The organism is Nostoc sp. EspVER01, from assembly GCF_034530635.1.
Lineage (GTDB): Bacteria > Cyanobacteriota > Cyanobacteriia > Cyanobacteriales > Nostocaceae > Nostoc.
The window spans coordinates 1-106147 of the sequence record NZ_JAVRCS010000025.1; the positions used below are offsets into that span (position 1 = coordinate 1).

89 protein-coding genes, 4 tRNA genes and 2 pseudogenes are annotated in these 106147 nt (G+C 42.1%); 56 read left to right on the forward strand and 39 right to left on the reverse strand.

The genetic code is table 11. From position 1 onward, the window contains the following. A partial coding sequence (locus RMX69_RS19995; RefSeq protein WP_322638489.1) for a FecR family protein occupies positions 1–854 on the reverse strand: 854 nt, incomplete at its 3' end. A 647-nt stretch (positions 855–1501) separates the two neighbouring features. Here RMX69_RS19995 and RMX69_RS20000 point away from each other — a divergent pair. Next, on the forward strand, positions 1502–2818 hold the full coding sequence (locus tag RMX69_RS20000) for a hypothetical protein (protein WP_409879259.1): 1317 nt from the start codon (positions 1502–1504) through the stop codon (positions 2816–2818). Between the two features lie 54 nt (positions 2819–2872). Here RMX69_RS20000 and RMX69_RS20005 read toward each other — a convergent pair whose 3' ends face one another. Beyond that, a complete protein-coding gene (locus RMX69_RS20005; RefSeq protein ID WP_322638490.1) occupies positions 2873–3694 on the reverse strand; it encodes a sulfurtransferase in 822 nt (273 codons plus the stop codon). Between the two features lie 26 nt (positions 3695–3720). Here RMX69_RS20005 and RMX69_RS20010 point away from each other — a divergent pair, with 26 nt between their 5' ends. From RMX69_RS20010 to RMX69_RS20025, 4 genes are all read left to right on the forward strand, one after another. Then, positions 3721–4644: a tRNA (5-methylaminomethyl-2-thiouridine)(34)-methyltransferase MnmD gene (locus RMX69_RS20010; RefSeq protein ID WP_289799001.1), complete on the forward strand. Its 924-nt coding sequence runs from the start codon at positions 3721–3723 to the stop codon at positions 4642–4644. A gap of 501 nt (positions 4645–5145) precedes the next feature. Beyond that, a complete protein-coding gene (locus tag RMX69_RS20015; RefSeq protein WP_289799002.1) occupies positions 5146–6390 on the forward strand; it encodes a response regulator in 1245 nt (414 codons plus the stop codon). Positions 6391–6592: 202 nt separating this feature from the next. Beyond that, positions 6593–7972 carry a bifunctional UDP-N-acetylglucosamine diphosphorylase/glucosamine-1-phosphate N-acetyltransferase GlmU gene (glmU, locus tag RMX69_RS20020; RefSeq protein WP_322638491.1) on the forward strand — a complete coding sequence of 460 codons (1380 nt, stop codon included), beginning with the start codon at positions 6593–6595 and terminating at the stop codon, positions 7970–7972. Positions 7973–8087: 115 nt separating this feature from the next. Next, positions 8088–8510: a DUF29 family protein gene (locus RMX69_RS20025; RefSeq protein WP_322638492.1), complete on the forward strand. Its 423-nt coding sequence runs from the start codon at positions 8088–8090 to the stop codon at positions 8508–8510. Here RMX69_RS20025 and RMX69_RS20030 read toward each other — a convergent pair. Continuing rightward, positions 8501–9454, reverse strand: a complete 954-nt coding sequence (locus RMX69_RS20030; RefSeq protein ID WP_292738450.1) for an isoaspartyl peptidase/L-asparaginase — start codon at positions 9452–9454, stop codon at positions 8501–8503. The two genes, RMX69_RS20025 and RMX69_RS20030, sit on opposite strands and share 10 nt — an antisense overlap. After that, positions 9454–9648 (reverse strand): DUF2256 domain-containing protein, encoded by a 195-nt coding sequence (locus RMX69_RS20035; protein ID WP_289799005.1) that lies wholly within the window; start codon positions 9646–9648, stop codon positions 9454–9456. The genes RMX69_RS20030 and RMX69_RS20035 overlap by 1 nt, the downstream gene beginning before the upstream one ends. A gap of 815 nt (positions 9649–10463) precedes the next feature. Here RMX69_RS20035 and RMX69_RS20040 point away from each other — a divergent pair. The 3 genes from RMX69_RS20040 to RMX69_RS20050 all read left to right on the forward strand — a co-directional run bounded on the left by RMX69_RS20040 (position 10464) and on the right by RMX69_RS20050 (position 11329). Continuing rightward, positions 10464–10670 (forward strand): hypothetical protein, encoded by a 207-nt coding sequence (locus tag RMX69_RS20040; protein ID WP_289799006.1) that lies wholly within the window; start codon positions 10464–10466, stop codon positions 10668–10670. Positions 10671–10776: 106 nt separating this feature from the next. Continuing rightward, on the forward strand, positions 10777–11022 hold the full coding sequence (locus RMX69_RS20045) for a hypothetical protein (protein WP_289799007.1): 246 nt from the start codon (positions 10777–10779) through the stop codon (positions 11020–11022). A 142-nt stretch (positions 11023–11164) separates the two neighbouring features. Next, a complete protein-coding gene (locus RMX69_RS20050; RefSeq protein WP_322638493.1) occupies positions 11165–11329 on the forward strand; it encodes a hypothetical protein in 165 nt (54 codons plus the stop codon). A 591-nt stretch (positions 11330–11920) separates the two neighbouring features. On the opposite strand, the gene RMX69_RS20055 is transcribed toward RMX69_RS20050, so the two are convergent. The 3 genes from RMX69_RS20055 to RMX69_RS20065 form a co-directional block, all read right to left on the reverse strand. Continuing rightward, entirely contained in the window at positions 11921–12778 is an 858-nt protein-coding gene (locus tag RMX69_RS20055; protein ID WP_322638494.1) for a PEP-CTERM sorting domain-containing protein, read from the reverse strand. A gap of 623 nt (positions 12779–13401) precedes the next feature. Beyond that, a complete protein-coding gene (locus RMX69_RS20060) occupies positions 13402–16326 on the reverse strand; it encodes a GAF domain-containing protein (RefSeq protein ID WP_322638495.1) in 2925 nt (974 codons plus the stop codon). A gap of 200 nt (positions 16327–16526) precedes the next feature. After that, on the reverse strand, positions 16527–16952 hold the full coding sequence (locus RMX69_RS20065) for a GNAT family N-acetyltransferase (protein WP_322638496.1): 426 nt from the start codon (positions 16950–16952) through the stop codon (positions 16527–16529). 97 nt (positions 16953–17049) lie between these two features. Between RMX69_RS20065 and RMX69_RS20070 the strand changes: the two genes are divergently transcribed. After that, positions 17050–18183 carry a quinone-dependent dihydroorotate dehydrogenase gene (locus RMX69_RS20070; protein WP_322638497.1) on the forward strand — a complete coding sequence of 378 codons (1134 nt, stop codon included), beginning with the start codon at positions 17050–17052 and terminating at the stop codon, positions 18181–18183. 133 nt (positions 18184–18316) lie between these two features. Here RMX69_RS20070 and RMX69_RS20075 read toward each other — a convergent pair whose 3' ends face one another. Next, on the reverse strand, positions 18317–19042 hold the full coding sequence (locus RMX69_RS20075; RefSeq protein ID WP_322638498.1) for a hypothetical protein: 726 nt from the start codon (positions 19040–19042) through the stop codon (positions 18317–18319). 623 nt (positions 19043–19665) lie between these two features. Here RMX69_RS20075 and RMX69_RS20080 point away from each other — a divergent pair. The 8 genes and pseudogenes from RMX69_RS20080 (at position 19666) to RMX69_RS20115 (ending at position 23143) form a co-directional block, all read left to right on the forward strand. Further along, positions 19666–19795 (forward strand) — tRNA-OTHER (locus RMX69_RS20080). A gap of 72 nt (positions 19796–19867) precedes the next feature. Continuing rightward, a tRNA-OTHER gene (locus RMX69_RS20085) sits at positions 19868–19994 on the forward strand. A gap of 23 nt (positions 19995–20017) precedes the next feature. Continuing rightward, positions 20018–20138, forward strand: a tRNA-OTHER gene (locus tag RMX69_RS20090). 28 nt (positions 20139–20166) lie between these two features. Continuing rightward, positions 20167–20292: transfer RNA gene (locus tag RMX69_RS20095), tRNA-OTHER, on the forward strand. A gap of 37 nt (positions 20293–20329) precedes the next feature. Further along, positions 20330–21931, forward strand: coding sequence for a TROVE domain-containing protein (locus RMX69_RS20100; protein WP_322638499.1), 1602 nt, complete (start codon positions 20330–20332; stop codon positions 21929–21931). A 372-nt stretch (positions 21932–22303) separates the two neighbouring features. Next, positions 22304–22570, forward strand: a complete 267-nt coding sequence (locus RMX69_RS20105) for a hypothetical protein (RefSeq protein ID WP_322638501.1) — start codon at positions 22304–22306, stop codon at positions 22568–22570. Beyond that, a pseudogene (locus tag RMX69_RS20110) lies at positions 22567–22972 on the forward strand (type II toxin-antitoxin system VapC family toxin). The gene RMX69_RS20105 and the pseudogene RMX69_RS20110 overlap by 4 nt, the downstream one beginning before the upstream one ends. Positions 22973–22975: 3 nt before the next feature. After that, positions 22976–23143: a hypothetical protein gene (locus RMX69_RS20115; RefSeq protein ID WP_322638502.1), complete on the forward strand. Its 168-nt coding sequence runs from the start codon at positions 22976–22978 to the stop codon at positions 23141–23143. Here the strand turns inward: RMX69_RS20115 and RMX69_RS20120 are convergent. Beyond that, complete coding sequence (locus RMX69_RS20120) at positions 23140–23994, reverse strand: peptidoglycan-binding protein (RefSeq protein ID WP_322638503.1); 855 nt, start codon at positions 23992–23994, stop codon at positions 23140–23142. The two genes, RMX69_RS20115 and RMX69_RS20120, sit on opposite strands and share 4 nt — an antisense overlap. 243 nt (positions 23995–24237) lie before the next feature. On the opposite strand from RMX69_RS20120, the gene RMX69_RS20125 reads away from it, so the two are divergent. After that, a complete protein-coding gene (locus RMX69_RS20125; protein ID WP_322638504.1) occupies positions 24238–26562 on the forward strand; it encodes an NB-ARC domain-containing protein in 2325 nt (774 codons plus the stop codon). A gap of 394 nt (positions 26563–26956) precedes the next feature. Here RMX69_RS20125 and RMX69_RS20130 read toward each other — a convergent pair whose 3' ends face one another. After that, positions 26957–29320 carry a CHASE2 domain-containing serine/threonine-protein kinase gene (locus RMX69_RS20130; RefSeq protein WP_322638505.1) on the reverse strand — a complete coding sequence of 788 codons (2364 nt, stop codon included), beginning with the start codon at positions 29318–29320 and terminating at the stop codon, positions 26957–26959. Between the two features lie 486 nt (positions 29321–29806). Between RMX69_RS20130 and RMX69_RS20135 the strand changes: the two genes are divergently transcribed. The 5 genes from RMX69_RS20135 to RMX69_RS20155 all read left to right on the forward strand — a co-directional run bounded on the left by RMX69_RS20135 (position 29807) and on the right by RMX69_RS20155 (position 33723). Continuing rightward, positions 29807–29935, forward strand: coding sequence for a hypothetical protein (locus RMX69_RS20135; RefSeq protein WP_289799018.1), 129 nt, complete (start codon positions 29807–29809; stop codon positions 29933–29935). 124 nt (positions 29936–30059) lie between these two features. Continuing rightward, complete coding sequence (locus RMX69_RS20140) at positions 30060–30581, forward strand: NYN domain-containing protein (RefSeq protein WP_041565194.1); 522 nt, start codon at positions 30060–30062, stop codon at positions 30579–30581. A 95-nt stretch (positions 30582–30676) separates the two neighbouring features. Then, the gene (locus tag RMX69_RS20145) at positions 30677–32281 is read left to right on the forward strand and encodes a 2-isopropylmalate synthase (protein ID WP_289799019.1); all 1605 of its coding nucleotides are present in this window, start codon (positions 30677–30679) and stop codon (positions 32279–32281) included. 100 nt (positions 32282–32381) lie between these two features. Further along, positions 32382–32861 carry a GNAT family N-acetyltransferase gene (locus RMX69_RS20150; RefSeq protein ID WP_289799020.1) on the forward strand — a complete coding sequence of 160 codons (480 nt, stop codon included), beginning with the start codon at positions 32382–32384 and terminating at the stop codon, positions 32859–32861. A 181-nt stretch (positions 32862–33042) separates the two neighbouring features. Next, on the forward strand, positions 33043–33723 hold the full coding sequence (locus tag RMX69_RS20155) for an ester cyclase (protein WP_289799021.1): 681 nt from the start codon (positions 33043–33045) through the stop codon (positions 33721–33723). A gap of 166 nt (positions 33724–33889) precedes the next feature. On the opposite strand, the gene RMX69_RS20160 is transcribed toward RMX69_RS20155, so the two are convergent. Continuing rightward, positions 33890–36346, reverse strand: a complete 2457-nt coding sequence (locus RMX69_RS20160; protein WP_289799022.1) for a HEAT repeat domain-containing protein — start codon at positions 36344–36346, stop codon at positions 33890–33892. Between the two features lie 265 nt (positions 36347–36611). Here RMX69_RS20160 and RMX69_RS20165 point away from each other — a divergent pair, with 265 nt between their 5' ends. Next, the gene (locus RMX69_RS20165; protein ID WP_289799023.1) at positions 36612–36869 is read left to right on the forward strand and encodes a type II toxin-antitoxin system ParD family antitoxin; all 258 of its coding nucleotides are present in this window, start codon (positions 36612–36614) and stop codon (positions 36867–36869) included. Continuing rightward, positions 36866–37093: a type II toxin-antitoxin system RelE/ParE family toxin gene (locus RMX69_RS20170; protein ID WP_289799024.1), complete on the forward strand. Its 228-nt coding sequence runs from the start codon at positions 36866–36868 to the stop codon at positions 37091–37093. The genes RMX69_RS20165 and RMX69_RS20170 overlap by 4 nt, the downstream gene beginning before the upstream one ends. A 218-nt stretch (positions 37094–37311) precedes the next feature. On the opposite strand, the gene RMX69_RS20175 is transcribed toward RMX69_RS20170, so the two are convergent. Beyond that, the gene (locus tag RMX69_RS20175; protein WP_322638506.1) at positions 37312–37749 is read right to left on the reverse strand and encodes a GNAT family N-acetyltransferase; all 438 of its coding nucleotides are present in this window, start codon (positions 37747–37749) and stop codon (positions 37312–37314) included. A 154-nt stretch (positions 37750–37903) separates the two neighbouring features. Between RMX69_RS20175 and RMX69_RS20180 the strand changes: the two genes are divergently transcribed. The 3 genes from RMX69_RS20180 to RMX69_RS20190 all read left to right on the forward strand — a co-directional run bounded on the left by RMX69_RS20180 (position 37904) and on the right by RMX69_RS20190 (position 42374). Then, on the forward strand, positions 37904–39349 hold the full coding sequence (locus RMX69_RS20180; RefSeq protein WP_322638507.1) for an ATP-dependent DNA helicase RecQ: 1446 nt from the start codon (positions 37904–37906) through the stop codon (positions 39347–39349). 515 nt (positions 39350–39864) lie between these two features. Beyond that, positions 39865–41754: a S9 family peptidase gene (locus RMX69_RS20185; RefSeq protein WP_322638509.1), complete on the forward strand. Its 1890-nt coding sequence runs from the start codon at positions 39865–39867 to the stop codon at positions 41752–41754. A gap of 317 nt (positions 41755–42071) precedes the next feature. Then, a complete protein-coding gene (locus tag RMX69_RS20190; RefSeq protein WP_069074159.1) occupies positions 42072–42374 on the forward strand; it encodes a PadR family transcriptional regulator in 303 nt (100 codons plus the stop codon). 151 nt (positions 42375–42525) lie between these two features. Here RMX69_RS20190 and RMX69_RS20195 read toward each other — a convergent pair whose 3' ends face one another. Then, on the reverse strand, positions 42526–42948 hold the full coding sequence (locus RMX69_RS20195; protein WP_322638510.1) for a fused DSP-PTPase phosphatase/NAD kinase-like protein: 423 nt from the start codon (positions 42946–42948) through the stop codon (positions 42526–42528). Positions 42949–43087: 139 nt separating this feature from the next. Between RMX69_RS20195 and RMX69_RS20200 the strand changes: the two genes are divergently transcribed. Then, entirely contained in the window at positions 43088–44302 is a 1215-nt protein-coding gene (locus tag RMX69_RS20200) for a chromate transporter (RefSeq protein WP_322638511.1), read from the forward strand. 47 nt (positions 44303–44349) lie between these two features. Here RMX69_RS20200 and RMX69_RS20205 read toward each other — a convergent pair whose 3' ends face one another. The 4 genes from RMX69_RS20205 to pheS all read right to left on the reverse strand — a co-directional run bounded on the left by RMX69_RS20205 (position 44350) and on the right by pheS (position 46552). Then, on the reverse strand, positions 44350–44955 hold the full coding sequence (locus RMX69_RS20205; RefSeq protein WP_322638512.1) for a Uma2 family endonuclease: 606 nt from the start codon (positions 44953–44955) through the stop codon (positions 44350–44352). A 63-nt stretch (positions 44956–45018) separates the two neighbouring features. Further along, positions 45019–45303, reverse strand: a complete 285-nt coding sequence (locus tag RMX69_RS20210; RefSeq protein WP_322638513.1) for a type II toxin-antitoxin system mRNA interferase toxin, RelE/StbE family — start codon at positions 45301–45303, stop codon at positions 45019–45021. Beyond that, on the reverse strand, positions 45300–45515 hold the full coding sequence (locus tag RMX69_RS20215; protein ID WP_289799032.1) for a hypothetical protein: 216 nt from the start codon (positions 45513–45515) through the stop codon (positions 45300–45302). Before RMX69_RS20215 ends, RMX69_RS20210 begins: the two co-directional genes overlap by 4 nt. A gap of 44 nt (positions 45516–45559) precedes the next feature. Continuing rightward, positions 45560–46552: a phenylalanine--tRNA ligase subunit alpha gene (pheS, locus tag RMX69_RS20220; protein ID WP_289799033.1), complete on the reverse strand. Its 993-nt coding sequence runs from the start codon at positions 46550–46552 to the stop codon at positions 45560–45562. A 464-nt stretch (positions 46553–47016) separates the two neighbouring features. Here pheS and surE point away from each other — a divergent pair, with 464 nt between their 5' ends. From surE to RMX69_RS20240, 4 genes are all read left to right on the forward strand, one after another. Further along, the gene (surE, locus tag RMX69_RS20225) at positions 47017–47823 is read left to right on the forward strand and encodes a 5'/3'-nucleotidase SurE (RefSeq protein ID WP_289800107.1); all 807 of its coding nucleotides are present in this window, start codon (positions 47017–47019) and stop codon (positions 47821–47823) included. A 276-nt stretch (positions 47824–48099) separates the two neighbouring features. Beyond that, a complete protein-coding gene (locus RMX69_RS20230) occupies positions 48100–48996 on the forward strand; it encodes an MBL fold metallo-hydrolase (protein ID WP_289799034.1) in 897 nt (298 codons plus the stop codon). A gap of 132 nt (positions 48997–49128) precedes the next feature. Further along, on the forward strand, positions 49129–50202 hold the full coding sequence (locus RMX69_RS20235) for a bifunctional riboflavin kinase/FAD synthetase (RefSeq protein WP_322638514.1): 1074 nt from the start codon (positions 49129–49131) through the stop codon (positions 50200–50202). Between the two features lie 276 nt (positions 50203–50478). Continuing rightward, positions 50479–51387, forward strand: a complete 909-nt coding sequence (locus RMX69_RS20240; RefSeq protein ID WP_289799036.1) for an AAA family ATPase — start codon at positions 50479–50481, stop codon at positions 51385–51387. A gap of 130 nt (positions 51388–51517) precedes the next feature. Here RMX69_RS20240 and RMX69_RS20245 read toward each other — a convergent pair whose 3' ends face one another. Continuing rightward, positions 51518–52846, reverse strand: a complete 1329-nt coding sequence (locus tag RMX69_RS20245; RefSeq protein WP_322638515.1) for a hypothetical protein — start codon at positions 52844–52846, stop codon at positions 51518–51520. Between the two features lie 35 nt (positions 52847–52881). Next, positions 52882–53976 carry a cysteine synthase family protein gene (locus RMX69_RS20250; protein ID WP_322638516.1) on the reverse strand — a complete coding sequence of 365 codons (1095 nt, stop codon included), beginning with the start codon at positions 53974–53976 and terminating at the stop codon, positions 52882–52884. A gap of 646 nt (positions 53977–54622) precedes the next feature. Here RMX69_RS20250 and rppA point away from each other — a divergent pair. The 9 genes and pseudogenes from rppA to RMX69_RS20295 all read left to right on the forward strand — a co-directional run bounded on the left by rppA (position 54623) and on the right by RMX69_RS20295 (position 63944). Beyond that, complete coding sequence (rppA, locus tag RMX69_RS20255; protein WP_322638517.1) at positions 54623–55375, forward strand: two-component system response regulator RppA; 753 nt, start codon at positions 54623–54625, stop codon at positions 55373–55375. After that, positions 55362–56801, forward strand: coding sequence for a two-component system sensor histidine kinase RppB (gene rppB, locus RMX69_RS20260; RefSeq protein WP_322638518.1), 1440 nt, complete (start codon positions 55362–55364; stop codon positions 56799–56801). Before rppA ends, rppB begins: the two co-directional genes overlap by 14 nt. A 595-nt stretch (positions 56802–57396) precedes the next feature. Continuing rightward, positions 57397–57990, forward strand: coding sequence for a cytochrome C (locus tag RMX69_RS20265; protein WP_289799041.1), 594 nt, complete (start codon positions 57397–57399; stop codon positions 57988–57990). Positions 57991–58295: 305 nt separating this feature from the next. Beyond that, complete coding sequence (gene secA / locus RMX69_RS20270; protein ID WP_069073189.1) at positions 58296–61088, forward strand: preprotein translocase subunit SecA; 2793 nt, start codon at positions 58296–58298, stop codon at positions 61086–61088. 148 nt (positions 61089–61236) lie between these two features. Next, positions 61237–61491, forward strand: coding sequence for a UPF0175 family protein (locus RMX69_RS20275; RefSeq protein ID WP_322638519.1), 255 nt, complete (start codon positions 61237–61239; stop codon positions 61489–61491). A 2-nt stretch (positions 61492–61493) separates the two neighbouring features. Next, complete coding sequence (locus RMX69_RS20280) at positions 61494–61985, forward strand: DUF3368 domain-containing protein (RefSeq protein WP_322638520.1); 492 nt, start codon at positions 61494–61496, stop codon at positions 61983–61985. Positions 61986–62146: 161 nt separating this feature from the next. Then, positions 62147–62998: a hypothetical protein gene (locus tag RMX69_RS20285; protein ID WP_322638521.1), complete on the forward strand. Its 852-nt coding sequence runs from the start codon at positions 62147–62149 to the stop codon at positions 62996–62998. A 95-nt stretch (positions 62999–63093) separates the two neighbouring features. Further along, a pseudogene (locus RMX69_RS20290) lies at positions 63094–63243 on the forward strand (phosphotyrosine protein phosphatase); the annotation flags it as partial. Continuing rightward, positions 63240–63944 (forward strand): class I SAM-dependent methyltransferase, encoded by a 705-nt coding sequence (locus RMX69_RS20295; protein ID WP_322638522.1) that lies wholly within the window; start codon positions 63240–63242, stop codon positions 63942–63944. The pseudogene RMX69_RS20290 and the gene RMX69_RS20295, both read left to right, overlap by 4 nt. Positions 63945–63986: 42 nt before the next feature. On the opposite strand, the gene RMX69_RS20300 is transcribed toward RMX69_RS20295, so the two are convergent. From RMX69_RS20300 to RMX69_RS20320, 5 genes are all read right to left on the reverse strand, one after another. Next, the gene (locus RMX69_RS20300) at positions 63987–64430 is read right to left on the reverse strand and encodes a hypothetical protein (RefSeq protein ID WP_322638523.1); all 444 of its coding nucleotides are present in this window, start codon (positions 64428–64430) and stop codon (positions 63987–63989) included. A gap of 202 nt (positions 64431–64632) precedes the next feature. Further along, positions 64633–67194: a penicillin acylase family protein gene (locus tag RMX69_RS20305; protein WP_322638524.1), complete on the reverse strand. Its 2562-nt coding sequence runs from the start codon at positions 67192–67194 to the stop codon at positions 64633–64635. Between the two features lie 126 nt (positions 67195–67320). Next, entirely contained in the window at positions 67321–68067 is a 747-nt protein-coding gene (locus RMX69_RS20310) for an ABC transporter permease (RefSeq protein WP_322638525.1), read from the reverse strand. 358 nt (positions 68068–68425) lie between these two features. Continuing rightward, positions 68426–69244, reverse strand: coding sequence for an ABC transporter permease (locus RMX69_RS20315; protein ID WP_289799050.1), 819 nt, complete (start codon positions 69242–69244; stop codon positions 68426–68428). Further along, on the reverse strand, positions 69241–70191 hold the full coding sequence (locus tag RMX69_RS20320) for an ABC transporter ATP-binding protein (RefSeq protein ID WP_322638526.1): 951 nt from the start codon (positions 70189–70191) through the stop codon (positions 69241–69243). Before RMX69_RS20320 ends, RMX69_RS20315 begins: the two co-directional genes overlap by 4 nt. Before the next feature lie 100 nt (positions 70192–70291). On the opposite strand from RMX69_RS20320, the gene RMX69_RS20325 reads away from it, so the two are divergent. The 4 genes from RMX69_RS20325 to RMX69_RS20340 all read left to right on the forward strand — a co-directional run bounded on the left by RMX69_RS20325 (position 70292) and on the right by RMX69_RS20340 (position 73445). Continuing rightward, on the forward strand, positions 70292–70483 hold the full coding sequence (locus RMX69_RS20325; RefSeq protein WP_322638527.1) for a hypothetical protein: 192 nt from the start codon (positions 70292–70294) through the stop codon (positions 70481–70483). A 65-nt stretch (positions 70484–70548) separates the two neighbouring features. Further along, complete coding sequence (locus RMX69_RS20330) at positions 70549–70791, forward strand: hypothetical protein (RefSeq protein WP_289799053.1); 243 nt, start codon at positions 70549–70551, stop codon at positions 70789–70791. A gap of 164 nt (positions 70792–70955) precedes the next feature. Continuing rightward, on the forward strand, positions 70956–71696 hold the full coding sequence (locus RMX69_RS20335) for an RNA methyltransferase (RefSeq protein WP_322638528.1): 741 nt from the start codon (positions 70956–70958) through the stop codon (positions 71694–71696). Positions 71697–71870: 174 nt separating this feature from the next. Beyond that, positions 71871–73445 carry a serine hydrolase gene (locus tag RMX69_RS20340; RefSeq protein ID WP_322638529.1) on the forward strand — a complete coding sequence of 525 codons (1575 nt, stop codon included), beginning with the start codon at positions 71871–71873 and terminating at the stop codon, positions 73443–73445. A gap of 299 nt (positions 73446–73744) precedes the next feature. Here the strand turns inward: RMX69_RS20340 and RMX69_RS20345 are convergent, their stop codons facing one another. Both RMX69_RS20345 and RMX69_RS20350 read right to left on the reverse strand, forming a co-directional pair. Next, positions 73745–74281: a peroxiredoxin family protein gene (locus RMX69_RS20345; protein ID WP_289799056.1), complete on the reverse strand. Its 537-nt coding sequence runs from the start codon at positions 74279–74281 to the stop codon at positions 73745–73747. Positions 74282–74438: 157 nt separating this feature from the next. Next, positions 74439–75050 carry a peroxiredoxin gene (locus RMX69_RS20350; protein WP_289799057.1) on the reverse strand — a complete coding sequence of 204 codons (612 nt, stop codon included), beginning with the start codon at positions 75048–75050 and terminating at the stop codon, positions 74439–74441. 131 nt (positions 75051–75181) lie between these two features. Between RMX69_RS20350 and RMX69_RS20355 the strand changes: the two genes are divergently transcribed. The 3 genes from RMX69_RS20355 to RMX69_RS20365 all read left to right on the forward strand — a co-directional run bounded on the left by RMX69_RS20355 (position 75182) and on the right by RMX69_RS20365 (position 80558). After that, positions 75182–77464 carry an amylo-alpha-1,6-glucosidase gene (locus RMX69_RS20355; protein ID WP_322638530.1) on the forward strand — a complete coding sequence of 761 codons (2283 nt, stop codon included), beginning with the start codon at positions 75182–75184 and terminating at the stop codon, positions 77462–77464. A gap of 466 nt (positions 77465–77930) precedes the next feature. Beyond that, positions 77931–79415, forward strand: a complete 1485-nt coding sequence (locus tag RMX69_RS20360) for a galactose oxidase-like domain-containing protein (protein WP_289799058.1) — start codon at positions 77931–77933, stop codon at positions 79413–79415. 207 nt (positions 79416–79622) lie between these two features. Then, entirely contained in the window at positions 79623–80558 is a 936-nt protein-coding gene (locus RMX69_RS20365; RefSeq protein ID WP_322638531.1) for a hypothetical protein, read from the forward strand. A 334-nt stretch (positions 80559–80892) separates the two neighbouring features. Here RMX69_RS20365 and rpsU read toward each other — a convergent pair whose 3' ends face one another. Then, the gene (gene rpsU / locus RMX69_RS20370) at positions 80893–81084 is read right to left on the reverse strand and encodes a 30S ribosomal protein S21 (RefSeq protein ID WP_289799060.1); all 192 of its coding nucleotides are present in this window, start codon (positions 81082–81084) and stop codon (positions 80893–80895) included. A 120-nt stretch (positions 81085–81204) separates the two neighbouring features. Then, complete coding sequence (locus RMX69_RS20375; protein ID WP_194042424.1) at positions 81205–81522, reverse strand: RNA recognition motif domain-containing protein; 318 nt, start codon at positions 81520–81522, stop codon at positions 81205–81207. Between the two features lie 358 nt (positions 81523–81880). Between RMX69_RS20375 and RMX69_RS20380 the strand changes: the two genes are divergently transcribed. Beyond that, positions 81881–83275: a TldD/PmbA family protein gene (locus tag RMX69_RS20380; RefSeq protein WP_322638532.1), complete on the forward strand. Its 1395-nt coding sequence runs from the start codon at positions 81881–81883 to the stop codon at positions 83273–83275. A gap of 157 nt (positions 83276–83432) precedes the next feature. Here RMX69_RS20380 and RMX69_RS20385 read toward each other — a convergent pair whose 3' ends face one another. Then, on the reverse strand, positions 83433–83642 hold the full coding sequence (locus tag RMX69_RS20385; protein WP_289800155.1) for a hypothetical protein: 210 nt from the start codon (positions 83640–83642) through the stop codon (positions 83433–83435). Positions 83643–84080: 438 nt separating this feature from the next. Here RMX69_RS20385 and RMX69_RS20390 point away from each other — a divergent pair, with 438 nt between their 5' ends. The 3 genes from RMX69_RS20390 to RMX69_RS20400 all read left to right on the forward strand — a co-directional run bounded on the left by RMX69_RS20390 (position 84081) and on the right by RMX69_RS20400 (position 87653). Further along, positions 84081–84611 carry a pentapeptide repeat-containing protein gene (locus RMX69_RS20390; RefSeq protein ID WP_322638533.1) on the forward strand — a complete coding sequence of 177 codons (531 nt, stop codon included), beginning with the start codon at positions 84081–84083 and terminating at the stop codon, positions 84609–84611. A gap of 559 nt (positions 84612–85170) precedes the next feature. Then, positions 85171–86733 (forward strand): DUF1565 domain-containing protein, encoded by a 1563-nt coding sequence (locus RMX69_RS20395; RefSeq protein ID WP_322638534.1) that lies wholly within the window; start codon positions 85171–85173, stop codon positions 86731–86733. A 131-nt stretch (positions 86734–86864) separates the two neighbouring features. Next, positions 86865–87653: a hypothetical protein gene (locus RMX69_RS20400; RefSeq protein WP_289799064.1), complete on the forward strand. Its 789-nt coding sequence runs from the start codon at positions 86865–86867 to the stop codon at positions 87651–87653. A gap of 11 nt (positions 87654–87664) precedes the next feature. Here the strand turns inward: RMX69_RS20400 and RMX69_RS20405 are convergent, their stop codons facing one another. Next, complete coding sequence (locus RMX69_RS20405; protein WP_322638535.1) at positions 87665–89734, reverse strand: tetratricopeptide repeat protein; 2070 nt, start codon at positions 89732–89734, stop codon at positions 87665–87667. A 269-nt stretch (positions 89735–90003) separates the two neighbouring features. Here RMX69_RS20405 and RMX69_RS20410 point away from each other — a divergent pair, with 269 nt between their 5' ends. After that, positions 90004–90264: a hypothetical protein gene (locus tag RMX69_RS20410; RefSeq protein WP_289799066.1), complete on the forward strand. Its 261-nt coding sequence runs from the start codon at positions 90004–90006 to the stop codon at positions 90262–90264. A 319-nt stretch (positions 90265–90583) separates the two neighbouring features. Beyond that, positions 90584–91129, forward strand: a complete 546-nt coding sequence (locus RMX69_RS20415) for a PEP-CTERM sorting domain-containing protein (RefSeq protein ID WP_322638536.1) — start codon at positions 90584–90586, stop codon at positions 91127–91129. Positions 91130–91256: 127 nt separating this feature from the next. On the opposite strand, the gene RMX69_RS20420 is transcribed toward RMX69_RS20415, so the two are convergent. Then, positions 91257–93419 (reverse strand): PhoX family phosphatase, encoded by a 2163-nt coding sequence (locus tag RMX69_RS20420; protein ID WP_322638537.1) that lies wholly within the window; start codon positions 93417–93419, stop codon positions 91257–91259. A 790-nt stretch (positions 93420–94209) separates the two neighbouring features. Continuing rightward, positions 94210–96549, reverse strand: coding sequence for a PhoX family phosphatase (locus RMX69_RS20425; RefSeq protein WP_322638538.1), 2340 nt, complete (start codon positions 96547–96549; stop codon positions 94210–94212). A 262-nt stretch (positions 96550–96811) separates the two neighbouring features. Between RMX69_RS20425 and RMX69_RS20430 the strand changes: the two genes are divergently transcribed. Continuing rightward, positions 96812–97765 carry a glycosyltransferase family 2 protein gene (locus tag RMX69_RS20430; RefSeq protein ID WP_322638539.1) on the forward strand — a complete coding sequence of 318 codons (954 nt, stop codon included), beginning with the start codon at positions 96812–96814 and terminating at the stop codon, positions 97763–97765. Between the two features lie 143 nt (positions 97766–97908). Here the strand turns inward: RMX69_RS20430 and RMX69_RS20435 are convergent, their stop codons facing one another. The 7 genes from RMX69_RS20435 to RMX69_RS20465 form a co-directional block, all read right to left on the reverse strand. Continuing rightward, positions 97909–98610 carry an SMI1/KNR4 family protein gene (locus RMX69_RS20435; RefSeq protein ID WP_322638540.1) on the reverse strand — a complete coding sequence of 234 codons (702 nt, stop codon included), beginning with the start codon at positions 98608–98610 and terminating at the stop codon, positions 97909–97911. A gap of 100 nt (positions 98611–98710) precedes the next feature. Next, positions 98711–101254, reverse strand: a complete 2544-nt coding sequence (gene recG / locus RMX69_RS20440) for an ATP-dependent DNA helicase RecG (RefSeq protein WP_322638541.1) — start codon at positions 101252–101254, stop codon at positions 98711–98713. A 136-nt stretch (positions 101255–101390) separates the two neighbouring features. Next, a complete protein-coding gene (locus tag RMX69_RS20445) occupies positions 101391–102233 on the reverse strand; it encodes a hypothetical protein (protein ID WP_289799072.1) in 843 nt (280 codons plus the stop codon). A gap of 250 nt (positions 102234–102483) precedes the next feature. Then, on the reverse strand, positions 102484–103428 hold the full coding sequence (tsf, locus tag RMX69_RS20450) for a translation elongation factor Ts (protein ID WP_289799073.1): 945 nt from the start codon (positions 103426–103428) through the stop codon (positions 102484–102486). Positions 103429–103680: 252 nt separating this feature from the next. Continuing rightward, entirely contained in the window at positions 103681–104475 is a 795-nt protein-coding gene (gene rpsB, locus RMX69_RS20455) for a 30S ribosomal protein S2 (RefSeq protein WP_322638544.1), read from the reverse strand. Positions 104476–104692: 217 nt separating this feature from the next. Further along, positions 104693–104860: a hypothetical protein gene (locus RMX69_RS20460; RefSeq protein ID WP_322638542.1), complete on the reverse strand. Its 168-nt coding sequence runs from the start codon at positions 104858–104860 to the stop codon at positions 104693–104695. Between the two features lie 464 nt (positions 104861–105324). Next, positions 105325–106147, reverse strand: an 823-nt coding sequence (locus RMX69_RS20465) for an AraC family transcriptional regulator (protein ID WP_322638543.1), incomplete at its 5' end; no start/stop codon positions are given.

Here is a 106147-nt window from a genome sequence, read left to right on the forward strand (position 1 = left end):
GTGTCGGGTGTTGTCTTAGCTGGGGTGTCGGGTGTTGTCTTAGCTGGGGTGTCGGATGTTGTCTGAGTTGAGGTGTCGGATGTTGTCTCAGTTGGGGTGTTGCGTGTAGGAGGTAGATTCATTTCAAATACTCCCTCACCTTTTATCGGTGGCTGTGCTTCCAAAGCCGCAGCAGTTTCGGCTTGAACACTGGTGATTGCAGGATCGGGTGTAGGCACAGGACTCTGCCTGTTCAAATCAAGTTCCCGAACCATCTGGCTCGTTTCATAAAAATTTCTGAGATCAAAATCATATAACCTCTGAAATTCGCCTTTAACTATAATCACCATTTGTCCTGCTTCCAACACCTGAGTTTGAGAAGCTTTCTTGTTAGAAACTTCAATACCGCTATTTGTCAGCGCACCTACAATCGTGGTGTCTGTTTGTGGGTCGTAGCGTACAAATAATGCTGAACCACGAATTGCTGCTGCTGCATTTGGTGTTTGTATACGTGTTTGTCCCTTTCCTGGTGGGATGAGCAACAACACAGTCCCATTTGTCAGTTTAAAGTCACGAGTCTTCGGCAAAAATTGAAATAACGCCTGTTCTCCAACTCGTGCCAAAGAGCCATCATTAAAACGCAAATCTGCTAGAGAAGCTCGACCAGTTGACAACCCGTCCCCAGGGGTCATTGCATCTAATTTGCGTGCAGGACGTTTCTTCAATTTATCTTTGGGTATCAGTTGTACGATGTTGCGGAGGTTCTGAATCTCTGCTCGCGTTAGAGGAGTTATAGCACTTACCCGATTTGGCAGAGGAAGTACTATAAGTCCCCATAAACCAATCACTAATAATGGAAACGATTTATAAAACATAGGTTGAAAAATTTTGACCTTCAATTAATATCACAAAAATTAAAGTTTAAGCTAATGCTAATTGTTGTAAGAGTTTTTTTAGATAAATTAGTTTAAATTTTAATTTAGATTTAATGCATTAAATCAAACAAGAGACTCATATTTTATTTTTGAAATAACTCAGTACACATCTATTATTTTTTTCGTATTTACATGTTCCTTATCTATACAAGCCAGTTCATGAATCCAATTGGATTACTATATGTATCTAGTTGATTTAAGTTTTCCTTCAGAAAATGAAATTGTATGCAATAAAGTCTGTGGGAGATTGAAAAGTTAGTATTTGATATAAAAAATTAAACGAGAAGCACCTTACATATAATCCTTTATAATCAGTTCAGTCAGGGGGTCATTAATTATAGGGGGCAATAACTTGCTAAGATTTGTTGTGAAATTACCCACTTGCTGTATTTCACTAAAATTTAAGCAGTAATTTTATCGGAGCATCTCAGCTGTTCAAAAAAATCTGGGAAAAATCCGAAAAGCAGTAATTTTAGTTTGTAGTTTCAGTATATACCTACAAAGCTTAAAATAGATGCAATCAACTGTATCTTTGTAGTCGGAACTTCCGATACAGCTTGTGGGTCTACATTTGCCAAACGCAATCAATGCGATCTAACCAGATGCGACTCAATAACTGGAAAAATTTGTTTTTTTGTATTTTGTTAACGTCCAGTGGTGGAAGCTGGTGTTGCATTAGAGTGGATGCGGCAGAATTTGCAATTACAGATGTTTTGCATACTAGTAATTTAGCAACTACACAGGTAACTCATGAGCAGTTATGTCATAAGTTGGAGCAAAAAGCAATTAACTCTTTTTGCAAGCTGTCAAGTGAGTTACATACTTTAGACTCTCGGATGCCGTTAAATCTGGCACAGCAAATACCAGAAACGACTCAAATCCCAGATCAAACCGAAGAACCTATAGATACTCAAAAGCAAAATGACCCGCCACAGCTAGAATCGCAGCCAAATAATTTGCCCATATCTCCTTCAGACTCAAAGGAGCAACTATTAAATTTACCTGAGAGAGAGTATTCTCAAAGGCGAGAGAGGTTGATAGAACTACTACGATCGCCAAAACTACCATTTGAATCTAATAGCGATCGCGAATTGGGGTTACGGGTGCGGTTACGGCCCCTAGAACAACAGCTACCACCACCGACAGAACAACCTGTACCTCAGTTTAAACCTATCGGCTATCTACAAGGACGTGTCGGCTACTTCCAAACGAATAACATATTTTCCTCAAATGATAGTCCTATAGAAGATGGTTTAATTATTTCTGGACTGACACTAGCCTCTACATATTTCCCTTTGGGATCTAAAACTTTTTTAAATGGCTCAATTGATGGCAATCTGATTCGTTATATAAATCAGTCAGAATATAATTACAACCAGGTGAGATTCAATCTCAGTATTTACCAGCAGCTATCCCAACGAATGTTTGGAGAAATCAGTTGGAGCAATCAACAGTTATTTTATGCCAACAGCAGCAATCGTTTGGATAGCTTCAAAGCAGGCGATCGCTTTTTAAATGAAAATTCCTTACAACTGTCTTTGGGACGGCGAGATCCCTTAACTTCAAGATTAACCCTAGATAGCTTCTACGAATTGAGTGTAAATTTTGCTGACCCCCAAAGTCGTAATCGGATAATCAATTCCTTTTGGGTGTCTCTGAACTACTACTTACAAAAGCCTCTTCAGGTTGGTATTGGCTACCAGATGTACTTATCAGACTTTACACAGCGCGATCGAGAAGACGAATTTTATCGGCTATTCGGACACTTAAATTACCGAATATCCGACACTATTAATATGAATGTCCAAGCTGGAGTGACTTTAGGTAGTTCAACCGCCGAAAACATTGATTTTGATGGCTGGTTCTTCACTATTAATTACGGTTTGCAATTAGGTCGGTTTTGAGAAGAGTTAGGAGTTTGGAGTTTTAATTTTTAACTTCTCACTCCTAACTCCTAACTATAAATAGGAAATCCAATCACTCCAGCTACCAGCATAAAGTTTACCCTTGCTAATACCGGCTAATTCTAAAGAAAGTAAATTCACACAAGCAGTAACGCCAGAACCGCAATATACCAATATTTCTTCCGCTGTTTCTAGCTTTTCCCACCGACGGCGTTGTTCTTCTTGAGGAATTAGGTAGCCGGAAGAGTCTGTAACTTCTTGCCAGGGATAGTTGACTGCACCGGGAATATGTCCAGCAATTCGATCGATTGGCTCTCGTTCGCCTCGGTAGCGATTGCTCTCTCTTGAATCTACCAGTACTACCTCGTGGCTATCTTTCCGGCTTTTCACCGCTGTAATATTTACCACCTTTTCTGTTTGTACTTGAGGGACAAACGTACCCATTCGGGGGGAAGGAATAATATGTGTAACAGAATATCCAGCTTTTTGCCATCCAGTCAAGCCGCCATCCAGCACTGCTACTTGCTCGTGTCCTAGATAGCGCAACAGCCACCAGAGACGAGCTGCAAAAGCAAAGCCCGAATCATCATAAGCTACAACTAAACTTTTTTGATAATTTACCCCAATCGCTGCCAATTTGTTACCTATATGATTAGGGTTAGGTAGAGGATGTCTTCCGCCATGCTTACCCACTGGACTGGAAAGATCCTGATTCAAATCTAAGTAATATGACCCCTCTATATGACTCGTTTGATACTGTTGTTGTCCTAGTTGTGGATCGGTTAAAGAAAAGCGACAATCCACAATAACAACTTGTGGATCTTCTAGATGTTCAAACAACCAAGCTGGCGAAACAACAAATTGGGGATTGGGCATTAGTCATTATTTAGTTTTTTTGTAAGATGTCAGACTTAGAGAATTTTACACCTAAGTTAACAGCAGATGGTTCTTTCACCTTTGTCTCTCAAGAGTTTGGTGAATCCTTTCACAGCCATTATGGAGCTATGCAGGAAAGTTTTTGTAAGTTTGTGGAACCTACTCAACTGGCTACAGCAGCGCAAAAACCGATCTTGCGGCTATTGGATGTTTGTTATGGTCTAGGATATAACACAGCTGCTGCTTTGCAAACAATTTGGGCAGTCAATCCTAGTTGTTGTGTTGAAGTAATTGGTTTAGAACTGAATCCAGCAGTGCCACAAGCGGCGATCGCTCATCAGTTGTTCGACAATTGGAACTCTAACTATATTAAAATTTTGAAACAGCTAGCTTTTGAGCATCAAGTGCAAACACCTTGCTTGAAAGCGAAGCTACTAATTGGCGATGCTAGAACTACAATCGCGTTAGTACGTCAGTCAGGTTTCTGGGCAGATGCAATTTTCCTCGATCCTTTTTCACCACCACAGTGTCCTCAATTATGGACTGTTGAATTTATTAAACAGTTGTCATTGTGTTTACACCCAGATGGTTTGTTAGCCACTTATTCTTGTGCTGCTGCTGTACGCACAGCACTTTTGTCTGCTGGCTTGGTGATAGGTTCTACCCCACCCGTAGGAAGGCGATCGCCTGGTACCGTGGCAACACATTCTCAAAATTCTGAGTCTAAAAACCACTTCCCACTCACTACCCTCTCAGAAGTCGAAAAAGAACACTTGCTAACTCGTGCTGCTATTCCCTATCGCGATTCTCAAATGAGCGATCCAACCGAAGTAATAATCATGCGGCGACAACAAGAGCAACAAACTTCTTGCCTAGAACCTGCCTCTCATTGGCGAAAAAGGTGGCTATTGCGAACACAAGGCAGGGATTTTATGGGAAGTAGTTTGTAGTTTGATTGCAATATCATACAATATGCTATGCCTATGAACTGCAAGCCTAATTCAACGAGTTTTTACGAGCCACATAGCTTATCTATATGTTAGTATTCAATATCACATGCTCCTTAACAGTACTTGAGTATTGCTATAACTGAAGTAAAAACATTTATATCTAATGATTACTATAAAGACTTGAAACTCAAAATTCGATATCTCGATATAAAGCAGTCAATTTTAACGCTTTCTGATGCCACAATGCTAAAAAATCTCCGTAAAAAACCTGATTTAACATTTGTGAGAATTTATCATACTGGAATTAGAAGCAAAAAATTTGACAACAAGATACACCTTGTTCGTACCATAAAGGATACATGCTGCGAAAAATTGAGATCAGATCGGCAGCTTGACATCATGCATAATTCCTATGGAAACTCTGGCTCAGATACAGTCGAGTCTTAAATTGGTTTTTAAAATCTGACACTGTTAACTTGTGCAAAAACTTGGAGTGCCTTTGTGATTCAATGGAAATCCAACCATACAGGCTTTACAGAAACAATTGTTAATGGGTCAAACCCCATTAGCACAGTTAAGAGTATCGTTTCAAATCATGCCGTGGAATCGCAAAATGCGGAGGGTTATTCTTTAGGCTTATCTCAAGGAGACCTTATGCTTGAAGATCGGCAAGCAATGTCTTCTTGGATAAAATCTGATGTTAATTGTGATGATGATTCATTGGTCTCTAGAACACTACAAGCCAAAGGTTCTAAAGTGAATGGGTTTGATTTAGATCCGCCGAAGGTTTTAGTTGTTGACGATCATGCCGCCAGTCGGATGACTGCTGTTGCCCTCTTGGGGATGGAAGGATACGAAGTGATTGAGGCGGACAGTGGTTCTATTGTTGTGGGATTGGTAACTCAAAAACAACCAGATTTGATTTTGCTGGATGTAATGATGCCAGGAATGGATGGATTTCAAGTGTGCCAATTGCTTAAACAGGATGAGCAGACTAGGCTAATCCCAGTAATTTTTATTACAGCATTAAATGACAGGCGATCGCGCATTCGGGGAATTGAAGTTGGGGCAGATGATTTTCTCACCAAACCATTCGATCGGGTAGAACTAGCAGCGCGTGTAAAGTCCTTAGTGCGGCAGAAGCGTCTGAACGAAGATTTAGACCATGCCGAACAAGTACTGTTTTCCATTGCCATGTCTATTGAAAGTCGCGATCCTAATACGGGCAATCATTGCGAACGTCTAGTAAAACTGGGACAAGTTTTTGGTGAATACCTCAACCTCTCACGCTATCAAATTCGAGATTTGATGTGGGGTGGTTATCTCCACGATATCGGAAAGGTAGGTATTCCCGATGCTGTGCTGCTAAAAAAAGGCAAACTCACCCCCGAAGATTGGCAAATTATGCAGCAGCACGTTTTGATTGGAGAAAAAATCTGCCAACCACTACGGAGTATGCGGGGTGTAATTCCGATTATTCGTCATCACCACGAACGTTGGGATGGCTCAGGCTACCCCGATCGACTCAAAGGGGATGATATTCCCTACCTGGCGCAAGTATTTCAGTTAATTGATATTTACGATGCCTTAACCAGCGAACGACCTTACAAAAGAGCTTTTACTTCAGCAGAAGCACTTTTAGTGATGCAAGAAGAAACTGATTCTGGTTGGCGTAACCCCAAACTAATGCGGCAGTTTGCAGAGTTTATTTGCTTTTGTCAGAAAAAAGGGAAGAGTGGGGAATAGGGAGTAATGATTTGTAGCTGCTGTAATAAACGCTAATTGGTATTACGATCATCTCTGCTTTTGAGGAGTAAAGTTATACCGACTCCTTAATTCCGACTCCTTTAATATTTTCAGTCTTCTATAATTAGCTGGTATGATTTGAGCCGAGATTTTAAAGTACCAACAGCATTAATCACATTTCACTGATAGCTGATAGCTAATTATGGTAGTTGTAGCAATTCTAGCGGCGGGACGCGGCACACGGATGAAATCACGCTTACCCAAGGTTTTACATTCTTTAGGTGGGCGATCGCTAGTAGAGAGAGTTCTCGAAAGTGTAGAACCACTTTCGCCCTCACGGCGAATCGTGATTGTGGGATATCAATCCGAGGAAGTGCAAGCCGCCATGCATTCAATCCCCAGTTTGGAGTTTGTCGAACAGACTGTGCAATTGGGTACAGGTCATGCTATCCAGCAATTACTTCCTCACTTGGAAAATTACACTGGAGATTTGCTGGTACTTAACGGCGATTTACCGTTAATACGCAGCGAAACTCTTAAGCAGATGTTACAAACTCACGTCCAAAATCAAAACTCTGCCACTATTCTCACCTCGCACCTACCTGACCCCACAGGCTATGGGCGCGTTTTTTGTAACGATGAAAATATTGTGCAAGAAATGGTCGAACACAAGGATTGTACTGCTGTTCAAAGAAAAAATCAGCGGATTAACGCTGGAGTTTACTGCTTTCGCTGGCCAGATTTGGCAAAGGTGCTTCCCCACCTCCAGGCAAACAATGCCCAAAAAGAATACTATCTTACCGATGCTGTGACTCAGGTGGGACAAGTGATGGCAGTGGATGTGGAAGATTACCAAGAAATTCTCGGCATCAACGATCGCTTGCAACTGGCAACAGCATACGAAATTTTGCAAAAACGAGTCAAGGAAAAATGGATGCTGGCGGGTGTCACCCTCATCGACCCCACAAGCATCACCATTGATGAAACAGTGGAATTGCAGCCAGATGTAATTATTGAACCCCAAACTCACCTGCGGGGAAATACGGTAATCCAAGCAGGAAGTCACATTGGGCCGGGGAGTTTAATTGAAAATAGTCAATTAAGTGAAAATGTCACAGTGCAATATTCAGTAGTCATAAATAGCACCGTCCAGGCCGGAAGCCGAATTGGCCCTTATACTCATTTGCGCGGTCAAGTACAGGTGGGTGCTGGTTGCCGTGTGGGGAATTTTGTGGAATTGAAAAATACGCAATTAGGCGATCGCACCAATGCAGCACATTTGTCATACATAGGCGATACTGTTGTCGGCAATCAGGTGAATATTGGTGCTGGTACAATTACTGCCAACTATGACGGCGTGAAGAAACATCGCACCAAAATAGGCAATCGGACAAAAACTGGAGCCAATAGCGTTTTAGTGGCTCCGCTCACTTTGGGAGATGATGTTTACATTGCAGCTGGTTCTACTGTGACAGAAGATGTGCCTGATGATTCTCTAGTAATTGCCCGTAGTCGTCAGGTGGTGAAACCAGCTTGGCGAAAGAAAAATGTTGAAAATAACACCACAGATCGACATAAATAATTCATCGGTGTTAATCGCGCTCGATCTGTGGTTTATAGTCTAAAACCACGATTTTTGCCAGATGTCTAATCTAGCTAGATTAGTAGTATAGCCAAAATCTCAACACATAACATACATGGAAGAACTGCTAGAACTTAGGCAATTTCTAGAACAAGGCAAAATCCATGAGGCGTTGCTGTTGGTGGATGAGTTAGAAGAAATCAGCCTCAGTGACAAAATCAATAAAATTGATAGTTATGGTGTGATTCTGCTCATCCATTTAATTAAACAAATGGCCGAAAAACTTTCTACTCGCTCTTGGGATGTTTCGATAGAAAATACAGTGCGGGAAATCAACAAAATAAACAAGCGCCGCAAATCTGGTGGCTTTTACTTGAATCAAGCAGAATTACTCGATATTCTGCAACAAGGATATCAAGTGGCACTGAAAAGAGCGGCGCTAGAAGCTTTTGAAGGGCGTTATGAAGCCAAAGAATTGGCCGCAATGGTTGACCAGGAAGAAACTTTAGCCGAAGCCCTGAAATTGATTCAACAATAGCCGATCAGTTCGTTTCCAGTCCATTCCAAGGTGTCACCAACTTTTTCGCCGTCGTGGTAGGCGGCGAGTAAGATTTCGCTAGTTTTTCCCCAAGCGATCGCTCCACTAGCATCTAAGGCGATCGCTCCCAAATCGCGTTTGTTCTCGTGGGCTTCCCCAAAGGATCGCTGCATTGCCTCCTTCAGTGACATCCCATCAGTGACACGCACTACAATCCGTGCAGCTAAACACTCATCGATGATATCTTCGCCAATGCCAGTACAGCTAACACCAGCATTACTAGTCGCATAATTACCTGCTGGCATCGCCGAATCACTTACCCGGCCAATCCGCTCAAATCCCTTACCACCAGTAGAAGTGCCAGCAGCTAGCTTACCAGATGCATCTAAAGCTACTACACCGATGGTACCGCGTCCGGCATTGCTGGTTTCTAGCAGTTCGGGTTCTGCTACCACGCCAGCCATTGTGCTTTTAAAATTATCCTGGCGCTCTTGTATCCACTCTTGTAATCGCAAATCAGTTAAGGCGTTGTAGCTGGGAATTTGCATTTCCCGCGCCAACTCAGCCGAACCGAAATCTGATAGCACTCGGTCTGGCGAGCTTTGTAAAAATTGCGCTAAATCAATCGGATTTTTCACCCGCGAGATATTAATCACACCACTAAATCGTCCTGATGCACCATCCATCAGGGAAGCACTCATACGGATTTGTCCATCGGATTGCAATACTGAACCAGTACCAGCATTAAAACGGGGGTTGTCTTCGAGCATTAGGCAACCCTGCACCACTGCCTCAGAGGCAGTTGCTCCTGACAATAGCAGAGAATAAACTTCTTCTATTACTGTATGGAGCGATCGGCGCACCGCCTCTAATCCGCCTTTACCGTGGAGAGAACTACCAGCCCCTCCATGAATAATTAATTTAGGTTGCACCTGTAACTCCATTAATCTCTTGCGCTATTTGCGTCTGTATCGCGGTTGGTTTCATTTTGAGCTTCAGAACGGCGACGACGACAACGTTCTGAACAATATTTCACATCGTCCCAACAATCTTGCCACTTTTTACGCCATGTGAAAGGACGTTGACATACCGGACAGATTTTTGTGGGTAGGTCAGATTTAGAACGAACACGTCCCATATAAATACTGTGTAGATGAGAATTTAATCTCTGAGGGAGATGGAAGATAATTATAACCAGTTTGCTACGAAGGCAGGATAAATTCGACGAACAAATATATTGTCAATCTATCCTTAGACTTACTTACAATATTTTTTCTAAAAAGAGAGAGGCTTTGAATCTTACTATCCTTCTCCTTTAGGGACTTGAAAAAAATAAAAGGTTATGTAGACACCCCTAACCCGTCAGGAGTGTTTCATTTCCTAAAAGGTGCTGATTTACAAGCGCTTCAAGCAAAAAAATCAGGTGAATAAAAAATCTGATTGCACAAGAAAATGGTGATGCCTACGTCAAGGCTTTGGCAACCCACTGAAATTGACTCTTTAAGATAGTAATTTTTCGATTACTAACTTCACCAAATTTATTGCCTATGCTGTTGGCAATATTCCTAATAGATCGAATTAAATAGCCCTGGAAGTTAGGAAATGTAAAAGTGCCTAAAGCCATAGTGAAACACTTTTCAAACAATATCTAAATACTAGAAAGTGTCAGTAACTTGATAATACACAGCAAGACACTTTTCAAACAATATCTAAATACTAGAAAGTGTCAGTAACTTGACAATACACAGCAAGATACTTTTTAAACAATATCTAAATATTAGAAAGTGTCAGTAACTTGATAATAGAATGTTTTTTACTTGTTGAAAGAAAATTTACGTAAAACTACTATTCATCGAATTCTAATAGTGCTATTCTTTGTATGCTGCTAAAAAACAAGTTGTAGTGGCACGACAACAAACAAGTTTACCTTACTAGCTCTTAGGAAAGAAAATCATGATTATCAACGATCTTTCTCATGTAGAAACCGTTCTTGAAAATGAGAATGTTCAAGGTGGAATAGCTTTTGCAGATGCTAATTCAAAAGCATTCGCTTTTGGTAAAAACATCGCTATCACCAGCATTGCCACTAGCACCATTGCTGTCTCCAAGAAATTCAGCCTATCTGCTAGTGTCGGTTCATCTAGTTCTTCTGCCGGCTAAATATGCCTTAGCACTACAGTGTGCTACAGTGCATTTTAGATAGAAAAATTGCTGAAAGTTATCAAAACTTTCAGCAATACATTTGTTTTTCAAAGAGAGCTTTTTTATGGAACGATTAAGAATTTCCGATCTCAGTTTTTGTGAAGATGAAGTTTCCGATCTTAGTCAAGTACAAGGGGGATTTGCATCTGCTTACGCACGTGGTTATTCTACTGCTAAGAAGAGCAGTTATAAAATAGACAAATCCGGTATTTCAGCTGAGATTTCAGGTGCTATTGGTGCCGGTATTGCTGCCGCTATTACTGATGGTGATAAGGTTATTGCATCTGTCGATACATCGGCAAAAGTTTAATAAAGCTGGCATAACCAAATTGTAGGAAGCTTTTATGGACATAGCCCATAAAAGTTTGTTAGGAATATTTTTATACCTCTATCTGATACCACATATATGTAGTATAAGACAGTAGGTAAAAGTGACACTTCGGCGTTGCTAAATGACTATGCTTGTTTTTGAGTTCAAAGCTGATGAAAAGTCAGCCCTGATAACAGCAGTAGATAATGCAATTCTGACTGTAAAACTCATTCAAAATAGCTGTATTTGGCTATGGATGAATATTAAAAATACAGCTAAAAAAGATTTGCATAAATTATGGAATTGATTGTGCTGTATTTGCAGCTAACTTTTCTTTTGCTAATGAACTTAACTCAATGGCAAGACTTACCAGTTGAGAACAAGCATAGTCTTCTATCTCTTGGTTTTATGACAACCGTAAAAGGGGTACTGCGGGTTTAAAACGATATCCACAGTTCCAAAAATATTGTCGCCCTGTTGATTACAAAAAATCAGGGTACAAACTTGTGGATGATCGAAAATCTATAACTTTTAACAAGAAAAAAGCATTGGGCGATTAAATTAAGAAAGTGTTAATGACTCACACTATCCACTAGAACACACGTTTGTAAGTGTGGCTGTGTAATGGGTAGGGACGAAAACGCAGCAATAAAGTGCGATTCATTCAGTCGAAACCAAATAATTGGTGGATTACTGGCCTCTACAGGGTAATCCATGAGGATTGAGTTCGCAGTTTCATCCCTTCTAGATGACAACTTCATTTTTATCGCTATTTATTTGCATTTTTTTAATGCTTGTCTGTCAGGGTGCAAAATCACAAAATTATCTGCATACCTACTGACTTGGGGTTTCCATAAATGTCATTTCTCAGACCTGAACTTTTCTTAGTGCAAACATACTAAACAGACCTTAAATCTTTATTAACCAACAACGCAGATGAAGAAGCTCTTTTACGCTTGCGTATTGAGACAGCACCAAACATAGTGCAAGTAAACAGCGAACCTAGAATTGTTGAGGGTTCTGGGACAGTATAGACGCTCACCTGATTACTTTTAGATTCTATTAAGGTTAAACGAGTTAACTTATCGAAAGTACGGGAATATTTACCCTTAAAGCTAGTCAAAGCATATTCCTGTGTTCCGCCAAAAGATTTATCAATAGTAGTCTGATTTGAATCAAGAGTTATGTTACTACTCGGTTCAAATACAAAAGCATCATTGTTACCTATTGTTGATAAATTTCCAGAAATCTTGAAATAGTCTAAAAGATTACCAGTATCGCTGTCGTATAACTGATATAAAAACTCTCCACTAGCATTTGCACGTTCAGTCACGGCATCATCAATGGATGTTTTCAGGTTAAATAAGCCACTGAAATCAAAAGAAAACTCTTTGTCAACTATGAAATCATAACCGATAATCCCAGCAAAGCTTTCCGCCGACCCTGTATAGCCATCACCTTGACCTTGAGCTTGGCTGAAAGACAAATTAGAGGCAGAGTTATTTGCATCGATATTAAACTTAGCCTCTGCGTTAGAATCAGCAGTTACTTGACCACCTGTGCTAATTGCTGTAGTCACATTATCAGTCAAAGTCCTAACATCTGAAGGGCTAGTACTAAAGTTGTTGATGTTGAATTTGGACTCAGAATATGCAATGGTAGCAGCTTGGCTTGGTAAGGTTGCCAATATCGAAGTAGCGATCGCTGGAGTAGCCAATGCAAAAAAACGCTTTACAATTTTAGTGTAGTTTTTCATACAAATTTTTGTTTTTGTTTAGGATGTTAAGATTGCAAATTTGTCATGCTTATCTACTGTCTTACTGATAAGTAAGAACAAGTTATAGGCAAGGAGGATGGTCAGCCTGAGAACTTTTCAAGCTATATTGGTCTTATGTAGAAGAAATCTTCTATTTAAGGACTAATTTTTATTTACCATTGACGCACTTTTCTATAAGTAATAACCGCGTAAGTAATTTAGTTATTAAGTTAAGTGCGCGTTTAATTGGTTACATATTTATACTAATCGTACATCCACTAGTTTCTTGTAAAGCTAGAGTAAAAAAGAGCGTTTTTTAATTGGAATTTACGTAAGGATTCCGTAGGGAAAAGTTCACAAATTCAGTAGAGAAAAGTTTACATAAGTGATGTTGCTGCCAAAGCATCCTTTGATGAGCAAGCAAGTCACTGTATAGCAGGAGGCAGGAGTTCTAATACCAATTCTCTAAAATGAGGCAACACATTCAAACCCCGAAAGCCAGGCCATATCTGACTTTCTTAATTACGAATTACGTTAGCGTAGCGGTAGCGAGTCCACGTACTCTTTCAGAGAAGCAAGCTACGCTTTTAGCGTCTCGTAGAGAGCGTCATTACGAATTGGTATTAAGAATCATGAATAGCTAACGGCAACAACAAGCGACTAACTACCCGATTATCTGGTAACTGATAGAAATTCAACTCTCCTCCTAGTTCTTGCATGAGGTTTTGGCAGATCACCAGATGTAAAGCTGGTGGTTGGTCGAGCTTGGAAGGAGCAAGCACATCTTTAGGTGTATTATCATGTAGTTCCGTGAGTAGCTGTGGTTCGATGACACCGTTATACGTGATTGATAGTTCTAGCGATGTCTGATGTTCAGCCGCTCCAGTTGTAGAAGAAGAATATTTTATATCTAAGGGTTTTGACGCATCTAAACGGCGACACCAAATATCAATTCTGCTACCGGTTTGAGAACGGTTACAGGCAGTAATCAATAATTCATGGATAACTAATTCAATTTTGACAATATCACCAGCGATCGCCATTGCAGATTGAGCGCTGGAGGGAGGAACGCCTCTAACTAATGAAGAATTTTTGGGCGATTCTTGCTCGTCAATAGGTTGTCCCAAACCATGTACACCAATCCACAGCTTTTGTTGTTTAAGTAAATTGTCGATCCGTTCGAGCGATCGCTTCAGTAAACTAGCTATGGGCATAGTTTCCCAACTAATATGTAGCTGCCAGTTCTCAAGTTTTAGCATTCCACTCATAGAGGTGGCTGTATGGTCTAACTGCCGCAGTAATAGCTGGTAGCGCATCTGAGTAAGTTCATTGGCAGGAATGCCCAAATCGTGTATTTGTTTCAGGGAGTGCGCCGTTATTCTTTGAATTTCCTCTAGACGACGATGTTTGTACCAGTTGAGTTGTCGTAATTCTTCGGTTGTGGATTCTAAAAGTCGGGTAATTTGCTTTTCACGACGCCACCAGGCTAATTGAGAAATCAGAGTTGCTGTTGCACTCAGGTTTTGTTCTGACCAACGACGCTCTTGATAGTCTACAAGCAACACAACACCAGTGGTTTCATAATCAGCAGTTGTACGTAATGCCATTACCAAAATTTGACTTTTGTCTGGAACATTCAACCATTTCCTGGTTTCTGGAGGTAAATTATCCACCTTCAAAGTCAGATAATTCTCCGTAACAAGTGCCCACTGAATTAAGGCTTCAGCCTGGATATAAATAGATGCATCAGAAAAAATCCCAAATTGGCTATTGTCAATCACTCCAGGAATAATTTCTGCCCAACTTTCACCAGGTGCCCAGGATAGCATTAGCGCTAGGGGACAACCCAAAATTGAGGCTATTTGTTCGAGGGCTGTAGATTCTAAATGCTTTTTTTCGACCTCAACGCTGTTTTGGGATTGTGTCAGGATGCGTAAGCATTGCTCAAATGCCTGGGAAGTTTTTTGCTGCTGGGTGGTGCGGTTATGTAATTGCCACTGACGAACAATTACACCAATCTGTTGACTGACAGCCCACAGCAATTCTTTTTCCAAGGTTGTCCAAGAACGATGGGTGTCATGAGTAATCACCAAAAGTGCTGCTGGTATATGTTCGTGAGTGCATTTACAAACAAGTAGCGATCGCACATTATTCTCTAATAACGAGGGTCGCCAGTTAAAAAAGCGTAAATCTTCATCTAAGTTCTCAATTTCGACCGCTTGAGTTGAACTTTGCAAAAGCTGCCCATCTAATTCTTTGAGAGTATGCAGGGTAAATGTCAACGGACGACGATTTTGGGGCTGACTTTGGTAAATAAATTGATAATTCTTCTGTTCGGGGTCATACTGCAACAACAAAAAGCGGGTAGCACCTAATCGAGCTAAAACTCTTTTAGCACAACTGTGTAAAGTTGTCTGAAGATCATGTTCGCTATAGATACCTTGAGCAACTTGGCTAGTAAGTTGAGCATCCTCTTGAATCTGTTTAATCGTACTTTCCATGCTTTCGGTCGGTACAACCAGAGAAATTAAACCAGCAACACCCTGAACGAAATTTTTGTCTGTGTCTGTCCAGATGCGAGGTTCATTGCTTTCCACCGCCAGAAAACCGACTAAGTTCTTTTGCCAGATAATCGGAGCTGCTAGGAGCGATCGCACCTTCAACCGTTCCAGCAATTTAGCCGTAAAATGGCTTTTTAAAGAACTGCGGGCATCACCAATGGAGACTATTTGGTTAACTGCCAAAGCATAATAAAAATCGCTCAAGTCCTGTACAGTCATTCCCGCTGCTTGCTGGCTGTTAGAATTGCGATCCATTTTGACCAGCTGATTGCTCATTCGACACCAAAAGTAGCGCCCTTCTCGCTCAAACCAGTAAACATTTGTCCGGCTGGGGGAGACAAACTTATGAGTTGCTTGCACCGCTGCTTCAAGTCTTTGATTCAGGTTACTAAGGGTGCGTAAATTTTCTAGCAATTCTAACAATGGCTCGTCAGTTCGCCTAGTTTGCTTTTGGTGCTTATACATCTCATTTTGATAAAGCACTGCCCCCAGTTCACCTAAAACCATCATCAAACGTGCTTTTGTTTCTCCTGTCAGTAAGTAGCCCCAGCGTTCCGAACCCAGTAATACCAAGCCCAAGCAACGGTCTTTGTAGCGAATCGGTAAAATAATTGTTCCTTGGATGTGGAATTTTTCGGCAATTTTTCGCCATTCGGCGGCACGGATTTCAGTTTGCAAATCAGCTACGCCTAAAGGATGCTGTTCAATTACTACTTGTTCTAATAAATCCCCAGGACTGAGAACAACCCTTTGGCGTAAAAAGCTCATGTCGCGATCGGGTGTGATGCCCCCTTTTCCAAATAATATGTGATTCAGGCGATCGTAAAGAGCAATCCAAATCAGTTTGTAGTCAAACTCTTCTTTGAGATAAGAAATAGTAGTTTCAATCAGAACGTCAACATCATCTTCTTCTCTAAGGCTCTGGAGGACGCGCCCCAAAGAGAGGATCTGCTGTTCGGCGGCTATAGGTTTTTGTGGCTGCCCCATCTGATTTATTGGTTAACATAACTTGTAATATATAAGATGCCCAGAAAAGCACCCTGAGTAATATTGCCACAAGTGTTTAATGTTGAACCTGGACAGGTTAATAGGACATTAAGCTAATCGTCATTCAAATTGCATTCCGCATCTTTGCGTCTTTCTCGCGATTTGAACTATACAACTTAAAATCGCTACCTCTTGAATGTTTAACTCAGATTAAACAACTTTTGCATGAAGTATCTTTTATGGCCCAGTGGGTAATTTTCTTGAAAAGCAAATACAGTGTAGCCTTGAGATTCATAAAATTCCTTAGCTTGAAAGTCTAATGTCTCAAGATGAACCCCTACACAGTTTTGCTTTTGACCTTCTTTTTCAGCAATTTTTAGGATGTTGCTTCCAATTCCTTTACTGCGTAAGTCTTCTTGAACAACTAGAACTCTGATATAAAGCCAATCACAACCGATTTCACCCAGAATTCCACCAACAATTAAGCCTGATTCATCTCGTGCAAAAACTGCTATAGGTTGCCACTGCGACAACGGAAAAAAATGTTGATTGAACTCGCGAATCATTTGGATGACAGTCATCCGATCCTGCTGAGTTACTTCCTGTTCTACCTGAACTGTAATCATCCTGATTTTGTTTCTGGGTAAGGTTTTGAGCCTACTCGTACATAATTTTAGAGTGAATTCTGACTTCTGATTTCTGAGTTTTTCTTTATAAAAGCTAATGGATATTTATAAATTTGCAATTAGTCCGCTTTTGTTCAATGTGGTAAAAACAGACCCGGAGTGGTTACATCAGCAGACGATTCGCAGTTTTAATTGGCTATCGCAAACGCCTTCTAGTTGGGTAAACCAACGCTTAAAGCAGTCTTTATGTCTGTACGATTCCCGCCTAGAACAAAATTTGTTTGGGCTAAACTTTCCAAATCCGGTAGGGTTAGCGGCTGGCTTCGATAAGGATGGAGTCGCTGCGGACATTTGGTCTAACCTGGGTTTTGGCTTTGCAGAACTAGGAACTGTAACCTTTCACGCACAGCCCGGAAATCCCCGTCCTCGTTTGTTTCGCCTACCGTTAGATAAAGCTGCTCTCAATCGGATGGGCTTTAATAACAGTGGTGCAGCAGTAATGGCGGCACGTTTGGCACAGCAAAAGCATGAGTTAACCCGATCGATACCCATAGGAATAAATTTGGGAAAATCTAAGATAACTCCCCTAGAAGCAGCCGCACAGGATTATCTCGATAGTTTTCGTTTACTCAAAGATTTGGGAGACTATTTTGTTGTTAATGTCTCTTCTCCCAATACACCAGGGTTGCGATCGCTCCAAGATGCTTCTATGCTCAGTGCCATCTTAGATTTATTACAACAAGAAAATACTGCACAAAAACCAATTTTTGTCAAAATAGCGCCAGATTTATCATGGGAAGCGATCGCTGACATTATAAATCTTGCTAAAACCTACCAACTGGCAGGAATAATCGCCACTAACACTACCATCAGCCGTGATGGACTCAAGACCCAGGTTATTGACCAAACAGGCAAATCACCCCAGGAAGAAGCCGGCGGAATTAGTGGTGAACCATTGCGCGATCGCTCCACTGAGGTAATTCGTTTTATTTGGCAGCAAACCCAAGGACAAATCCCAATAATTGGGGTTGGTGGTATTTTTTCCTCAGAAGATGCTTGGGAAAAAATTACTGCTGGTGCTAGTTTGATTCAGGTTTATACAGGCTGGATTTACGAAGGGCCAATGATGGTACGCCGAATTCTAGCTGGTTTACTTTCCAAGCTAGAACAAAGCGGATTAAATTCCATCAACGAAGCTGTGGGTTTACAAGTAAAAATTCCAAAATTCTAATTACGAATTACGAATTACGAATTACGAACTTGTATTGAGCGTCTTGCCTTGAGCGTATCGCTAAAGCGAAAGCTCCGCTAACGCGTAGCGTCTCGTAGAGAAGTCGAAAGGAGCCGAAATATTACGAATTGTTTTACCCTTCTTCCTCCACTGGGAAAAACTCCTTAGTTTTTTCCGAGTATGACCAGGCAATATTATCAGGGTCTTTGCTGCGACTCCACTCAGGAAACTCTGGATCATTTCGCCGTTTATAAACCGTGCTGGAATAGACATTTAGCCGTTTAGCAAGTTCAGATTGGATCAGAGAGCCAAAAATTAACTGTTTTTCCAGCGATCGTTTAGCTTCCTCATGAGTTGGCTGTGGGAGTGATTCGGTTTCTGGTTCTTCCTCCTGTGGGGTTGGCGGTGGTGCTAATAGCGATCGCGCAGTTTTAGTAACTGCTTGAGCCGGAAGTTCTTTAACAGGCTCACTACTATCAAGAATATTGCCGAGAATGCTGGCAGTTATAAAGTAATAAGACTGCCCTGCCTCTTCAGAGTTGACTATACTGGCACCAAATTCCGAGGCTTTACTATCCAAGTAGCGTTTTGCCGTTGTTCCAGGAAAATTGCCCTTGATTGCCAAGTCCATTGGCGTCAGTCTGCCCTGATTTTCACGAACCAATTGATGAAAAATTGGATTAACTCGATGAGTCCACTGTTGCCATTGATATTCCTGCCAAAGCTTGAAGCCAATTACCAGCACAATTAGGGCCAGTAAAATTCTCCATGTGGCAACTAGGAAAATAATCAAAAACGAGATGGGCAAAAGTAGAACGAGAAAAGCCTTACCGTTATCTTCTATGGGTTTCTCACTCATGCCGATTTTTGCCAAGTGAATTTTAGTAAATAATATTATCTATCTTGGCAAAAATTGTGTCACTTTTTTGTATCTTTTGGCAAAGTTGTGGCAAATTTGCCGGCAAAATCTTTACCCAGTAGGTGTTATAGCTTTATCACCCTTCTGCTCGTATAAGATTGGTCTGCGATGCCTACGGCGGTAAACTACGCGCAAAAGTTTTTTAACAGAGAAAATAAGAGGGTTTTGATGTATGGCGATCGTAATACATCTCAGATAATATCCCTCGAAATTCTGAGCGACAGTTTACTTGTACTCCTCAGACTTTTCTTTCCAAAGCAATAATTCTAAATTTTCTTGCCAGACCCTTGACAACAGATAATACACATACTACATTAATAATACAAGTCAACTTTCATGAGGGAGTTAGCTTTCACCAGTAGCGAATAGCTCAAATGGCAGAGCGCCCACCTTGCCCTGAAGGACCGACGTATCGAGGGTTATCGCATATAACAAAAACACCCTTGATCAAACTTCTGGAGATGTAGGTAAAAATCCTACTTCGCTACAGCAAAATAGAGTGCTGAGTGACAAATTTTAAATGTTTACTCATAACTCCTCACTCCTCACTCATAACTTTATATGTGGTGGGTAGCTCAGTGGTTAGAGCGCCTAAACATCCTTATTCACCCCTTGCCTGAAAAGGCCGAAGAATTGAGGGTTATCGCCTGCCAAGCGGGAGGTCGCGGGTTCGATTCCCGCTCCACTACACCAAAATCAATGCTGAGTAGAAACTCAAGAGTGAGGAGTTTTAAATATTTAACTCTTAACTCCTAACTTTTCATGTGGTGGGTAGCTCAGTTTGGTAGAGCACTAAACATCCTTGTTCACCCCTTGCCTGCAAAGGCCGACGAATTAGGGTTATCGATTAGGGCTCGAGAGGTCGCGGGTTCAAATCCCGCTCCGCCACCCAAAACTTAATTTTGAATTTTCATCTGGTGGGTAGCTCAACCTGGTAGAGCAATGAACATCCTTGTTCACCCATTGCCTGCAAAGGCCGACGAATCGAGGGTTATCGTTAATTCATAGGTTGCAGGTTCAAATCCTGTTCCACCAGAGTAAATTTTGTGTTTTTAATTTTCATGTGGCGGATAGCTCAGTTGGTAGAGCGCCGAAAAACATCCTTGTTCATACCTTGCCTGAAAAGGCCGACGAATTAGGGTTATCGCCTCTTAAGCCGGATGTCGCAGGTTCGATTCCTGCTCTGCCACCTTTCATTTTTGCCCGCAAGGGCCGGGAGATGAAGCGATGAATTACAATTTTTTCACTAAAAAGAAAACAAATACACCCCAAAATCAACCTATCCCCGGACGAGAAGCAGAAATGGTTCAGGGACATTCCGGCGGCTGGATGTTTGACGCTGGTATTTGGAAAATGCTGCGCCGTTGTTTGTTAGTTGGCACAGCAAAAAGCACTTACTACGCTGGTAAACAGGAATTAACAGAGGATTTTGTGGCAGTTGTCAGAAAAGCTGTTGCCGAAAATCCCAGCCGTGTAGCAGAAGAAATTCTATATGCTAGCGATGGACGCGCCATCAATAACAGTGCGCCTATCTTGGCTTTAGTGTTGCTATCAATGGGTGAAGCACCAGAAGCAAAACAGGCGTTTGGTGAAATCTTCCCGCAAATTGTCCGTACTGGTAGCCACTTCTACGAATGGTTGAACTACACCAAATCTCTGCGGGGATTTGGCAAAGTAGTGCGGGAAGCTGGTAAAACTTGGCTCTCAAGGGAAGATGTCAAAGGCTTGGCTTATCAACTGTTGAAATATCAACAGCGTCAAGGCTTCTCCCACCGAGATGCATTGCGGTTGTTCCATGTCAAACCGCCTACAGAAAATCACCGTCAACTATTTGAGTGGGTAGTTAGAGGCTGGGAAGAATTGCCAGCAGATATCCCCTCAGAAGCGTTGGCGCAGATTTGGTGGTATGAGTGGCTCAAGCGGAATCCCACTCAAACCCATGAAGCTATTTCCCAAGGACGCTTAACCCACGAAATGGCTGCACCTGTGGGCAAAATGGATAAGCTTGCTTGGCAGCTACTATTTCAGGAAATGCCAATAGGTGCAATGTTACGTAACTTGGGTTCTTTAACTGAACTGGGTGTGTTGCGAACTGATGAAAACGCTAATTTGCTGCGAGTGGAAGCAGTTCTCAACAACAAGGAACATCTGCGTAAAGGCCGCATCCATCCGATTGATGTTTTGAAAGCACTCAAAACTTATGAATCTGGTGGAACATTAGGACGCAGTAAGAAAACTTGGAATCCAGTTCCTCGGATTGTGGACATTTTAGAAAAGGCGGTTGAACTGTCTTTTGATGTTGTGCAACCCACAGGTAAAGTATTCATGCACGCCGTAGACGTTTCTGGTTCTATGGGTAGTATGGTTGCAGATATGGGACTGACTTGCTGTGAAATTGCGACGACAATGGCACTGGTGGCAGCAAAAGCAGAGAAAAACTACATGATTCGCGGCTTTGCTACCGAATTCCGTGAATTGGGTATCACTGCCAAAGATAGTTTTAGTTCTGCGGTTCGCAAAGCTAGCAATCAAAACTTTGGCGGAACAGATGCATCTGTAGCTTATGAATGGATGATTAAGAATAAGTTCAAGGCGGATGTTGTCTGCTTTTGGACTGACTCGGAAAGCTGGGCTGGGTATAAGCATCCAAGTCAAGCGCTGAAGGAGTACCGCAAAAAGGTAAATCCTAACGTCAAGGCGGTGTATGTCACCTTGACACCTTACCAAATTACTTTGGTAGATCCTAAAGATTCGCTGTCTTGGGATTTGGCAGGGTTCGACCCAGGTACGCCTCGGATCATCCAGATGCTAGCTGCGGGTGAATTATAGATATTGCTGAAGGATAAAGGATGAAACACTTTATCCTTCATACTTCATGGCGGGTTATCCTTGTTCGCAACTTGCCTTTCGGGGACGGAGAATTTAGGGTTATCGGTTACGTCTCCACCATTGTGGGGATTAGCGGGTTCAACCCCCGCACCCGCCTTTGTTTTTGATTTTCTCCTTACGTAAAGTCGCAAAGAAGAAGGCGATTTAATTTTTGAATGGTCGTTTTTCTATTTCAGCGATGGGTAAAAGTAGGGTGTCTTCAATGTGCGATCGCACTTTTGAGCCAAAACATATAAATAACAGCCTAATTTTCAGTTACGATCTCACCTCAGACTAAAATAGTTATGGAAAAGCACCCTTGAAAATAAATCTATGAATGTGTTCTTAAATCCAGAAATAGAGCAATTCATCCAAACTCAGATTGAAAGTGGTAAGTATGCTTCGCCAGAGGAAGTAATTGTTGATGCTCTAAAGGTGTTTGCAGCAAAGGGTAACATTGAAGCACCAGTGCAGGTAAAAACACCTGAAGAATTGGGGTGGCCTCCTGGTTTTTTTGAACAGACGGCTGGTTGTCTGCAAGATGATCCTCTGGTGAGATATCCCCAAGGTGACTATGAAGTGCGGGAGCCATTAGAGTGATGTATTTATTAGATACCAATGCTTGCATTGTTTATCTAAATCGTCCAATATCTGGAGTGCGACGACGGTTAGAGTCTTTATCACCACAGGATATTGCTGTTTGTTCAATTGTTAAGGCTGAACTATTTTATGGTGCGATAAGAAGCAAGAATCCTCAACGCACCTTAGCTTTACAGTTAGCTTTTCTCAATAATTTTGTCTCTTTGAGTTTCGATGATGTAGCCGCCACAATTTTTGGTCGAATTCGTGCTGAATTGGCATTTAGGTACGCCTATTGGGCCTTACGATTTACAAATTGCATCGATTGCTCAGGCACATAATTTAATCTTAGTTGCCCACAATAGGAATGAATTCAATCGCGTGAATGGGTTACAGATTGAGGATTGGGAGGAAGAAGGTTGATAATTGAGTCGAACAACTGCTCCATTCCTCACCAATTTCTTAACTATGTTATTCTGCACTCAATATTGGTGTTGTACTTCTCAAAAAGTGCGATCGCATCAGTCGGATAGGCGATCGCTATTTTTAGAAGCACAGCGATCGCTCATCATCTATTCACCCACTCAATGTTAATTAAACAATGTCCCCAAAAAACCGATAATTGGTTTCCAAAAGATACCAGTTAACACATAAGGAGCATATTCTAAAAGCGGTAAACTTGAGTGCTTCGAGGGCTTCAGCGGTAAACACTCCAAGAGAAAAGGCACTATACAGGTGAGTCCATAGGCAGTTGCTAAGGCTATATTCCATTTCAGTTCATCTGCTACTGGTATGGGGCTACAATAAATACCCAGTAGAATGAAAGAGATCATTAAAAGCTGCTCACAAAAAAACCAGGATTGGGGCGATAGAAAATAAACTAACTGGAGAAAGCTTTTGTTATCTATTTTTTGTCGCATTCCCATTAATACAGCCCAAGTCGCAGCCCCAACTATGCCATCATCTTTCAGTCCATAAGTTCTTTGAAAACGTTTAACACCTCTTTCAGTTTCCCTACTAAAATATCCATCAGGTTCTTTTTTGAAAAATCCTTCTTCATTAAGGATAGTTTGCAGTTCCTTAATAGCATCCTGTAATTTTGGCGACATACTTTTCTGATTGCGGTAAAGCCTTGGGTAGAAAAGGCAAGCCCAACTTAGTGGCCCGACTACTCCATCCACCTGAAGATTATTGGCTTTCTGAAATTTTATTACAGCCTCTTCTGTTTCTAAGTCAAATTTACCACTAAGAGTTGAGAGAAACCCCTGAGCTTGCAGTCGTTCTTGCAGTTCATTAATTGATTCTTGTGCAGAATTTGGCGAAAAGTCTCGGTATAATATGGGACGCTTATTGAATACACAGACTTGTCTTTCTTCTGGGAAATAACGCCGGGATTGTTTTAGCCCAAACAAGAGATTTAGGAAACTAAATGCTTTCTTTGTCATAGTTTTATTGAGTAATTTCTGAAAAAAATAACCGGGTCTACTTTTAGAGCTTAGAAGGTAGTATGTCGAGAGCCTCTAGCCTCTAACAACTAGAGAAAAAAATAGACTTATAAATTAGCTTACTGATTAAATTTCAGGCATGAATTAACATTGTTAAAAAAATGTTAGTGATTTATCAAACTCATGTTCGTTAAAATGTTGTTATTAATGCCACATTGATGACAAATTTATTAGGTGATATTTATGTCAGGTCAGTCAGAACCTTGGAATTTACCTAAAAGTTGGAATAGCAAGATTTTGCAGGGCTGGGAGATAAACCGACTACTGACTGACTTAGAGTCTATGCTTCAAAAACGTTATAGACAAAGTACCAGGAAAGACCTGTTACTTGGGTTACTCTGTGGGTGTAGCTTGAAAAAGATTGGTCAAGATTTACACAAGGAAAATTCTGTTGTCAGAGCAGGGTTAAGCAATATCTATCGGGACATTGAAATTTTGACAGGAGAACCAAATAACACTGTCAAGTCCAGTAATCTTGTCCACATTTTAGAAAAACATGGGTATCGCAAAAATTCTGTGGTATCCACGATCAAAAGCCGCTCTATTCCCCACAATTTACCAGCACCAACTTACACGCAATTTATTGGCCGGGAACCGGATATGAATAAGCTACTAAAACGCCTTTCACCGGATCATGGCGCTCATATCATCACGGTGCATGGTATTGGTGGTGTGGGTAAAACGGCGTTGGTGTTAGCCGCTGCTTACCTGTGTTTAAAAGCCAGTAATGAAAACTTTTCTGATGCACCAAAATTTGAGGCGATTATTTTCACTTCAGCCAAACAACAAGAACTTATTCCCAACAATAGTATATTGCGGCGGCAACAGGGACAGCGTAACCTGCGCGATATCTTTCGGGAAATTGCCAATGCTTTAGATGATCCTACGATTATTCAATCTCCTGCCAATGACCAATTTGACCGTGTACGCCAAAGTCTCTCAAGACAAAGAACACTGTTGATTGTGGACAACATGGAGACTATAGAAGACAGAGATGAGGTTATTGAGTTTTTATATAATCTGCCCATTTGCGTCAAAGTGGTAATTACTACCCGTGAGCAAATTGCCTTGCTACCGATTCGTCTACGAAACTTGCCCTTAGATGATGGTTTGCAGCTGATTCGACAACAAGCTGAAGAAAAAGGTATAGCTCTCAACGATGAGGAATCAAAGCTGCTCTACAAAAACACTGGTGGAATCCCTCTCGCGATTGTGTATGCGATCGGTCAAGTATCCAGTGGCTACTCTTTAAACTCGGTATTGGATCGATTAACCTCGGCTACAGATGATGTAGCTTGTTTTTGCTTCGAGCAATCAGTGCAAGGAATCAAAGGACAGTCACCCCACAAGTTACTGATGTCACTAGCGATTTTTCCTGACTCTCCCATACTTGCTGCTGTGGCTGAGGTTGCTGGACTAACAACCGCTCCTGATCCTGTAAATAATGGCTTGGCACGTTTGCAGCAACTTTCCTTGGTGAATCTAAACCCAGAGACTAAGCGGTTTGAAATGCTTTCTCTGACTCGTGAGTACGCTTTAGCAGAATTGGCTGCTTACCCAGATTTTGAGAAGGAAGCACGTAATCGGTGGGTTAAATGGTATTTGGATTTTGCCCACAGTTATGCCGGTGAAGATTGGGAAAAGTGGATACACTACAATAAGTTAGAGCCAGAAGAAGCAAATCTGCGCACAGTACTTTATTGGTGTAAAGACCAAGACCGCTATGAAGCAGTTAGAGATTTATGGATGCTCTTGATCCATTATGCAAATGTCTACGCTTACTGGGACGATCGCCTAGATTGGCTGCAATGGCTCATTGAACAATCAGAACGCCGTGGGGAATGGTCTTCTTTCGTAAAAATCACCGTCCGCAAAAGCTGGTTACTAATTCGAGAGTGTTCTTCTGTAAGTCTGAAAGAAGCAGACGAAATTTTGCAGCGGACATGGATTTTGCGTGACCATGCGGATTTGTGCGTTCAGGCTGACTTAGCCGAAAGTATGGCTAGGCTAAAAATTAGACAAAAGGATTATCAAGATGCACGCCACTGGCTGACGGTAGAAGAAAAATTGGTGATCGAGGCAAATCTTGAGGAGCGACAGCATATCCGCTATTTTATTCCCGTTCTTTACCATCAGGCTGAAATCTTTTATTTAGAGGGTGAATATCTTTTAGCAAAGCAGCTATTTCAAGAGGTGATGAGAAGTGCAGAAAACATTAGTTGGCATCGGGTGATCAATTCTGCTAGCAATTGGCTGGCTGATCTTGCCATTGAACAAGGCGATCGCGAAGAAGCTCAAAAGCTATTAATTCAAGGATTCACTGTTGCTGAAATGACTCACAACAAGCGGCGTTTAGCTCGCTATCAACGTTCTTTTGCCCGTTGGGAGAAAAAGTGGGGAAGCGTAGAGAAGGCTCAAGAATGGTCAACTAAGGCTATTAATGGTTTTAAGCAATTAGGGATGACACAAGATGCACAGGATATGCAAATTTTTCTTGATTCTCTGTAATTATACGCAAACAATGCATCATATCATGTCCGCATAATTAGTTATGCTAACCACAGTCATTGCACCCCACACGCCAGATGCTCCACTTGGGGAGACCCCATCGCCCTTGGCGTCTCCCCTTGGGAGAAGACCGCACTGGCTCCCCCTTAATCCCCTCCCTGATTGCGGGGAGGGGAGACAAAGCGTAGCTTTGGCGGGGGTGGGGTTCTTGGGGTTTAATAAGCAATCAAGCGGACATGATATCACTCGTATAGCTGCTGGCCAAGTGCGATCGCAAACTTCACCTCTTACAATTAAATAAGGTGCTTTTTTGTCAACACAACGTAATATAGCTTAGTAATAATTGCGCGATCGCTGTTCCCTTTATATCTAAATATTGTCCCTGCATTCCTTCTCAGGGATTTTCTGAGGATGGTTCTGAGTAAGATTTTGTGGGAGCGCCTAATTCATCTAAAGTATTCATTAATAAGTCATCTTGTGGAATATAGTCTCTGTGTTGGGAATTTACCAAATCATCAAGAGCTTTAATAGCTTTCAGAGCTTCAAGATCCTTAAGAGCCTCTGATGCAGACTGATATCGCTCTTTGAAGTCATCCAGCACCATTTTACTGAGAATCTTAGCTAAGGAGTGGCTCACCTGAGTGCGATTGCTCCATTTGATTTCTCCATCAGAATTTCTATCTAGCTCACGGGGTGCTACACCAGTCAAAGCTTTAATCCCAACCATGCCAACTGCATAGATATCACTACTATAGTGTGGACGCCCAAAACATTGTTCGCTTGGTGCGTAACCCTGAGTACCAATACCAATGGTGAAAGGGGTTGACTCTTGGCGATCGAGTTGTTTGATGCCGACTTCCTTGACGGCTCCAAAGTCAATCAATACTAGTTTTCCGTCTGAGTGTCGCCGGATGATATTACTGGGTTTAATATCCCGATGAATCACGTGGTTTTCATGGACAAATGTTAATGTTTGCAATAAGTCCCTGATAATTTTGATCGCTGCAATTTCTTCAATTGCTCTACCTGCTGGAAGTTCTTGATTTAAAGGATGACCAATTATCTGTTCTTGGACTAAATAAAATTCTTCATCTTCTTCAAAATAGGCCAAAAGTTGAGGAATTTGAGCGTGCCTTCCCAATTTTTCTAGTGTTTGTGCCTCTGAGTGAAATAAACGTCTGGCAAGTTGCAATCCTTCTGGTTTGGTGTTGGCTGGTTTTAATTGTTTGACAACACATTGCGGATTACCAGGACGTTGGGTATCTTCGGCAATGTAGGTTTCACTAAATCCACCAGAACCGAGAACTTTGACAATTTTGTAGCGTCTAGCCAAAACTTTGCCAGATAAGGCTAAATCTCGTTGCTGAATTAGGTGTTGGAAGTCATCTTGTTGGCTGATAATCTCTTGGACAACGGGTGAAGTTTTATACTTCTGAAAAATGTCTACCAATTGGCGTTTTCTGATGCTTTCTCTGATGACTGAGGTTGCCAAATAGCAAACTCCGGTCATGGCGATCGCGATTATTGGTACACTAGTGGGGAAAATTAACTGACCATAGACAAATAACCCATAGCTAATTACTCCCCAAGCGCCAGACAGGCCAAGGCTATAGAAAAATCTATTAATACTACGCTTGCGTCTGCTAATCATCAAGGCTGAACTGCCTACTAGCATTAGCACAAACAAACCCTGCAATGGTGGACTCTTAATTCCTGGGGCGATCGCTTTTCCTGACATCAAAGTTGCGATCGCATTGGCGTGAATTTCCACGCCCGACATCTGTTCAGTGCTATTACTACCAGCGACTGGATAATAATCATTATGTAACTGATCTGTTGCACCAATCAGCACGATCTTGTCTTTGAAAACTTTTCCCTGCTGCAAATAGGTGTTCCAGTTTTCCGGGTCGAGTACGTGCCAAAAAGGTTTTTGCTCAAATGTACCCGCAGGGCCCCAAAAATAAATGCGATCGCCCTTTGGTCGGGGATAATTTACTTGTGCTGCCTTCAGCGCGGCTTCATCAAAAGAGAGTCGCTTTTTGGTAAATAAATTATCTTCACCTAATAACTTGGGATACTCACTCGCTAATCGATGAACTTTTCCATCTACTTCTAAAGGGAAATTAACTGAGCCAATGGATACTGACCCTGTACGAAACATTTGTTGTGGGTCAGTCAATTGCGTAAAAGACCCTTGGTGCGTCTGGGAATTTTCGTATATGGCTGCTAAGGTAACTTTATTGCCATATTTTTGCAATGCTGCTTGGAATTGGCGATCGTCTGCAACTCCATAGCTGCTAGCTGTATCAAAAACTACGTCTAATGCTACAGCGCGGGCACCTGCTTCGACTAATTTTGTGATTACCTGGGAGTATGCAGCCCGTTTATAAGGATAAGATTTCAGTGTTTCTAAGTAGGCGTACTGTTTCGGATCAGTTTTATAGTACTGTTCGGGAACCGATATTGACTGATCGTCTATTGCTAAAATTACAATGTCTTCTGGAGGCACAATCGGCCCGCGCATTTGAAAAAAGCCAGAAAGCACCTGATTTTCCATCAATTGAACCAATTCCCCACCAGAAGCGCTCAATAGTGCGCCCCCAATTGCCCAAGTACCTGCCAGTAGATGACCTAAGCGAACCATCCACCGGGAGTGGCGAGCAGATGCTGTTGAAGTCACTTTTGTTGGTTTACTTGACAGTTTATTGGCAGTAGAGACATAGTTTTTAGTTAAGGTAGACGTAGGTTCTTCTGCCATATCGTGTTACTGATTGATTTTAGTCCAACACTTTTATTTATTCAGACCGCGTTTTAGTGTAAGCACATTGAAATAAGACTTAAATGATAATCTTATACATTTGTAAAGTATCTTCTATTCATCAACAAACTTTTATTGGCAGAGCCAGCCCCCAAAAAATTCTTACTCAACCACTACTTAATTTATTCTTTTTCTGTTGAATGAGTTACAAGTAGTGATTGTCTCATAGATCGGAGCCGGATATACTCTAGCTGTGAATTTGGTTGTGGCAAGATTTTACCCTTACCTAACCAACAACTACGTTACTAACTGGATGCTATACCAGAAGCAGTCCCAAGGCTGTCTTCTGTCTCTGGTGCAATGTTGGTAATCTCCAGAAAGCGTGTTCTGATACTGACAGCTTTGCCGAAAGATAGGCATTTATTTATATCTTACCTTAAGCCTATGTTATACCTCTTTAGGAGTAAACTTTAGTGTTATGCAGCGATGAATGCTGTTACTGGGTCAATTTTATGGGTAGATTTTGATCGCCAAGTGGCTCTTGCAGTGCTGGAGGTGAATCAGGTTAACACCCAGGATCTCAACTTCAATATTGCAGGCGTTTTTATGTCTTGAAAGAGGTAGGATAAAAGCTATAGATAAAGAACTACGTTATAGATATTAGCAAACAAGGCATTTGAAAATTGCTATAATCTATTGTTCCATCTAAATTCATATATATTATTAGGTGTAAATTTGTATGGGTTCTCCAATGAATCGTCTGTCTATTTTTGTAGATGGAAATAATATGTTCTATGCTCAACAAAAAAATGGCTGGTTTTTTGACCCGCGGCGAGTCTTAGAATACTTCAAACATGAGCAATCAGAAACAACATTAATTAATGCCTTCTGGTACACTGGCTTAAAAGATCCACAAGACCAGCGAGGTTTCAGAGATGCTCTAATTAGTCTAGGATATACAGTACGAACTAAGATTCTTAAAGAATATTATGATGATACGTCAGGTCGTTACTCGCAAAAAGCGAATTTAGATATTGAAATTGTTGTAGATATGTTTAATACAGTAGACCAGTATGACAGAGTAGTATTATTCAGTGGTGATGGAGATTTTGAAAGAGCAATCGAACTATTACGCTCAAAAAATACACATATTACGGTAGTATCAACGGAAGGAATGATTGCTAGAGAACTACGCAATGCTACTGATAGATATATAGATTTAAATGATATCAGAGATCAAATAGAAAAAACTGAAGGTTAGTAGCTTTAACAATTATTTACAAAAGTAAGAGTAAAACAAAAACTAGGGTTGAAGATATATTAAGCCTCAAGTAAACACTAAACAGCAAACGGCAAATGACAAACAAAACAGATCGAATTATCATTTTTGATACAACATTGCGAGATGGAGAGCAGTGTCCGGGAGCGACTTTGAATATAGACGAAAAGCTAGTTATTGCCAAGCAATTAGCGCGTCTAGGTGTAGATGTAATTGAAGCAGGCTTTGCCTTTGCCAGTCCCGGAGATTTTGAAGCAGTCAAGAAAATTGCTCAAATTGTCGGGACAGAAAATGGCCCGGTAATTTGTAGTTTGGCAAGAGCGATTAAGGCAGATATTGAAGCGGCTGCGGAAGCATTAAAACCAGCAGTTAATGCCAGAATACACACATTTATTTCGACTTCTGATATTCATTTAGAGTATCAATTACGAAAGTCACGGGCAGAAGTGCTAGCGATCGCCGAAGAAATGGTAGCTTATGCCAAATCCTTCATGACAGATATCGAATTTTCACCGATGGATGCGGCCCGTACCGATCCAGAATTTCTGTATCAAGTTTTAGAGCGAACGATCGCAGCTGGTGCAACAACAGTTAACATTCCCGATACTGTCGGTTACACAACTCCTAGCGAATTTGGAGCAATGATTAAGGGCATTATTGAAAATGTCCCCAACATCGACCAAGCGATTATTTCCGTTCACGGTCATAATGATTTAGGCTTGGCAGTTGCTAACTTCTTAGAAGCCGTAAAAAATGGTGCGCGGCAACTAGAATGTACGATCAATGGCATTGGCGAACGTGCCGGCAATGCATCACTAGAAGAATTGGTAATGGCGTTGCACGTGCGGCGGCAATATTTTAACCCTTATCTCGGCAGACCAGAAGATTCTCAAGAATCGCTGACAAATATCGACACCCGACAAATTTATAAAACCTCACGCTTAGTTTCTAATTTGACGGGAATGTTGGTACAACCAAATAAAGCGATCGTTGGGGCGAATGCCTTTGCCCATGAGTCGGGAATTCACCAAGATGGTGTGTTAAAGAACAAGCTCACCTACGAAATTATGGATGCCCAATTGATTGGCTTAACAGACAATCAAATAGTTTTGGGCAAACATTCAGGTAGAAATGCTTTCCGGACTCGGTTGAAAGAATTGGGCTTTGAACTGTCGGATAGTGAGTTAAATAAAGCCTTCGTCAGATTCAAAGAAGTAGCAGATAAAAAGAAAGAAATTTCTGATTGGGATTTGGAAGCGATCGTTAACGATGAAATCCAACAAGCGCCCGATTTATTCCGGGTAGAGTTGGTGCAAGTTTCCTGTGGTAGCAATGCCCGTCCTACTGCTACAGTTACTCTGCGGACTCCAGAAGGTGAAGAATTAACCGATGCTGCGATCGGTACTGGCCCAGTGGATGCAGTTTACAAAGCCATCAACCGGGTGGTGAATGTGCCTAACGAGTTGATTGAGTTTTCTGTGCAGTCAGTAACAGCTGGTATTGATGCTATTGGCGAAGTGACGATTCGTTTACGTTATGAATCTAAAGTGTTTTCTGGTCATGCAGCGAACACAGATATCATCGTGGCATCCGCACAAGCTTATGTAAATGCCTTGAATAGGTTGTATGCATCTTTGCAAACTCAACAAAAGCCAGAGGAAGTAACTGCACAGAAAGTCTGAGATTGTATCTGTGAAACTGCTAGTTTTTAGCTGATGCTAACAAACTCCTCTCCAACTTTGGTGAGGAGTTATTTGTGAGTTACAAAAATTGTTGGAAATTATGCTGACAGAAAAACATACAACTATCAGAGAAGGCACAATCAAAGAAGACTCACTGATTGCAAAACACTCTTACCAAATGTGGTTAGATATTGGTGTTGATGAGAGTAATATTATTATGGAATGGGAGAATATTACCCTGCAATTTATAGAAGAAGCGCGTCGAAATTTATTTTATAAGGCTTTTATTGCAGAGATTGATAATACAGTTGTGGGTTCTGTAAGTTGTCAACTATTTGCAGGTTTATACCCCAATGTTTTCAAAGATGAATACCGCAAATTTGGATATATTTGGGGCGTTTATGTTGAAGAGTCTTACCGCAGACAAGGCATTGCTAAATCTCTGACTAATAGAGCAATTGAATATTTAAAAGCGATCGGTTGCACGCGAGTGGTTCTTAATGCCTCGCCATTGGGTAAACCAGTTTACTCCAGCCTCGGTTTTGCTGAAGGGAATATAATGCAATTAGATTTGATTTAAGTACACCAATTTTTTTGCAGACTAAAAAGTTTCTAAATTCAATAGGATAAGTTTCTAGCTCAAGAAGCTTTGTGCAATATTGATTTAATTATTAATATTGTTTACTTTTTTAGATTTTTATATTTACTTATATGCATAAAACTTTATTCTAAGAAACGACGTTTATAACTAGTTAGCTTGTATGAGTAGTGAGAAAACAACAGAATTGCCACTCTGGTTACAAGATAGAGATATAGTCATTGCTCATGATGAAGAAGTACAGTGGCGAGAAGGAAAACGCCCAGATTATTCATACACCAATGAATTTCTTCATCAAGAGAGTAAATTTCAACATCCTGAAGGTTCTTTAGAAGCGATCGCTCAAAACTTAGTCCGCACTTTTGAGATGGAAGCTTCTAATAAATCTAATCCTCAACAGTGGCTTTCGATTGTTACTGATAAGTTTAAGATGAGTACCAATGGCGGACAACAATTCACCGCTCAGGATGTTGCAGATGAAGGGACTTATAACCTGTTTTTGGGTAAAACTGAGCAATATGACTCTGAAACAGAAACCTTTGAATCTTCATTTCAAGTTTTTCATACAGCCTTTCCCAATGGCTTTCTTTGGGAATTAACAGAAGTCCTTTCGGGGCCGCCTAATGTTACCTTTAAGTGGCGACATTGGGGAACATTTAATGGTTCCTATAAGGACTATGCACCCACAGGTGAAACAATCGAGATCGTCGGAGTTAGTATTGCTCGCGTCACTGATGATTTGAAGATTGAGTCTTTAGAGCATTATTTTGATAATAATGTCTTTCTTCAGAAATTAACGGCAGGTGGTTGTCCTTTCCATTCTCAAAATCAGAACAATCACTAATTTTAATTTAGTTATAGTCTATCGAATAGAACGCTCATCGGCGCTCTTAGCAAACAGCAGTAAGCGCCGATCGAGTGATTATAATCATCGAAAGTCTGCAATTTAAGATTTATTATTAAGGCTGATAATGGATGCAGAGAAATTTTAAGAAATTAAAAAATGTCATTTATGGTATTCGTATTTGCACAGTAGTAGCTGGTGTATTGACTGAAGGTGTAAACCCAGCCAGTTTACCCGACTTCTGGGGTACAAAATCCGTTTCTTTGCTACCTTGAACCTCAGATAAGTAGCAATCTCGCACTGCCAATAACAAGCCTTTGATGGCATCTGGTGCGCCTGTTTTAACTAAATCATCTGCCTTTTTGAAAAAATGCGATCGCCATTTGCTATCGTTATTGCCATACAATTCTATTAAATACCAACCTGCAAGATACTCAGCTAAAGGGTCAAGACAGAAACGGATTCTATCTTTGGCAGAACCGATAGTTTGAATCAGGTGCAAACGTTTTTCCAGATAATTGAGGTGTGCTTCGGGGTCATCAATACCCAAATTTGCTAATGCAGCAACCGCATCGGCACGCTTGGCTGTTCCTGGTTGATAACTTTGCTGCAAGCATTCCCAGGCAATGGTTTTGGCAATTTGATGAACAGTGCGGTCATCAAATTGATTGTCTGTAACATCACGATTGAGTTCGTTGATATAACCCAGCATCAAATTAGGAATATTCTCTGGTAACGCAGAAATATTCGATGTAACGTCTTTACTGGCGATTAACTGTTCAGCATAAAGTTTCGCCAGCAAAACAGTGATATTATTTTGACCGACCATCAGAGAAAGACGATTACAAGCGTCAAAAAATTCCTGGTCAGTAAAGCGATCGCGTTTACCTCGCTGCATGAGATAAGCTTCCATAAAGGACGATAGTTTATTCGCCTCAATCCGCAGAGGTTTAATTATCGTCTTATTAACCCGCCCCAGCTTTTCCTCAATTCGGGAAGTAATCACCAACGCATTCACCGGAAACTCTGGCGACTCCGGCTCAATTGCTTCTCGTGTAGTCGCATTCATTTCTGAGAATCGGTCTACAATCACTAGAATGCGTTTCTTTCTTAACAAACGTAACAGTAATTCTTGACAAATCGGCTCTGGTTCATCAATTAAAGCTTGCAACTGTCCTCTGATAGCTTCTAAAAGCGGCGACTTACCTTCACTTACCCGAAATTCTTCTTCTAAAAGCACAGGTAACATCAAATGTTTGCAGAGTTGTTGGTCTTCAGTCTCAGCCATTGCCCATCCAGCGATTCGACACGCTAAACTGGTTTTACCTACACCCCCTTCCCCACCAATTACTAGACAGCTACGTTGTTTCTCAAAAGTTGAGCGCAAATTCTCATTCATCAGTTGGGGAACTGTTGTACCATCCAGAACAACGGGAATGGGAATGTAACAGGCGCGACTGCTAACTGTATCCTTTTTGGGAAATTGTTCGCGGGCTGCTTTGATATATTTAGCTACCCACGCATCTAATACTCTGGGATGGTAATGAAACCAGCCAACAAATAGCACATATCGCAGAGGTACATTAACGCTGATAAATGGGAGAGAAAAATCTGTGTAGGGTTTGAGGGCGTTGTTAATTTTCAACAACCATAAAGGGGCTACCCGCAAGAGAATTAACCAAATAGAAGGCAATAAGATAACGTAGGCGGCAATTCCCAAAAGTAATTTATGCTTAAATAGCGATTCCAGAACTCTATCAAAGAGGCGAGTTTCTTTTTCTGCTTTCAGGGCATTGAGAGGGCGACGTATCAGCTTAATGTCCGTCTCAGTGAATTTATCTTTGTATTTTTGTATAGTTGCCAATACCTCTTCAAAGTCTGAGATGACTTTCTGCAACTTGGAGGTAGGTAAAGCATTTGCCTTGTCCTGAAAGCCTGCTGCTATTCCTCCTAAACCTTTGATAGCACCTAAACGCACGTAAAACTGGCTATCATTCAACAGCGCAATTAAATTCGGGACAGCCGATACTGCTTCTGTACCCATTGCACCCAAAGCATAGGCAGAATTGTAACGTACAGTGGGGTTTTTATCTTTTAAGGCAGCAGTTAATACTGGGACAGCTACTTTCGCTTCTACACCAATTTTTCTGAGTGCAGAAGGAACATAAATGCGAACGAATTGCTCCTTGTCTTGTAATGCCGCCATCAACGATGGAACTGCTGCTTTGGCTGCTGTACCAATATTTCCTAAAGCTAAGGTGGCGTACAAGCGGACTTGTCCATCCTCATCCTGCAATGCCGCACTTAAGGCTGGGACTGCTGGTGCTGCTTCTGCACCCAAATCTCCTAGAACTGAAGCGGCGTGCCAGCGAAGATTAATATCCTGATTTTTCAAAGCCTCAATCAGAGACGGCACTGCTGGCGAACCGATATTAACTAATGCGTCTGCTGCAAGGCTTCTGATATGGGCATCGTTATCTATCAGCTTCTCAATCAGGGGAGCAATTTTGCTGTCAGTAGTGATTTGCGCCCAACTATTGCTTGTGCATAGTAGGAACAGTGTCAGGCATAAGACAACCACCTTGAGCGCACTAAGTAATACTTGTCTGGTATGCTTTGTCATTGAATCGGATTGAATCACCCGATGAACAACTCCAGTCAGAGAAACTATACCTAAGATTGTAATCTAAGTGTCAATGTGGGTTAGCGATGTCTACGATGGTCACTGAGCTTGTCGTTCGCGCAGCGTCTCGTAGAGAAGTGCGGGCTATTCGGCGTCGCACTGCTTTGCCCCCGCTTTACTCAAGCTTGGTTAGCATGATTTTCTCTCGTTCTGTCAATGCTGTTAGAATCTAGATAAAAATATTAATTCTATAAAGCTAAAAAATATGTACATCCAAATTAAACCAGAACTAGAGCAATTTATTCAGGCACAGGTTGCAAGTGGTAGATTTACTAATGCAGATGATGTCATCAATGAAGCCTTTAAACTGTTACAAGAAAGAGAGCAGCGACTTGAAGAATTACGGCAAAAAATTTCTGTAGGAACTGAACAAATTGCTCAGGGACAAGTAACTGACGGCGAAGTTGTATTTGCCAGATTACAAGAAAAAATTCGTCTAATTTCTGAGGAGTCCTATGAATGAGTAATTATTCATTTTCAGATGCAGCAATTCAAGATTTAGATGAAATTTGTGAATATATTGCTCGGAGTAACCCAAAAGCAGCCAGTAAGCTTTTTGATGACATTCGCTCAAAATGTAAATTAGTAGCGAGTTTCCCTAATATGGGAAAAAGCTATGGAAGGCTTTTACCAAATCTGCGCAGTTTTGTTGTGAATGATTACATTATATTTTACTATCCAAGGTAAGACGGAATTAGTATTACTCGTGTTGCCAGTGGTTATCAAGATTTAGAGTCTTTGTTCGTAGATTGATAATTATTAGCGATGTCTACGATGGTCACTGAGCCTGTCCTGAGCGTAGCCGTTGGCGTGGTCACTGAGCGTAGTCGAAGTGCAGCCTCTCGTAGAGAAGGGCGCAGCCGAAGTGCGGACTACGCCTACGCACTTATTTACCCCCGCTTTGCTCAAGCTTGGTTAGCATTGGGATTTAAACGCATCATGATTTTCTCTGGCTCTGTCAAATTTTTAAATCCATAACGGCGATACAGTCCATGAGCATCTTTTGTGCCTAACAACCACCTTTGAACGTCTTGCAATTCTGGATATTCTAAAATGTATTCTACAAACCATTTTCCTAAACCCTGTCCTCGATAAGGCTCTAAAATAAAAACATCTTTTAATAACGCAGAAGTTGCATAATCAGTGATGACTCGTGCAAAGCCAACTTGTTGATTATCTTCATAAAGTCCAAAACATAAGGAATTGCTTATTGACTTTTCCACCGTGGCTAACGGAATATTTTCAGCCCAATAGGAAGTTTGTAAAAAATCATGAATCATTTGAATATCTAATTTAGATTTATCGGTGTTGATGTAAAATCGATGTTTTAATTCTTCATTCATCTCGCTATATCTTTTATTTAATAGGTTGGAAAATTATAATTCATTCTTGGGGTCAGTGGTTTATAGTGTCAAATGATGAAATTACTGAACCATTAGCTGCATAAGAGAGGCTATATTCAGCATTCAAAGATATGGGTGCATATAGTTATTGATTATGAATCAGCCTACAACAAAATCTTGGCAACAAGTCCGCGCTGCTTTTCAACAAATCTGGGGTTATGAAGATTTCCGTCCACCACAGGGAGAAATTGTCAGCAGTTTATTGGCACAGAAAGATGCGCTGATTATTATGCCCACAGGTGGCGGTAAGTCGATTTGTTTTCAACTTCCTGCACTGTTACAAACAGGATTAACTTTGGTAGTTTCGCCTTTGGTGGCGTTGATGGAAAACCAAGTTCAGGAATTACTACAAAGTCACCAAAAAGCAGCACTTTTACATAGTGAATTATCTTCATCTCAACGCCGTGCAACTCTGCAAGCTTTAGAACGTCAACAGCTAAGATTACTTTATTTATCGCCCGAAACTTTGCTAAGCGTCCCAGTGTGGGAAAGATTATGCCAGCCGCAATTGCAAGTTAATGGTTTGATTTTAGATGAAGCTCATTGTTTAGTGCAGTGGGGTGATACTTTTCGTCCAGCTTATCGCAGATTAGGGGCGGTGCGTCCGGCATTGCTCAAATCAAAACCACCAGGAACAAAAATCAGTATCGCCGCTTTTACTGCTACTGCTGACCCCTCAGCCCAAAAAATTATTCAAACAGTTTTACAATTACAGCAACCAGAGATTTTCCGCTTGAATCCTTACCGTCCGAACTTGCATCCCAGCGTTCGCATCGCTTGGACACCACGAGGTAGAAAACAACAATTATTAAAGTTTATTCAAAATAGACCGCAACAATCGGGATTGGTTTATGTTCGCACTCGGAGAGATAGTGAAGATTTAGCCCAATGGTTAGCAGAGATGGGTTACGCTACAGCTAGCTATCATGCGGGATTGGGTGCAACAGAACGCCGTGAAGTAGAAGCAAGCTGGTTAAGTGGCAAAATCCCCTTTGTTGTATGTACCTGTGCGTTTGGTATGGGGATAAATAAAAGTGATGTTCGCTGGGTGGCACATTTTCACGCGCCGCATCTGCTATCTGAATATGTGCAAGAAATTGGCCGCGCTGGAAGGGATGGGAAACCCGCCGAAGCGTTGACATTGGTAAGTGAACCTACGGGGTGGTTAGATTCAGGGGATAAGCAAAGACAGGATTTTTTTCACGAACAAATGCGATCGCAACAACAAATAGCGCAGCAACTTGTGAAAAAATTACCAAAACAGGGAGAAGTGAATGCTGTAACTCGACAATTTCCCGAAGGTGCAACGGCGCTAGCTTTACTCCATAGCAACGGTCAGCTAAACTGGCTTGATCCTTTCCATTACAGTATTGGGCAAAAAGCCGGAAATCAGCCACCGACGCAATTACACGCTGTTAAACAGATGCAGCAATACCTAACAACTAAGCAGTGTCGTTGGCAGTTTTTGTTAAATGCCTTTGGTTTTGACAAAGAAGCAGCTAACCTGCGTTGCGGACATTGCGACAATTGCCGTCAATGAGTATCAAAGACTCATCGCCGAGTATCAAAGACTCGTCGCCGAGTATCAAAGACTCATCGCCGAGTATCAAAGACTCGTCGTCGAGTATCAAAGACTCATTCACGAGTATAAAAGACTCATCGCCGAGTATTAAAGACTCATCGCCGAGTATCAAAGACTCGTCGCCGAGTATAAAAGACTCATTCACGAGTATCAAAGACTCATTCACGAGTATCAAAGACTCATCGCCGAATATAAAAGACTCATTTACGAGTATTACTCCTTTGCTGCTTGTTCGCCGTCAGGTGTTCCCGCTAGAATACGTGGATTTTTTTAATAACTGCGATCGCGCAGCGTCTTGTTAGAGAAAGATGCAAAAGAAAAGATAAATAATTTTATAGCGGGACAGGGAGTAAGTTAAAACTTTTTTCTTTGCCTTGCTCTGCTACATATTCTCCAGCTAGGTTCATCCAATAGGATGAATTGTCATTTTCACCACCAAGTGACAATAGGGTAATCAAGTAGAGGATAAAAATATGTCATCTGCTCAAGCGCCCTCTCTAGCACCGTTGATTCCGCGCGAAATTCTGTTTGGGAATCCCGAAAAAACTAGCCCACAACTCTCGCCTGATGGTAAGTACTTGGCATATATCGCCCCTGATGAGAAAAATGTCTTACAGGTATGGTTGCGAACTATAGGACAAGAAGATGACCAAATACTAACTGCTGACAAAAAGCGCGGTATCCGCATTTTCTTCTGGACTTATAACGCCGACCAGTTGATTTATATGCAAGACTCGGATGGTGACGAGAACTTTCATCTCCACTTGGTTAATATCCACTCCAAGATTGTGCGTGACTTAACGCCATTCCAAGGTGTAAAAGCCGAACTTGTGGAACTGGAACCTAAATTTCCAGATCAAGCACTCGTAGCGTTGAACTTGAACAATCCCCAAAAGTTTGACGTTTATCGCATCAATCTAAAAAATGGTGCGGTTGAGTTCGACACCGATAACCCCGGTAACATTATCAGTTGGACATCTGATGCTGAGTTTCAAATCCGTGCAGCAATAGCTAGTACTCCTGATGGTGGTTACGATTTGTTATTACGGGAAACCACGGATAAAGAGTGGGATGTTCTCCGTCACTGGGGACTAGAAGAACAAGGGAATTCTGTTAGCTTCTCGGCTGATGGCAAAACACTTTATATTGAAGGCAGTCATGATGCTAACGCCCAACGTCTGCTAGCTGTTGACTTAGATACCCGTGAAGAAACAGCGATCGCCCAAGATGAGCAGTATGATGTTATGGGGATAGTCATTCAGCCTGTAACACGAGTTATCCAAGCAGTTTCTTTCTACAAAGACAAACAGGAATGGCAGGTAATTGACGAAAGTATCGCCGCTGATTTTGAAGAAATTGCCAAGGTACGTTCTGGGGAGTTTTCTTTAATTAGCCGCGATTTGGAAGATAAAAACTGGCTATTAGCTTACAACACAGACGATGGTCCAGTTTATTACTATGCCTATAACCGAGAATCGAAAACTAGCACTTTCCTCTTTAGCAACAAACCCAAACTCGAAGGTTTGCAGTTAGCATCAATGCAACCGATTTCCTACGAGGCACGGGATGGTTTAACTATCCACGCTTACCTCACAACCCCTGTGGGAATACTTAGCCAGAATCTACCAACAATACTCCTGGTTCACGGCGGTCCTTGGATGCGGGATACCTGGGGTTTAGATCCGGAAGCGCAATGGTTAGCTAACCGGGGTTACGCTGTTCTGCAAGTAAACTTTCGTGGTTCCACTGGCTACGGCAAAGCATTTTTGAATGCTGGAAATCGGGAATGGGCTGCTAAAATGCACGACGATTTAATTGATGCTGTTAACTGGCTAGTGGAACAAGGTATTTCTGACCCGCAAAAGATTGCGATTATGGGCGGCTCTTATGGCGGTTATGCCACCCTAGTGGGGTTAACTTTTACACCAGAAGTTTTTGCCGCTGGTGTGGATATTGTCGGGCCGAGTAACCTAATTACGCTGATAGGAACTATACCGCCTTATTGGGAACCATTGAAGGCAATGCTTTACCATCGTGTCGGTAACTTGGAGATAGAAGAGGAGTTTTTGAAATCGCGATCGCCTTTATTTTTCGCTGACCGAATTCAAAAACCTTTACTCATCGGTCAAGGTGCAAATGATCCGCGAGTGAAACAATCAGAAAGTGATCAAATTGTCAACGCAATGCAGCAAGCTGGTTTACCAGTGAAATATGCGCTTTATACAGATGAAGGACATGGTTTTGCCAGACCAGAAAATCGGTTGCACTTCTTTGCGATCACAGAAGAGTTTCTCGCCAAATATTTAGGCGGCAGATTTGAACCTTTGGCAGATATACCCGGTCATTCAGGAATAGTTAATTGAAGAAGGCAGGAGGCAGGAGGCAGAAGGTTTTACCTCAGTTGGGGATTCAAACTCCTCCTGAAAAAGAGCCACAAAACTAGAATTTTTGGAGTTCTTGTCTTAAACCCTTGCTTCCTATAGTCGCGGGCTGTTACAGATAGCGCAGCGGTAGCTCAGGAGAGGAGCGTCGGGCAGTTATCCTCTACTCTTGACTGCCCGACGCTCGCGGACTCGCTAACGCTGCGCTATCTGCCTCCAACATCCTCGATAAAAAAATCCCACAATGCCCAGCGCGATAAGCGAAAATGAAATTCTAAGTGTCGTAAAAGCCTTGCTCAATGGATGGAAGAGAGTTCTACTCAAGCTTGATTCGGCTTCACATTCTGCATCATGCAGTTCAGGAGCAAATTTTTGGGCTAGGTATTATTGAAGAACTGGCACGTCACGGCTATAAACTCAGTGCCGGAACACTCTATCCAATGTTGCATGATATGGAGCGCAAGGGATATCTATATTCCGTTGAGGAGAGATCGGGGCGGCAAAGCCGACGACTCTATCGAGCTACCGATTTAGGAAAAATGACCCTAGAGGATGCTAAAGAAAAGGTACGGGAATTATTTGGCGAATTGTTCGAGGAGTAGTAAAATCATCCCTTCACCGAATTTTAGATTTTAAATTTAGGATTTTGGATTAAATGCCCGTTTTAGCTCAAATCTCAGATTCTTGACTCAACTTCCGAAGAAAGTATGGGGTCAATCTAAAATCTAAAATCTAAAATCCAAAATTATTTGACTAGAGGTTTTCTAAAAACTTCTGGAGATGAGGTTGATCTGGGTTGATATCAAGTTCTTTTGCTCTTGCTAAAACCTGTTCACGATTCAGCTTTTGTTGAGTTGCAAAGGCAATGAGCGCTAAGGCACTGGCTCGTCCACCGGCACCACAATGAAAATATACAGGAGTTGGCAATTCCTCTAGTTCTGAGAGAACTGTTGCAGTCAAGTTGTCGTTGGCTGAATTTGACTTGAGTGGAACATTGACGTATTCAAGACCTACGGCTTTTGCTTGTTGCTGTTCGTCTGCTAAAACCCCAGTTTCATCAAGCGATCGCAGATTCACCACAGACTTATACCCTTCATCAGCAAGCTGTTTTAGTGTCTCTGGGGTTGGCTGTCCACCTGCTGAAAATTCATCGCTCACTTTCTTGACATCACTCATACATACTCCGTAATCTCTATTTTATTACCGTATTTTAGTCAATGGCATAGTATTACAAATTTATTTCTAAGTATATAGCTTTTCGTTATCGAAATCCGATATTGTAGTTTTGTCATCATCATTAATCAGGAAAACCATAGTGACACAAGAAGCTGAGGATATCCAAAAAGAGCAAGAAGTGGTTTCCTATAAAGTTTTGACTCCCAAACAACAAAAGCAGCGATTAACAGAACTGGCGGCGGTGTTTTTGCGGTTGGGGGCGATCGCTTTTGGTGGCCCTGCTGCCCACATCGCCATGATGGACAATGAAGTGGTGAATCGCCGTCAGTGGATGAGCCGGGAGAAACTGCTAGATTTACTGGGAATTACGAATTTGATTCCAGGCCCCAACTCAACAGAATTAGCCATTCACATTGGCTACGAACGAGCCGGATGGCGTGGTTTAGTAGTTGCGGGTAGCTGCTTTATTCTACCTGCGATGTTGATTGTTTGGGCATTAGCCGCCATTTATGCTCGTTATCAAACAGTTCCCCAGGTAGAATGGCTCCTCTATGGAATTAAACCTGTAATTATTGCGATTGTGATTCAGGCTGTGTGGAACTTGGGGAAAAAGGCAGCCAAAGACGTACCGACAATTATTGCCGGGGTGGCTGCGATCATAGGGTATCTAGCTGGATTGAATGAAATTTTAGTGCTGATTTTGCTAGGTATTGCTGTGATGCTACTAAAAAATTGGCAAGCCAGAGGACACACAAGCGGAGCATTCTTGTTACCTATTTCAGGTATGCTGGCGCAGGTTGGGAGTACAACAGCAACAGTGACATCAGTCAGTTGGATTAACGTCTTTGTCTTTTTTCTCAAAATTGGATGTGTTCTCTATGGTAGTGGCTATGTATTGCTGGCATTTCTGCAACGGGATTTAGTCGAGCGCAACCAGTGGTTGACATCACAACAGCTTTTAGATGCCGTAGCGATCGGACAATTTACACCGGGGCCTGTTTTCACCACCGCAACATTTATTGGGTATTTGCTAGCAGGAAATGCTGGAGCGATCGCTGCTACAATCGGCATTTTTATACCATCATTTGTGCTGGTGTGGGTGGTTAATCCTTGGGTTCCTAAGTTGCGTCAATCTCCTTGGGCAAGCGGATTTTTGGATGGTGTAAATGCGGCTTCTTTAGGATTAATGGCAGGAGTCACTTACACATTGGGACAAGCCGCACTGGTAGATTGGTTAACAATTATCATGGCAATTTTGAGTGCGATCGCTGTGTTTAGATTTAAAATAAATTCAGCTTGGTTGGTGCTAGCAGGAGGAGCGATTGGATTGGCTTCACATATATTATTTGGCTGAAGATAGCTATACAAAAGTAGTTATAAACCTTTTTTGATGAGTGAATTTTAACTTTTTACTTTTCCTTGCTGGGTGTATTCCTTTCTTCGGCTTGGAGTAATTGCTGTGCGGTGTAAACCTGGGAAAATAGTAGAAGCGATCGCAGTGTTTCCTGCAAATCTGGTTTCTTCATAAAACCCGTTAACTAATATCAGTACGGTAGCTGCATTTATCTGAGGGTCAACAATCCAATATTCAGTAATTCCCCTTGCGGCATACTCGGAACGTTTGTAGCGATAGTCCCGATCTTCGTTAGCTTTGCCAGGAGAAACAACTTCGACAACTAATGCTGGAGGAGGCATATCCAAAGTGATTGTGGATCGCGTTGCACCTTCTAAGATTGTTGCAAGTTCATCCGTTAGCACAACTAAATCAGGAATGCGAGTTGTCGCACGAGAACCAGCAACAACAATTTCAACTTTGTTACTTAACCGATTAACTGGGACGAACTTGAGGAAATTGACCAGCAAAAAGAGAGATATCTGGACATTTTTTGGGCTTTCAGGTGGCATTGCAACTAACTCACCTGCCATCAGTTCATATTGGCTATCCGTGCCATCGTCATACTTAAAATATTCCTCAAGCGTTAGAAGTTTACCAGTGATCGCAGTCATTGAATTATTCGATCCTAAATCCAAAATTAGTCAGTAGGAAAATACTAAAACAGCACCTAAAATTCAGTACACTTCATTATGAGTGCCGATATCAATTAGCAAAATTTCTTCTTCCCCAGATTCTATATTTTGCACGAAGTTAAAGACAATGCGACAATCATAGTCCACTGAACACGCCCAAGCTCCAGACAGTTTGCCTTTAAGTTTATGAGTCTGCAACAATGGATCAAATGGATCGGCGGTTAGTAGTGCTAACCGCTCTCCAATCCGCTCTTGTAATTCTGGCTGTCGTCGTACCAATCGCTTAAATGCTCGTTTAAACGATGATGCCAAAACTACAGTTATCACTTGCTTAACTCATCCATTATTTGAGTAACAGTTCCACGGAACACTTTACCCGTCTGGTATTCTACTTGTGCTTGAGCGATATTAGCAGCAATTTCAGAACGCCGCCGTTCTGCCAACCGATGACTTACCAGATCAATTAATGTTTCTTGTTCATCTACTGATAAGTTTTCGACGCTTTCTAGAACTTGATCTAACCTGGAAACTGAAGTCATTGTTTATTGTTACCTTGCTTGCAGTACATAACTATTACGTATGCCTAAAATTGCTGCAAAAATCGCAAATCGCTAGCATACAAGCGACGAATATCATCGATTTGATGCAACACCATTGCAAAGCGTTCTACACCAAAACCGGCAGCAAACCCTGTATAAACTTCTGGATCATAACCCACAGACTTAAGTACATTTGGATCGACCATACCGCAGCCCATTACCTCCAGCCAGCGACCATTCCACTGCAAATCCACTTCAGCGGAAGGTTCAGTAAATGGGAAATAACTGGCGCGGAAGCGAATTGGTAAATCGCCAAATATTGCTTGTAAAAATACTTTAATTGTGCCCTTGAGGTCTGTAAAAGTTAGTCCTTCGTCAATAGCTAAAAGTTCTATTTGATGGAAAACAGCCGAGTGAGTCGCGTCTACATTATCTCGCCGATAAACTCGCCCTGGAGCCACGACCCGAATCGGTGGTTCTTCTCTTTCCATGTAACGAATTTGCACTGACGAGGTATGAGTACGTAAAAGATTACCATCTGGCAGATAGAAGGTATCCTGCATATCACGCGCAGGGTGGTCAGGCGGGGTATTAAGAGCCTCAAAATTATAATAATCTGTTTCCATTTCTGGCCCTTGAGCCACGGTGTAACCCATACCAACAAAGATATCCAGTGCCCGGTCGATAATGCCGTTGAGGGGATGAATGCGACCTTGGGGGCTGTAAATTCCGGGCATAGTTACATCCAGAGTTTCCGCCTCTAGCTGGAGGTGAATTTGCGCGGCTTCTAAGGCAGCACGTTGCTGGTCTAGACTAGTTTGCAGGGATTCTTTGACTGTATTGGCGATCGCTCCAATTTTTGGCCGTTCCTCTGCACTCATCTGCCCCATACTTCGCAACAGTGCCCCCAGTTCCCCTTTTTTACCCAGATAATTAACTCTGAGTTCTTCCAGACGTTCTAGGGTGTCGGCGGCTGCGATCGCTTTTTCTCCTTCTTGCCGCAGTGCTAAAAGTTGAGCTTCTAAATTGCTAGTCATTAGTTATTAGTCATTGGTCATTAGTCATTAGTCTATAGTCAAAAGCTGTGAACTGGTCGATAAATAAACTTACAGCAATACCATTAACATCAGCTAAAGGTGAGGGTTGAAACCAAACCTCTGTTTATCAGTTAAAGATGATTGGGCTAGTACAGCGGGCACGTAAATCCAGCTAACATCTCACTTAACCAGCTTGGGAATTGAGCAACTTGTCTTAAAGGTAAGCAAAATTCCGCCACACTGTCTAGTGAGGATAAATGTTTTTTTGCTGGTTGTGACCTCAGACATTGACAAATGGCTAATAACAAATAACTAATAACTAATGATCAATGAGTAATACAACTCTTGGAGAGGCTGCACTTCGACTACGCTCTGTTACCACGCCAACGACTACGCGGTAGTTGAGCGGCTTGCCCTGAGCACAGTCGAAGGAAGTCGAAACTCAGTACAAGTGACCAATGACTATGAAATTACTAATTAGCAACGATGATGGCATTTCTGCCCTAGGGATTCGTACCCTAGCCAACTACTTGGCAGAGGCCGGTCATGATGTGAGTGTAGTTTGCCCAGATCGAGAGCGATCGGCAACTGGACACGGGTTAACTTTACACCAACCCATTCGGGCCGAAATTGTTGAAGGGATTTTTCATCCTGCTATCAAAGCTTGGGCTTGCGATGGTACGCCTTCAGATTGCGTCAAATTGGCGCTGTGGGCTTTGCTGGAAACTCCCCCGGATTTGGTTCTCTCTGGTATTAATCAAGGTGCGAATTTGGGAACTGAAATCTTGTATTCTGGCACTGTTTCTGCGGCAATGGAAGGTTTAATTGAAGGCATTCCCAGTGTAGCGCTGAGTCTTATAAGTCATACATCTAAAGACTTTCAAGCTGCTGCTAAGTTTGCCACAGTTCTTGTAGACCAGCTAGCCCAAAAACCACTGCCAGATTTAATGTTGCTCAACGTCAATATTCCTGCGGTCAAATGGGAAGAAATTGCCGGAGTTGCTCTCACCCGTCAAGGCCTACGGCATTACATTGATGTGTTTAATAAACGAGTCGATCCTCGTGGAAAAACGTACTACTGGTTAACCGGAGAGGTAATTGAGGATGTAGAACCCCCAACCGGATCAAATCTGCCTCAAAATGTACCGTTAGATGTGCATGTTGTACGTAAAAACTACATCAGTATTACCCCGTTACAATACAATCTTACCTACGCAACTGGATTAGAGAAATTATCGGAGTGGGAATTCAATTTTCCTGGAATCATTTGATTTATCAGGAAAAAAATGAGGTTATTCAAATGCATCACGGAAAAAGTAGGCTATAACGTAGGGGCACTCTTGAAATAACCGATACACATTCACCCCAAAGCCTGGAAAATTCTCACTGACGTATTTCATTCACATTTACACAATCAGCCAGAAACAGGATATGCTGTTTTACCAAGAAATCCTCCCTCTAGCAAAATCGCTGAGACAGCATAAACTTAGACAAAATAAGTAACAATTCCTTCATTTATCGCCCGCTCAGTCCAGCAAGCAACACCCATGTCTAGGATAGAGAATCAATTTACCGTACAATTTTGGGGCGTTCGCGGTAGCATCCCCAGCCCAGGGCCACACACTGTTCGTTACGGCGGTAATACCCCTTGCATATCAATGCAAGCGGGCGATAAACGCTTAGTTTTCGATGCTGGCACGGGACTACATGTTTTGGGGCAATCTCTGTTGCGCCAAATGCCGTTAGAAGCTCACATATTTTTTACCCACTCTCACTGGGATCACATGCAAGGTTTTCCCTTCTTTACACCAGGGTTTGTGAAGGGGAATGAATTTCATATTTACGGCGCGATCGCACCTGATGGTTCTACCATAGAACAGCGCCTCAACGATCAAATGTTGCACCCGAACTTCCCCGTACCCTTGCAAATTATGCAAGCCAATTTAAATTTCTACGATGTTCGACCGGGGCAACCAATCGATATCGATGACCTTACCGTAGAAACAGCACCTTTAAACCATCCAGGTGAAGCTGTCGGATACCGCGTCAACTGGCGTGGTGGTGCAGCTACTTACATCACTGATACCGAACATTTTCCCGATCGACTCGATGACAATGTGTTGTGGCTAGCTCGTAATGCCGACATCTTAATTTACGATTCTACCTACACAGACGAGGAATACCACTCGCCAAAATCCCCAAAAATTGGCTGGGGACATTCTACCTGGCAAGAAGCGGTAAAAGTGGCACAAGCTGCTAACGTCAAAACTCTGGTGATTTACCACCACGACCCGGCGCACGATGACGACTTTTTGGATCGTGTCGGCAAAGAAGCTGCTGAAAAATTTCCTGGTGCTATTATGGCACGGGAAGGATTGGTACTTCAGGTTCCGACTTCAGTTGCCTTATCAGAATCTTTTCCTGTTAGTAAGTTGTCTTCCTAAAGATTGCGATCAGAGGAATTGGAGATTTTAGATTAGATTGGTGATCAGAGGCTTTCAGCGCTCCTGAAGGCGGTTTACCATAGGGTAGCTTCCTGCTGAGAGCTAAAATAAACCTAAAATCTCAGAATCCACGTGCTAAATTTGTCTAAAAATGGGTGTTCTGTGCGGGTTGCTTTTTCTAGCGTTGGGCTACTAACGCCGACTGCTGTTGCCCTTGGCAAGTTTGATGGCGTTCATCTTGGTCATCAAAGGGTAATTCAACCAGTCTTGCACACTGGTCACTTGTCAGGAGCTAGTAGTCCGCACTCAAAGGGAAATCAACTGACAAATCAAGAATATACCTATTCAACAGTTGTCACCTTTGACCCCCATCCACAAGAGTTCTTTACAGGGCAACCCCGGACTTTGTTAACGCCACTGGATGAAAAAGTCCAACAATTGCGATCGCTTGGGGTAGAACAGCTGGTACTACTGCCCTTTGACAAAGAATTATCTGCTTTGACTCCCGAAGAATTCGTCGAAAAAATTCTTGTGCAACAACTGCGATGCCAACGAATTAGCATCGGGCAGGATTTTTGCTTTGGTGAAAAGCGTAGTGGTACTGCTAAAGATTTGCAATTAATCGCCGCCAAGTACAATATCCCTGTTGCGATCGTTCCTTTACAAACTTATACAGGTGATTCGCCCACCCAAAGTAGTTGCGTCAGTACTACTCCGGCTCAGGATGCCCGCATTAGCACTTCATTGATCCGCCAAACCCTTGAGCAGGGAGATATCGAAAACGCAAATCTACTACTAGGACGCCCTTACACCCTCCTTGGTGATGTCGTTCAAGGTCAACAATTGGGCAGAACAATTGGCTTTCCCACCGCTAATCTTCAACTACCAAAAGAAAAGTTTTTACCCCGCCAAGGAGTATACGCTGTCCGCGTTTTCACTCTCGATGAAACAACAGATACCGCTCCTAGTGAGAACTTGGGTGTCATGAATATCGGTAATCGTCCAACTGTAAACGGTACTTATTCATCTGCGGAAGTACATTTATTCGATTGGTCAGGTGATTTGTATGGCAAAAAACTGGTCGTGCAGCTAGTTAAATTTTTGCGCCCTGAACAAAAATTTCCTTCTCTCGAAGCCCTGAAAACACAAATTCAACTTGACTGCGTTGTTGCTAGAGAAGTTTTGAGTGCTGGAGCGGAAAGTTAAAAGTTAGGAGTTAAGAGTTAGGAGTTTGGAGTCATTCAATTTTGGATTTTAGATTTTAGATTTTTATTTCAATCCAAAATTCAAAATTCAAAATCTAAAATTGGCAGAGTTAGGAGTTCTAAGTGGGAACAATGTATTTAGGAAAATTGGGCATTGGGCATTAGGGAAGAATTATTATAACTCCTAACTCCTAACTCCCAACTCCTAACTCCCAACTCCTAACTCCCAACTCCTAACTCCCAACTCCCCATTAGACACTCCCCACTCCTACAACGCATGAGAGAAAAAATCGACGCTTTAACACAAAATCTAGCTCTTACCATCGTTGGCAAAGCTGAAGCAATACGCTTAGTGCTAGTCGCCTTATTAGGTGGTGGTCATGCCCTCCTAGAAGATGTCCCTGGTGTTGGTAAAACCCTCCTCGCTAAATCTCTAGCTCGTTCACTGGATGGCAAATTTCAACGGCTACAATGCACTCCCGATTTACTGCCAACAGATATCACAGGCACCAACATCTGGAATCCTAAAAGCGGCGAATTTACTTTTCTTCCTGGGCCAGTCTTTACCAATGTGTTACTAGCTGACGAAATCAATCGTGCTACGCCCCGCACTCAGTCAGCGTTGCTGGAAGTTATGGAAGAACACCAGGTAACAGTCGATGGTGTCTCTCGTCCAGTTCCCCAACCCTTCTTTGTCATCGCCACTCAAAACCCTATCGAGTATCAAGGTACTTTTCCCCTGCCGGAAGCGCAAATGGATCGGTTTATGTTGTCGCTGAGTTTAGGCTATCCTTCCGAGGCAGAAGAACTCCTGATGCTGCAAAATCTTCAAAATGGTATAAAGGTTGCTGATTTGCAGCCTTGTATTACCTTGGCAGAAGTACAGGAATTGCGTTACCTCTGTTCTCAAGTAAAAGTAGCAACTTCCTTGCAACAGTACATTCTCGAATTGGTGCGGGTAACACGCCAAGATGAGGAAATTGCCCTTGGCGTCAGTCCACGTGGCACATTAGCATTGCAACGAGCTGCCCAAGCCCTAGCTTTTCTATCAGGGCGTGATTATGCGATTCCTGATGATGTGAAGTTTCTCGTCCCTCACGTTCTTTGCCATCGCCTTATTGCTAGAGGAGGACGCAATTCAAGAACTGTTGTTGAGCGATTATTGCGATCGGTTTCTATTCCTTAAGGTAAGGTGACTTCGATGAGCTAAAAAACAGCTATCCGAGATGGCGATAACTCTATTTCTTGCTAGCGATTAAACATGCTTTTTGTTCAGTGTTAATAGTGCCATAGTCGCTAGTAAAAATTGAGCCAATTTATTTCTTTTGAAGCGCAAAAACAAGCACGATTATTTCACTAATAACGCCCGCAAGCATTCCATACGCTGCTGAATTAGCTCCGCTATGTCTGGTAAAAATCAGACTGCCACATACTACTAAAGTAAAAGTTGCAGCAACTACTGTTGCCAAGTTGATCAGCCAGTTCTTGCCTTTGTGAATAAGTAGCCCTTGAAACGTATTTTGCAGTGCTAAGAGCAGGGGTAGAAATGACAGTATTTGTACTACCGGACGAGCTGCTTCCACAAGAGATGAATTATTTCCCAAAAACTGACCAAGTAGTAATAATCCTTTGTCTGTAAACCCAAGAAAAATTGGTATTACAGTAAAACCCAAACCGACAAGAGCCACAAAAGCAACAAGTGTTCGCCTAGAAGTTTCTTCATAAGTAGAAATTACCACTTGTTGAATCATACGTGTACCGTTAGCGATCGAAAGAAGTAGTCCCCAAGCAGCGGGCCATACAGCAAGTGCGAGGCTGCCATCGAATGAGCGCGCAATGAGACTCAGGAGTATTGCCCTTGCACCCCAAACAATAAGCATTGTTGAGGCTAAAGGAAGATAGTAAAAGGTGACTTCTTGAAAGGTTTGAGGCAGTTTTTTAGTCTCAGAATGTACTTGTTGGTTAAGAATAGAAATAGCACCAAGACGCAAACAAAACCATGTGACCAGCACTGCCTCAATAAGTATTGCTCCCATCATGGTAATACCTGCTAGCAATCCTCCATCTAACCTCAAGCTTACTCCCACTGCCAGCGTCACAATTACCCAAGTCAATCGCGCTACACTTGCCCAACCTACAGCTATGCTCTTGTGAGCGCGGATCAGCAACCCTTGAAAGAATCGCCGCCAAGCAATTACGAAAGGCCAAAGGAACATTAATATAAAAGCAGTTCTTCCTCGTGCGGCAATTGATGAGCTAACGCCGAAGACATCAAGCAGTAACCAGTTATACAAAGGTTCCCAAGTGAGCAAAAGAAAGATACTACTAAGAGCTAGTCCCGCAATTACCGTAAACTGCCAAAGTGCGCGCCGAGATTTGGCTTGGCCTCCCAGTGCGGTTGAGGCATGAAGAATCATGATGATGGGGCTTTCTAGAAATACGGCAACTCCTTTGACTACCCCAACTCCGGCTAATGTCTCTTGGGGAAAGGCTAGGCGACTAAGTGCAGAGGTCTGAAGCGGATCGCCCAGAGTCATTGCCACATCAGTTAAGGAAAGAGGTATGAACTGGGCAAGTAACATCAATAGCGATCGCCCAGAAGCTGTTTTATTACCTTCCTGTTCTTGCTGGGGTGAGGTATTCATGAAATTTTTCAGTATTATATGATTATGAGGAGTTATTAAAAATACACAGGAGTTAGTGAGGCGATCGCATCATCAAGATGCTCTCCTTCTTTAAGGGTAAATCCATAACGGTCAAGCCAATGGTCATCGTAGACTGTCTCAAGATATCTGTCTCCTCGGTCTGGATTGATCATCAAAATCCGCGCACCCGCACCAAGAGAGCGCGCCAGATGTAAACCACCAGCTACAATTGCCCCTGTGGAAGCACCAAGAAGCAATCCCTCACGACGTGCAAGTGCATGGCACACTGAGTAAGCGATCGCCTCTGGTATCACATAAGCACGATTCAGCAGCGAAAGCTCCAGATTAGGTGGAAAGAACGATAATCCAACACCTGTCATCTTGTATGGTTTTGCTGGCGTTCCCATAATGACTGAACCCTCAACATCAACGCCAACAATGCGTAGTCCTGGAAATCGCGGTAGAAGATAACGAGCTATTCCCATTATTTGTCCTGCTGTGCTAACACCGACGACCACGGCATCAAGGTTGGATGAAAAGTGAGCTTCAATCTCACGCGCAGTGTAGTATGAGTGTGCCTCAGCATTCAAAGGATTCAAGTGCTGACACGGATACCAAGCATTAGGAATAGTCGCGGCAAGCTCACGCGCTCGTTTCATTCTTGCCTTCTGCATCGAGCCTGATTCATCTGCCTCATGTAACGGTACATCTACAAGTTCTGCACCGTATGCTTTCAACATTCGTCTAAACGGTGGAGCAGTTTTTGCATCGACAACAATAATGACTCTATACCCTCGCACTGCTCCTACCATAGCCAGACCAACGCCGAAATTTCCTGAACTTGACTCGATAATCGTACCACCAGGCACAAGAAGCCCTTCTTCTTCTGCACGAGTAACGAGGTAGACTGCATTTTTCTCCTTAATAGAACCTCCAGGATTGCAGCTCTCTAACTTCAAGAAACATTCTGAGACAACACATACAGGAGAAATATTCTTGAGTTTTACAATCGGTACATTTCCTATTGCCTCGGTAACATCAGAGGCAGTAATCTTTTTCCATTTACTATGATTTTTCCATTGACAGTTAGAAACGTTCTCGAATGATGAAGATTTTGCAAGCTGATTCATATTTACCATCCAAAAAATTTAAAACCTAGTAGGAATTATCAGGGCTGAATGAACTTGCTCATTGGAGCGGATTTGTATTTGCAATATCACTACTACATTCTTTTATTGACGATCCAAATTGTAGTGACTATTGCTCATATAGCTAATCACAAATTAAAATGTTTCAATTTGTCCAAAAGTAAATATCAATTCGGTCTTAGCGAGAACTACTTGAGCAAGCCTTTAAGTCATGTCCACAAAAATATTGATATCCATTATGGAATCAACCTATTTTTTATCTTGAATGATAAATATGAAATCAAGATGAAATTTTCTATTTTGTTTTTAATAATTTTCCAAGTTCAGTATTCATGAAGTATTTTTATCATCTAATTGACTTCCCATTATTGTATAACTTTAAGAAAAATTCAGATTCAGAAATCATAATTATGGGAGCATCCTTGTACCAAGAAGCTTAATAGCAAATTCCACGAGTACACCCTATTTTGGCAAGTTGTCTACTGAGTATTGCTTATCTGATTATGTATCCGATAGTACCCTGTCCTGCTGTTAGGTCTTGCATAGCTTAATCCTAATTTTTAAGAATTTCATTCTAATTTCATAAACTTCTGTCAACCTATTTATAGGGATATCCCTATTGCAAACTATGATTACATCACAAATTTACAACGAACCTTTAACTATTCAATTTGGTATGAGGGTGCTGCTAGTCGAAGATGAGCCGGATTTAGGGGCTGCTATCAAGCGCACCTTAAATCAACAAAAGTACTTAGTTGATTGGGTAATGGATGGTAATGAAGCATGGGCTTACTTAGAAAATAGCTCGGCACAATATACAGTCGCAATTCTTGATTGGATGCTTCCAGGAATTACTGGTTTAGAATTGTGCAAAAGACTGCGTTACAAAGTAAATCCTCTTCCTATCCTGATGCTAACTGCTAGAGATAGAATGGAAGATAAAGTAGCCGGACTAGATGCAGGTGCTGACGACTACTTGGTAAAGCCATTCGGTATGGTAGAACTACTGGCACGATTGCGGGCTTTGCAGCGTCGCTCTCCGCATTTCCAACCTCAACAATTGACTGTTGATAACTTAACTCTTGATTATGGTAACAGTACAGTTGTCAGACGAAATACTACAGGTGAACAACAAAAGATTCCTTTAACTAATAAAGAATTCCAACTATTGGAATATTTTATGAAACACCCCAACCAGATTGTCACTACTGAACAAATTCGCAATCAAATTTGGGAAGTTAATGCTGAATCCACTAGCAACGTAGTGGCGGCACAAATACGTTTGTTACGTCGCAAACTCACCAATAGCCACTGTGCTAACTTAATTGAAACTTTGCACGGTATGGGATATCGTCTTAATCTCAACAATGAATCAGAATAAGCTGTTTCGACTCACCCGTATTCGGTTGGCTCTGTATTATGCCATCGTTATGGGTTTAATTTTAAGCCTATGTGCCTTTGGTTTTTATCGAGCAGTGTTCCATGCCCATGTGGTGGCTTTAGACAGTGAAATCGAGTCTGTAGCGGGAACATTACACGACAGTATCGAACTAAAACTACAGTCACCTGGACGTTTAGAACCATTGGCACATCAGTTATTCCCAAATATAGATAACTGTGGAACTGGAGCTACTAATTGTATTCAACAACAGCCGCATTCTAAACGTCATCTTCTTGGTATCGTTACTAAAACTAGCTACTATATACGTTTTTTTGATACTTCGGGAAAATTAATTGCTACTGCTGGTTATTATCCAGAAGGATTACCTGACGTTTTTAATCAAAAAACTTGGCAATTTCTCAAAGACAGCAAAGGCAAAGATTACCATCAAATTACTCTAGCGCTGCATACCCAAAATTATCAAGACTGGGGATATATGCAAGTAGGGCGAAGTCTACAAGAGTTTAATCATTACTTGGATAGTGTAAAATTAGTTTTGGTATTAGGGCTGCTAGTTGCAATGGCTATGATTGCTGGTGCTAGTTGGTGGCTATCAGGATTAGCTATGCAGCCAATTTATCAATCCTATCGACAAATTCAACAGTTTACAGCAGATGCAGCACACGAATTACGAACGCCTTTAGCTGCAACAGGTGCAACGGTGGAATCAGCACTTTTAATGCCGCAAATAGATTCTGAAGAGACACGGGATATTTTGCAAACTATACAGCGTCAGAATCAACGGTTAACTACCTTAGTTGTTGATTTATTGATGTTAGCACGTTTAGATAAACAAGCCCAAAAGTTACAACGTGAAATTTGTTGCCTAAATGATATTGTTAGCGATTTAGTTGAGGAATTTGAAGCGATGGCAAATGCCGCAGAGGTAAAGCTGACATCTTTAATACAAGTGCGTCAACCTCTGAATATTATAGGTAATGCTGACCAGCTTTATCGCTTGTTTTCTAATTTAATTGTCAATGCAATTCAATACACACCCAGAGGAGGAGAGGTAACAGTTTTCTTAGACCGCAACGACCATAATGCCGTAATTAAAGTTCAAGATACAGGTATTGGTATCCCAAAACACGAACTGAATCGAATTTTTGATCGCTTTTATCGGGTGAGTAGCGATCGCTCCCGTAGCACTGGTGGTTCTGGATTGGGATTAGCTATTGTTCAAGCTATTGTTCAAGCACATCAAGGTAAATTAAATGTACAAAGCGAGTTGGGTCAAGGTAGTACTTTTACAGTTCAATTACTTTTGAATGTTGCTCCACTAAGGAGCGTAGGCGCAGCCCAACCTAGGCATCGCTCTATGTTTCTATGGAAATTGATGTATCGCAATTTACGTGGTTATAAATAAAATTTTTTACCTAATTTATCGAACAGAATTCAGGAGTCAGGAGGTCACTGAGCGTAGTCGAAGTGAGTCAGAATTCAGCAATGTTTTCTGTATGACTGGCGGATAGCGTAGCGTATACCCTTCGGGATGCTTCGCTTAGAGCGAGTCTGCGAGCGTCTGAATAAGCGGGTTTAAGACCCCCACAAAATCTAGGATTTGGTAGTTTTCAATTCCTGCGCCGATCTGAATCCCCGACTGATAGCGAAGCGTTAGCGAGTCTTGTCTGCGACACGCTACGCGAACGAGCGTCTTTATTCTGACTCCTGAATTCTGACTTCTGAATTCTTGTTCAAAGATTTTTTATCTTTCGTAGCTATGAATGAGCAGTACATGGTTTCTCTTTTGGCAGTAGCTCTCCAAAACTCACTACTCTGCTAGAATCCAACTGTCAATAGGGTTTGAGGCGCGCTAACCCTGGATATTTATATTACTGTTATCAATATTAAAAATGTGTTGCTTGACAAAACTACTTACACAAAATTTGAAACACTGCCAATACTGCGTAAGTCTTATGATTAGCACAAGCGCCACTTTTAAATATTTGGGAATGTGAGGAATGTCAATTTTTGTTAAGCGCAAAACCCGCGATCGCGAAAAGCACGAGCCTGATAGCGACCGCCAAGCACTACAGCAAAGCGCCGAACGTGAATTCAAACGCCAATTTTTCGGTTTACTTTTGGTAATTGTAATGTGGAGTTTAGCTATGGGCTGGCTTCTAGCCTTGGCAACTAACGCCCAAAGTGCGACTCCCACCGCCGAAATTGGCACTGTTGACGTAGTACCTGCACAATACCAACTAGGGCAAGAACTGTATTTGGAAAACTGCGCCACATGTCACATCGGTATACCACCAGCAGTTTTACCCACCCAAACTTGGAAAAATCTCCTGCAAGACTCGCAGCACTACGGCACACAACTCAAGCCTTTAGTCGATCCACCGCGTATCTTAGTGTGGAAATATCTTTCGACTTTTTCCCGTGTGCAGCTAGACGACGAAGAAACACCCTATCGCCTCAACAACTCACGTTATTTCAAAGCTTTGCATCCAGGAGTCCAACTACCACGTCCTGTCCAGATTGGCAGCTGCGTCAGCTGTCATCCCAGTGCTAGTGATTACAATTTTCGCCGCTTAACCGCAGAATGGCAGTGAAGAGTGAGGAGTTAGAAGCGAGGAGTTGAAAAATTCATAACTCATAACTCTTAACTCCTAATTCTATTCCCCCACTCCCTCTCTGACCCCATCTGTGGGCAAAATGATACTATGAAGAAAGACTAAATATAAGATAAGAGTTAAAAGCAATCAGTTTACTAAATGATTGGCTAATTTTTCTCCTGTTTTTGAGTTAATTCTCATTTAACACCCATCCACGACCAAGACGGTTGGGCTGGGTTAAATGTTTATAATCAATGCCGACCCTTTAATCCCATCCCCTTGATTCAGTTCTATAATCTGCCATGCTAAAACTTCTGTTGGGCGACCCCAACGCTCGTAAGCTTAAAAAATACCAACCTTCTGTTACTGAAATTAACCTTTTAGAGGAAGAAATTAAGGTTCTTTCCGATGATGAGTTAAAAGGTAAAACCGTCGAATTTAAACAACGGCTTGCCAAAGGCGAAACCTTAGATGACATATTGCCAGAAGCTTACGCCGTTGTCCGGGAAGCAGGACGGCGAGTCTTAGGCTTGCGGCACTTTGATGTCCAACTCCTTGGCGGTATCATTTTGCACGTAGGGCAAATTGCCGAGATGAAAACTGGTGAGGGTAAAACACTAGTTGCCACCTTGCCGAGTTATTTAAATGCCCTTACTGGTAAAGGTGTACACGTCATCACCGTGAACGATTACCTGGCTCGTCGGGATGCTGAATGGATGGGACAGGTACATCGGTTCTTGGGGCTGAGTGTGGGGCTAATTCAGTCAAGCATGACTCCTAGTGAACGTCAGAAAAACTACGATTGCGATATCACCTATGTTACCAACAGCGAAGTCGGCTTCGACTATCTGCGGGATAACATGGCGACATCAATGGCAGATGTGGTACAACGCCCGTTTAATTATTGTGTAATTGACGAGGTGGACTCGATTTTAGTTGATGAGGCGCGGACACCACTGATTATTTCTGGGCAGGTGGAAAGACCTACAGAAAAATATCTGCAAGCCGCTGAAATAGCATTTACACTCAAAAAAGACGAACATTACGATGTAGATGAAAAAGCTCGTAACGTTCTATTGACAGATGAAGGGTTTGCGGAATCAGAAAATCTTTTGGGAGTCACAGATTTATTTGACCCAGAAGATCCTTGGGCGCACTTCATTTTCAATGCAATTAAAGCCAAGGAACTTTTCCTCAAGGATGTAAATTACATCGTCCGCAATGGTGAAGTGGTAATTGTGGATGAATTTACTGGTCGGGTGCTAGCCGGACGGCGTTGGAGTGATGGATTACACCAAGCGATTGAAGCAAAAGAACACGTAGAGATTCAGCCAGAAACTCAAACTCTCGCGACCATAACTTACCAAAATATGTTCTTGCTGTATCCAAAACTCGGTGGAATGACAGGAACGGCAAAAACCGAAGAACCAGAATTTGAAAAAATTTATAAACTCGAAGTTGCGGTAATTCCCACCAATCGCGATCGCAGACGGGAAGATTTATCTGATATGGTCTTTAAGACAGAATCAGGCAAGTGGGGGGCGATCGCGAGAGAATGTGCCGAAATGCACGAACTCGGTAGACCTGTATTAGTAGGAACCACTAGTGTAGAAAAATCTGAACTTCTGAGTAGGCTGCTGAAGGAATTGGCGATTCCTCACGAATTACTTAACGCCCGCCCGGAAAACGTCGAGCGTGAAGCGGAAATTGTCGCCCAAGCTGGACGAAAAGGTGCTGTTACTATTGCTACCAACATGGCTGGTAGAGGTACAGACATCATTCTGGGTGGTAACTCCGAATATATGGCGCGTCTAAAGCTGCGGGAATACTTTATGCCGCGGATCGTCATGCCAGAAGATGAAGATAGCTTTGGCGTGCAAAGAGCAGCCGGATTGCCTACAGGACATGGTGGTGGTCAAGGCTTTGTCCCTGGTAAGAAAGTCAAAACTTGGCGGGCTTCGCCAGAAATTTTCCCAACTCAGTTGACAAAAGAAACCGAGAAACTACTCAAAGATGCAGTAGAAATTGCCGTGCGTGAGTATGGTGAACGTAGTTTACCGGAATTGGAGGCAGAAGACAAGGTAGCTGTAGCCGCAGAAAAAGCTCCCATCGATGACCCTGTAATTCAGAAATTGCGGGAAGCTTACAACCGCGTCAAGCAGGAATACGAACAATTTACTACCCGCGAACATGATGAAGTAGTGGGAATTGGCGGTTTGCACGTAATTGGTACAGAACGCCACGAATCACGGCGGATTGATAACCAGTTGCGCGGACGTGCAGGAAGACAAGGCGACCCTGGAACCACAAGATTCTTCCTCAGTTTAGAGGATAACCTACTGCGGATTTTTGGTGGCGATCGCGTTGCTGGGTTAATGAATGCCTTCCAAGTGGAAGAAGATATGCCCATCGAATCTGGGATGCTTACCCGCAGTTTGGAAGGCGCACAGAAAAAAGTTGAAACCTATTACTACGACATTCGGAAGCAGGTATTTGAGTATGACGAGGTGATGAATAATCAACGTCGTGCTATTTACGCCGAACGCCGCCGGGTGTTAGAAGGTCAAGATTTGAAAGAACAGGTGATTAAATACGCTGAAAAAACGATGGATGACATCGTTGACTACTATATCAACATAGACTTACCCTCGGAAGAGTGGGAGTTAGAAAAGTTGGTTGAGAAAGTCAAAGAATTCGTCTATCTGCTAGCAGATTTGCAAGCAAGTCAATTAGAAGATATCACAGTCAGCGAAATTAAAGCCTTCCTCCACGAACAGGTACGAATTGCTTACGACCTCAAAGAAGCGCAAATTGACCAAGTTCAACCCGGACTGATGCGCCAAGCTGAACGCTTCTTTATCTTGCAACGCATTGATACCCTGTGGCGGGAACACCTGCAACAAATGGATGCCTTACGCGAATCGGTAGGATTGCGTGGTTATGGGCAAAAAGACCCGCTGATTGAATATAAGAGCGAGGGTTACGAACTCTTCTTGGATATGATGGTTAACATTCGTCGAGACGTTGTGTACTCATTGTTCATGTTCCAGCCTCAGCCTCAGCAGATGGTGCAGGCATCATCAGAGATGGTATAGAAGTTAGAAAAAATATCTCATACAAAGGCGCTAAGATGCAAAGTTTTCTTAGTGCTTTTGCATTTTGATACATCGTTTAAAATAAAGAATTCATGATTTAAGTAAAGCGATCACAGAGTAAACTATAAGTAAAACGCTGTTTTTGGATATGAGTCAATTTGTGAGTTCAATTAACCTGCAATTATCTCCAGATTCCATAAGTCAAGGTGAGCAGGCTATTCGTCAGGAAATTGCCTTGCAGTTATACGACCAAAATATTTTTACTTTTGGTCAAGCACGCCGCTTGGCTAATCTATCTGTATGGGAATTTCAGCAACTTTTAGGGCAACAAAAAATTTCACGCCATTATACTGAAATGGATTTAGCAGATGATATTGAGTCAATTAAAACAGGTTGTTGGTAGTTGTGACAGTTATTTGCAACGCTACGCCTTTGATTAACTTCGCTGCTATCAATCGTCTTGATATTTTACAGAGAGTATTTGGGACAATTGTTATACCCCAAGCTGTCTACAATGAAACTACAGGTTCAGGCTTCCTAAGTTCACAATTTATATTGCAAGCAATTGCTTCTGGATGGCTACAAGTTCGTCCTGTTTCAAACATAGCACTCAGCATCCCCCCAGAGCTAGATGATGGGGAGCGAGAAGCCATTGCCTTAGCTCTCGAAACTGGTGAGCTAAACATTTTGTTAGATGAACGGGAGGCTCGCCAAGTAGCTAAAAATTTAGGATTACAGGTAATTGGTACTCTTGGTATTCTCTCGTTAGCAAAAAATAGAAAAATTATTCCTCAAGTACAACCACTACTTGATGCCATGATTGATATTGCCCAATATTGGGTCAATGCTACACTCTATAAACAAGTCTTACAGCAGACAGGAGAATTAGTTGAGTAGTATCTTTATTTCATCTGATAAGAGCTTAGACTAAACGGTTTAAATGCTCACTTCACTAGACGATAGCTTTAACTATTAGCTATGATATGAGGCATTATTTGCTCCCTGCCAAATAATTAATTTCTTAATCAGTACTAGACGTATTTATCTAAAAAATAATTATGGTTAATCGACGATACTATTCTACACGTACAGGCAAAAATTCAGACGCGGTTCGCTTCGATTTGCCCATGCTTTGTCGCTTATTTCGAGATATCTATTTGGAGTTTAAATCAAACGATTATTTTCAAGAGGCTTTCGGTTATGAATGCGTAGACGAGGGAGAAGTAGCAGGTAAGTTAGGAGGTGATATTGAAGCTCAAATGTTTAGAACTTTGCGAAAGCCTAACTTATGGCAGATCCAAGATAAGTGCGTAAATTATAGTGAAGACGATTTCTTCGATGTGATCGAATTATTACATGATTGGATATCTAAGCCTATTGATGGTTTCCATCATACTTATGCTAATTGTGGTTGGCATTATCATACATTTGACAAAAAAGGTGGTCAGAAAGAATTTAGGGATAAAATAAATGATATTATTTGCGACTATAAAGATGGTTATGAACTCTCTGAAAATGGTGAAATTTTAGAACTAGCAGAACAAGGTCTAGATTTACTTTTTGAGGCAGATTTACCTAGTTATGATCCAGAAAATGTTGAAAAAAGAGTAGAAACAGCTATTCTCAAATTTAGGCGATATCGTTCATCTCTAAATGACAGGCGTGACGCTATCAGGGACTTAGTAGATGTATTAGAGTTTCTTAGAACCAAAATTAAGCAGGTAATCACTTCCAAGGACGAGGCAGACTTGTTTAATCTCGCTAATAACTTTGGTGTCCGCCATCATAACGAACAACAGAAGACAGATTTTGATAAAGGTATTTGGTATAGCTGGATGTTTTATTATTATTTAGCAACAATTCATGCTTGTTTGAGGTTAATAGAGAAAACCGAAGCCAAAAATCATTGACCAAGCAAGTTATTTAAGAATGTAATACATGAGGATAAGCCGTGTTGCGTCTACGCAAGAATGACACAACTTTCTAAAAAGTTAACAAAATGCGCTCGCTTAAACTATCCAAAAATTTTCAGACTTTTCTGAAAGATAAAAAAATTATCTGTTTAGATATACCAGATGAATATGAATATATGGAACCAGCTTTAATTGAGTTGTTCAAACAGAAAGTTTTACCTTTATTAAAAATAAAAAAATGAATATTCAAGAAGCTTTTAATATTGCCGCTGGAGATTACGATAACTTACGTCGTGTTTTAATTCCCTGTTTTGATGATTTTTACAAAACAGCTGTTGAAATTATCCCAGGCGATGTCTACGACGGGCTATGCCTACGCACTGCACCGCTGAAGGTTTTAGATTTGGGTGCTGGTACTGGACTTTACTCAGGTATGGTTCAGTCCGTCTTCCCGAATGCAGAGTTCACCTTGCTTGACTTAGCCCCTGAGATGTTAGAGAAAGCTAAGGTGAGATTTAGCAAAATGGGTAAATCTCCCAAAATCTTAATTGGTGACTACATTGAGACTGATTTAGATGGTTCCTATGACTTAATAATCTCTGCCTTATCGATTCATCATTTGTCAGATGTTGACAAAGAACTTCTTTATCAACGGATTTATAATGTCCTCAATCCTGGAGGGATATTTGTCAACGCCGATCAAGTTCTCGGCAAAACGCCTGATTTAGAACAACTTTACCGTCAACACTGGTTAGATTCTGTCCGCGCGAAGAATATCTCAGAAGAGGATCTCAACGCTGCACAGAAACGCATGGAATACGATCGCATGGCAACCCTTGATATTCAACTTCGCTGGTTAGAAGCGGCTGGGTTCCAAAATGTGGATTGCTGGTACAAAAATTTTAGCTTTGCTGTTTTTGGTGGTTATCGACCAACTATTTAACCGCTATTTTTGCGATCGAGATTCCAAGCAGAGGAAAATTGATTATTTGCCAGAACAGTAGCTATTAATTTCCTTGACTATTGAACTTTCTTCAGTACTACTTTTTTGCAGAGATACCAAAAAGCCCTTTGCTGCTGGTAGATTCTTTTTATCTATGGCTGCTGCTGCATTATTCAATTCCTTGCTGATGTTCTGATAAAGTGTGAGAAAGCGTCCTTGAAAACCTTGCAATTTTTCATCTTTAAGTTCTAGTGCTTTCATCTCTGTGGCAAGTGGATCTATCTTACCAGCAAGTTCAGTTAAAGCTTTAGAACCTTTTGCTGGATTGGGATTTTTGCCGAATTCCTGACCTAGAGTAGATGCCTGATTGGCAACTTTGATAACTTTGTTACATTGAGCAACTTTACTTTCGCCACAACCTGCAAATAATAATGCGATCGCAGTAGTAACTGAAAGTATAAAACTTTGCTTAAGTACGCGTTGCATAGGTTTTATGATCTCCAACTATATTTAGTGAAAGTTGGACAGTAGGAATGGATGGTTAGAGAAAATACTTTTTCTAAAAAGAATCTTTATTTCTGTTTTTAACTTTCTTTCTGCCCTGTTACTTTATACTTCATTTTTTCGATAATGTGTATGTAATTACACGCAAATAGCCCAATTTTAAATTAGATAGTCGTGTCGTCCTTTACTCTACCAATTTTGGAATTAATCTCAGTGTTGTAGTCGTATTTTCTGTAACATTCTTTGATTCCCATAACATCTGGTGGTATTCAATCTTGCGCCAAGGTTCAACCATATCGTTGTAGTGGCGATGGAAAGCATGACCTGATTGCCCAGGGGTGTGAATCGCTACTGAGTTATCCAAATTTCCCAAATCTACAATCATCCGCAGTGAAGGAATATCAGTCACCTCAAAGGATTTGTTTGCTCTCCAACGGTTAGCATTTACTGTTTCGCCGTTACCAGATGTAGCAAATGCACCACGATTAAATAAAGCTTCAATCGGTGCAACCCCAGATTTACCCAAGGTGGCATTCCGAAAAGTAATGGTATGCAGCTTGCCCCAATTCCAGTTGTTCGGGTCTTTGCTTTGAATTCGTTCTAATTCATTCACGGCTTCTATAAAGGATTGTCGCAGAATTTGGTCGCGGTTCTCAACTTTTGGGGTGTTGCGATTATCCCACCAAGCACTATTGGGCTGTTTGACCAAATTTGCTACCACAGCATACCAGCGATCGCCTCCATGCGGAAAGTACTTTTCAGGCAACTGATCGTGAAACGTATCTGCCAGTAAGTGTTTCCAGAAGACTTCAAACAAAGCAGCAACAGGCGATGTCATTCCTAACTGCAAATTCCAATCTTGTAGTAGTTTTTGGGCTGCTTGCAATCGGGGGGTATCAACAGTGATAGATTGCAGTAGTGGTACTAATGTCTGTGCATTCAGATTGCGATCGTCTCCTTGTATTCGCTGCACACCTTTGAGGGAAATCGGCTGTGTTTGTTGTGAAATCATCTCAACGATGCGCTGTGCCCGATAGCCATAAACCCAGTCTGCGGTAATCAGGTAAGGATATTCACGCATAACTAAATTATTGGCAGTAGCAATATAACCTTGAGGTGGATTGAAACTTTTGGGCAATTTCTCAAAGTCAATATAGCCTTGCCACTCATATTCATCCGTCCAACCAGGAACGGGATAACGCCCATCTCCCTGAGCGCGGATGGGGAATTTACCAGGCATTTGGTAGCCAATATTGCCATCAATGTCAGCGTAGACTAAGTTTTGAGCGGGGACATCATAATTGCTGGCAGCAGTGCGGAATTCCTGCCAGTTTTGAGCGCGATTGATTTGGGGAACAGCATACCCTAGTTTTGAAGGTTCTAGGGCTGTCCAACGCAGGGCTACGGCGTAATTTTGCGGTAATTCTAGCGACTGACTTGGCTGGAATTGCTTTAGATTGGGCGAAACATCAGAGAGAATTGGCCCATGTCGGGTGTAGCGTACCGTTTGCACAATCGATTGACTTCCAGCGACTTGAATCGTCTCTGGCACGAGTTGCATATCAACCCATTTGCCATTGACTTCATACTGATTAGGATTTTTCGGGTTAATTTTCTCAATGTATAAATCCATCACATCAGATTGTACATTGGTGACACCCCAGGCAATGCGATCGCTATGACCGATAATTACTCCAATCATTCCCGCAAAGGAAAAACCAGAAACGTTGTAGGGACATTCTGCATTCTTCGGTGTGCAGTGTAGACCAACCTCGTACCAGATAGAGGGAATTTGCACACCTAAGTGCGGGTCATTCGCCAAAATTGGCTTACCTGTAGCTGTTCGCTGACCAGATATTACCCAGCTATTCGAGCCAATACCTATTCCCGTGGGCCCTATAAGTTGTTCCAAAGCCATCATCGGCTTAGTAATTGACTCCAAAGCAGGTAATACATCTGGAGAGTCGAGAAGTGAAGAAGAAGCGGGCAAATAACTCTGCGTGTTCCCCTGTCTCTGTGTCCCTCTGTTCTCTTTCTTCTGGAACTTAGGTAAAATAACTGGCAAGTCTTGAGGGTATGGTGGAAAAAGTTCCTCTACTTGATTGGGGTTAAGGGTTTTGAGCAAAATAGCGCGTTCAATTTCTCGCTCGAAATTTCTGCCCAAATCGTAAGCCATTACCTTCCCCCAAGTCAGAGAATGCAGTATTTGCCAAGGTTCTGGCTGATACCCAGGATTGAGGAACTTTAGCACAGTGTATTCTAGACTCAGGGCACTGCCTTGATGCTCTCTCAAATAGGCATTGACACCATCAGCGTAAGCTTGCAGGTATGCTTTCATCTCTGCATTCATTTCCTGAATTTCTTGCTGCGCCACCTTCGCCCAACCCATTGTCCGCAGATATTTATCAGTGTCAACCTGAGATGAACCAAACATTTCTGAAAGTCGCCCAGAACCAATATGTCGCCAAAAGTCCATTTGCCAAAATCGGTCTTGGGCGTGGATATAACCTTGCGCCATGAATAAATCGTGAGAGTTGGCAGCATAAATATGGGGAATACCCCATTTATCCCGCTGAACGGTTACTTCAGCTTTTAGTTGAGGTATTTGAATTGTGCCACTCTCTTGCGGAAAGGATTGGCGCACGGTGTAGGTAGCAAATCCTACTAACAATAGCCCCAGCACTGACAGGAAAATCAGAGTAATTTTGAGTCTTTTACGTAACCAACCTTTCCTGGAGTTTTTCATGTGAGCTTCCCGTGGCATTGTTTGGTGAAATCAGGCAATACTACAAGGTATTAAATCAGCATCTTTAGAAAAGTGCGATCTGCTCATTTAAAATACACCTGAGTACACAGCTAAAATTTTGTTGTACTAGCTGCCAGTAGAACAATAGTATCGCTCTCCTATTTTCCAAAGCTGAAGCGCAACTATTAGAAAGAGAATGCCTGCGATTGGTGAGATATAACAAAACCACAAAGGCACTAAAAAAGCATCTTCTTTTTCAAGTACTGCAAGCAAAGGAAAATAGCTGACGCAAGCAAGTGGTATCAAGAAAGTAAAGAATCGCTGAAACCACTTGTTATAAATCGAAAGTGGGTACTGAGCCGTTTCGACTCCTCCATAAGTGAGGATATTCATAATTTCGAGAGATTCAATAGTCCAGAAGGTGATGGTTGCTTGCATAATGACAATGCCAACAAAGAGTGCAACTCCACCAAAAAATGAAGTACCCAAAAGCCATAAAGTTTTAAAAGTTAAAGGAATCTGGAGTGATGAAAGTGACCACCACATAACAACAATTCCTTGAAATAATCTTCCGATTCGTTTCAAAGTAAACTCTTTACCTAAAAGTTGAATTGCTGTGGTGCGTGGACGAACAAGCAAACGGTCGAAGTCTCCACTTTTAATTATTGTTGTAAATGAGTCAAAGCCTTTTCCAAGGGCATCAGCACAGGCAAAAGAAATATTAATTATTCCATAAAATAGAGCAACTTCGTTTAAAGTCCACGTACCAATACTATTAAAACGACTAAAAAGTGCCCAGACTCCAAAAAATTCAACAGCAGTTCCTAAAAACTGCCCTATGACTTGCAGCCAGAAAGAAACTTTGTACTGCATTTGCGACTTGAAAGATACAGAAATATATCGAAGGTAAAGCGAAAAATCATTCATAGTTGCTTTGTAATTTTTATTTAAAATAAATTATCTAATATCAATTATGTATGCAAAATTATATAAGGAACGAACCGCATTCGCTTTAGCGTCTCGTTAGAGAAGGACACAAAGGAAGAAAGAAAATTTGGCGCAGCCTCACAAAGAAATGGTATAACCTATCTTCCTGCTTAAAAAATTACGAATTACGAACTTGTACTGAGCGTAGTCGTTGGCGTGGTAACAGAGCGTAGTCGTTCGCGCAGCGTCTCGTAGAGAAGTGCAGCCTCTCGTATAGAAGTATTACGAATTACGAATTATTTACTTATCCTCCTTGAATTACCAGCTTTCTAATGCCATATTTCACAAGAACACGCCCAAGAATAATAATGACAACTATCCAAAAAGTTTGATGCAGCAAAACATTAAACAGGGCGTTTGGTTGAAGATTACCAGTAAAAAGACGAAAAGGTTTGTCGATTAGTCCTGAAAAAGGAAGTGCATTCAAAAAAGGTTTGCTCCACTCAGGAAAAAGTGGTAAAGGAACAATCATGCCAGAGAAGATAGTAACAAGAGTAGGTAGAATACTATTAATTCCCTCGCCTGAAATTGTCCACATCATTGATACAGTCAGAAGCATAGTTAATGCAGACGAAAGTAAAATTGCGCCAATAAAAGAGATAAAAAAGGCAAAAAAAGAAGCCCAGGAGGGTGGAAAAGAAAGCGACCATTCATCAAGTCTCAAAAGGGGAAAAATAAAAATTGTGACACCAAGAAGCGGAATACTACGAAGTATCAAGGGCGTTGTGCGAAGTGCCAAAGCGCGAGTAAACCAAAAATTATAAAGGTCTGTGGGTCGAAGAAGATCGTATCCGACAGCACCAGTTCGGATGAGTTCTTGAATATCTCTATCACCTCCCCAAGGGACAATCGCCATCAAAAACGCCTGTCCCAGCCACACATATCCTACAGCTTGTTGAAAAGTGATAGGTTGAGTAGAGGTTGTATGAGTAAAGAATGCCTGTAAAACCATTACTTTCACTAACCCCCAGAAAAGCTGAGTTCCAACACCAGCCAAAGCAGCAGCACGGTATTGCAACAGTAGTGTAAATCTAGCAACAAATAGTGACCAATATGCTTTCATGGGATAATTCCGGCTGAAATTGCATAAAGTTCAGCAATTATCTCTTCAATGGGTGGATTTTCCACAAAAAGATCCTCTACTTCGTGTTGTGAGGTAACTTGGCTAATCAAAGATGCAGCAGAAAGCTTTGTGGGATCGAAGGCTAGAGTTACAGTGCGACCTTCTTTAGAGATAATACTGACTCCTTCTTCTTCAAAAAAGAAATCATCGTTTGCTAGGTCGATTCTTAAGTACCGACGCGAGGAAACTTGAGAACGCAGTGCTGCTAGAGTTCCATCACAAAGGATCTCACCTCCACCAATAATAATTATGCGATCGCACAATGCCTCGATATCATCCATATCATGAGTAGTTAGGATGGTGGTTACTTGATGAGTTTTATTCAGCGCTTTGATAAATTTTCTGACTGCAAGCTTGGAAACTGCATCAAGCCCAATGGTGGGTTCATCAAGAAAAAGAATTTCCGGTCTGTGAAGCATTGCGGCTGCAAAGTCACATCGCATCCTTTGACCAAGGCTTAACTGCCTCACTGGAGTGGAGAGAAAGCTTTCAAGACCAAGCAAATCAATCATTTCTTCACGTGTCTGACGATACTCTGATTGGGGAACGCGATAAATATCCCGCAGCAAATCGAAAGACTCAATCACTGGCAAATCCCACCAGAGTTGCGTTCTTTGACCAAACACTACACCGATGCGATTAACGTGCTTAATTCGATCTTTCCAAGGAGTTCGTCCGCCAATTAGGCATTTTCCACTAGAAGGTACGAGAATGCCGCTTAAAATTTTAATCGTGGTCGATTTACCAGCTCCATTTGGGCCAATGTATCCTACAAGTTCTCCCCGTTCCAGGGAAAACGAAACTCCTTTGAGGGCATAAACTTCTTTAGTTTTTCGCTGCACAAGCCCTCGTATTGAACCGAAAAGCCCAGAGGAACGTTCAGACACAAAGAAAGTCTTCCTGAGATTTTCGACCAGAATGTGAGACATATTTTGTGAGTCTGTTATTGCGAAGAAAGGCAGGGGTAGTGTTTCGACTACGCGGCAGTTGAGCGTAGTCGAAACTCAACAACCAGGCAGGAGGCAAAAAATGGGCTTGGCTGGATTAAGAATTGTCTGGGTAGACCTAGTTGGGCCGATAAATGTCGGCGCGATCGCTAGGGGAATGAAAAATTTCGAGATATATCATTTAATAATAAGTAAATTGCCAATGCAATCCCCATACCAAGAATCACCCTAGAAGTATCAGAAGAATTATCTCAACAACTAGCACAAGTAGGCGATCGCTTACCTGAACTACTTGCATTGAGTCTCCAACAACCAGCTGTACCAGCACAAGTTTACCGATATATCTTAGATTTTTTGGCTAGCAACCCCACTCCTGAACAAATTGCTGAATTTAGACCTACTCCCGAAATGCAAGAACGATTGCGTACCTTGTTAACACGCAGTAACACAGGTGAACTTACACCCACGGAGTTGAAAGAACTAGATGAGTATGAACGTATTGAACACTTAGTTGTGATGATTAAAGCAGGTAACTTCTAAATAGCGACGAACGACTAGTCCAACGGCAAAGATTGCGCTGAACTGTTCAGACCTGACGCAGGCATTCACTTACACAGCTAAAATGATTTCAGGGAAACTCTTCAGCAGAAACATAACGCTGAAAATTAGTCTGTAAGTACTGGTGCGATCGCAGGAGGCAAAAAATGGGCTTGGCTGGATTAAGAATTGTGTTGGTAGAACCAGCTGGGCCGATAAATATCGGCGCGATCGCCAGGGTAATGAAAAATTTCGGTCTATATAATTTAGTATTAGTGAACCCCCAATGCGATCCGCTTTCGACGGAAGCTTTGATGATGGCTGTTCACGCTCAGGAAATTATAGAATCTGCGGTAATAGTGGCAACCTTACCAGAAGCATTGCATGGATGTGTACGGGCGATCGCTACCACTGGTCGCGTTCGTAGTTTAGAAACACCTTTAGAAAATCCTCGCACTGCACTACCCTGGTTACTGGAGGAACCAGAAAAACCCACAGCCCTGATTTTTGGCAGAGAAGACCGGGGATTAAGCAATGAAGAATTAAATTATGCACAGCGGTTTGTTGGCATTCCCACAAGTCAAGATTATGTCGCCCTGAATTTGGCTACTGCTGTAGCAATTTGTTGTTATGAATTGTCACAATGTGCCCAAAAACTTGACATTCAAACCTTACCTCAAATTGAACTCGCGCCCTTGGATGTTGTGGAAGGATACTACCAGCAATTAGAATCAGTATTACTGAAAATTGGTTATGTATATCCCCATACGGCAGCTAGTCGTATGGGAAAATTTCGCCAATTGTATAATCGCGCTCACTTGAAAACTGGGGAGGTGGCCATGCTGCGAGGAATTTTGCAGCAGGTAGAATGGGCCCTGAAAAACCAGAAGGATAGTGAAAACTTGTAATTATTCGTTTAATATATACGCAATCATCCCCCCAAAATAATTAATATGGCTTAAACTAAACACAAAAATGCTACTTAGTGGCAAAGTGGAATTTGAGTATTAATATTGCTTAGAGATTAAGTTTGGGGTCAAGAGTCGGCAAGAAAACAGTCAAGTCGGTCACAAGGAGTAACGGTGTCAGAATCAAGTGGCGAACTAACAGCTTTCTCGCGGCGTCAACCCTTAAATCGCCGCCAGCAGCCACAAAAAGTTCAAAAAGTGGTCAAAAAGAGAGTTAAAGCTAACAGTCAGCAGCAAACTACAAATGGGCAAGAAGGGGTACTAACACGCCCAAAAAATCAAATTAGTCCTCCCCCGATCTCTGGCGCTACACGTAGGGTAAAATCGGGGTTAGTTATGCCAACGGCAGTAAAACCAATACCTAGTGTAAAGGGAAAAATTCCTCCCTTCCGACCGGGTGCTGTAATGGTTAAAACAGTGCGGATGGAAAAGCCAAAAACAGGCAGACGCTCATCGCGAAAAACCCAGTTAAAGCCAATGGCCAAAACCGTATTGTATGTTTTGCGGTTATTGATTGTGGGTATTGGGATGGGTGCAATTGTGGGCACTGTATTGTCAGTATTAGACCCAGCCAATCGCATCAGCACAAATTCGGCGTCGCAATCTAATAATAATGTTAATAATGTGGTGCGATCGCAGCCACAACCTACCCAAACTCCCCCAGCCGCAGCTTCGAGTCTATACCTGTCTCAAGAAATTACCTCTTTGAAAAATGCCGTGCAAAATTTGGCGGCTACTAACCCAAATCTCACACCTGGAATTTTCTTAGTAGATTTAGATACTGGTAATTATGTAGATGTCAATGGCTCTACCAGTTTTCCGGCGGCTAGCACGATTAAAGTGCCGATTTTGATTGCCTTTTTCCAGGATGTAGACGCGGGGAAGATTCGCCTAGATGAAATGCTGACCATGCAACAAGATATGGTAGCTGGCGGTTCGGGAAATCTGCAATACAAACCAGCGGGAACTCAGTACGCTGCTTTGGAAGTCGTCACTAAAATGATTACAATCAGCGACAACACGGCGACAAATATGCTGATTGCCCGATTGGGAGGAATAGACGCTTTAAACCAGCGTTTCCGTAGTTGGGGATTGACAGCCACAACAATTCGTAATCAACTCCCAGATTTGCAAGGGACAAACACTACTAACCCCAAAGAACTAGCGAATTTGATGGCGATTGTGAGTCAAGGAAACTTAGTCAGTATGCCATCACGCGATCTCATGCTTGATATCTTGCGTCGCACCCAAAGAGACACTCTGCTGCCATCAGGTTTGGGAACAGGTGCAAGAGCATACCACAAAACAGGTGATATCGGCACAATGTTGGCCGATACAGGTTTAATTGTTGTTCCAACTGGTAAGCGTTACATAGCCTCTGTCATGGTACAACGTCCAGTAAACGATCCTCGCGCCGAAAAATTGATTAGCTCAATTTCTCGTGCTGCCTACCAAGAGTTTAGCCAAAATCCTGTCACACCAAACACCACTACAAACACTCTACCCGCAAATGGTTATCAGCCCCAGGTTGCGAATCCTGCTTTACCTAACGGTACAACAGGCACTGCGCCCATGAGCATTTATCAGCCTCCTGTTGTTACTCCTGTACCTAACGGCATGGCAAGTACAGTACCCACAAACGGTTATCAGCCCCAAGTTGCGAATCCTCAATATTATCCTCAAAGATAATTTGTAATTCGTAATACTTTTCAAACAAGTGAAACTATTAGGTGATTTACAAGAATAAATATACCGATAGCGTTGGTTTCGACACTTCGACAGGCTCAGTGCATCGCTTCGCTCAACCAACTGATAGATCGAGAGTTGAGCGAAGTCGAAACTCGCCAACCAAAGTATTTTCTTTGTCGGAAATCACCTTAAGATTAGATGATATGATTAGGGTCTGAATTACCATTCAAATCTTAAGAGTTCCAATTCCTAATAGCTAGTTTTCAACATTAAACGCAATTTATTTTGAATATTTATAGTCAATTGAATTGTTCTAACAATGTCTCAATACTAGCATTGTGATCCAAAAAAGAAAATAAATGCCAGTAGCGCAGTTTTCCTTCTTTGTCTAATACAAACTGTGCTGGCAAAGGCGCTCCCAGCGCTTGTCCTGCTTGATATGTACGAAATACTCGACAACTAGGATCGCTCAATAGTGGCATTTGTAAGCCTAAATCTTTGACAACTATTTGACTCTGCCTTTCATCGGTACTAGTAATCATTAAAACTTCTATACCACGATTTTTAAATTGTTCGTAATTTTCATTCAAAGCTTTGATGTGCGGAAAACAAAAAGGGCAATATTGCTTTTCGGTAAAAATGCGAGTAAAGGCGAGTAACACTGGTTGTTTGCCTTTATAATCAGACAACTTTACTAAAGTTCCGTTGGTAATATCTGGCAGTTGAAAATCAGGTGTTCCCACTCCCAATCTGAGTTGATTGCTAGCTGGAACTGGTAAAAAATTGCGGAAGAATCGCTCATTTAATAAGCCACTAAAGTCAGTTGAAGTCAACATATTTTTAACCTTGATTATTTAAATATTATTTGATAAAAAACCACAGATATTTACGGAGGTTGACATTGTTTAATGTCTATCTCTGTTTATCTGTGGTTTTCATTGATTTTGCTTTCAACTCCAAAAGGCTGGATTAGAGTTTTTTAGCTAACTAAATTTAGACAGCAGAGAAGTAGACTTTAGACTTCACTGGGTCAGGATTCATGGTCTTGTCACCAGGTTGCCAACCAGCTGGGCAAACTTCGTCGGGGTGAGACTGAACATACTGAATTGCTTGTAATGTCCGCAGGGTTTCATCAACGCTACGACCAAAAGCTAGATTGTTAATGGTGGCGTGCTGTATGATACCATCTTTATCGATGATGAACAGACCACGCAAGGCAATGCCTGCTGCTGGGTCAAGAACGTTGTAAGCGGCGCTGATCTCTTTCTTGATGTCGGAGACTAGAGGATAATTCAGGTCGCCGACGCCACCAGACTTACGATCTGTTTGAATCCAAGCGAGGTGAGAGAATTCACTGTCAACGGAAGCCCCAAGGACTTCAGTATTGATTTTCTTGAATTCTTCGTAGCGATCGCTAAATGCTGTGATTTCAGTAGGACAAACAAAGGTAAAGTCTAGTGGGTAGAAAAACAGAACAACATACTTACCGCGATAATCGGAAAGTTTGATTGTCTTAAATTCCTGATCTACCACAGCCGTTGCTGCGAAATCGGGAGCTTGTTGACCAACGCGGAGGCTTCCTTCGGTTCCGTAAGTAAGGGACATTAACCTAATTCTCCTTTATCGGTTTAGTAGCGTTGGAATTTGGGTCAAGTAAAATTTACCCATCCACGCTCTCACAGTTTAATTACGATCTGTTACGACTATATCATACTCATAACGATTTTGAGTAGCAAATGCCTGATTTAGATACAAGAGAATGGTTGCTTACCAACGGCTTAGGAAGTTTTGCCAGCGGTACAATTTCTGATGTCCGCACGCGCGCTTATCATGGTTGGCTGTTTGCCGCCACAAACCCACCTTCTGGAAGGACTCTGCTGTTTTCGCACCTAGAAGCTAGCTTAGAAATATTAGGGAGCGTTGTGGCACTGGGGACAAATGTTTGGGGTAACGGTCAGATTGAGCGAACAGGCTACGAACAGCTACGCCGTTTTGATATTGACCCAGTTCCTAAATGGACTTGGGGTCAAGAGAACTGGCAATTAACCAGACAATTGGTGATGCCTTATGGTTTGGTGGGGACTGGGGACGAAGGGCGGGGGAGCAGGGGAGTAGGGGAGCAGGGGAGCAGGGGAGCAGGGGGGCAGGGGGGCAGGGGAGCAGGGGAGCAGGGGAGTAGGGGAGAGGTTGCAGAAAGTTTTTCCCCTCTGCCCCTCTGCCCCTCCGCCCCTCTGCCTCTTGTGCCCAATGCCCAATTTTGCCATCGAATTTTAATCCAGTATCGCTACGAGGGAACTGAAACAGCGATTTTACGGTTGCGACTGTTGATAGCAGAACGTGACTTTCACCACCAGCAGACTGCTAGTCAAGAATTACAGTTTTCACAATTGCTAGGGGAACAGCAAGTCTGTCTGCAAGCAATTAATTCTGGTCGCTTCGGCATACCTTGGCACTTGCGCTGGACACAAGGAAATTATCAACCAGATGCAGTTTGGTATTGGGATTATAGATTGTCTGAGGAGACAAAACGGGGATTAGGCGACAAAGAAGACCTCCACAGTCCTGGTTACTTGATAGTCACACTTCAACCAGGAGATACGGTGACTTTAGAAGCACGAGTCGGTTTCCCCGACTCAGTGCCAGGTGTTCTCACCGTCAAAACCTTTGCAGAAGCTGTGGAGGCAGAGCAAGAAAGGCTCTCACAGATTTTTGGATGGAGAGATTCAGTCAGAGGGGCAGGGGGGCAGGGGAGCAAGGGAGACAAGGAGGAATTATTGAAAATCTCTCCCAAGTCTCCCCCTTCTTTCTTGTCTCCTTTGTCTCTTCTCCATGCCCAATGCCCAATGCCCAATGCCCACTCCCTAATCTGGCAACAACTACTCAAAGCCAGCGATCAGTTTATCGTCTATCGTGCCTCAGTTGCAGGCCCTACGGTCATTGCTGGTTATCATTGGTTTAATGATTGGGGACGCGATACATTAATCGCTTTACCAGGGTTGGCACTAGTTCCACAGCGCTTTGACCTAGCAAAAGGAGTATTGCGAACTTTTGGGCATTATTGTCGCCACGGTTTAATTGCGAATGCATTTCCCGATCTCAATGGCGAACCAATTTATAACAGTATTGATGCGGCATTGTGGTGGATTGAAACTTTAGGACTTTATTTAGAAGCTAGCCAAGACTGGGATTTTTTGGCAGAGCAATTCCCTGTAGTACAGCAAATCTATAAAGCATTTGTCGGTGGTACACATTTCAATATCCAGGTCGATGCTACCGATGGGCTAGTTAGTTGGGATGCTCGTGGTGTAGCTCTCACCTGGATGGATGTGGTAATTGGCGCACACCCTGTTACACCCCGTTACGGGAAGCCGGTGGAAATCAATGCGCTGTGGTATTCTGCTTTATGTTGGCTGAGTCAGTGGGCAGAGCGTTTGAGCCAAATGGAATATGGCTCACCAGTGCGTCTCACTAAGCAAGCACAGCGTTATGCTAACCAAGCACAACACGTGAAAACCTCACTGCAAAAATTCTGGAATCCTCAGTTAGGTTATCTGTACGATACTATTGAGCCGGACGATCGCCGGAATTTTCAAATTCGTCCGAATGCTGTTTTGGCGCTGTCGCTACACCATTGTGGGTTTTCCGAACAGCAAGGGTGTCAGATATTAGATTTGGCAACTACCAGCTTGCTCACACCTTATGGTCTTCGTAGCCTCGATCCAGGAGATCCAGAATACAAAGGAAAATATGAGGGCAATCAACAACAACGCGATCGCGCTTATCATCAAGGCACTGTTTGGACTTGGCTAATTGGGCCGTATATTCGGGCTTGGCAACGTTTTTATCCACAACAATCGCTACCTTTTGATTGGCAACCCTTGCTAGATCACTTTTTCTTTGACGCTTGTCTTGGTTCTATTTCTGAGATTTTTGATGGCGATTCACCTCACACACCCAGAGGAGCGATCGCTCAAGCTTGGTCAGTTGCCGAAGTAATCCGCCACATTAACATTAAATAGTTATAGGGATACAGATGGTCTTGGATAATTATTCTTGATTAATATACGTTCAAGAATTAATGTTTGCTAGTTTTAACCTACAAAACTACTACTATACAAGATTTTTATTAATTTATCTGAATTATCCAAAAGTGACTAGATTTTCGATGATTTCACCAATTGAGGCTGCAAAACCAAAGATGTTTATTTTCTTCTGTGAGAAAATATTTGATGATAAAATTTCAGGAATGAGATGTAGTATTATTTATAGCAGCAATGTATTTCAGGCTTAATTTAGATACTGCTACAGGATGGATGATTGACAGCGCAATTACTATTAATAAAGCTGATTTTACATTTACTTATTATAAAACACATCATATCTTAATGCTAAATAAGCCTAAAGAAGTATAGATATAAATTGAGAAATCAATTAATAAAATAAAGTACAAAAAATCAAGTCCACGTAGGAAGAATTGTAAATAAAGTGACTCAAACTAATAACAAGACTAACCTTCAAGAGGAAACAGATTTAGGGACTTTTATTGCTCAGGCTACTGCTACAGATAAATGGCAAGTATTGTCGTATAGTGCCCCAATCCTACCTATACATGCCGCTCTACTTCGTACTGGTAAGATATTCTTTTTCTGTGGCTCAGGTAACGATTCAACTCGGTTAAATACTCCCTATGACAGTGTGGTCTGGGATGTCAACAAGGGAACCTTTACCCGGCAAGCGCCTCCATTGGATAGTAACAATCAACCTATGGATCTTTTTTGCGCTGGTCACTCCTTCCGCCCTGATGGTCTGTTACTGGTTGCAGGTGGAACTTTGCGCTATGACCCATTTTATGGTTCACCCTATGCTCTGATGTTTGATCCCATTGCTGAGAAATGGGTCAAGATACTATCAATGAATAATGGTCGCTGGTATCCTACTGTGTTAACACTAGGCAGCGGTCGAGTCTTAGCAGTGTCTGGGCCGGATAAAGATGGCAAGCTCAATATACAACCAGAAATTTATTCTGCTTTCTTTCCAAATGGTTGGAACGCTTTTCCAACAACTAGTGCCTTACCCCCATACGCCCATCTGTTTCTACTAAGTAGTGGAAAAATTTTTTATTCAGGTGCTCAGATGGGTCCCACTCAAGTGACACCAAGGATATTAACCCTACCAGAGGCATTTACACAATCCATTACAGAAACAGTGGTGACAGGGCTGCAAGACATAGCTTTTGGCGATCAAGCTGCCAGTCTGCTTTTACCACCTGCACAAGATCAAAAGGTGATGATTCTCGGTGGGGGTAGTGGTAAGACAGCAACAAAGAGGGTAAATATTGTCGATTTAAAAGCTAGTAATCCAACTTACGTAGCAGCAAAGCCTTTAAACTATGCCCGGATGCATCACAGCGCAGTTATATTGCCCGATCGCACAGTGTTTGTTTGCAATGGTAGCCAAATGAATGAGGACACAACAAAATCAATGCTGCCAGCAGAAATCTACAATCCAGCTACAAATACCTGGACAGTAGTAGCGAAACAAACTGTCCCCCGCGTATATCACTCGGTGGCCTTGCTGTTACCAGATGGTAGGGTCATCGCCGCTGGGGGAAACCCTCAACGGACGGTCAATGAACTGCGATTAGAAATCTACAGTCCTGCGTATATGTCGCGATCGCGTCCAGTTATTCAGAGCGCTCCTCAAATATTGACCTATCGGCAGGAATTTACGATTCAGACACCCCAGGCTGCGAATATTAAATGGGTTAGTTTTATTAGACCAATGGCAAGTACCCATTCCTGCGATACAGAACAAAGGTTAGTGGATGCACCCATTATTTCTAGAAACGCTACTTCTCTTAGGGTCACGGTCATAAACAATCGAAACATCGCACCCCCAGGCTGGTACATGCTTTTTATTAGTGACAACAATGGAACACCCTCAGTAGCAACCTGGGCGCAAATATATTAGAGGATGTTTGAAAAGGGTTTGCTTGAGCCTCAAGTGCTACTCAGGAGCGCGATCTTAAATCCCAAAACTCCGATTCTCTCGTAGCAGTTTCTCGGTAGCCAGGGTAGTGAAACATACGCTTGAGGACTTTTCAAACAACCTCTTAGCCTTATCTGTTTATGTTCACACTGCTGCCTAATAAAAGTCATCAATTCTAGGAAGAAAGATATGAATTACAAGGTATCACGTCGACGGTTTGGACAGTTGGCCCTTGCTGGAACTGTAGTATCTGGACTTAGTTATCTAACCAAGAAAGCCTTGGCAGAAACACCAAGTTTAAATATTGTAGGTATAGGTTCTAGCCCGCTCGTTAATACTGACCAAACGGTTATTACAGAGGTACACACCACTGAATTAGTAGAGAATACTGCCCTCAACAGTGTAAGCACAGATATTAAGCCTGTAGGACTAATTTTGCAATCTTTAATGACAGGAAAGGCTCAGGTACTTACGGGTAAAAGTACACCTCTATTAGAGCCTAATGAGATATTGAGTGGTTTTACCTCTTTAAGCGATGGCACACTTGTTGTAGCCATTACTCCGGTTGCGATTAGTCGGAGACAGCCGACACCTACTCGCATTACATTTTTGGGTACGCCTGTAAAAAGTTTGATAGTCTCAGGACTTAAACCAAATCAACAGCTTGGGAGCTTGCTAGGTACTAATGATGGGCGACTCATTGGTCTAGTAGGAAAGAAGAATGGTACACCACCGATTAGATTGGTAGATATTAATCTTCAAACAGGAGAGATCAGTTCTATTAGTAAGATTAAATTCCTGGACGATGAGCGGGTCAGCAATCTAGCTGAGTGCCCAGATGGAATACTTTATACCTCTATAGTTGGTGCGTATGGTGAGACAACTCTGGTGCAGCTAGAGCCAAATCAAAAAAAGCCCATCCGACTAGGACAATTGAAAGTTAATGGTCAAGCATGGAATAATGGCTTACAAAGCTTAGTTTGCTCTACAACAGGTCAACTCCTCGCCTTGGGAGCGATGAGATATGAGACACCTAATGCTGTGTTTATTGTTGATAAGAAGAGCGGAAATATGACTCGGCTACAAGACTTTGATACTGCTCAGATTACGCGTACTCGTGCTTAGAAGGAATTGATCTGATATCTCTTGCAAAAAAACTGCCTAGCCCTCATCTTTGCTTGAGGGCTTTTTATTGGCATTGATTGGTACAGCTTATTATTAAGAATATTTTTGACTTATTTTCTAATTAGTTACCCCTGGAAATTCTGATTGATACAGAAGAGCAGTAACTCAAACAAATTTATAATAATTTTGAGAGATAGCTTATATCAGGAAAGGTTGCCGATGTTCAAAACTTACTCATTAGATTCTCCTTTGGAGTACACCGATCGCCTTTTCGATAGCTAAGAATCTAATGAGAGAGCGTGTTAGCATAGCTAACCGGAGGTATCCTTAATAGTTAATTACTACGGAAATTTCTCTTGCGTTGTTTGTGTCTAGCGACTTCTTTGCGCTTGTGTTTTTCCAAAGGCGTTTCAAAGTGACGATTCTTTCTCATGTCTGGAAAAATACCTGCTTTGGAAACTTCCCTCTTAAATCGACGTAAAGCTGACTCAATTCCTTCATTTTCGCCCACAAATACTTGGGTCATTTATCATCTCCTACTTAATTGGTACTGGGCAATTTAAGCCATCCAGTAGACCGGAGCGCAAAAAGGGCAGATAATGATTCTGCCCTTTAGACGTTAAAACTTAATTTTTGATCTTAAAGCTTAGTAGCGTGATCTATTGTATCCACCACCACCACCACCGCGGCGATCGCCACCACCAAAAGAACCACCTCTATCTTCTTTTGGTTTAGCCTTATTGACTTTGAGGTCGCGTCCCATCCACTCAGCTCCATCAAGAGCGTCAATGGCAGCTGTTTCTTCAGCTTCTGTGCCCATCTCTACAAAGGCAAAGCCGCGTGGACGCCCTGTTTCACGGTCAGTAGGTAACTGAACCCGCTTTACAGTACCGTGTTCGGCAAACACAGAATTGAGGTCATCTTGTGTGACCTCGTAGGATAGATTACCTACATAAATTGACATGCATCATCTCCAAAATCATAGGTGTGTAGAGATTTAGATTTCGGAGGCAAGCTTGTTAAGACCAAAAGGGAAAAGCCTGTCAATACTAAAAACAAAGAATGTAACCGAATTTTATTCTCACTTGATTATCTTAGCACATCATTGAGTTCTTACCCACCGTAACTCAAGATTGGGGGTTGGAGATTGGGCACAAGAGGCAGAATTGTAAAGGGTAGAGAGGAAAAACTTACTGCAACTTCTCCCCTGTTTTTGCACTCACTCATCTCTTTCAGTACTCAGTCTCCTCATAATATTGATTAGCAGAAATCCCCCAAATAATTGCAAAATAAATGCAGTTCGTCATTGTTACTAATTGGAAATGCCGACTACACTTGTTGACGCACAAAATTTACTTTCTGACCTGATCGCTCGCTACTCTAAGCGTGTAGATTATCTAATGATTCGCCTTGAAGAAGCAGAAGGGACTGATATCTTGTTGCGTGGCGACAAGGTAGAAACTCTCAGTGAAGGCATCTCCATTGGCGGACATATTCGCGCTTGTTATAAAGGCGGATGGGGGTTGAGCTGCTTTAACCAGCTGGCAACAATCGAGGATCGCATAGAAGAAGCGATCGCAGCTGCGCGGATGGTTGGTGATGAAGAAACTTTGCTTGCACCCATTGACCCGGTGCAAGCAATATGCATTCTACCTCTAAAAGGTACTGACCCCCGAAACATCCCACTCTCGCAAAAAAAACAATTGTGCGATCGCTATACCCAATTGCTTAAAAGCGTAGATCGCCGAATTACGACTACCTCGGTGCGTTACGGTGACAGCGCCCAAAAAGTAATTATTGCTACTTCAGAAGGTACTTTGATCGAGCAATCTTGGGTGGATATGGAAATGCGCTTTGCCGCCACCGCCAGAAATGGCGAAACCGTACAAACTGGACGGGAAACTACTGGTTCTCGCAAAGCTTACGAAGATTTAACTAGTTTGGATGAACAGGTACAAGGTGCTGCTCAAAGAGCGATCGCTGCTTTATCTCTACCACCGGTCAAAGGCAATACTTACACTGTAGTCATTGACCCAATTCTCACGGGTTTATTCGTCCACGAAGCCTTCGGACATCTTTCTGAGGCTGATATGGCTTACGAAAACCCCGATCTGCTGGAAGTGATGACCATCGGACGGCGGTTTGGCCCAGAAGAACTGCAAATTTTTGATGGTGCGGCTCCAGAAGGACATCGCGGTAGCTATTTTTACGACGATGAAGGCACACCTGCCACTACTACTCAACTAATTAAAGATGGAGTTTTAGTGGGACGTTTACATTCTCGTGAAACTGCTGGCAAATTGGAGGAAGCGCCTACGGGTAACGCCCGCTGTCTTAACTATCACTTTGCTCCCATTGTGCGGATGACAAATACCTGGATTGAACGGGGTAAAACACCAGTTGCAGACTTATTCACCGATATCAAAGAAGGAGTTTATGCCCGTAATTGGTTGGGTGGGATGACGAATGGGGAAATGTTTACCTTTAGTGCTGGGGAAGCGTGGATGATTAGGAACGGCAAAATTGCTGAACCTGTGCGAGATGTGACACTTTCGGGAAATGTATTCCAAACTTTAGCGGATATTGAGGCACTTGGTGATGATTTTTATTGGGATGAATCTGGCGGTTGTGGTAAGGGAGGTCAAAATGGCTTGTCAGTGGGTTGTGGTGGCCCTAGCCTGCGAATTCGAGATGTAGTGGTTGGTGGGGAAACATGAACTATCCGCCTTGATATCCTCACCGACCTAAAGGCGCTCTTAAGAAGGAGTAATGAGTAACAAGTAATAAGTAATGAGTAAATACCCATTTTTCATCCACTATGAAACTCATTACTCCTTACTCATTACTTTAAAGCATTGCGTGAAGCCTTATGATTCAGACCCAAATATGTGGTGATACCGAAAATACTAAGTATCGCAGTGGACTTATGCTTGACCAATGACCAATGACTTCAAATAAGGAGTTTCCGGCTTCGTCTTGAATCGATGCTAAATAATCTTTTAACATCGAGAAACGAAAAATACTCCAGTCATCTTCAGTCGTAGGAATCGTAGTCTGCAAAAGAATACGAATTGGTTTTGCCATAACCTCTGCCAGATGAACACCACAATTGAGTATAGCGATCGCTTTGCACTAATGCTTGAATTTTTAAGGCGAGCAACATCCATCTCAAGTATGAAATTAACTCATAACTCTAGGTAGTAGCGCCAATAAATAAGAATAGCTAATCTAGGTAAAGTTGATTCAATATCCACTCTTGTTTGATTCACTACACTAATCCTCCGTAGCGCGTGCTGAGGATATTCTGTCTGCATAGTCCCAAATTATTCGTAATTGATAATTACGCTTGCGGACTCGCCATTGCTGTACTAGCGTAATTCTTAATTTAAAGACTGTTTCATACTCTTATTTAAACCCAAACTGAAACAAAGCTACCTACATATAAATAAAGGCGAATCACACTCAAAAATTACGAATTACGAATTACGAATTATTTAAACGTTCCTTAGCACAGCGACAGATATGAAAGCAGATCAACTTCTGAAAAACTATGCCGCAGGTGTCAGAGACTTTACTGGCGTCAACTTGAGCGAGGTCAATTTAAGAGAAGCCAATCTCAGTGGTGTAATTTTAGATCGAGCAATTTTAGATGGAGCTAATCTGAGTCACGCTAATTTAGCCCACGCCAGTTTGATTGAGGCAGACTTAAATGGGGCAGATTTGAGCAATGCGGATCTCAGTGGTAGCAACTTAAGCGGAGCAATTTTGGATGGAGCTATCTTGGATGGAGCAGCAATGGAAGGAGCTAATTTGAGTCAGGCTGATTTGACGGTTGCGAAATTGATTGAAACTAACTTGAGTGAAGCGGATTTGCAGGAAGCAAACTTGATAGCGGCGAATCTCGATGGAGCGGATTTAAGTGGCGCAGACTTAACTGTAGCTGACTTATCCCAGGCAAATCTCACTCAAGCAGATTTGAGCCAGACAAATTTGAGTGGAGCAAATTTGGATGGAGCCAATATAGAAGGAACTATTTTGGATGAGCATCTTTAATCTCATTTTCTTACAGAGCAAGGGTTCTGGGTTGCTGACTCAATACATTAACCAAAACAGTACCTCGGAACACCGAGATTAAAACTCGAAACTTGAGCTTCATTTTATGTTTGTTTGATTACTTAATTAAACCCGGAGAATCTCACACGCCAGATGCTCTACTTGGGGAGAGGCTAGCGCCAAGGGAGAAGACCGTGCTGGTTCTCTTAATCTCCTGTCCGCAGAGCAGACGCGACAGCTTAGGGATCTGCGGGTTATAGTGTCGAAACTCGGTTTATTGGTACTTTATTTTCACGCAAGTCCCTTACACACAAATTTTTTAGAGTTGCAATGCCATTGTTTCGACTGACAATGCGATTGTTTTGACTGACAATGCCATTGAGATGAGAACTTAGAATGTTGCACAAGAGTCTATAACTTGTGTGTACACACGATCTGCTTCTCAGAAAAAGTCAGGTGGATATATTTTCTATACACAAGGATATTACCGTGAAAAAGTTTGCTACAAGTAGTGTTATTTACGATTGTCATAATTAAAACAATTGACTCTCAACTATCAATGGTGAACTCTACCCTCGTCGTCACGCTCTATGTCAACCCTATGACAGGGAATGATAGCAATACTGGTTCACGGTTGAGTCCATTTAAAAGCCTCACCCGTGCTTTAAAAGTAACCAAAATCCTGACGATAATTCATCTGGAGTCGGGGACTTATAACGCTGCTAGTGGCGAGGTATTTCCACTAATCGTCCCTGGAGGGGTGACAGTGGTGGGTAATGAAGCTAACAAAGGTGCAGGGATTGTAATTTCCGGGAGTGGTGAGTATCAAAGTCCCAGTTTTGGTATACAAAATATTACGCTGCTCTTGGTAGATAATGCCAATCTTTTAGGTGTAACTGTCACTAATCCCTCAGCCAAAGGTGCTGGTATCTGGATTGAATCGGCTGCACCTACTTTAAGTAACAATACTCTGAGCAACTGTGGGCGGGAAGGTGTGTTTACCACTGGGACTGCCAAACCCGCAATTTTAGATAACGTATTTGTGCAAAATACTGCTAGCGGGTTAGTAATGGCAGGTCATAGCCAGGGAGAGGTGCGGCGGAATGTCTTTCAAAAAAACCCTTTAGGCATAGCAATTAGTGATTTTGCTGCTCCAACGATCGCCAATAACAAATTATCAGAAAATCGCACGGCGATCGCACTTTCTCGCAATGCCCAACCTGTGCTACGTCAAAATCTGATTGCGAAAAATACCCAAGGTGGTTTATTAGTCAATGGCAATGCAGTCCCAGATTTAGGTAATAGCGAAGATCCAGGTGATAATATTTTTCGGGAGCATAGTGAATTTGATTTATATAATGCCACTACACAAAAGCTAGTTTCCGTAGGTAATCAATTAAATCTGTCTCTAGTCAAGGGCTTGGTAGAATTACTCCCAAACAATCGAGTAACGGTTAACACCAGTCCCTCTGATAGCTCGACAGATCAAAAACCCCTCTTGTCCCCTTGTCCCCTTGTCCCCTTGTCTCCCCCTCCCGCCTCTCCCGAACTAGATGGACATTGGGCAGAACCATTTATTCAGGCATTAGCGAGGATGGATTTAACTCATGCTTTTGCCGATGGTAGCTACCAGCCAGATAAACCGATGACTCGCGCCCAATATGCAGCTTTGGTGGCGATCGCTTTTAACCCATTTCCCAAAATCCCATATCCTGATTTTACGGATGTACCCAAGGATTTTTGGGCTTATAGCGCTATTCAAATCGCGGCTAGCGGTGGCTTTGTTGGTGGATTTAGCGATCGCACTTTCCGCCCCGATCAAAGTGTGCAGCGGCTACAGGTGATTGTCTCCCTAGTAAACGGACTGGGACTACCAGCTGTTGATTGTGATGTTTTAGAAATATATAGCGATCGTCATACCATTCCCGACTACGCCCAAACAGCCGTTGCCACTGCTACACAACAAGGAATAGTTGTCAACTATCCAGATCCGAAAGTGCTTGCACCTTTACGTTTGGCAACATACGCCGAAGTTGCAGCGATGGTTTATCAAGCATTAGTCGCCATTGGGCGAACATCTGCGATTAAATCAGTCTATGTAGGGTTGCATTCTAGAAGTTGACAAGTAGAATAAGGAACACTGCCTATTGGCTTGACAACTATTGGAAAAATAAACCATGTAGTTAAAAGCACGCTAGGCTAATATGCGATGGGTGACAAATCTTAGACCTATTGCCTAAAGCTAATAGCCCCATGTTAACAACACTTCCAGACACCTCTGCCAACTTGGCGATCGCCTTATTAATTAACTATAGTTTCGATCTCAGTGGGTATAGTGCCAATGAGCTAGTTGAGCGTTGGCAAACGCAATACCCCCTTAATTGGCTACACCTGGCAGTGATTGAGGCACTATATCAAGGTCGTTATAAAGCCGTTTCCGTGCAGCAAATTTTAGTATTTTGGCAGCGCCGGGATCAGGCTACATATCATTTCAACATGGAATTTGAACGGATGATTTGTAGCAAATTTCCTCAAAGCTTAACGTCATCGGCTGCACCAGCTCTACCGCCAGCCAAGAAAAAACCCACTCTAGAGCAAGTGACGAGTCCTCAATTACCACCAGCTAGGATTCGCAATGGCTATCAACACAGCAATACTGCGACTCTCCAACTGAAAAGTTATGAACCAAAAACATCTTTGACCGAAGAAGATGGAAAGCAGGAAGATAGAGACAATAAAACCGTCTTGAAGTCTCCGCTTTCTGGGAAATTTACCTCTTCGGCAACCCTTGAGCGATTATCTGCTGTCAGCCAGAGGCAAACTTCACAAGAAAGTCCAGCGCTTTCCCCATCACAAAACCATCATCAACGACAGCCAAAACTGCTTCCACCTGCTCCTATTCATGCCCCAATCGGGCAATTTACCCCCGAAACAAGCGATCGCTCTGATTCTTTCACATCTAAACTCAAAGCCATGTCTAGCGAACATAACCCAGGTGTGGGGAGCAGGGGAGCAGGGGAGCAGGGGGAGAATGACAAATGACAAATGACATTTTATTCTGCAACTAACAACTTAAAGCGCTCATCGTCGGCAATATCATCAAAATCGAGGTCACTTGCTGCGTCTTCTTTATACCTGGGATTCAGTTCAATCGCTTGTTGTAAAGTTAACAGAGATCGGTCAACTTGTCTTTGCAGTGCGTAACAGGCTGCTTTGTTGTAATAAGCACTGGCATAATCTGGCTTAATTTCTAAGGCTTTGTTAAAACTAGCGATCGCTTCATCATCGCGTCCCAATCTTACCAATGTATAACCGTGTTTATCCCAGATTTTGGGAGAATTGGGTTGGAATTCCAGGGCTTTCTCAAAGGAGACGATTGCCTCTTCGTATTGTTCTAATGCTACTAGGGAAAGACCGCGATTTAACCAGGCAACGGCATCGTCAGGTTTGATTTGTGTAGCTTTGTCAAATGAGGCAAAGGCTTGCTGATGTTGTTGTAAGTTTCCAAAAGCAACGCCCTGATCGCACCAAGCTTGATGATAATCTGGCTGAATCGCAATCGCTTTATCATAGGATGCGATCGCATCTTGGTAGCGTTTCAACCTTCCCAAAGTTAAACCACGTTTTAACCAAGTCACAGGTTCATCAGGTTGGATTTTCACTGCTTGGTTGTAAGCTGCGATCGCATCTTCATAGCGCCTTTGAGAAAACAGATCGTCTCCCTGTTTTACATACTCATCAGCAGTGAATTCCGGTTGTTGCGGCTGTTCCTGTATTTCTTGCTCAACTTCAAAATTCACCACTTCTAGAATCGATTCCGGCGTAATTTCAGTTAGTTCTTGAAGAATTAGATCCTTTCTTTCTTGGGCATCCAATTGTAACTCAGAGAGTTGAGAGACAAACTCAGTTTCTAATCTTTCTAACTTCTCTAAAATGAGAATTTGTTGTTGTTGAGCATTCCATTGTAATTCTGAGAATTGCGAACTAAACTCAGAACCAGATTTTTCTAAATTCTCAATGATTAGCTCTTTAGATTTTTGAGCATCGACTTGTAATTCAGATAATTGCAATTTAAATTCTGACTGCAATACTTCTAAACTCGCAAGAATTTTATTTTTTTGTTCTTGAGCATCTACCTGTAATTCAGATAATTGAGATTTAAGTTCCCGATCAAATATACCTAAATTGTTAACGGCAATCTCTTTTTGCTGTTGAGCATCAACGTGTAATTCGGATAACTTTTCTACAAATTCTGCCTGTAATTTTGTTAAACTTTCAAAAATTATATCTTTTTGCTGTTGAGCATCAGACTGCCATCCAGAAAGTTGAGATGTGAACTCAGACTTTGATATTTCTACATCAGCAACGGCTAGTTCTTGCTGTTGTTGCACACCTAACTTTAACTTAGATAGTTCTTCTGCGATCGCAGATGCTAATTTTCCTAAATTTTCCAGTGCTATATCTTTTTGTTGTTGAGCATCAAACTCTAACTTAGATAACCCCAACGCAAATTTTGACTCTAAATTTTCTATATTTTCTTGAGATTTTTTTAGTTCCGCTTCTAATCTACTTAATACCTGTACTTTATTTAAATCCAGATCGGATATCAGAATAGATACATTTTCTTGTTCATTTTTAATTTTTTGTTGTAAAGCAGTTGCTTCCTGTTCTAATTCAGAATTTATTTTTTTCGCATCTTGAATAACCTTTTCAGCTTCTTGTTTAACGGTGGTTAGCTGATTTTGTAATTTTTCCATTCCCTGGACTTGTTGCATTGCCCTATCAACAATTTCCCGAATTATCACCCGTCGCAACAGCCATAACAAAGCAATGACTGCGACTGGAAAAAGACTTAGTATAACTAGCCAAATATCTAGTAATATAGTTGTGCGGCTAAAAGTGCTTTTAAAATCAGATTGGACTTGCTGTTGAATTCGTTTTTCTGCTCGTAGTCGTGCTAACTCTTCCCGTTCTGAATTCGATAACACCGGAGCCGGAGTTAGTGCTGGGTTGGGTGATGGTGCAGATTGTCCACTGGCGATTCCAATGGATAACAATAAGGGTAAAAATACAATAGTACTTTTTCCAATTAAAGCGAAAACAGCTTGATTTTTGCTCTGCATAACAACCATCTGAGTCTGTTGGTCAGTTTTTGAAGCGGCGTGCCTCTCTCCAATCTATAACAGAATTAAGTGGTTAAATGTTGTAGAGGCAGTGTAAAATTCTGAACAATCCTTAACTAATCCGTTTTCTCGTCCTGAGTGTACGTACAACTTTAGTCGTAGAGTGCAGTCAAGTTTGTGACAATTTTTGGTGATGTCCTACTATAACATTACTATCTTGTATTTATAGATTACTTGTTCTCAAATTAACTTAACAAAGGCGGTAGAAAATGGGTCGCATAAATCCTTACACACTGCAATTGCAGATTACCCGAATGTTTGAGCAAGGGCAATCATTTTTTGCCACAACCAAGGTACAGGAATGGTTGAAAGAACGTAAACATAATCCAGAAGATTATGACATTCTTTTCCATAAAAAACCTGCACCTCCTGGTTCCAAAGAAGTGATGGTTGTGGAAATTGAATTACGCCGTAAAGATGGACAACCTGTAGATCCGTGGTTGCAGGAACAAGCAAATCTCCATGCCTGATTTTCGCAACTATAGCAGTCCTAAATTAGATGTGAAAACTTCTTTTTCTCTTCTTGGTATTTCGCAGAAAAAGCGGTTTGTTCATTTTCACAACTTAGATAGGATTGCTATGTGTGAGTACGCCTACGCCTAAACTCAAAACATAACCTACTGTAAATATTGAAATAAGTTTACACAAAATTTATATATATCTGACAACCTTAAAGATTTAACAAAGATCGTCTTTTGTTGGTTATTTCTTAACCTATATACATTGGTTAAAAGTTTATTTAAGTGAGATTACAGAATTATTCATTTTTTAGTTTCGGAGATTTTTCTGATGAAATTAGCTAAAGATATTAGCGTTGCGGTTTTTGCTGTTGCTATCTCGGTTGCTGCTGTTGTTAAACCGACGCAAGCTGCCTTAGTTAATTATGATTTCACCGTAAATGCAACATCTGGCGATCGCCCCGGTCAGTATTTTGGCTCTTTTCAGTATGATGACTCCACTTTAACCAATACAGGTCTTGAAACATTGGGAGTGGAGAATGGATTAGTAGTGGCATTCAACTACTTAGGTACTAACTATACAGAGGTAGATGATACTGATTTTAACAGTTTTCCTATAGCTAGCTTTAATAATGGCAAAATTTTGGGACTAAGCTATTTTATTGCAGACCAATTTGCGATCGCAAGCGATCCAAATACTCCAGATGTTGGAGGAAACAACTTTTATCTGATTGATCAATCAGTAAATACAACACAAGTAGGTACTGTAAGCTACGCTAAAGTACCCGAACCGTTAGCTGTTGGTGGTACGGCTTTTGCTGCTGTTATGGGATTGTGGATGCAACGCAAGAAGAGAGCAACAAAAGTTATGGGTTAACTGTAGACAATGAGTAAATCACCTTATCCTTGCCCGTATTTAGGTTAAGGATTAAGGTGATTTAAAACTATTTAAGATACTGTAGTGACAAAGGAGCGATCGCTAAATAAATCTGTTCCTATCGTTTTTAAAGACCACCAATAACGCCACCGTCATTACGGGTAATTACTACCACTGATGAACGTGGGCGACCTGATGGGCCATACCCTTGACTATTAGGCCAATTGCTGCCGAGTGTGGGATTCGAGGCATCTCCGCGATCGCCTGGGTGTTGGATGTTGATAAACATCGCTTTGCCATCGGGTGTACTAGTAATACCAGTTACTTCACAATCCGTAGGGCTGGTTAAGAAGCGCCTAACTTGTTTGGTATTGGGGTCAGCACATGACATAGTGTTGCTACCGATGTTTACCAAGTCGCCGATACCATCACCTGCGTGGTCAGTCTGAATCCAAAGGCGTCCGAAGTCGTCGAACCAGAGACCATCTGGTGAACTTAAATCGTCACCTTTAATGTTGCCCTTGAGATTTGGTTCGGGTCTAGTTTTGTCGCCAGCTTCAAAGAAGATATCCCATTTGAAGGTAGTTGCTGTAACGCTGCGTCCATCTTCGCGCCAGCGAATGATGTGACCGTAACGGTTGTCAGGACGTGGGTTGGGAGGATTCACGGGAGGACGCGCACCGCCTGCTGCTGTTGTGCCGTCTGGCTGGTTGGAGGAAACTGGAGTTGTGCCCCGACGATTATTGTTGGTCAATGTGCAGTAGACTTCAATCTCTTTATATCCACCGATCCGAGGACGCACAGCTACCCACTCTGGGCGATCCATCATGGTTGCGCCGACTCTATCCGCAGCTTGTCTTGTCTTAACCAGCACTTCAGCTTGGTTTCTGAAACCGTTCTCTGGTGTCAAACCATTCTGACCGTAGACCAAAGGAAGCCACTTACCAGTACCGTTGTCATTGAATTTGGCAACGTATAAAACACCGTTATCAAGCAAATCGCGGTTAGCAGAACGATTTCCGGGATTGAAAGTTTGGGCACAAACGAACTTGTAGATATACTCGTTGCGCTCGTCATCACCCTGATAGAAAGCAACACGGTTATTGTCATCAACAACAACCTGAGCGCTCTCATGCTTGAACCGACCAAGGGCAGTACGCTTGACTGGTTTGCTTTGCGGATTGTAGGGATCAATCTCAACCACCCAGCCGAATAAATGGGGTTCAAGTGGGTTGGTGCTGGCATCGAATCGTGGATCAACTTCTGGCCAGCGATAGCTAGACTGTCTAGGTACACCGTATCGATTCTGCCCTGCGAGGATATCAGACTTTTCGATGCCTGGAATTGCAGCTACATCTCCTGTAGGATTAGCAAAGTAGCCGTTCCAGTTCTCTTCGCAGGTTAAGTAAGTGCCCCAAGGAGTATAGCCGTTGGCGCAGTTGTTGAGAGTACCATAAGCGGTGTAGCCGTCATTAAGTGTGCCGGTGTCAACAGAGCCAGTTGGCTGAATTGAAAACTTTTTCGACTTTAACAATGCATCGCCAGCCGCAGGCCCCGATACTCGCATCTTGGTGTTGCCGGTAATGCGGCGACCATAAGACGAATTACGATTAAAACTCCAGCCATTGCCATTTTTGGAAATTTCCACAACAGACACGCCATGAGCAGCCTGAGACTTCCGTACCTTGGCAATTGTGACTACATCCAGGCCATCTGGATGCAAAATTGATTCCTGGGTGTACTCATGGTTAACGCACAACAGACCAGTATTGATGGGCTGGTTTAAAAAGCCTCTTAGCGATCTTGTTTGTGAACTTACTGTCCGACCAACAACATTCCCTGGTTGTAAAGGAAAGTAGTGCATCCCATCATTGTGCATACCAAACTGCTTTTCTTGAGCAGCCGCATCTTGGGAGGCATCTGCTAGCCAAGTCGGGCCACCAGGTGCAATCGGATCTCCCCAAGCAATCAGCACTTTGGCTGTATAACCTTCAGGAACACTGACAAGATCCTTTTCCAGAAGTCCTGTAGCTGGGTTGAGTAGATTCGGTGGAATGCTCTTGAAGCCTATGCCAGCAAATCCAGTTCCCTTGGGAATCGGCGCTGCATCAACACTTTGGAGAAAGCCACCGATGGAAACATCGCCCACAACAGTTAGCACCGACGTACCCACAGCCGTCATGATGAACCGCCGCCGACTCAAGCTAACGCGGTCAATCACATCACGAATTGACTCGTTACCAGATGGGTTGAGGGTCAAATTGTTTTTAGGGTGAGAGCGTCCTTTCATTCTTTGTTCTCCGTTTAAGGCTTGCGAGGTTGCTATTCAGTTCATCTCTCAATAACATGAGTAATTTGGTAAATAAAAACTCTATATATTTACAACAATTACTTAGATTTTTATTGAGATTTGACACATATTTAACAGCTAATAGATAGCAATGAATAACAAATTAAGACTGTCTGATGCTGCTTACACAGACTAAAATAGTCATGCTTACTTTAATTTAGTTACTAAGTATTAACATTGGGTTATATATTGATTAATTTGAATTTATCAATAACTTTCTTTGATCAGAATATATTTTCGATAATTGAAGAAGAATTCAGAAGTCGCGGGTCTGAATTCCCGACTGATTGAAGACTAGCAAACTTCAATTTGGCGGGGGTCTTACAGGTATTTTCAGGTAGATAGACCTGTCGTAGGGGCGCAAGGACTTGCGCTCCTACGACAGGTGTGGTTCAAATATATGAAAATTGCTGTAAACCGAATTATTCAGACATTAGTAGACTACTGTCAGCTTTTCCGGTCATAATTCAGGATGAATTATGTTTGACAAATACAGATGGCTATCTGAGACTAAATTTCGGCAAGCAATAACTGTAATATGGGTAACAACACAAACACTAAAATTAAGGTATTTGGCATCAATAGACAGTCTTTATCCTACAAAATAAAGTTATTAAAAATAATGTGAGATGTGAGTCAAAGCTGATATATTACAGCAGATATAATAACCGCTCAGAATAAATTTCTGGGCGGGCGATGGTGCTAATTGAGAGTGTTGTAAAATATCAGCTTAAATAAACTGACTGCGAGAATTTTTCGGGCGAATACCAATTACAGATGGTCGGGGGATACCTGTAGCTTGCTCCTTACCACCATCACTTTTCGAGATATTACTTGGCCAACTACTGCCACGAGGTAAACTTCGAGTTTGATTGAATGTAGTACCATTCAAATCTAGTAATTCAATGCTGCGACTTAGGATTGTGCCATCGTTAATTGGACAATCTTCACCAGGATGTTGTACTGAAATAATCAGTGTATTTCCGACAAAAGTTGGCCCGGTCATTTCGCAACGCACTGGCCCATGAGCAAACGGTATTACCTGTCCGGCATTTGCACCACTGGTAGGGATAAAAAATAGCCAGTTATTACCGAATACTCCGGTAAAATCAGAAACATTACCACTAACGGTATGATCGATTTTGGTTTGCTTACCTTCAGCACCTACATCAAAACCGTTGTGAGTGTCGGTAGACATATCCGTGACACCCCAAACATTTCCCTGATTGTCAAAAACTAGATTATCAACGTTGGCAAAACCAGCACCATTAACTGAACCTGCTTCGCCACCTTGGGCAAATCTCTGCCACCGGAAGGTTAAACCTGTGGCATCAGCACTATCTTCAATAATTTTGTACAGTCCTCCTGATTGCTGAGTCGCCTTGGCATCTGTACTTAACTTGGCAACTTGAAAAATCCGCGAATCAGGATAACCATCGCTTCCTGGCGCACCATCAGTATAGGCAATGAAGACTTCTTTGGTGGTTGGATGCACTTCTACATCTTCTGGACGCGCTGTGGGAGTTCCCCCGACTAAGTTTGCAGCTAAAAAGGCGTCAGTGAGTACAGCACCTTGGCTAGAGTAGAAGTCAGAGAGTTTCTTATTTTGATAATCAGGTAGTGCTTTTGTTTCGTTAGTGCGATCGCATTTAAATGTACCACCATCTTTGGTTTCACCTGCAATCCCATTGCGTCTCGGTAGTGGTAAAAGACCTTCTTTTTGTACTTTCTGCAAGGCAGCAAATTCTACAGAAGATAGAACTGTCGGTGTAATTGGATTGGTAGCAGTAGTTAAAAGTAACGGTATCCATTTACCTGTACCGTCTGGATTGTAACGGGCAACATACAAGGTTCCCTTTTCCCATAAGCTACTGTTCGTTTTACTGGTGGGTGAAGAAATAGTTTTTGCGCTGACAAATTTCCAAGTGTGTCCCCCGCGTCTGTCATCACCCAAGTAAGCAACCAATTTTTTGCCTTTTTCAACGCGCAGGGCAACATTTTCATGGCGAAAACGACCCAAGGAAGTGTGTTTGCGGGGGCGGTATTTCGGATTTTTGGGGTCAATTTCTACAATCCAGCCGTATTTTTCGCCAACTAAACCAAAAGTCTTGCCGATAGTTTTGTCTGTATAATCTGTCTGAGTACCATTAGCTTTGACTCCTTCTGTGAAGCTATTTTGGAAGTTCTCTTCCGCAGATAAAATCGTTCCCCAAGGAGTTTTACCGCCAGAACAGTTGAAGGCAGTACCAATAATTTTGTTGCCCAATTCATCAGAGGAGAGATTAAAAACTTGGGTTGCAGCTGGGCCAGTTCCGATTAAATAATTTTTGTCACCTTTTTGATGATTGCGACTTCCCCAAGCTGTGATACTTTTGTAGTCATCATTGCGTTGGCTATTAATTCCTAACCCAGATAGACCATGAATGCGGCGATTTTTAGCATCTTTTACTACAGCAAAACGTTTATTCTTATTCTGGCGAGAGATACGAACGATTGAGCCGCCTTGATTATATAAAAATTCACCTTCAACTTCAATATTTCTGCTGGAGGGTAAAGCCCAACCAATTACGTTTTCAAATGCGTCGGGCAGTCCTTTTAGATCGGATGAATCTTCTACGACTAAACTAGAAAATGGAAAACTAATGTATTCATGATTTACCCATAAATAGCCGACATCATTAGTTTTTGCAAGGGGAATAAACCCAGTGAAATCGTTATTATAACCGAAATAATCATCTTTGTTGGGAAAGACGCGATCGCCCCAACTGACAATTACATAACGTTCGTACTCTGGCGGCACTATCACATCATCAATAACGTTGTAGCTACCTAACTTAATATCCGCAGATACATTAACTACTTCTCCCTGACCAATTCCTGTTGGCAAGAAATTTTTCTGTTGTTGATAAATTGGTAAAGGATGTGGTAAGCGTACAGGTGTAAAGCTGATACTGGGCGTTTTTACATCTGCCCCACTAGCAAAACTATTTAGAAGTTTGTCTCCCAAAATAGCAGCACCAGCACTGCCAGCAAGAAATATTAAAAGTTCTCTCCGACTTAATTTAGACATCAAACTTTCCTCTGTGTGACAGAAAAAACTAGTAGAAATAAACTCTAATTTCTGAAAATTTGCCGCTTAAATAACGAATAAGTTATTAACAATAAAGGGATAATTATTTTATTATTTACTTTAATTGAAAATAATTAAGCTAAGGTTATAAGTGAATTAACTAAAAATTATCCCTCTTACTATTTCCTTAGCCCGAATCAAGTAAGGAACAGTGTAAGCGCCCCATCTGTCCTATCCTGGAGATGGATAAATCAATAGTGTTGTGGGTGAGACTGTGTTTTTCAGCGTTGTGATACCGACTTATAATCGCCAACCGATTTTAGAAAAGTGCCTCCGCGCCTTGGAGTTGCAGGAGTTAAGTCAGCCAAGTTCCGTTACTGGTTACGAGATTGTCTTGGTAGATGATGGTTCTACTGATGGCACATTGGAGTGGTTAGCAGCACACAAAGAGGAGTTTCCTCATGTGCGCTGGTTTCAGCAAGATCATGCTGGCCCAGCTGCGGCTCGAAATTTGGGGGTAGAACAGGCGCAGGGAGACACAATTATCTTTATTGATAGCGATTTAGTAGTGTTGAAGAACTTCCTGCAAGCTCATGCTGACGCACTAGTGCAGGGGAAAGAGAAATTGAGGAGCGATCGCTTTTTCACTTACGGTGCAGTTATTAATACTTGTAATTTCAATAATCCAACGGCTGAACCCTACAAAGTCACAGATTTTTCAGCAGCTTTTTTTGCTACGGGAAATGTAGCAATTCCCAAACATTGGTTAGATAAAGCGGGACTTTTTGATACTAGTTTTCAACTCTATGGCTGGGAAGATTTAGAATTAGGTGTGCGGTTGAAAAAACTAGGTTTGACACTAATTAAATGTCCAGAAGCTGTAGGATATCACTGGCATCCAGCATTTAACTTGGAGCAAATTCCCCGATTGATTGACCAAGAAATTCAACGCGGACGAATGGGAGTTTTATTTTATCAAAAGCATCCAACATGGGAAGTGCGAATGATGATTCAAATGACTTGGCTGCATCGCTTACTTTGGGGGATTTTGTCACTCAATGGTACGTTAAATGAACGGACAATGGCTCCGTTATTGCAATGGCTAATTAACTTAGGTAAACCGCAATTAGCTTTAGAAATTGCCCGAATTTTCCTCAATTGGTACAACGTGAAGGGTGTTTATGAAGCCTATGCTCAAATGCAGCAAGTATTATGATTTAAACACCTTTGGGAAGTACCACCGTGTAATCAACCGTGTAAAGATGCAGTATGTCGGGATTTAGGGGAAAGCCGACATGGGGTTAAAAGCGCCTACAGTAGAGTATTCAACCCCAAATCAGCCCAATCATTGTCACTATGTTACGCTGTTTTACTTTTGCCCTTGCTGTATTTTTTATGTATCTTCTCAATTGCAAATTCATGCTCATTTAAGCTTTGTTCTCGAATCTCAACCCAAGCAAGTAACATATTTGTCAAACTCGGCCACTCAATTTTCAGGATAAAATCACTATCGTAGAAGCTGATTACGGGTGAGGTAACTTGCTGTTCTTCACTACCAATTACAGCTAATATTAAATCCTCAAAACAATCAATCGGGAACCAGCGTGGATCAATCTTGTCATTGTGTATAGCTTGACGTACTAAACCTTTGTACATACTCATAGCTTTTTCTAACGAAAAAAAAGAATCATCAGTAATAAAGGGAAAGTTAAAGTAATTATCAAAGGAGTTCCAATCTTTTGATGTGTCAGCCAAACCAATAGGTAAACAACCATTACCTTTTTGATATAAATCAATTATTTCTAAAGGTAACTGGAATGGATAATCTCTTGTAATTTCTTGTATTTGTTCAAGAGTTAATTTCGGAGTAGAGTAATTAGATACTACTTTTTGAAATGTTTCAGGAGTAAGAGACTTTCGCAGTTCCTGTACATCTTTTCCTACTGCGTCATATCCATTATTCAGCATCCAATAAAACACTTTCATGTCAAGACTTGTTGGAGCATCGAAACTTGAATAGTAAGTTGCAATCCGCTCAATAGCTTCTATCATCGCCGACATATCAATTAATCTTCTTATCTCTAAAGGCTTTTTAACTATAATCTCTCTATTAAAGCTAGGAATGTATAGTCAGTTTCTCTCTTAAACTAACTGAGATATATTACGTTAAAATCGCCCCACCCATCAACCGCTCATATCGATACTTCAACTCTTCTTTCATTAAATACCAACGCTCTAAAGTAACATCCATTTCTACTATTTTCTCCGCTGCTTGCCGTGCTAAAAGTAAAACTTCCTCATCGTCAACCAAACTCGCCAAGGTAAAATCTGGCACTCCAGATTGGCGAGTTCCCAGTACTTGCCCTGGGCCACGAAAACGCATATCCATCTCTGAGATGAAAAAACCATCCTGAGATTGTTCCAATACCTTCAACCGTTGTTGAGCATCAGGGCTTCTGGAACTGCTCATCAATAGACAATAAGACTGAGCTGCACCCCGACCAACGCGCCCCCGCAGTTGATGCAGTTGTGATAAGCCAAATCGCTCTGCATTTTCAATGAGCATTACTGTAGCATTAGGTACGTCTACACCAACCTCAACAACGGTAGTAGAAACCAAAATTTGCGTTTGGTTGTCACGAAATTTGGTAATAGATTCGTCTTTTTCAGCGGAACTCATGCGACCATGCAGTAACCCCACTTGAAAATCGGGAAAAACACTTTCCTGTAGCTTTTGATGCTCGTCAACAGCCGATCGCAAATCTAATTTTTCTGATTCTTCCACCAAGGGCAAAACCACATAAACCTGTCTACCTTGGACAATTTCTCTGCGGATCAGGTCGTAAGCATGGTTGCGTTGCTGACCTGACAATACTGTTGTCTGAATCTTTTGCCGCCCCGGTGGTAACTCATCAATTTGGCTCACATCCAAATCCCCGTGTATCGTCAGTGCTAAGGTTCGGGGAATCGGGGTAGCTGTCATAGTTAACACATGAGGTTGATTGCCTTTTTGCTGCAAACGTGCCCGTTGTTCTACCCCAAAGCGATGCTGTTCATCTATCACTACTAACCCTAATTGCTGGAAGTTTACAGGGTCTTGAATCAAGGCATGAGTTCCTACTAACAGAGGTAATTCACCAGTTCCTAACTGAGAATGTATTTGTCTTCGTTTAGCAGCTTTAGTGGAACCTGTCAGTAATTCCACTGGTAAATGCAAGAGGTTAAACCAGCTAACCAACTTGCGATAATGTTGTTCTGCTAAAACTTCTGTGGGAGCCATCAGCGCCGCTTGGTAGCCAGATTGAATTGCTGCAAGGATAGCTAACACTGCGACGACTGTTTTACCAGAACCGACATCACCTTGCACCAAACGATTCATTGGCACAGGTTTTTGTAAATCGTTGAGAATGTCGTTGAGAACTCGTTGCTGTGCGCCAGTAAGTTGAAAAGGCAGTATTTCGTGAAATTTCTCTACAAGTTGACCGCGTGGGACAAGGATGGCGCTGGTTTGAATCGCTCTTGCTTGCTGTTGACGTTGCAGTAAGCCAAGTTGTAGGTAGAAAAATTCATCAAAAACTAGGCGACGACGGGCAACTTTTAAAGCGTCACTATCACTGGGAAAATGGATATTAGCGATCGCATCTTTCAATTCCATCAAACTATACTTCTGCCGCAAACCACTTGGCAACGGGTCTTTTAGGTTAGCCGCAGCAGGCAAAGCAGCAATTACCGCCTGTCGCACTGTATTCGCCACCACGCCTTCAGTTAGTCCATAAATTGGTACTACCCGCCCAATATTTAGCGACTCAATCGTATCTCCTGGACTTGCCAAAACCTCTAGTTCTGGATTATCCAGTGTCAAGCCGTATTTACTTTCTTTCACCAATCCACAGGCCGCCAGAATGCTACCTACTGGATAACGGCGTTTTAAACTTTCTTGCCAAGCGCGACTGCTAAAGCGCGTACCTGCGTAAAAACGGCCAATTTTGATTTGACCGCTGTTATCTTTTACTACCAATTCTAAAATTGATAATTTCTGATTTTTAGGGCTAGTAAAGCAGTTGCAACGCTTTACAGTTGCCACTATTGTCACCGTCTCACCCGCCTGTAACTCGCGGATATTCACCTGACGCGCATAATCAATATGGTCACGAGGATAGTAGAAAAGCAAATCGCGGACAGTGTGTAAACCAAGCCGTGCCAAATTATCAGCTTTTTTAAAGCCTATTTCTGGTAAATCACTGAGTTTTTGCTCAATTTTTGGTGCAAGTCTCCGACTCACCTCAGTAACAATTGGAGATTTTGGACTTCGGCTACGCTCAGTCGAACGATTTTGAACTTTGGATTGATAAGTTTTCCCTTGCTCCCCTGCTCCCCGGTCACTGAGCGTAGTCGAAGTGCTGCTCCCCTGCTTCCCCTGCTCCCCCTCCTCCTCCTGCTGTAGTTGGGAAAGATACCTACGAGTCTCTGCTACCAAATGCTGCCTTTCTTCCTGTGCTAGATGTGGATAACTAGCAAATTGCACCGCTAATCCTTGCCAACGGCGGCGTTCAGTTTGGGGTAAGCCTGTTGGGAATTTGCCCAAAGTTAGGCTGAGAAATTCACTGAAACGGTATTCTCTGCCCATCAAGTCTGTAAAGCCACGTTCAGCTTCTATTGCCAAGGCTTTGTGCAATCGTATCCAATCTGGTTTTTCATTAGTCATTGGTCAGCAGAGTTAGGAGTGAGGAGTTAGGAGGAGCCACTGCGTTGCGGGGGTTCCCCCCGTTGTAGCAAGTGGCGTTGAGGAGTTAGGAGTTAAGAATAAATAACTCATAACTCATAATTCATAACTCATAACTTTATTCAAACCAACTAGCGCGCCATGCAGCTTCCGCTTCAGCGATCGCCTTTTCTTTATATCTTTTTTTATACTCTCGTCCTAGTTTGTTTAGCTGAACTAAAATACTGCGGATTCGCTTGCGATCGGAGGAAAGTGTCACATCAGCAAATTCAATTTCTCCTAGTCGCAAGTTAATAGCCATAATTTGAGTCAGTCCAGAATCTTCTGACTGTTGCTCATTTTCAATTTCAATTACTAAGTTTAATAAATTGGGTGGCCCTGGCATGACCTCCGCAGATGCTTCTGATGCTGCCGCCGCTGCTGCTAAAATCGGTTCTGGTAATTTTTTCGGCAATACTCCAGCTTTTTGTAACAAAAGATTAGCATCGTGCGAAAGTTGTTTCAGTATCTCTTGGGCAACCTCTTCTAATTTCTGTTGCCATTTTGCCAGTTCTATCGGATCGGAGGTGTTGGCAGTGAGATACTGAGAATTATAAGTGTTCAGAAATAGTGAAGATGAAGAGGATATTACTTCCTCATCTACCTCATCCATCTCATCTACTTCATCTTCCCCTGATTCTTCACTTGTAAGATAAATGAGCAATTGTTCAGCTGCCAGTTGACCCAACTTACGAATAGCTTGTTGCAATTGTTGGCGCTGATTCAATGACAAATGCAGAAAGTTTTCGGGATATCCTTGAGTGCAGAGGTGGTAACTTGCGAGAATCAACTGTTTGCGTACAGCTAGTCCCAAGGTATTTAGATAACTAGCATAAGCGCTTTGTAGTTCGATTGCGATCGCCCGGATCGCTTCTTGGAGCGCTGCAATATCCTGCTCAATTCGCTCGATTGCTCTTGCCATATTTTTTCGCTCTTGCCCATCTGAACCATTACATAGTACAAATGTACAAACTTATTTTAGGATAACTTTTCAGAGAATTTTAGATTTTAAATCAAATGCGAAATTTTCTGTCTTTTTTAAATAAAATACAGGTCAGGCTATTTGCTTGACCTGTCCTTTAAGCAGTTAGGAATTAAGAATTATAAGTTATGAATTATGAAGCTAACTTCCTATTAACTCCTAACTCCTAACTCCTAACTCCTAACTAATATTACTTAGTGCCCATTTGTGCAGCGACTTCATCAGCAAAGCTCATTTCTTGCTTTTCAATGCCTTCGCCCAATATATAACGGACAAAGCGAGTCACTTGAATCTCTTCGCCTAATTGTGCCTTCACTTGCTTTATCAAGTCTTCCACGGAAATACTCTGATCGCGAATGTAAGGCTGATCAAGCAAAGTCAATTCTTTCAGGCGTTTTTCAATCCGTCCTTGAACAATCTTTTCTTTGATGTTTTCAGGCTTGTTCGCCAAATCATCCTTGCCCATTTCAATGTCTTTTTCCTTTTGGGCAATTTCGGCGGGGATTTGGTCTACGCTCACATACTCGACATTGGGACAAGCCGCAACTTGCATTGCAGTGTTCCGTGCCAAGGTTTGGAACTCTGAATTAGCAGCTACTGACTCAGTTTGGGAACCCAGTTCTACTAATACACCAACTCGACCACCAGTGTGAATGTAGCTGTCTACTACACCTTGTGTGCCTTCTGCTATTGCAAAATTAACAAAGCGGCGCACTTGGATGTTTTCACCAAGGGTGGCGATAGTTTGCTTGATGGATTCTTCTACAGTCGCACTTTCATTCTCAATATAGGGTTGAGCTAACAAAGACTCAACACTATCAGCTGTCGCTGCTTGCTTTGCTAGATTCTTAACTAAAGCTTTAAAAGCCTCGTTACGAGCAACAAAGTCGGTTTGGCAGTTGACTTCTATGAGTACACCCACCCGACCTCCGGGTTGAATGTAAGTGTCTACTAGACCTTCTGCCGCAATGCGATCGCTTTTTGCTCCCGCCTTAGAGATGCCCTTTTTGCGTAGCCAGTCTGCGGCTTCTTCTACGTTGCCTTCAGTCTCTATCAGCGCCTTTTTGCAGTCCATCATGCCGGCACCAGTTTTTTGGCGTAGCTCTTGGACGAGTTTTGCAGATATTTCCGCCATGTTGCCTCAATTCCTAACTTGACCTCGAGTTGTAATCACTCACCTAATTTAGTACTGAGTACTGAGTACTGAGTTTTGTTAGCGTTAGCTCGGCGTTTAGCCCGTGCTGAGTTTTGAGTGTTCAGTTATCAATTTTATTCTTCATTGACAAATCACAACTTACAACTTCAAAAATCAAGACTCAGCACTATTCAATTTGCTGAGTCTTTCTATCTTACTCAGGACTCAGCACTCAGCACTCTTCACTCAGCACTATTCTTCTGTTTCCTCGTCGGGAATTACGGCATCAGTATATTCGGTTTCTTCGTAGTCATCGTCATACTCACTACCGTCGTAATCTTCGTAATCATCTTCAGCATCCAGCTGACCGTGACGACCTTCATAAATGGCATCTGCCAATTTTCCGACTATCAGCTTAATTGACCTGATAGCATCGTCGTTTGCTGGGATGGGGATATCGACTACATCGGGGTCACAGTTTGTATCCAACATGGACACAATGGGAATACTCAGCTTTTGGCATTCTTGAACTGCATTATATTCCCGCCGTTGGTCTACAATTACCACGATATCGGGGACTTTCCGCATTGTTTTAATGCCGCCCAAGTATTTCTGAAGCTTCGTCATTTCCCGACGTAGCATTGATGCTTCTTTTTTCGGCAATAAATCTAGTGCGCCAGTTTCTTCACGGCGTTCTAAATCTTTTAGCCGGTCAACCCGTGTTTTAATGGTTGCCCAGTTGGTCAACATTCCACCCAACCAGCGTTGGTTAATGTAGTGGGAACCACAACGGCTAGCTTCTTGGGCAATAATTCCAGCTGCTTGGCGCTTGGTGCCGACGAAAAGAAATTTCTTCCCTTGTTCTGCGTGCGATCGCATGTAGTTGTAAGCATTGTCCATCAACTGGGCAGTTTGCACCAAGTCGATAATATGCACGCCATTGCGGGAAGTATAAATGTAGGGAGACATTTTTGGGTTCCAACGCCGGGTCTGATGCCCAAAGTGAACCCCTGACTCCATCATTTGAGCCAATGAAACTACTGGCATATATTTTTCAACTCCGATTCGGGTTAAACCTCCATCCAAGTGTATTTCCCAATCGGGAAACACCCGAATTCTTAGATGTGCGAGATTAGTTAACCATACTAGGTTAGCATATTCCGAAGAGTTGTAGTTGCTTGACCGAGTGAGGTCAAAAAGATAGTGCTGCCTACTCAACAATCGGGCAGCCACTTAGTAATGAAAATCTTGCTGTTTTAAAAGTCTACTCGCGGTCTTCTCGATCTTGGGGTTTGGGTTTTTGTCGCCGTTGTTCGATCTGCTCGTCGATAGTTTCTCTCATTTTGCGATCGGCAGCGTCCATCGCAGAATACTTAAAGCGGTTGACTATACCACTGAACAAGTTGCCAAAAAATCTTTCAATTTCTTGCATAATTTGATACCTCAGTATTTGAAGGTAAATTCTTGACTCTACATCGGTCTTGGACTTTCTAGTGGAAGTAGGAAATAAAACGCTAACCTGTACTTGAAGTATCTATTAGTCTCTTAGCGTCTCTGGGTGCTTAAAAAGCTGGCGGTTTATTTATCCTTTGATTCAGTTTTGCTTGCAAATGACTGTATAAAACAGTCTGATCAATTAAATCAGTATTGTTGAGACTTACTAGTTTGAAACGCGCTAGAGATTTATCTATTGTATTCTCTCTAAGGTAATAAATATAGCAAAGATGCAGGTAACAAATTGTTTACTTGGCATTGGGTTGAGATATAACCAAAAACCTGGAAGATGATCTGGAAAGGCTTGATTTTCTGTTGTGAAAAATTCAGATATAGCAAGTTTTCAAACCAAGAGAGGATCAAGTTTTTCAAACCGTCTTGCAGAAAACTACACATAAAGTTTTATGTATGGTCTAAAATACTACTCATTTCTTGCTGATATCGCTTGGGAGTTGTGCGTAGCATTCGTTGAAACACAGATGTCATGTGACTTTGGTTGCCAAATCCCGCTTCTGCGGCTACCTGTGCTAGCGATCGCTTTTGGTTTTGTAAGAGTTTTTGGGCAAGTTCCAGCCGACACCGGAGGACATATTGATAAGGCGATAGTCCAGTTGTGACTTTAAATGCTCGTGCGAAATGGTAGGGACTGAATCCTACCGTAGCAGCAATCTGGTTCAGGTTAAGTTCCTCGGATAGATGCGCTCTGATGTATTCCAAGGCAGACTTTAACAAATTTGGGTCTAAAAACTCTGGTGGACGTTTGAGCCGTCCAGATAGATTTGAACGTCGGTGAATAATCTGTGCTAACACCGCCGTTGCAACCGATTCTAAGTAAAATGCACCACCAATTTGTCCATTATCAAAAAATTCTTGCATAGCGATCGCAGCACTCAAGCCCCAATGAGTTTTGAGAATTTGCCCTGGCTGTAATTCAATTTTCTGTCCCTCTGCTTCCACTTTGACTATCCGCTCTAGAAAAGATTGGGAATATCCAAACACCACAAAACAAGAAGCATCTTCCACCGAACTATAAGTACTGCCTTGAGGCACAATATCAAAACCTCCTGGTAGCGCTTGGTAAGGTTGCAGTCGATCAGCATTGAAGGCAGCAATCCCACGAGTTTCCCCAAAACTTGTTACCACAAGGTTAAGTGGTGAGCGAATATTGACTTCTAACCTACATTCCGCACCTGAAACTGTCACAAAAGAAATGATAAGGAATATG

Excerpts from the sequence above, each read along its gene's own strand:
- RMX69_RS20230 (WP_289799034.1), top strand. The coding sequence starts at position 48,100 with ATGTCTAGGATAGAGAATCAATTTACCGTACAATTTTGGGGCGTTCGC.
- RMX69_RS20045 (WP_289799007.1), top strand. The coding sequence starts at position 10,777 with ATGGAACGATTAAGAATTTCCGATCTCAGTTTTTGTGAAGATGAAGTT.
- RMX69_RS20300 (WP_322638523.1), bottom strand. The coding sequence starts at position 64,430 with ATGCAACGCGTACTTAAGCAAAGTTTTATACTTTCAGTTACTACTGCG.
- RMX69_RS20050 (WP_322638493.1), top strand. The coding sequence starts at position 11,165 with ATGACTATGCTTGTTTTTGAGTTCAAAGCTGATGAAAAGTCAGCCCTG.
- RMX69_RS20275 (WP_322638519.1), top strand. The coding sequence starts at position 61,237 with ATGAGTCAATTTGTGAGTTCAATTAACCTGCAATTATCTCCAGATTCC.
- RMX69_RS20380 (WP_322638532.1), top strand. The coding sequence starts at position 81,881 with ATGCCGACTACACTTGTTGACGCACAAAATTTACTTTCTGACCTGATC.
- RMX69_RS20060 (WP_322638495.1), bottom strand. The coding sequence starts at position 16,326 with ATGGGGCAGCCACAAAAACCTATAGCCGCCGAACAGCAGATCCTCTCT.
- RMX69_RS20445 (WP_289799072.1), bottom strand. The coding sequence starts at position 102,233 with ATGGCAAGAGCAATCGAGCGAATTGAGCAGGATATTGCAGCGCTCCAA.
- RMX69_RS20130 (WP_322638505.1), bottom strand. The coding sequence starts at position 29,320 with ATGGCAGAAGAACCTACGTCTACCTTAACTAAAAACTATGTCTCTACT.
- RMX69_RS20305 (WP_322638524.1), bottom strand. The coding sequence starts at position 67,194 with ATGAAAAACTCCAGGAAAGGTTGGTTACGTAAAAGACTCAAAATTACT.
- RMX69_RS20170 (WP_289799024.1), top strand. The coding sequence starts at position 36,866 with ATGAGTAATTATTCATTTTCAGATGCAGCAATTCAAGATTTAGATGAA.
- RMX69_RS20010 (WP_289799001.1), top strand. The coding sequence starts at position 3,721 with ATGTCAGACTTAGAGAATTTTACACCTAAGTTAACAGCAGATGGTTCT.
- RMX69_RS20165 (WP_289799023.1), top strand. The coding sequence starts at position 36,612 with ATGTACATCCAAATTAAACCAGAACTAGAGCAATTTATTCAGGCACAG.
- RMX69_RS20065 (WP_322638496.1), bottom strand. The coding sequence starts at position 16,952 with ATGATTACAGTTCAGGTAGAACAGGAAGTAACTCAGCAGGATCGGATG.
- RMX69_RS20075 (WP_322638498.1), bottom strand. The coding sequence starts at position 19,042 with ATGAGTGAGAAACCCATAGAAGATAACGGTAAGGCTTTTCTCGTTCTA.
- RMX69_RS20180 (WP_322638507.1), top strand. The coding sequence starts at position 37,904 with ATGAATCAGCCTACAACAAAATCTTGGCAACAAGTCCGCGCTGCTTTT.
- RMX69_RS20185 (WP_322638509.1), top strand. The coding sequence starts at position 39,865 with ATGTCATCTGCTCAAGCGCCCTCTCTAGCACCGTTGATTCCGCGCGAA.
- RMX69_RS20155 (WP_289799021.1), top strand. The coding sequence starts at position 33,043 with ATGAGTAGTGAGAAAACAACAGAATTGCCACTCTGGTTACAAGATAGA.
- RMX69_RS20420 (WP_322638537.1), bottom strand. The coding sequence starts at position 93,419 with ATGAAAGGACGCTCTCACCCTAAAAACAATTTGACCCTCAACCCATCT.
- tsf (WP_289799073.1), bottom strand. The coding sequence starts at position 103,428 with ATGGCGGAAATATCTGCAAAACTCGTCCAAGAGCTACGCCAAAAAACT.
- RMX69_RS20365 (WP_322638531.1), top strand. The coding sequence starts at position 79,623 with ATGAATTACAAGGTATCACGTCGACGGTTTGGACAGTTGGCCCTTGCT.
- RMX69_RS20105 (WP_322638501.1), top strand. The coding sequence starts at position 22,304 with ATGAATGTGTTCTTAAATCCAGAAATAGAGCAATTCATCCAAACTCAG.
- RMX69_RS20310 (WP_322638525.1), bottom strand. The coding sequence starts at position 68,067 with ATGCAGTACAAAGTTTCTTTCTGGCTGCAAGTCATAGGGCAGTTTTTA.
- RMX69_RS20410 (WP_289799066.1), top strand. The coding sequence starts at position 90,004 with ATGGGTCGCATAAATCCTTACACACTGCAATTGCAGATTACCCGAATG.
- RMX69_RS20120 (WP_322638503.1), bottom strand. The coding sequence starts at position 23,994 with ATGACAAAGAAAGCATTTAGTTTCCTAAATCTCTTGTTTGGGCTAAAA.
- RMX69_RS20175 (WP_322638506.1), bottom strand. The coding sequence starts at position 37,749 with ATGAATGAAGAATTAAAACATCGATTTTACATCAACACCGATAAATCT.
- surE (WP_289800107.1), top strand. The coding sequence starts at position 47,017 with ATGAAATTACTAATTAGCAACGATGATGGCATTTCTGCCCTAGGGATT.
- RMX69_RS20160 (WP_289799022.1), bottom strand. The coding sequence starts at position 36,346 with ATGACAAAGCATACCAGACAAGTATTACTTAGTGCGCTCAAGGTGGTT.
- RMX69_RS20395 (WP_322638534.1), top strand. The coding sequence starts at position 85,171 with ATGGTGAACTCTACCCTCGTCGTCACGCTCTATGTCAACCCTATGACA.
- RMX69_RS20195 (WP_322638510.1), bottom strand. The coding sequence starts at position 42,948 with ATGAGTGATGTCAAGAAAGTGAGCGATGAATTTTCAGCAGGTGGACAG.
- RMX69_RS20100 (WP_322638499.1), top strand. The coding sequence starts at position 20,330 with ATGAATTACAATTTTTTCACTAAAAAGAAAACAAATACACCCCAAAAT.
- RMX69_RS20135 (WP_289799018.1), top strand. The coding sequence starts at position 29,807 with ATGAATGCTGTTACTGGGTCAATTTTATGGGTAGATTTTGATCGCCAA.
- RMX69_RS20140 (WP_041565194.1), top strand. The coding sequence starts at position 30,060 with ATGGGTTCTCCAATGAATCGTCTGTCTATTTTTGTAGATGGAAATAAT.
- RMX69_RS20390 (WP_322638533.1), top strand. The coding sequence starts at position 84,081 with ATGAAAGCAGATCAACTTCTGAAAAACTATGCCGCAGGTGTCAGAGAC.
- RMX69_RS20145 (WP_289799019.1), top strand. The coding sequence starts at position 30,677 with ATGACAAACAAAACAGATCGAATTATCATTTTTGATACAACATTGCGA.
- secA (WP_069073189.1), top strand. The coding sequence starts at position 58,296 with ATGCTAAAACTTCTGTTGGGCGACCCCAACGCTCGTAAGCTTAAAAAA.
- RMX69_RS20250 (WP_322638516.1), bottom strand. The coding sequence starts at position 53,976 with ATGAATCAGCTTGCAAAATCTTCATCATTCGAGAACGTTTCTAACTGT.
- RMX69_RS20315 (WP_289799050.1), bottom strand. The coding sequence starts at position 69,244 with ATGAAAGCATATTGGTCACTATTTGTTGCTAGATTTACACTACTGTTG.
- RMX69_RS20335 (WP_322638528.1), top strand. The coding sequence starts at position 70,956 with ATGGGCTTGGCTGGATTAAGAATTGTGTTGGTAGAACCAGCTGGGCCG.
- rpsB (WP_322638544.1), bottom strand. The coding sequence starts at position 104,475 with ATGCCAGTAGTTTCATTGGCTCAAATGATGGAGTCAGGGGTTCACTTT.
- rppB (WP_322638518.1), top strand. The coding sequence starts at position 55,362 with ATGAATCAGAATAAGCTGTTTCGACTCACCCGTATTCGGTTGGCTCTG.
- RMX69_RS20425 (WP_322638538.1), bottom strand. The coding sequence starts at position 96,549 with ATGTCTAAATTAAGTCGGAGAGAACTTTTAATATTTCTTGCTGGCAGT.
- RMX69_RS20350 (WP_289799057.1), bottom strand. The coding sequence starts at position 75,050 with ATGTCCCTTACTTACGGAACCGAAGGAAGCCTCCGCGTTGGTCAACAA.
- RMX69_RS20005 (WP_322638490.1), bottom strand. The coding sequence starts at position 3,694 with ATGCCCAATCCCCAATTTGTTGTTTCGCCAGCTTGGTTGTTTGAACAT.
- RMX69_RS20285 (WP_322638521.1), top strand. The coding sequence starts at position 62,147 with ATGGTTAATCGACGATACTATTCTACACGTACAGGCAAAAATTCAGAC.
- RMX69_RS20265 (WP_289799041.1), top strand. The coding sequence starts at position 57,397 with ATGTCAATTTTTGTTAAGCGCAAAACCCGCGATCGCGAAAAGCACGAG.
- RMX69_RS20055 (WP_322638494.1), bottom strand. The coding sequence starts at position 12,778 with ATGAAAAACTACACTAAAATTGTAAAGCGTTTTTTTGCATTGGCTACT.
- RMX69_RS20205 (WP_322638512.1), bottom strand. The coding sequence starts at position 44,955 with ATGACTGCGATCACTGGTAAACTTCTAACGCTTGAGGAATATTTTAAG.
- RMX69_RS20435 (WP_322638540.1), bottom strand. The coding sequence starts at position 98,610 with ATGTCGGCGATGATAGAAGCTATTGAGCGGATTGCAACTTACTATTCA.
- RMX69_RS20375 (WP_194042424.1), bottom strand. The coding sequence starts at position 81,522 with ATGTCAATTTATGTAGGTAATCTATCCTACGAGGTCACACAAGATGAC.
- RMX69_RS20295 (WP_322638522.1), top strand. The coding sequence starts at position 63,240 with ATGAATATTCAAGAAGCTTTTAATATTGCCGCTGGAGATTACGATAAC.
- RMX69_RS20040 (WP_289799006.1), top strand. The coding sequence starts at position 10,464 with ATGATTATCAACGATCTTTCTCATGTAGAAACCGTTCTTGAAAATGAG.
- RMX69_RS20000 (WP_409879259.1), top strand. The coding sequence starts at position 1,502 with ATGCGATCTAACCAGATGCGACTCAATAACTGGAAAAATTTGTTTTTT.
- RMX69_RS20385 (WP_289800155.1), bottom strand. The coding sequence starts at position 83,642 with ATGGCAAAACCAATTCGTATTCTTTTGCAGACTACGATTCCTACGACT.
- RMX69_RS20070 (WP_322638497.1), top strand. The coding sequence starts at position 17,050 with ATGGATATTTATAAATTTGCAATTAGTCCGCTTTTGTTCAATGTGGTA.
- RMX69_RS20415 (WP_322638536.1), top strand. The coding sequence starts at position 90,584 with ATGAAATTAGCTAAAGATATTAGCGTTGCGGTTTTTGCTGTTGCTATC.
- RMX69_RS20240 (WP_289799036.1), top strand. The coding sequence starts at position 50,479 with ATGAGAGAAAAAATCGACGCTTTAACACAAAATCTAGCTCTTACCATC.
- glmU (WP_322638491.1), top strand. The coding sequence starts at position 6,593 with ATGGTAGTTGTAGCAATTCTAGCGGCGGGACGCGGCACACGGATGAAA.
- RMX69_RS20355 (WP_322638530.1), top strand. The coding sequence starts at position 75,182 with ATGCCTGATTTAGATACAAGAGAATGGTTGCTTACCAACGGCTTAGGA.
- RMX69_RS20035 (WP_289799005.1), bottom strand. The coding sequence starts at position 9,648 with ATGGGACGTGTTCGTTCTAAATCTGACCTACCCACAAAAATCTGTCCG.
- rpsU (WP_289799060.1), bottom strand. The coding sequence starts at position 81,084 with ATGACCCAAGTATTTGTGGGCGAAAATGAAGGAATTGAGTCAGCTTTA.
- rppA (WP_322638517.1), top strand. The coding sequence starts at position 54,623 with ATGATTACATCACAAATTTACAACGAACCTTTAACTATTCAATTTGGT.
- RMX69_RS20030 (WP_292738450.1), bottom strand. The coding sequence starts at position 9,454 with ATGGAGTTACAGGTGCAACCTAAATTAATTATTCATGGAGGGGCTGGT.
- RMX69_RS20345 (WP_289799056.1), bottom strand. The coding sequence starts at position 74,281 with ATGTTGACTTCAACTGACTTTAGTGGCTTATTAAATGAGCGATTCTTC.
- RMX69_RS20125 (WP_322638504.1), top strand. The coding sequence starts at position 24,238 with ATGTCAGGTCAGTCAGAACCTTGGAATTTACCTAAAAGTTGGAATAGC.
- RMX69_RS20400 (WP_289799064.1), top strand. The coding sequence starts at position 86,865 with ATGTTAACAACACTTCCAGACACCTCTGCCAACTTGGCGATCGCCTTA.
- recG (WP_322638541.1), bottom strand. The coding sequence starts at position 101,254 with ATGACTAATGAAAAACCAGATTGGATACGATTGCACAAAGCCTTGGCA.
- RMX69_RS20150 (WP_289799020.1), top strand. The coding sequence starts at position 32,382 with ATGCTGACAGAAAAACATACAACTATCAGAGAAGGCACAATCAAAGAA.
- pheS (WP_289799033.1), bottom strand. The coding sequence starts at position 46,552 with ATGACTAGCAATTTAGAAGCTCAACTTTTAGCACTGCGGCAAGAAGGA.
- RMX69_RS20190 (WP_069074159.1), top strand. The coding sequence starts at position 42,072 with ATGGATGGAAGAGAGTTCTACTCAAGCTTGATTCGGCTTCACATTCTG.
- RMX69_RS20025 (WP_322638492.1), top strand. The coding sequence starts at position 8,088 with ATGGAAGAACTGCTAGAACTTAGGCAATTTCTAGAACAAGGCAAAATC.
- RMX69_RS20245 (WP_322638515.1), bottom strand. The coding sequence starts at position 52,846 with ATGAATACCTCACCCCAGCAAGAACAGGAAGGTAATAAAACAGCTTCT.
- RMX69_RS20460 (WP_322638542.1), bottom strand. The coding sequence starts at position 104,860 with ATGCAAGAAATTGAAAGATTTTTTGGCAACTTGTTCAGTGGTATAGTC.
- RMX69_RS20405 (WP_322638535.1), bottom strand. The coding sequence starts at position 89,734 with ATGCAGAGCAAAAATCAAGCTGTTTTCGCTTTAATTGGAAAAAGTACT.
- RMX69_RS20215 (WP_289799032.1), bottom strand. The coding sequence starts at position 45,515 with ATGACTTCAGTTTCCAGGTTAGATCAAGTTCTAGAAAGCGTCGAAAAC.